General features: G+C 66.0%; 115 protein-coding genes, 2 tRNA genes and 1 pseudogene (2 of these 118 cut by a window edge). 52 read left to right on the top strand and 66 right to left on the bottom strand.

Annotation, left to right across the window (positions count from 1 at the left end):
• Window positions 1-39, bottom strand: partial view of a GNAT family N-acetyltransferase gene (locus TX80_RS15650; RefSeq protein WP_049924173.1) — the 5' end (the start) only. 390 nt of this gene lie to the left of the window's left edge; 39 of the gene's 429 nt are visible here — the first part of the coding sequence; the start codon lies at window positions 37-39; its stop codon lies off the left edge, out of view.
• Between the two features lie 69 nt (window positions 40-108).
• Entirely contained in the window at window positions 109-573 is a 465-nt protein-coding gene (locus tag TX80_RS15655) for a TIGR00725 family protein (protein WP_049924175.1), read from the bottom strand.
• A gap of 201 nt (window positions 574-774) precedes the next feature.
• Here TX80_RS15655 and mdh point away from each other — a divergent pair, with 201 nt between their 5' ends.
• Entirely contained in the window at window positions 775-1,689 is a 915-nt protein-coding gene (gene mdh, locus TX80_RS15660) for a malate dehydrogenase (protein ID WP_049924176.1), read from the top strand.
• Between the two features lie 8 nt (window positions 1,690-1,697).
• Here mdh and TX80_RS15665 read toward each other — a convergent pair whose 3' ends face one another.
• On the bottom strand, window positions 1,698-3,134 hold the full coding sequence (locus TX80_RS15665; protein ID WP_049924177.1) for a cytochrome P450: 1,437 nt from the start codon (window positions 3,132-3,134) through the stop codon (window positions 1,698-1,700).
• Window positions 3,135-3,214: 80 nt separating this feature from the next.
• Between TX80_RS15665 and TX80_RS15670 the strand changes: the two genes are divergently transcribed.
• Window positions 3,215-3,871 carry a helix-turn-helix domain-containing protein gene (locus TX80_RS15670; RefSeq protein WP_049924178.1) on the top strand — a complete coding sequence of 219 codons (657 nt, stop codon included), beginning with the start codon at window positions 3,215-3,217 and terminating at the stop codon, window positions 3,869-3,871.
• 225 nt (window positions 3,872-4,096) lie between these two features.
• Window positions 4,097-4,978, top strand: coding sequence for a type IV pilin N-terminal domain-containing protein (locus TX80_RS15675; protein WP_049924179.1), 882 nt, complete (start codon window positions 4,097-4,099; stop codon window positions 4,976-4,978).
• Between the two features lie 40 nt (window positions 4,979-5,018).
• Here TX80_RS15675 and TX80_RS15680 read toward each other — a convergent pair whose 3' ends face one another.
• Window positions 5,019-5,264: a ferredoxin gene (locus TX80_RS15680; protein WP_049924181.1), complete on the bottom strand. Its 246-nt coding sequence runs from the start codon at window positions 5,262-5,264 to the stop codon at window positions 5,019-5,021.
• A 113-nt stretch (window positions 5,265-5,377) separates the two neighbouring features.
• On the opposite strand from TX80_RS15680, the gene TX80_RS15685 reads away from it, so the two are divergent.
• Together TX80_RS15685 and TX80_RS15690 are read left to right on the top strand one after the other, a co-directional pair.
• On the top strand, window positions 5,378-6,178 hold the full coding sequence (locus tag TX80_RS15685; RefSeq protein WP_049924182.1) for a class I SAM-dependent methyltransferase: 801 nt from the start codon (window positions 5,378-5,380) through the stop codon (window positions 6,176-6,178).
• Window positions 6,179-6,248: 70 nt separating this feature from the next.
• Window positions 6,249-7,457: an inorganic phosphate transporter gene (locus tag TX80_RS15690; RefSeq protein ID WP_049924183.1), complete on the top strand. Its 1,209-nt coding sequence runs from the start codon at window positions 6,249-6,251 to the stop codon at window positions 7,455-7,457.
• Between the two features lie 21 nt (window positions 7,458-7,478).
• Here the strand turns inward: TX80_RS15690 and TX80_RS15695 are convergent, their stop codons facing one another.
• Entirely contained in the window at window positions 7,479-7,916 is a 438-nt protein-coding gene (locus tag TX80_RS15695) for a universal stress protein (protein WP_049924184.1), read from the bottom strand.
• 604 nt (window positions 7,917-8,520) lie between these two features.
• On the opposite strand from TX80_RS15695, the gene TX80_RS15700 reads away from it, so the two are divergent.
• Window positions 8,521-8,739 carry a HalOD1 output domain-containing protein gene (locus TX80_RS15700; RefSeq protein ID WP_049924185.1) on the top strand — a complete coding sequence of 73 codons (219 nt, stop codon included), beginning with the start codon at window positions 8,521-8,523 and terminating at the stop codon, window positions 8,737-8,739.
• A 144-nt stretch (window positions 8,740-8,883) separates the two neighbouring features.
• Here the strand turns inward: TX80_RS15700 and TX80_RS19135 are convergent, their stop codons facing one another.
• A complete protein-coding gene (locus TX80_RS19135; protein WP_154658686.1) occupies window positions 8,884-9,240 on the bottom strand; it encodes an eCIS core domain-containing protein in 357 nt (118 codons plus the stop codon).
• Here TX80_RS19135 and TX80_RS15705 point away from each other — a divergent pair.
• The 4 genes from TX80_RS15705 (at window position 9,156) to TX80_RS15720 (ending at window position 14,712) form a co-directional block, all read left to right on the top strand.
• Window positions 9,156-11,495, top strand: coding sequence for an ATP-dependent DNA helicase (locus TX80_RS15705; RefSeq protein WP_049924186.1), 2,340 nt, complete (start codon window positions 9,156-9,158; stop codon window positions 11,493-11,495). The genes TX80_RS19135 and TX80_RS15705 overlap by 85 nt on opposite strands.
• Window positions 11,495-12,004, top strand: coding sequence for a KEOPS complex subunit Cgi121 (gene cgi121, locus TX80_RS15710; protein WP_049924188.1), 510 nt, complete (start codon window positions 11,495-11,497; stop codon window positions 12,002-12,004). The genes TX80_RS15705 and cgi121 overlap by 1 nt, the downstream gene beginning before the upstream one ends.
• Before the next feature lie 145 nt (window positions 12,005-12,149).
• Window positions 12,150-13,265 carry a Water stress and hypersensitive response domain-containing protein gene (locus TX80_RS15715; RefSeq protein ID WP_049924524.1) on the top strand — a complete coding sequence of 372 codons (1,116 nt, stop codon included), beginning with the start codon at window positions 12,150-12,152 and terminating at the stop codon, window positions 13,263-13,265.
• A gap of 58 nt (window positions 13,266-13,323) precedes the next feature.
• Complete coding sequence (locus TX80_RS15720) at window positions 13,324-14,712, top strand: oxidoreductase (RefSeq protein WP_049924190.1); 1,389 nt, start codon at window positions 13,324-13,326, stop codon at window positions 14,710-14,712.
• A gap of 11 nt (window positions 14,713-14,723) precedes the next feature.
• On the opposite strand, the gene TX80_RS15725 is transcribed toward TX80_RS15720, so the two are convergent.
• Window positions 14,724-15,425, bottom strand: a complete 702-nt coding sequence (locus tag TX80_RS15725; RefSeq protein WP_049924191.1) for a rhodanese-like domain-containing protein — start codon at window positions 15,423-15,425, stop codon at window positions 14,724-14,726.
• 129 nt (window positions 15,426-15,554) lie between these two features.
• Window positions 15,555-15,627, bottom strand: a tRNA-Gln gene (locus TX80_RS15730).
• Between the two features lie 206 nt (window positions 15,628-15,833).
• Here TX80_RS15730 and TX80_RS15735 point away from each other — a divergent pair.
• The 3 genes from TX80_RS15735 (at window position 15,834) to cysE (ending at window position 17,954) form a co-directional block, all read left to right on the top strand.
• Window positions 15,834-16,424: an IMP cyclohydrolase gene (locus TX80_RS15735; protein WP_049924192.1), complete on the top strand. Its 591-nt coding sequence runs from the start codon at window positions 15,834-15,836 to the stop codon at window positions 16,422-16,424.
• Between the two features lie 85 nt (window positions 16,425-16,509).
• Window positions 16,510-17,178 (top strand): metallophosphoesterase family protein, encoded by a 669-nt coding sequence (locus TX80_RS15740; RefSeq protein ID WP_049924193.1) that lies wholly within the window; start codon window positions 16,510-16,512, stop codon window positions 17,176-17,178.
• Window positions 17,179-17,258: 80 nt separating this feature from the next.
• A complete protein-coding gene (cysE, locus tag TX80_RS15745; RefSeq protein WP_230198757.1) occupies window positions 17,259-17,954 on the top strand; it encodes a serine O-acetyltransferase in 696 nt (231 codons plus the stop codon).
• 38 nt (window positions 17,955-17,992) lie between these two features.
• Here cysE and TX80_RS15750 read toward each other — a convergent pair whose 3' ends face one another.
• The 6 genes from TX80_RS15750 to larB form a co-directional block, all read right to left on the bottom strand.
• The gene (locus tag TX80_RS15750; protein ID WP_049924526.1) at window positions 17,993-18,361 is read right to left on the bottom strand and encodes a hypothetical protein; all 369 of its coding nucleotides are present in this window, start codon (window positions 18,359-18,361) and stop codon (window positions 17,993-17,995) included.
• Between the two features lie 210 nt (window positions 18,362-18,571).
• Window positions 18,572-19,978, bottom strand: coding sequence for a phosphoglucomutase/phosphomannomutase family protein (locus TX80_RS15755; RefSeq protein WP_049924194.1), 1,407 nt, complete (start codon window positions 19,976-19,978; stop codon window positions 18,572-18,574).
• A gap of 92 nt (window positions 19,979-20,070) precedes the next feature.
• Window positions 20,071-21,045 (bottom strand): hypothetical protein, encoded by a 975-nt coding sequence (locus tag TX80_RS15760; RefSeq protein ID WP_049924195.1) that lies wholly within the window; start codon window positions 21,043-21,045, stop codon window positions 20,071-20,073.
• A 79-nt stretch (window positions 21,046-21,124) separates the two neighbouring features.
• Window positions 21,125-21,379 (bottom strand): GIY-YIG nuclease family protein, encoded by a 255-nt coding sequence (locus TX80_RS15765; RefSeq protein ID WP_049924196.1) that lies wholly within the window; start codon window positions 21,377-21,379, stop codon window positions 21,125-21,127.
• 110 nt (window positions 21,380-21,489) lie between these two features.
• A complete protein-coding gene (locus TX80_RS19550) occupies window positions 21,490-21,639 on the bottom strand; it encodes a DUF7563 family protein (RefSeq protein ID WP_195893102.1) in 150 nt (49 codons plus the stop codon).
• A gap of 121 nt (window positions 21,640-21,760) precedes the next feature.
• Complete coding sequence (larB, locus tag TX80_RS15770; RefSeq protein WP_049924197.1) at window positions 21,761-22,519, bottom strand: nickel pincer cofactor biosynthesis protein LarB; 759 nt, start codon at window positions 22,517-22,519, stop codon at window positions 21,761-21,763.
• Between the two features lie 249 nt (window positions 22,520-22,768).
• On the opposite strand from larB, the gene TX80_RS15775 reads away from it, so the two are divergent.
• Entirely contained in the window at window positions 22,769-22,936 is a 168-nt protein-coding gene (locus TX80_RS15775; RefSeq protein ID WP_004267503.1) for a DUF1931 family protein, read from the top strand.
• 83 nt (window positions 22,937-23,019) lie between these two features.
• Here TX80_RS15775 and fni read toward each other — a convergent pair whose 3' ends face one another.
• Entirely contained in the window at window positions 23,020-24,081 is a 1,062-nt protein-coding gene (gene fni, locus TX80_RS15780) for a type 2 isopentenyl-diphosphate Delta-isomerase (protein ID WP_049924198.1), read from the bottom strand.
• Window positions 24,082-24,210: 129 nt separating this feature from the next.
• Here fni and TX80_RS15785 point away from each other — a divergent pair, with 129 nt between their 5' ends.
• Together TX80_RS15785 and TX80_RS15790 are read left to right on the top strand one after the other, a co-directional pair.
• Window positions 24,211-24,633: a hypothetical protein gene (locus TX80_RS15785; protein ID WP_049924199.1), complete on the top strand. Its 423-nt coding sequence runs from the start codon at window positions 24,211-24,213 to the stop codon at window positions 24,631-24,633.
• Window positions 24,630-25,043 (top strand): hypothetical protein, encoded by a 414-nt coding sequence (locus TX80_RS15790; RefSeq protein WP_049924200.1) that lies wholly within the window; start codon window positions 24,630-24,632, stop codon window positions 25,041-25,043. The genes TX80_RS15785 and TX80_RS15790 overlap by 4 nt, the downstream gene beginning before the upstream one ends.
• 15 nt (window positions 25,044-25,058) lie before the next feature.
• Here TX80_RS15790 and rpiA read toward each other — a convergent pair whose 3' ends face one another.
• The 3 genes from rpiA to TX80_RS15805 are packed head-to-tail and all read right to left on the bottom strand — an operon-like array spanning window position 25,059 to window position 27,596.
• Window positions 25,059-25,766 carry a ribose-5-phosphate isomerase RpiA gene (gene rpiA / locus TX80_RS15795; RefSeq protein WP_049924201.1) on the bottom strand — a complete coding sequence of 236 codons (708 nt, stop codon included), beginning with the start codon at window positions 25,764-25,766 and terminating at the stop codon, window positions 25,059-25,061.
• A gap of 52 nt (window positions 25,767-25,818) precedes the next feature.
• A complete protein-coding gene (locus TX80_RS15800; protein ID WP_049924202.1) occupies window positions 25,819-26,661 on the bottom strand; it encodes an ABC transporter permease subunit in 843 nt (280 codons plus the stop codon).
• On the bottom strand, window positions 26,658-27,596 hold the full coding sequence (locus TX80_RS15805; RefSeq protein WP_049924203.1) for an ABC transporter ATP-binding protein: 939 nt from the start codon (window positions 27,594-27,596) through the stop codon (window positions 26,658-26,660). Before TX80_RS15805 ends, TX80_RS15800 begins: the two co-directional genes overlap by 4 nt.
• Window positions 27,597-27,771: 175 nt before the next feature.
• On the opposite strand from TX80_RS15805, the gene TX80_RS15810 reads away from it, so the two are divergent.
• Together TX80_RS15810 and TX80_RS15815 are read left to right on the top strand one after the other, a co-directional pair.
• Window positions 27,772-28,518 (top strand): ABC transporter ATP-binding protein, encoded by a 747-nt coding sequence (locus TX80_RS15810; protein WP_049924204.1) that lies wholly within the window; start codon window positions 27,772-27,774, stop codon window positions 28,516-28,518.
• The gene (locus tag TX80_RS15815) at window positions 28,518-29,804 is read left to right on the top strand and encodes an ABC transporter permease (RefSeq protein ID WP_049924205.1); all 1,287 of its coding nucleotides are present in this window, start codon (window positions 28,518-28,520) and stop codon (window positions 29,802-29,804) included. The genes TX80_RS15810 and TX80_RS15815 overlap by 1 nt, the downstream gene beginning before the upstream one ends.
• 12 nt (window positions 29,805-29,816) lie before the next feature.
• On the opposite strand, the gene TX80_RS15820 is transcribed toward TX80_RS15815, so the two are convergent.
• On the bottom strand, window positions 29,817-30,449 hold the full coding sequence (locus TX80_RS15820; protein ID WP_049924206.1) for a DUF5518 domain-containing protein: 633 nt from the start codon (window positions 30,447-30,449) through the stop codon (window positions 29,817-29,819).
• A 49-nt stretch (window positions 30,450-30,498) separates the two neighbouring features.
• Window positions 30,499-31,632, bottom strand: a complete 1,134-nt coding sequence (locus TX80_RS15825) for an AI-2E family transporter (RefSeq protein WP_049924207.1) — start codon at window positions 31,630-31,632, stop codon at window positions 30,499-30,501.
• Between the two features lie 89 nt (window positions 31,633-31,721).
• Here TX80_RS15825 and TX80_RS15830 point away from each other — a divergent pair, with 89 nt between their 5' ends.
• Both TX80_RS15830 and TX80_RS15835 read left to right on the top strand, forming a co-directional pair.
• Window positions 31,722-32,810 carry a thiamine ABC transporter substrate-binding protein gene (locus TX80_RS15830; protein WP_049924208.1) on the top strand — a complete coding sequence of 363 codons (1,089 nt, stop codon included), beginning with the start codon at window positions 31,722-31,724 and terminating at the stop codon, window positions 32,808-32,810.
• Between the two features lie 63 nt (window positions 32,811-32,873).
• The gene (locus tag TX80_RS15835) at window positions 32,874-33,236 is read left to right on the top strand and encodes a hypothetical protein (protein WP_049924209.1); all 363 of its coding nucleotides are present in this window, start codon (window positions 32,874-32,876) and stop codon (window positions 33,234-33,236) included.
• 48 nt (window positions 33,237-33,284) lie between these two features.
• Here TX80_RS15835 and TX80_RS15840 read toward each other — a convergent pair whose 3' ends face one another.
• The 3 genes from TX80_RS15840 to TX80_RS15850 form a co-directional block, all read right to left on the bottom strand.
• The gene (locus TX80_RS15840; protein WP_049924210.1) at window positions 33,285-34,643 is read right to left on the bottom strand and encodes a tryptophanase; all 1,359 of its coding nucleotides are present in this window, start codon (window positions 34,641-34,643) and stop codon (window positions 33,285-33,287) included.
• A gap of 132 nt (window positions 34,644-34,775) precedes the next feature.
• Window positions 34,776-35,279, bottom strand: coding sequence for a hypothetical protein (locus TX80_RS15845; protein WP_049924211.1), 504 nt, complete (start codon window positions 35,277-35,279; stop codon window positions 34,776-34,778).
• 197 nt (window positions 35,280-35,476) lie between these two features.
• Complete coding sequence (locus TX80_RS15850) at window positions 35,477-36,655, bottom strand: aspartate kinase (protein ID WP_049924212.1); 1,179 nt, start codon at window positions 36,653-36,655, stop codon at window positions 35,477-35,479.
• 216 nt (window positions 36,656-36,871) lie between these two features.
• On the opposite strand from TX80_RS15850, the gene TX80_RS15855 reads away from it, so the two are divergent.
• Window positions 36,872-37,312 carry a hypothetical protein gene (locus TX80_RS15855; RefSeq protein ID WP_049924214.1) on the top strand — a complete coding sequence of 147 codons (441 nt, stop codon included), beginning with the start codon at window positions 36,872-36,874 and terminating at the stop codon, window positions 37,310-37,312.
• A gap of 83 nt (window positions 37,313-37,395) precedes the next feature.
• On the opposite strand, the gene TX80_RS15860 is transcribed toward TX80_RS15855, so the two are convergent.
• Window positions 37,396-39,027 (bottom strand): DNA-directed DNA polymerase II small subunit, encoded by a 1,632-nt coding sequence (locus TX80_RS15860; RefSeq protein ID WP_049924216.1) that lies wholly within the window; start codon window positions 39,025-39,027, stop codon window positions 37,396-37,398.
• A 142-nt stretch (window positions 39,028-39,169) separates the two neighbouring features.
• Between TX80_RS15860 and TX80_RS15865 the strand changes: the two genes are divergently transcribed.
• Complete coding sequence (locus tag TX80_RS15865; protein WP_049924217.1) at window positions 39,170-40,078, top strand: S26 family signal peptidase; 909 nt, start codon at window positions 39,170-39,172, stop codon at window positions 40,076-40,078.
• Window positions 40,079-40,133: 55 nt separating this feature from the next.
• Window positions 40,134-41,099, top strand: a complete 966-nt coding sequence (locus tag TX80_RS15870) for a S26 family signal peptidase (RefSeq protein WP_049924218.1) — start codon at window positions 40,134-40,136, stop codon at window positions 41,097-41,099.
• Window positions 41,100-41,315: 216 nt separating this feature from the next.
• Here TX80_RS15870 and TX80_RS15875 read toward each other — a convergent pair whose 3' ends face one another.
• Both TX80_RS15875 and TX80_RS15880 read right to left on the bottom strand, forming a co-directional pair.
• Entirely contained in the window at window positions 41,316-41,756 is a 441-nt protein-coding gene (locus TX80_RS15875) for a hypothetical protein (RefSeq protein WP_049924219.1), read from the bottom strand.
• Window positions 41,757-41,849: 93 nt separating this feature from the next.
• Window positions 41,850-43,622: a Cdc6/Cdc18 family protein gene (locus TX80_RS15880; protein WP_049924220.1), complete on the bottom strand. Its 1,773-nt coding sequence runs from the start codon at window positions 43,620-43,622 to the stop codon at window positions 41,850-41,852.
• 1,071 nt (window positions 43,623-44,693) lie between these two features.
• Here TX80_RS15880 and TX80_RS15885 point away from each other — a divergent pair.
• From TX80_RS15885 to TX80_RS15900, 5 genes are all read left to right on the top strand, one after another.
• Window positions 44,694-45,332: an Era-like GTP-binding protein gene (locus TX80_RS15885; protein WP_049924221.1), complete on the top strand. Its 639-nt coding sequence runs from the start codon at window positions 44,694-44,696 to the stop codon at window positions 45,330-45,332.
• A gap of 5 nt (window positions 45,333-45,337) precedes the next feature.
• On the top strand, window positions 45,338-45,739 hold the full coding sequence (locus TX80_RS15890) for a DUF2073 domain-containing protein (RefSeq protein WP_049924222.1): 402 nt from the start codon (window positions 45,338-45,340) through the stop codon (window positions 45,737-45,739).
• Window positions 45,739-46,716, top strand: coding sequence for an OapC/ArvC family zinc-ribbon domain-containing protein (locus TX80_RS15895; RefSeq protein ID WP_049924223.1), 978 nt, complete (start codon window positions 45,739-45,741; stop codon window positions 46,714-46,716). The genes TX80_RS15890 and TX80_RS15895 overlap by 1 nt, the downstream gene beginning before the upstream one ends.
• A gap of 87 nt (window positions 46,717-46,803) precedes the next feature.
• Window positions 46,804-46,896 (top strand): hypothetical protein, encoded by a 93-nt coding sequence (locus TX80_RS20165; RefSeq protein WP_449271537.1) that lies wholly within the window; start codon window positions 46,804-46,806, stop codon window positions 46,894-46,896.
• The gene (locus TX80_RS15900) at window positions 46,896-47,678 is read left to right on the top strand and encodes a DUF7089 family protein (RefSeq protein ID WP_049924224.1); all 783 of its coding nucleotides are present in this window, start codon (window positions 46,896-46,898) and stop codon (window positions 47,676-47,678) included. The genes TX80_RS20165 and TX80_RS15900 overlap by 1 nt, the downstream gene beginning before the upstream one ends.
• A 64-nt stretch (window positions 47,679-47,742) precedes the next feature.
• On the opposite strand, the gene TX80_RS15905 is transcribed toward TX80_RS15900, so the two are convergent.
• Together TX80_RS15905 and TX80_RS15910 are read right to left on the bottom strand one after the other, a co-directional pair.
• Window positions 47,743-48,102 (bottom strand): nucleoside triphosphate pyrophosphohydrolase, encoded by a 360-nt coding sequence (locus TX80_RS15905; protein WP_049924225.1) that lies wholly within the window; start codon window positions 48,100-48,102, stop codon window positions 47,743-47,745.
• Window positions 48,103-48,132: 30 nt separating this feature from the next.
• Window positions 48,133-48,711 carry a DUF7090 family protein gene (locus TX80_RS15910; RefSeq protein ID WP_049924226.1) on the bottom strand — a complete coding sequence of 193 codons (579 nt, stop codon included), beginning with the start codon at window positions 48,709-48,711 and terminating at the stop codon, window positions 48,133-48,135.
• 437 nt (window positions 48,712-49,148) lie between these two features.
• On the opposite strand from TX80_RS15910, the gene TX80_RS15915 reads away from it, so the two are divergent.
• Window positions 49,149-49,829 carry a class I SAM-dependent methyltransferase gene (locus TX80_RS15915; protein ID WP_049924228.1) on the top strand — a complete coding sequence of 227 codons (681 nt, stop codon included), beginning with the start codon at window positions 49,149-49,151 and terminating at the stop codon, window positions 49,827-49,829.
• A gap of 159 nt (window positions 49,830-49,988) precedes the next feature.
• Here the strand turns inward: TX80_RS15915 and TX80_RS15920 are convergent, their stop codons facing one another.
• Both TX80_RS15920 and TX80_RS15925 read right to left on the bottom strand, forming a co-directional pair.
• Complete coding sequence (locus tag TX80_RS15920) at window positions 49,989-50,570, bottom strand: DUF1684 domain-containing protein (RefSeq protein WP_049924229.1); 582 nt, start codon at window positions 50,568-50,570, stop codon at window positions 49,989-49,991.
• Between the two features lie 51 nt (window positions 50,571-50,621).
• On the bottom strand, window positions 50,622-50,861 hold the full coding sequence (locus TX80_RS15925; RefSeq protein ID WP_049924230.1) for a DUF7127 family protein: 240 nt from the start codon (window positions 50,859-50,861) through the stop codon (window positions 50,622-50,624).
• A gap of 247 nt (window positions 50,862-51,108) precedes the next feature.
• Here TX80_RS15925 and TX80_RS15930 point away from each other — a divergent pair, with 247 nt between their 5' ends.
• Window positions 51,109-53,490, top strand: a complete 2,382-nt coding sequence (locus TX80_RS15930; RefSeq protein ID WP_049924231.1) for an ATP-dependent DNA helicase — start codon at window positions 51,109-51,111, stop codon at window positions 53,488-53,490.
• Window positions 53,491-53,511: 21 nt separating this feature from the next.
• Here the strand turns inward: TX80_RS15930 and TX80_RS15935 are convergent, their stop codons facing one another.
• From TX80_RS15935 to TX80_RS15945, 3 genes are all read right to left on the bottom strand, one after another.
• Window positions 53,512-53,997 carry an adenylyltransferase/cytidyltransferase family protein gene (locus tag TX80_RS15935; RefSeq protein ID WP_049924232.1) on the bottom strand — a complete coding sequence of 162 codons (486 nt, stop codon included), beginning with the start codon at window positions 53,995-53,997 and terminating at the stop codon, window positions 53,512-53,514.
• Window positions 53,994-54,305 carry a DUF7521 family protein gene (locus tag TX80_RS15940; RefSeq protein WP_049924233.1) on the bottom strand — a complete coding sequence of 104 codons (312 nt, stop codon included), beginning with the start codon at window positions 54,303-54,305 and terminating at the stop codon, window positions 53,994-53,996. The genes TX80_RS15935 and TX80_RS15940 overlap by 4 nt, the downstream gene beginning before the upstream one ends.
• 184 nt (window positions 54,306-54,489) lie before the next feature.
• Window positions 54,490-54,966: a GNAT family N-acetyltransferase gene (locus TX80_RS15945; protein ID WP_049924234.1), complete on the bottom strand. Its 477-nt coding sequence runs from the start codon at window positions 54,964-54,966 to the stop codon at window positions 54,490-54,492.
• A gap of 827 nt (window positions 54,967-55,793) precedes the next feature.
• Between TX80_RS15945 and ilvA the strand changes: the two genes are divergently transcribed.
• The gene (gene ilvA / locus TX80_RS15950) at window positions 55,794-57,020 is read left to right on the top strand and encodes a threonine ammonia-lyase (RefSeq protein ID WP_049924235.1); all 1,227 of its coding nucleotides are present in this window, start codon (window positions 55,794-55,796) and stop codon (window positions 57,018-57,020) included.
• On the opposite strand, the gene samp2 is transcribed toward ilvA, so the two are convergent.
• On the bottom strand, window positions 57,021-57,245 hold the full coding sequence (samp2, locus tag TX80_RS15955) for a ubiquitin-like small modifier protein SAMP2 (RefSeq protein ID WP_049924236.1): 225 nt from the start codon (window positions 57,243-57,245) through the stop codon (window positions 57,021-57,023).
• Between the two features lie 70 nt (window positions 57,246-57,315).
• Window positions 57,316-58,401, bottom strand: a complete 1,086-nt coding sequence (locus tag TX80_RS15960; RefSeq protein ID WP_049924237.1) for a bactofilin family protein — start codon at window positions 58,399-58,401, stop codon at window positions 57,316-57,318.
• A gap of 194 nt (window positions 58,402-58,595) precedes the next feature.
• Here TX80_RS15960 and TX80_RS15965 point away from each other — a divergent pair, with 194 nt between their 5' ends.
• Window positions 58,596-59,597, top strand: a complete 1,002-nt coding sequence (locus TX80_RS15965) for a replication factor C small subunit (protein WP_049924238.1) — start codon at window positions 58,596-58,598, stop codon at window positions 59,595-59,597.
• Between the two features lie 53 nt (window positions 59,598-59,650).
• On the opposite strand, the gene TX80_RS15970 is transcribed toward TX80_RS15965, so the two are convergent.
• From TX80_RS15970 to TX80_RS15980, 3 genes are all read right to left on the bottom strand, one after another.
• The gene (locus tag TX80_RS15970) at window positions 59,651-61,732 is read right to left on the bottom strand and encodes a GAF domain-containing protein (protein ID WP_049924239.1); all 2,082 of its coding nucleotides are present in this window, start codon (window positions 61,730-61,732) and stop codon (window positions 59,651-59,653) included.
• Between the two features lie 145 nt (window positions 61,733-61,877).
• The gene (locus tag TX80_RS15975; RefSeq protein ID WP_049924240.1) at window positions 61,878-62,582 is read right to left on the bottom strand and encodes a hypothetical protein; all 705 of its coding nucleotides are present in this window, start codon (window positions 62,580-62,582) and stop codon (window positions 61,878-61,880) included.
• Window positions 62,579-63,238: a hypothetical protein gene (locus TX80_RS15980; RefSeq protein ID WP_049924241.1), complete on the bottom strand. Its 660-nt coding sequence runs from the start codon at window positions 63,236-63,238 to the stop codon at window positions 62,579-62,581. Before TX80_RS15980 ends, TX80_RS15975 begins: the two co-directional genes overlap by 4 nt.
• Window positions 63,239-63,490: 252 nt before the next feature.
• On the opposite strand from TX80_RS15980, the gene alaS reads away from it, so the two are divergent.
• Window positions 63,491-66,268, top strand: coding sequence for an alanine--tRNA ligase (gene alaS / locus TX80_RS15985; RefSeq protein ID WP_049924242.1), 2,778 nt, complete (start codon window positions 63,491-63,493; stop codon window positions 66,266-66,268).
• Between the two features lie 71 nt (window positions 66,269-66,339).
• Here the strand turns inward: alaS and TX80_RS15990 are convergent, their stop codons facing one another.
• Complete coding sequence (locus tag TX80_RS15990; RefSeq protein WP_081661647.1) at window positions 66,340-67,533, bottom strand: MFS transporter; 1,194 nt, start codon at window positions 67,531-67,533, stop codon at window positions 66,340-66,342.
• 309 nt (window positions 67,534-67,842) lie between these two features.
• Here TX80_RS15990 and TX80_RS15995 point away from each other — a divergent pair, with 309 nt between their 5' ends.
• The 3 genes from TX80_RS15995 (at window position 67,843) to TX80_RS16005 (ending at window position 70,857) form a co-directional block, all read left to right on the top strand.
• A complete protein-coding gene (locus tag TX80_RS15995) occupies window positions 67,843-68,619 on the top strand; it encodes an alpha/beta fold hydrolase (protein WP_049924245.1) in 777 nt (258 codons plus the stop codon).
• An 84-nt stretch (window positions 68,620-68,703) separates the two neighbouring features.
• Window positions 68,704-69,984, top strand: coding sequence for a class I adenylate-forming enzyme family protein (locus TX80_RS16000; protein ID WP_049924246.1), 1,281 nt, complete (start codon window positions 68,704-68,706; stop codon window positions 69,982-69,984).
• Window positions 69,985-70,113: 129 nt separating this feature from the next.
• Window positions 70,114-70,857 (top strand): type 1 glutamine amidotransferase, encoded by a 744-nt coding sequence (locus TX80_RS16005; RefSeq protein ID WP_049924247.1) that lies wholly within the window; start codon window positions 70,114-70,116, stop codon window positions 70,855-70,857.
• Window positions 70,858-70,881: 24 nt separating this feature from the next.
• On the opposite strand, the gene TX80_RS16010 is transcribed toward TX80_RS16005, so the two are convergent.
• The 4 genes from TX80_RS16010 to TX80_RS16025 form a co-directional block, all read right to left on the bottom strand.
• A complete protein-coding gene (locus TX80_RS16010) occupies window positions 70,882-71,220 on the bottom strand; it encodes a hypothetical protein (RefSeq protein WP_049924249.1) in 339 nt (112 codons plus the stop codon).
• Window positions 71,221-71,298: 78 nt separating this feature from the next.
• Window positions 71,299-72,558: a threonine synthase gene (gene thrC, locus TX80_RS16015; protein ID WP_049924250.1), complete on the bottom strand. Its 1,260-nt coding sequence runs from the start codon at window positions 72,556-72,558 to the stop codon at window positions 71,299-71,301.
• A gap of 48 nt (window positions 72,559-72,606) precedes the next feature.
• Window positions 72,607-72,990, bottom strand: a complete 384-nt coding sequence (locus TX80_RS16020; RefSeq protein WP_049924251.1) for a helix-turn-helix domain-containing protein — start codon at window positions 72,988-72,990, stop codon at window positions 72,607-72,609.
• Between the two features lie 34 nt (window positions 72,991-73,024).
• On the bottom strand, window positions 73,025-73,258 hold the full coding sequence (locus TX80_RS16025; RefSeq protein WP_049924527.1) for a hypothetical protein: 234 nt from the start codon (window positions 73,256-73,258) through the stop codon (window positions 73,025-73,027).
• Between the two features lie 147 nt (window positions 73,259-73,405).
• Here TX80_RS16025 and TX80_RS16030 point away from each other — a divergent pair, with 147 nt between their 5' ends.
• Window positions 73,406-73,873, top strand: coding sequence for a hypothetical protein (locus TX80_RS16030; RefSeq protein ID WP_049924252.1), 468 nt, complete (start codon window positions 73,406-73,408; stop codon window positions 73,871-73,873).
• A 68-nt stretch (window positions 73,874-73,941) separates the two neighbouring features.
• Here the strand turns inward: TX80_RS16030 and argF are convergent, their stop codons facing one another.
• From argF to TX80_RS16080, 10 genes and pseudogenes are all read right to left on the bottom strand, one after another.
• On the bottom strand, window positions 73,942-74,862 hold the full coding sequence (gene argF / locus TX80_RS16035) for an ornithine carbamoyltransferase (RefSeq protein WP_049924253.1): 921 nt from the start codon (window positions 74,860-74,862) through the stop codon (window positions 73,942-73,944).
• A pseudogene (locus TX80_RS16040) lies at window positions 74,859-75,970 on the bottom strand ([LysW]-lysine hydrolase). The gene argF and the pseudogene TX80_RS16040 overlap by 4 nt, the downstream one beginning before the upstream one ends.
• Window positions 75,967-77,121 carry an aspartate aminotransferase family protein gene (locus TX80_RS16045; protein WP_049924254.1) on the bottom strand — a complete coding sequence of 385 codons (1,155 nt, stop codon included), beginning with the start codon at window positions 77,119-77,121 and terminating at the stop codon, window positions 75,967-75,969. The pseudogene TX80_RS16040 and the gene TX80_RS16045 overlap by 4 nt, the downstream one beginning before the upstream one ends.
• Window positions 77,118-78,038: an acetylglutamate/acetylaminoadipate kinase gene (locus TX80_RS16050; RefSeq protein ID WP_049924256.1), complete on the bottom strand. Its 921-nt coding sequence runs from the start codon at window positions 78,036-78,038 to the stop codon at window positions 77,118-77,120. The genes TX80_RS16045 and TX80_RS16050 overlap by 4 nt, the downstream gene beginning before the upstream one ends.
• 1 nt (window position 78,039) lies before the next feature.
• Window positions 78,040-79,116 carry an N-acetyl-gamma-glutamyl-phosphate reductase gene (gene argC / locus TX80_RS16055; RefSeq protein WP_049924258.1) on the bottom strand — a complete coding sequence of 359 codons (1,077 nt, stop codon included), beginning with the start codon at window positions 79,114-79,116 and terminating at the stop codon, window positions 78,040-78,042.
• Window positions 79,116-79,997: a lysine biosynthesis protein LysX gene (gene lysX / locus TX80_RS16060; RefSeq protein WP_049924259.1), complete on the bottom strand. Its 882-nt coding sequence runs from the start codon at window positions 79,995-79,997 to the stop codon at window positions 79,116-79,118. Before lysX ends, argC begins: the two co-directional genes overlap by 1 nt.
• On the bottom strand, window positions 79,994-80,158 hold the full coding sequence (lysW, locus tag TX80_RS16065; protein WP_049924260.1) for a lysine biosynthesis protein LysW: 165 nt from the start codon (window positions 80,156-80,158) through the stop codon (window positions 79,994-79,996). Before lysW ends, lysX begins: the two co-directional genes overlap by 4 nt.
• A 249-nt stretch (window positions 80,159-80,407) precedes the next feature.
• Window positions 80,408-81,913: an argininosuccinate lyase gene (argH, locus tag TX80_RS16070; protein ID WP_049924262.1), complete on the bottom strand. Its 1,506-nt coding sequence runs from the start codon at window positions 81,911-81,913 to the stop codon at window positions 80,408-80,410.
• Between the two features lie 2 nt (window positions 81,914-81,915).
• Window positions 81,916-83,145 carry an argininosuccinate synthase gene (locus tag TX80_RS16075; RefSeq protein ID WP_049924263.1) on the bottom strand — a complete coding sequence of 410 codons (1,230 nt, stop codon included), beginning with the start codon at window positions 83,143-83,145 and terminating at the stop codon, window positions 81,916-81,918.
• 293 nt (window positions 83,146-83,438) lie between these two features.
• Window positions 83,439-84,533, bottom strand: coding sequence for a DUF7343 domain-containing protein (locus TX80_RS16080; protein WP_049924264.1), 1,095 nt, complete (start codon window positions 84,531-84,533; stop codon window positions 83,439-83,441).
• 88 nt (window positions 84,534-84,621) lie between these two features.
• Between TX80_RS16080 and TX80_RS16085 the strand changes: the two genes are divergently transcribed.
• Genes TX80_RS16085 through TX80_RS16095 form a run of 3 tightly spaced genes read left to right on the top strand, consistent with a single transcriptional unit; the run spans window position 84,622 to window position 85,769 of the window.
• Window positions 84,622-84,807 carry a DUF7554 family protein gene (locus TX80_RS16085; protein WP_049924265.1) on the top strand — a complete coding sequence of 62 codons (186 nt, stop codon included), beginning with the start codon at window positions 84,622-84,624 and terminating at the stop codon, window positions 84,805-84,807.
• 52 nt (window positions 84,808-84,859) lie between these two features.
• Window positions 84,860-85,360: a 2'-5' RNA ligase family protein gene (locus tag TX80_RS16090; RefSeq protein WP_049924266.1), complete on the top strand. Its 501-nt coding sequence runs from the start codon at window positions 84,860-84,862 to the stop codon at window positions 85,358-85,360.
• 55 nt (window positions 85,361-85,415) lie between these two features.
• Entirely contained in the window at window positions 85,416-85,769 is a 354-nt protein-coding gene (locus tag TX80_RS16095; protein WP_049924267.1) for a hypothetical protein, read from the top strand.
• 51 nt (window positions 85,770-85,820) lie between these two features.
• On the opposite strand, the gene TX80_RS16100 is transcribed toward TX80_RS16095, so the two are convergent.
• Complete coding sequence (locus TX80_RS16100; RefSeq protein WP_049924268.1) at window positions 85,821-87,968, bottom strand: ATP-dependent DNA helicase; 2,148 nt, start codon at window positions 87,966-87,968, stop codon at window positions 85,821-85,823.
• Window positions 87,969-88,101: 133 nt separating this feature from the next.
• Here TX80_RS16100 and TX80_RS16105 point away from each other — a divergent pair, with 133 nt between their 5' ends.
• The 4 genes from TX80_RS16105 (at window position 88,102) to TX80_RS20035 (ending at window position 90,243) form a co-directional block, all read left to right on the top strand.
• Window positions 88,102-88,707: a class I SAM-dependent methyltransferase gene (locus TX80_RS16105; RefSeq protein WP_049924269.1), complete on the top strand. Its 606-nt coding sequence runs from the start codon at window positions 88,102-88,104 to the stop codon at window positions 88,705-88,707.
• An 85-nt stretch (window positions 88,708-88,792) separates the two neighbouring features.
• Entirely contained in the window at window positions 88,793-89,209 is a 417-nt protein-coding gene (locus TX80_RS16110) for a hypothetical protein (RefSeq protein ID WP_049924270.1), read from the top strand.
• A gap of 53 nt (window positions 89,210-89,262) precedes the next feature.
• Window positions 89,263-89,775 (top strand): metallophosphoesterase, encoded by a 513-nt coding sequence (locus tag TX80_RS16115; RefSeq protein WP_049924271.1) that lies wholly within the window; start codon window positions 89,263-89,265, stop codon window positions 89,773-89,775.
• 336 nt (window positions 89,776-90,111) lie between these two features.
• Window positions 90,112-90,243 carry a DUF7859 family protein gene (locus TX80_RS20035; RefSeq protein ID WP_268258154.1) on the top strand — a complete coding sequence of 44 codons (132 nt, stop codon included), beginning with the start codon at window positions 90,112-90,114 and terminating at the stop codon, window positions 90,241-90,243.
• A 43-nt stretch (window positions 90,244-90,286) separates the two neighbouring features.
• On the opposite strand, the gene TX80_RS16120 is transcribed toward TX80_RS20035, so the two are convergent.
• On the bottom strand, window positions 90,287-91,306 hold the full coding sequence (locus TX80_RS16120; protein ID WP_049924528.1) for a threonine aldolase family protein: 1,020 nt from the start codon (window positions 91,304-91,306) through the stop codon (window positions 90,287-90,289).
• A gap of 177 nt (window positions 91,307-91,483) precedes the next feature.
• On the opposite strand from TX80_RS16120, the gene TX80_RS19140 reads away from it, so the two are divergent.
• The 3 genes from TX80_RS19140 to TX80_RS16130 all read left to right on the top strand — a co-directional run bounded on the left by TX80_RS19140 (window position 91,484) and on the right by TX80_RS16130 (window position 93,022).
• On the top strand, window positions 91,484-91,621 hold the full coding sequence (locus TX80_RS19140; RefSeq protein ID WP_154658687.1) for a hypothetical protein: 138 nt from the start codon (window positions 91,484-91,486) through the stop codon (window positions 91,619-91,621).
• A gap of 4 nt (window positions 91,622-91,625) precedes the next feature.
• On the top strand, window positions 91,626-91,859 hold the full coding sequence (locus TX80_RS16125) for a hypothetical protein (RefSeq protein ID WP_049924272.1): 234 nt from the start codon (window positions 91,626-91,628) through the stop codon (window positions 91,857-91,859).
• Between the two features lie 80 nt (window positions 91,860-91,939).
• On the top strand, window positions 91,940-93,022 hold the full coding sequence (locus tag TX80_RS16130) for an aminopeptidase (protein WP_049924273.1): 1,083 nt from the start codon (window positions 91,940-91,942) through the stop codon (window positions 93,020-93,022).
• A gap of 534 nt (window positions 93,023-93,556) precedes the next feature.
• Here the strand turns inward: TX80_RS16130 and TX80_RS16140 are convergent.
• The 4 genes from TX80_RS16140 to TX80_RS16160 all read right to left on the bottom strand — a co-directional run bounded on the left by TX80_RS16140 (window position 93,557) and on the right by TX80_RS16160 (window position 96,559).
• The gene (locus TX80_RS16140; protein WP_081661649.1) at window positions 93,557-93,817 is read right to left on the bottom strand and encodes a hypothetical protein; all 261 of its coding nucleotides are present in this window, start codon (window positions 93,815-93,817) and stop codon (window positions 93,557-93,559) included.
• A gap of 343 nt (window positions 93,818-94,160) precedes the next feature.
• Complete coding sequence (locus TX80_RS16145; protein ID WP_049924275.1) at window positions 94,161-94,823, bottom strand: HD domain-containing protein; 663 nt, start codon at window positions 94,821-94,823, stop codon at window positions 94,161-94,163.
• A 474-nt stretch (window positions 94,824-95,297) separates the two neighbouring features.
• A complete protein-coding gene (locus TX80_RS16155; RefSeq protein WP_049924277.1) occupies window positions 95,298-95,939 on the bottom strand; it encodes an alpha/beta hydrolase in 642 nt (213 codons plus the stop codon).
• Window positions 95,936-96,559, bottom strand: coding sequence for a VOC family protein (locus tag TX80_RS16160; RefSeq protein WP_049924278.1), 624 nt, complete (start codon window positions 96,557-96,559; stop codon window positions 95,936-95,938). The genes TX80_RS16155 and TX80_RS16160 overlap by 4 nt, the downstream gene beginning before the upstream one ends.
• A 494-nt stretch (window positions 96,560-97,053) precedes the next feature.
• Here TX80_RS16160 and TX80_RS16165 point away from each other — a divergent pair, with 494 nt between their 5' ends.
• Window positions 97,054-98,166 (top strand): glutamate-cysteine ligase family protein, encoded by a 1,113-nt coding sequence (locus TX80_RS16165; RefSeq protein WP_049924279.1) that lies wholly within the window; start codon window positions 97,054-97,056, stop codon window positions 98,164-98,166.
• Window positions 98,167-98,184: 18 nt separating this feature from the next.
• Here TX80_RS16165 and TX80_RS16170 read toward each other — a convergent pair whose 3' ends face one another.
• The 3 genes from TX80_RS16170 to TX80_RS16180 all read right to left on the bottom strand — a co-directional run bounded on the left by TX80_RS16170 (window position 98,185) and on the right by TX80_RS16180 (window position 102,657).
• Window positions 98,185-101,295, bottom strand: a complete 3,111-nt coding sequence (locus TX80_RS16170; RefSeq protein ID WP_049924280.1) for a DUF4350 domain-containing protein — start codon at window positions 101,293-101,295, stop codon at window positions 98,185-98,187.
• Window positions 101,296-101,530: 235 nt separating this feature from the next.
• Complete coding sequence (locus TX80_RS16175) at window positions 101,531-102,097, bottom strand: cupin domain-containing protein (protein ID WP_049924281.1); 567 nt, start codon at window positions 102,095-102,097, stop codon at window positions 101,531-101,533.
• A 484-nt stretch (window positions 102,098-102,581) separates the two neighbouring features.
• A tRNA-Arg gene (locus tag TX80_RS16180) sits at window positions 102,582-102,657 on the bottom strand.
• Window positions 102,658-102,803: 146 nt separating this feature from the next.
• Between TX80_RS16180 and TX80_RS16185 the strand changes: the two genes are divergently transcribed.
• Window positions 102,804-103,394 (top strand): AAA family ATPase, encoded by a 591-nt coding sequence (locus tag TX80_RS16185; RefSeq protein WP_049924282.1) that lies wholly within the window; start codon window positions 102,804-102,806, stop codon window positions 103,392-103,394.
• Complete coding sequence (locus TX80_RS16190) at window positions 103,391-103,804, top strand: RNA-binding domain-containing protein (protein WP_049924283.1); 414 nt, start codon at window positions 103,391-103,393, stop codon at window positions 103,802-103,804. The genes TX80_RS16185 and TX80_RS16190 overlap by 4 nt, the downstream gene beginning before the upstream one ends.
• A 1-nt stretch (window position 103,805) precedes the next feature.
• Here TX80_RS16190 and sod read toward each other — a convergent pair whose 3' ends face one another.
• Window positions 103,806-104,408, bottom strand: a complete 603-nt coding sequence (sod, locus tag TX80_RS16195) for a superoxide dismutase (RefSeq protein WP_049924531.1) — start codon at window positions 104,406-104,408, stop codon at window positions 103,806-103,808.
• Between the two features lie 134 nt (window positions 104,409-104,542).
• Here sod and TX80_RS16200 point away from each other — a divergent pair, with 134 nt between their 5' ends.
• Both TX80_RS16200 and TX80_RS16205 read left to right on the top strand, forming a co-directional pair.
• Window positions 104,543-104,875 (top strand): hypothetical protein, encoded by a 333-nt coding sequence (locus tag TX80_RS16200; RefSeq protein WP_049924284.1) that lies wholly within the window; start codon window positions 104,543-104,545, stop codon window positions 104,873-104,875.
• A gap of 97 nt (window positions 104,876-104,972) precedes the next feature.
• Window positions 104,973-105,914, top strand: coding sequence for a CBS domain-containing protein (locus tag TX80_RS16205; RefSeq protein WP_049924285.1), 942 nt, complete (start codon window positions 104,973-104,975; stop codon window positions 105,912-105,914).
• Window positions 105,915-105,974: 60 nt separating this feature from the next.
• Here TX80_RS16205 and TX80_RS16210 read toward each other — a convergent pair whose 3' ends face one another.
• The 3 genes from TX80_RS16210 to TX80_RS16220 form a co-directional block, all read right to left on the bottom strand.
• Window positions 105,975-106,946: a hypothetical protein gene (locus TX80_RS16210; protein ID WP_049924286.1), complete on the bottom strand. Its 972-nt coding sequence runs from the start codon at window positions 106,944-106,946 to the stop codon at window positions 105,975-105,977.
• Window positions 106,947-107,140: 194 nt separating this feature from the next.
• The gene (locus TX80_RS16215) at window positions 107,141-108,532 is read right to left on the bottom strand and encodes a signal recognition particle protein Srp54 (protein WP_049924287.1); all 1,392 of its coding nucleotides are present in this window, start codon (window positions 108,530-108,532) and stop codon (window positions 107,141-107,143) included.
• A gap of 105 nt (window positions 108,533-108,637) precedes the next feature.
• On the bottom strand, window positions 108,638-109,131 hold the 3' portion of the coding sequence (locus tag TX80_RS16220) for a hypothetical protein (protein ID WP_049924288.1). It continues 469 nt past the right edge of the window; the window shows 494 of its 963 coding nt (coding positions 470-963); its start codon lies off the right edge, out of view; it ends in the stop codon at window positions 108,638-108,640.

The following is a 109,131-nucleotide window of genomic DNA, read 5'->3' on the forward strand; positions in this document are numbered from 1 at the left end:
GCGAACGCTGTAGGGGTCGGCCTCGCTTGAATCGGGCATGTGAGTCCCGAGACGCGCCGTGGAAAAGACAGTGGCGGGTTCGTCACAGCACGTCATGTGGACCTCGAGTCAGGGGCCGTCCTCGAGCGCGGCCTCGACGGCGTCGACGGCCGCCTCGGGGGTCTCGACGGGTTCGATCTCGAGGGCGGGAACGTCGTGAGTTCCGAGTCCGACGACGGGACGATCGTAGATCGCTGCAAAGCCGATCTCCGAGAGCGTTCCGGCGCTGCCCGCGAGGGCGATGACCGCGTCCCCGTTCAGCGGAACGAGCGCGTTCCGGGCGTGGCCCAGACCGGTCGCGATCGGGTGATCGACGTAGTCGTTGGCCTCGGCGGGGCGCTCGCCCGGAAGGATGCCGATCGTCGTTCCACCTGCCGCCTTCGCACCGCGGCAAACGGCCTCCATCGTTCCGCCGCGACCGCCACAGACGACCGTGTGGCCGCGCGCGGCGAGTTCGCGGCCGACCGAAGCCGCGAGGTCGGTTTCCGCTGCCGTGATCGTCCCGCCGCCGATGACGCTAACACGAAGGGGCATGTACGAGGCGGCGTTCCGAGTCCCTATTATCGGTTCGGTCCGAGAGTAACGTCTTCGTGCCGCTCGAGCGGTCGAACGTGGCCGGCGGCCCGGCTCGTGGACCTAGTGGTTCGACGATCGACGTATCGAATATCGTCACATTCAGGCTTGCGTAGGAAATCCGACGGATTTAACGCAGGCGCGGCAGGAGGATTACGTGGTATGACGAAAGTTAGCGTAGTCGGCGCGGCCGGAACGGTCGGGGCCGCTGCGGGCTACAACATCGCGCTTCGGGACATCGCGGACGAACTCGTCTTCGTCGACATTCCGGACAAGGAAGACGATACGATCGGGCAGGCTGCCGACGCCAACCACGGGGCAGCCTACGACTCGAACACCACGATCCGGCAGGGCGGCTACGAGGACACCGAAGGCTCGGACGTCGTCGTCATCACCGCCGGCATCCCGCGCCAGCCGGGCCAGACCCGCATCGATCTGGCGGGCGACAACGCGCCAATCATGGAGGATATCGGCTCCTCGATCGCCGAATACAACGACGACTTCGTCACCGTCACCACGTCCAACCCCGTCGACCTGCTGAACCGTCACCTCTACGAGGCGGGCGACCGCGCACGCGAGAAGGTGATCGGTTTCGGCGGCCGCCTCGACTCCGCCCGGTTCCGCTACGTCATCTCCCAGCGCTACGACGCGCCGGTCCAGAACGTCGACGCAACCATCCTCGGCGAGCACGGCGACGCGCAGGTCCCCGTGTTCTCCAAGGTCCGCGTCGACGGTCAGGACCTCGAGTTCGACGACGACGAAAAGGAAGAGCTGCTCGAGGAACTGCAGACCTCGGCGATGAACGTCATCGAGAAGAAAGGCGCAACCGAGTGGGGGCCGGCCACCGGCGTCGGCCACATGGTCGAGGCCATCCTGCGAGATACGGGCGAAGTCCTCCCCGCGAGCGTCAAGCTCGAGGGCGAGTACGGTCACGAGGACACCGCCTTCGGCGTCCCCTGTAAGCTGGGCTCCGACGGCGTCGAGGAGATCGTCGAGTGGGACCTGACCGAGTTCGAGCGCAACCAGCTCGGCGAGGCCGCCGAGAAGCTCTCGGATCAGTACGACGAGATCGCGTAGTCCGATCGTTAGCGACCGCCTTTTTCCCGTCGGTTCCGAACGCGGACCTCGGTCGGCCCGGGATCGAGCGTCACCCCGAGCGACGGCTCGAGCGAGTCGGCGACGCGGTCGAACTCGACGCGGCCCGCGATCGTCGCGAGCGCGAGTTGCAGCTCGGTCATCGCAAAGCGCATCCCGAGACAGTGTCGCGGGCCGCCACTGAAGGGGAAGTACGCGTACTCGGGTCGGTCCGGGTCTGACTCGAGCCTTCGGCATCGCCCGTCGTCACCCTCGTCGTCCGCGAGCCAGCGCTCGGGTCGAAACGTACCGGGATCCGTCCACCAGCGGCCGTCGCGCTGGATACCGTATATCGAGAGTTGGAGGGTCGTCCCGGCCGGCACGCGATACCCCGACAGCACCACGTCCGATTTCGGTTCGCGGTAGACGCCCGTCGCCGGCGGGTAGAGTCGCAGCGCCTCCCTGACGACGGCCTCGGTGTACGCGAGCCGATCGAGGTCCTCGACCGTCGGCTCCCGGCCGCCGCAGACGGCCTCGAGTTCGCGGTCGAGTTCGGCCCGGACCGCGGAATCACCCGCGAGCAGCCAGCACGTAAACGCCAGCGACGTCGCGGTCGTCTCGTGACCGGCGAAGAGAAACGTGATGAGCTGATCCCGCACCGCCTCGGGAGGGAGCCGGGAGCCGTCGGGGTACTCCGCGCGGGCCAGCAGTGAAAGGAGGTCGTCGCCCGCCGCCTCCGACGCGCGACGCTGCGCAACCAGATCGTCGACGAGCGACTCGAGGTCGGCCATCGCGGCCTCGTACTCGCGTTCGACGCGATCCGGGAACCACGAGGGCAGGATCGATCCGAGCGCGAGTCGCCCGGGAGACGCGTAGTCGTTGACGGCGTCCGCTGCCCGCGTGACGACGGCAGCGCGATCGGACTCGAGCGGGAGATCGAACAGCGTTCGGGTGAGGACGCGCAGTGCGTACGTCGACATCGCGTCCCGAAGCGCGACCGTCTCGCCCTCGTCCCAGTCGTCGACGAGCGCCGCCGCCTCGTCGACCATCGCGTCGGCGTACGAGCGGATTCGATCCGGCGTGAACGACGATTGCAACAGTTGTCGCTGGCGACGCCACCGCTTTCCCTCGGTGAACAGGATTCCGTCGGGCGCGATGAGTTCGCCGAAGTCGGTTTCGAACTCGCCCTTCCGGAACTCGTCGGCGCGCGAGACCAGCACCGTCTCGACGGCGGCGGGTTCGAAAACGAGCGCGAACTCGGTGCCGTAGGCCTCGTAGGCGACGACGTCGCCGCGCGCTCGGGCCGACCGGAGAAACCCGAACGGATCGCGGGCGATCGACAGCGTGGTCCCGAGCAACGGAATCCCCCGCAGTCGTGGCGGTCGTTCGGCGTTCGTCCCCGTCCCTTCCGCGGCGTCGCTGGACCGCAACGAGTCCGTCTCGGTCATGTTCGAACGGAGGCGTGGATCGGACGTCGGATTTCTCCCGAAGTGCTGAACTTCTTTATAGTGGACGACGAGATACCAGTATGCAATCGGCGGATCTGACGCTTCGCCTGCCGGAGTGGATGCAGCTTCCTGTACCCGTACCGGGGGTGGAACTCGAGTTCCATCGGGAGGAACTGCTCTCCTGGCACGTCGACCTCGAGACGGAACGGGTACGGTTTCTCTCGCTGATCGTCGGCGATCGTGGCGCGATTCGGGAAGCAGCGGCCGATCTGGACGTCGTCCATCGGTTCGATATCACGCCGGTCGACGAGGAGACGTTCTACGCCTACGCCGTGATGGACGTCCGCGCCGCCGACGAGCGTCTGATGGGTACGTTCGACGAACCGGGACTCGTGATCGTCCCGCCGATCGTCTACACCGGTCCGGAAACCGTCCACGTTACCCTTCTCGGCGAACCCGAAGCGCTGGCGGGCCTGCTCGATCGATTCCCCGAAGACGTCGGCGTCGAGGTCGAGCGGGTGAGCGATCATCAGCGCCGGGCCGAGACGCTCGCGGGCAGGCTGACCGCACGACAGTTCGAGGCGATGGAAACGGCTCGCGAACTCGGGTACTACGAGGTGCCGCGAACGGCGTCGCTGGCCGAGGTGGCGACCGAACTGGGCTGTTCCGAAAGCGCGGCGTCGACGCTGCTCAGGACGGTCGAATCGGAACTGGTCGACGCGGCACTGGGACGGTAAACGGTCGCGTGGTCCAGTGACGGAACACACCAGTCCGCCCCGGCACGAAAGAACGCAGGCCAGTGACTCTCAAAGGCAGTCAGCCGCCGGTCACGATGTCGAACGGATTCGTGCGATCGCCCATGGAAAAGTATCTGTTTTGTTTTATTCATGCTATAGTATAGTAGTATAAACCCCCAATGACGGGATTTATCCGGATCGAGTCACATAGCATCTCGGTAACATATGGGGGGTACGGGAACCGATCGGAGACGAGGGGTTTCGCAGGTAGTCGGCGTCGTCCTTTTGATCGGGATCGTTCTCCTGGTGTCGGCCGTGGCCAGTTACGCCGTTCTCGGGCTCGTCGAGCGGCCCGATCCCGCACCGAACACGGTGATCGAACTCGAGCAAACGGACGACGGAGACGGGTATCAACTACTCCACGAAAACGGCGACGAGCTAGAAGGCGACCGGGTCGAACTCCGGGGTGTCGCCGACGAAGAGGCACTGCACGGGCAGACGTTCGGCACGGCCGACAGCGTCGGCGTCGTGCCGCTCGAAACGGAGGTCAAACTCGTCTGGCACGGCGATCACACGAGCTATCTCCTGCACACTTTCGAGGTCGAATCGGTGCCGTTCGAGGTCGATTACCGGTGTGAAGAGGCCGAAACGCGGATCGAGAACAACGGCGATCTGGACCTGAACGGGGCGGTGATCGATTGCGACGTAACGGAGGAAACCGACACGGGGAAGACCGATATCAACATCGATCTCGATGCCGGCGCTGCAATCACCGGCACCGTCGATACCGACGGCGACGTCGATCTCGACGGATCGACGGTGGCGGGCGATGTGACGACGGACGCCGACGACATCACGATCACCGACGACAGCGAGGTCTACGGTGACGTCGTCGCGCAATCCGAGACGAATATCGATATCGACGGCGGGTCACGTGTCCGCGGTGTCGTCGTCTCGGACGGCGGGGACGTCGACCTCGACGACGTCACGGTCGAGGGCCACGTCTACGCCGACGAGAACGACTTCACCTGCTCCGGCGACACGACGATCGGTCCCGACGGGGCGAGTTGTAGCGAGTACGATCCGAAGAGTCCGAGCGAATACTGATTCGGATCCGGAAAGGGACGCGAGCGTTTCGGACCGGAGCTTACGGAATCAGCTGCTCGCCGTCGTCGTCGTAGATCACGATCGCATCGACGGGGCAGGTCCGGGCCGCGAACTTCGCGTCGAGTTCCGCGTCGTCGGGCACCTCGCGGACGAAGACGCCGTCCTCGACCTCCTCGCTGCCCTCGAGTTCCGCCTTGCCCTTCGATTTGTCTTCCTCGAAGGCGTCCCACTCGGCAACACACTGGAACATCCCGATACAGGTGTCCTCGTCGAACTCGACTCTCATAAGCGGAAGTTGGGTCGATCGCCGTAAATCGTTAGCGATCGCCGTGATGATCGATGATAACAGGAATCAAATGTCATCGTGTTTTTATTATCGGGCGGCCCGTCGGCACGGATATGTCACGTGATCGGCCCGGATCACCGGTACAATCGGATCGACGGGCGACTCGAGTGACCGCCGATCCGCTCGGCAAAGCGATGCTCGCACACCAGCGCGACGAACCGGGACGACTCGTCTACAGGGACGGAGCGGACGTTCAGGACGGCAACGTCGCGGCGTTTTACTTCTCGACTCCCGAGTCGTGGGGGCCGGAGACGGTCGAGTGTCTCGAGCGACTCGCCGATCGCGAACCGATCCTCGACGTGGGCTGTGGGGCGGGGAAACACCTGCTGTGGTGGGCCGACCGGGACGTCGAAGCCGTCGGCGTCGACGCGAGCCCGAACGCGATCAGGGCCGCCCGCGAGCGCGGACTCGAGGAGGGGCGGCTGTTCGTCGGGGACATGTTCGATCTGCCGATCGAAACGGGTGCGGTCGGTGCCGTCCACGCCGTCGGAACCCAGATCGGACTCGGCCGGTCGCTGGCCGGTATCCGAACGGTGCTCGCCGAGTTCGCTCGCGTCACGGCCGACGACGGGAGAGCCGTCGTCGACAACTACGATCCCACGCGGCTGGACGACGGGTTCTTCGGCTACCGATCGGATCCCCGCACCGGGATCGCCCACCGGTGTTTTCACCTCGAGTTCGAGCGCGAAACCCCGGACGGGGACCGCCGCCGGGAACTCGGCCGGACGTTGCAGTTTCTGCTCTGTTCGCCCGCTCGTCTTCGCGAAGCGACGATCGGGACGCCGTGGTGCGTGACCGCCACGCGGCGGGCGAACGGCGACGCGTACTATAGAGCAGTACTGGAGCGGCGATAACCCTCGCTCGAGCGCGGGGTATCCTCGGAGGAACGCTTTTCCGACCGGTCGTGGAAGCCAGCCGGACGGGATGGTCGCGTTCTCGGGTGCGGTGCTGGTCGCGATCGCCATCGTCACCTGCCTCGGGATGGCGTGGGTCCTCGGAGCCAACAGCAACTCGCCGCCGTTTGCCCCGGCGATCGGCGCGAACGCGATTTCGACGATGCAGGCGGCGTTCGTCGTCGGGGTACTCGCCGCCGCGGGCGCGCTCACACAGGGTGGCAGCATCTCGCGGACGATCGGTGCGGGACTGATCGACGGCGTCACGATCACGCCGCTTGCGGCCATCGCGGGACTGCTGACCGCCGCGACGTTCATGGGAATCGGGATCTACACCCGCTATCCGGTGCCGGCGGCGTTCGCGACGACGGGAGCGATCGTCGGCGTCGGGCTCTCGCTGGGCGGCGATCCCGCGTTCGACACCTACCGGCGGCTCGGGACGTTCTGGGTGCTGGTCCCGATCATGTCCGGCGGGCTCGCGTACCTCACGGCGACGATTCTCCGGCGGGACGACGTTCCCGAAACCGTCAGCGTCCCGCTGCTTGCGGGCGTCGTCGGCGTGATCGTCGCGAACGTTCGGCTCGGCGTCATCCCCGATCCGGAGGCGACACAGGGGACGCTGGCGCGGTTTCTCGCCCGGCAGTTCGGCGGCGGGCCGGCACTCGTCGGCGGCGTGGAGACCGGCGTGGTGGTCGTCACGGCCGGGTTCGGCGCGCTCTCGTACTACTGGATCCGCCGACGCGTCCGGGTCTCCGTCGAGAAGGGAATCCGGTCGTTCGTGGTCGTTCTCGGTGGTATCGTCGCGTTTTCGTCGGGTGGGTCACAGGTCGGGCTCGCGACCGGACCGCTCGAGCACCTCTTCCGGGTCGAGCTCGGGCTGCCGTCGATCGCCCTGTTGTCACTCGGCGCGACCGGAATCCTCGCGGGCGCGTGGATGGCCTCGCCGCGGCTCCTGCAGGCGACCTCCCGGGAGTACGCCCAGCTCGGCGTGCGGCGTTCGATCGCGGCGCTCGTCCCGGGCTTTATCATCGCACAACTCGCGATCGCGCTGGGGATCCCGATCTCGGTCAACAACATCATCCTCTCGGGGGTCATCGGCAGCGGCCTCGCGGCGGGGTCCGCCGGCGTCTCCAGACGGAAGATCGGAGTCACCGTCACCTTCTGGCTGTTGACGCTCGGGACGTCGACCCTCGTCGGCTTCGGACTCTACCGGCTGCTCGCGGCGACGATCGGCGGCTGAGAGCCTACAGAACCCCGGTCGTCACTCGAGCACAGTCACCGGACCGGCGGTGCGTTCGACGACCGTCGCGGCGACGCTTCGGCCGAGAAATCGCCGTACGAGGCCCTTCGTGCTGGCGTCGTGACCGTACATGACGACGTGATCGATCCCCTCGTCGGTCGTATACCGCGGCACGACGGTCCCCGGTCGTCCCGCCACGGTCTCGATCCGAACCCGATCGGTCCCGCCGGCAGCGTCGACGGCCTCGAGCAAGTTCGTCGCCCGACGGCGCGCCTGTGTCGTTCGGTCCTCGCGCTCGAGCACGCCGCCCTCGCTGAGCGGCGCGTCCAGCGGCGTCACGACGGCCAGCAACGTAACTTCGGCGTCGGGAAACGTCTCGAGTGCGTATTCGAGCGCTCGGTCCTCGCTCGGGCGGCCGAGGGTCGGCACGAGGACGCGATCGGGGGCCGAAGCGACCATACGCGGACTTCGGCAGCCACCGGTATCGGTCTATCGCCCCGCAGGGGTCGGGAGACGACCGCGACCCGGCGGCGGTTGCGCCGTTGAAAGTGCTGGCGCTGGGCATCGCGGGCGTACGCGCCACGTCCCGTCCGCCGTTCGAGTACTCGGAGAACCGTGTTTGCTGCACAGCACCGTCATACCGCCGCTCGAGCCACGATCCCGAAACAGCAGCCGCGACACCGACCAGTCAGTATCCTAACGTTCTTTAGGATAGATTGCGTACCGCACGGATGCGCACGAAAGTGCGCATGAGCCGGAGTGCCTGGTTGGTGCCGCGCACTCCGGCTCGGACACACGCCCCCGCGGAGCGGGAGCAATCCACCATTGGCGTTGGCGAAATAAAGACCTGCCGACGTTCCGCCGCTCAGTCGCAACTGTCGCCGGTTCGTCGCTGGTTGCTCTCCGCCGTGTCGGGGCTTACAAACGGAGAGACACATGGTTTCGAGCATCACACTTCACTGCGACTGTGGTACAGACGTCCGTGTCGCGACGACGGACAACACGGCAAGGTGTTCCGACTGCGGGACGACGTTCGCGCTCTCGTTCGTCGAAGACCCCGACCATGCACCCAGCACTCGTCACGGCACTCGAACGAATCGCGGCCCGTGAAGGCCGCGATCCGACGGCCCTGCCGCCGCTGTACGAGGCCGTCGATCCCGACGCAGTGACCGCCGTCCTCGAGTCGAACCCGGGGGTCACTGTCCGGTTCGCCTATGCCGGCTACCGCGTCGTGATCGGCCCCGGGCCTGACGAGATCGGAGTGATCGACGCGGGAGAGTGACGGGGCACTGATCGGCTACCGCGGGGTTCCGCGGTTTTGGTTCGGCCCCGCTACGCTCGCCGCGCTCGAGCGCGGCGCAGCCGTCGGCTCTCGAGTCCTGCGATCCTGATACCGGCCGCGTGGTGGCGTCGAGCACGTGCGACGCTACCCGCAAACCGAGATCGGTCTCGAGGGACACTTCCGTTCCAAGCGTCGAACTGGGGCGCTGCTGTCCTGCCGTGTGCCGTGGCCCGACTCGTGAGCCGACAGCCGCTGCCCTTCCGGACGATCCGGATCGTCCGCTCCCGCGTTGAACGCCGTATCGTCGCCGCGGGTAACGGCGTTCGCGTCGATCGCGAGGCCACGCGACTCGGAGCAGGGCCGAACGGAGGACGTGAGACGACAGTTTAAACCGCAGGACGCGCCAACTGCGGGTAATGAATATCGAGGAGCTGACGGGGCTCCCGCCCGGTGCCGCCGATCACTTCCGGAGCGAGGGCATCGAGGAACTGTACCCGCCACAGGCCGAGACGGTCGAGGCCGGCGCGACCGACGGCGAGAACCTCGTCGCCGCGGTGCCCACCGCAAGCGGGAAGACGATGATCGCCGCGCTCTCGATGCTGTCGGCGATCGAACGCGGCGGGAAGGCGCTGTACATCGTTCCCCTGCGAGCGCTCGCCAGCGAGAAAAAGGACGAGTTCGAGGCCTACGAGGAGTTCGGCGTCACGGTCGGCGTGACGACAGGCAACTACGAGAGCACGGACGACTGGCTCGCCACGAAAGACATCATCGTCGCCACCAGCGAGAAAGTCGACTCGCTCGTTCGCAACGGGGCCGACTGGCTCTCGGATCTCACCTGCGTCGTCAGCGACGAGGTTCACCTCATCGACGATCGGAACCGGGGACCCACGCTCGAGGTCACGCTCGCGAAGCTCCGCCAGCTCAACCCCAGCCTCCAGGTGGTCGCGCTCTCGGCGACGGTCGGCAACGCCGACGAAATCGCCGACTGGCTCGACGCCTCGCTCGTGGATACCGACTGGCGGCCGATCGACCTCCGAATGGGCGTCCACTACGGCAACGCCTTGCACTTCGACGACGGCTCGACCAGCGAAGTGCCCGTGGAGGGCTCGGAGAAACAGGAGGCCGCGCTCGTTCGCGACATCCTTCAGGAAGGCGGGTCGTCGCTCGTGTTCGTCAACTCCCGGCGCAACGCCGAGGCCGCCGCCCGACGGCTGGGCGGGGTCTCGAGGCACGAACTCACCGCCGACGAACGCGCCGCGTTGGCGGACCTCGCCGCAGAGATCCGGGAGGTCAGCGACTCCGAGACGAGCGACGACCTCGCTGACTGCGTCGAACGGGGGGCGGCATTCCACCACGCGGGGCTGGCGAGCGAACACCGCTCGATCGTCGAGGACGCCTTCCGCGACCGGCTGCTGAAGGTGATTTCGGCGACGCCGACGCTGGCGGCCGGCGTGAACACCCCCGCCCGCCGCGTCATCGTTCGCGACTGGCGGCGGTTCGACCCCAGCGCGGGCGGGATGGCCCCGCTTGACGTTCTCGAGATACATCAGATGATGGGGCGTGCAGGTCGGCCGGGACTGGACCCCTACGGCGAGGCGGTCCTGCTCGCGAACAGTCACGACGAGCACGAAGAGCTGTTCGACCGGTACGTCTGGGCCGATCCCGAACCGGTCCGCTCGAAGCTGGCGGCCGAACCCGCCCTCCGGACGCACGTGCTCGCGACGATCGCCTCCGGGTTCGCCCGTACCCGCGATGAACTGCTCGAGTTCCTCGCGGAAACGCTGTACGCGAGCCAGTCGACCGAGGCGGGCCGGCTCGAGGCCGTGACCGACGACGTGCTGTCGTACCTCGAGCGCAACGACTTCATCGAGCGTGACGGTGGCGGTGCCGACGACGCCGACGGGGCGTTCACCTCCGCGGCCGACCTCGCCGACGGCGGGCGGGACGAGGACCTCGCGGCGACCGATCTCGGCCACACCGTCTCGCGGCTCTACCTCGATCCGATGAGCGCCGCCGAGATCGTCCACGGGTTAGAAAGCGCCGACGAGCGGCCGACCCCGCTCGGCCTCTACCAGCTCGTCTCGCGGACGCCGGACATGTATGAACTCTACCTGCGCTCGGGCGAGGACGAGACGTTCGGCGAACTCTTCTTCGAACGCGAGGGGGAGCTGTTGGGCGACGCCCCGAGCGAGTTCGAGGAGAACCGGTTCGAGGACTGGCTGGCCGCCCTGAAGACGGGGAGACTGCTCGAGGACTGGGCCGAGGAAGACGACGAGGACACGATCACAGAGCGGTACAAGATCGGTCCCGGCGACCTCCGCGGGAAGGTCGACACCGCCGAGTGGCTGCTCGGCGCGGCCGAGTCGCTTGCCCACGAGATCGACAGCGAGTGGACCGTCGCGGTCCGGGAGGCTCGCGCCCGCGTCGAACACGGCGTGAGCGAGGAACTGCTCGAACTCGTCTCGGTCGGCGGCGTCGGCCGCAAGCGCGCCCGCCGGCTCTACGAACGGGGGATCGAGTCGCCGGCCGATCTCCGGACCGCGGACAAGGCCGTCGTCCTCGACGCCCTGAAGGGGGCGAAGACGGCAGAGAACATCCTCGAGAACGCCGGCCGCGAGGATCCCTCGATGGACGGCGTCGATCCCGCCGGCGGAGACGGGACGGCGGACACGGAAACGGCAACGCCCGACACGGGACGGGACGACGGCGACGACGAAGCGACGGCCGACAGCCAGTCGAGTCTGGGTGATTTCTAATGCAGGTGTTCGAGTGCCGACTCGCGGTCGACGACCTCGACGCGTTCGTCGCCGAGCTGGGCGAAATCGGGGACCGAACCGACACGACGATTCAGGCGTTCGACGCCCGCTACGTCGCCGATCGACGCCACCTCGAGCGGGCCGTCGAACTGGCCGATCGGGCCATCGAGCGCGGCGAAAACGTCGCTCGAGACCGCGGCGTCGAGATCCTGCTGTACGCCGCCGGCCGGCGGCAGATCGACCGCGCCCTCGAGATGGGCGTCACCGAAGGCGAGACCCGGGCCGTTGTGCTGGTCGCCGCCGAGGGCGAAAGCGGCGACGAGCCTGCTGCTCTCGAGGCGCTCGCGGATCGTGACGCGGTCGTCGCGAGGGAACCGACCCTCGAATCCGTCGACGAGGAAACCCTGTGTGAGTTCTTCGAGATCACCGACGCGGAGCGAGCGGCGACCGACGCTCCCCTCGGGGCGCTGGTTCGCGAACGGGTCGCCCTGCTCGAGGTCGAGAAGTAATCAATAACTCTGACATTTCACAGTCGTTTTGGTCGGCGTCGTTTAGTATTCTCGGGGAACACGCCCGTGAGACCGCATATCCGCATCGACGAATAGAATCGGAAGACAACAGCTATAGTAGATGTCGGCGACTGCACGCGAGTGTATGTACAGGAAGGTGACGACGGTCTGCCTCGCGGTCGGCGTCGGACTCATCGTCACGGTCGGAGGACTCTTCGCGGTCGGCGTGCTCGGGATTCCCGACGCCGGACTCGAGGACAACTCGTGGGGAGCAGTCTCCGACGAGGAGATCGAAGTGATCACGACGGTCTGGCTCGACAACCCGAATCCCGGACTCGAACCGGACGAGTTGACCGTCGAGTACGCGCTGGCGATGAACGGCGTCGACCTCGCCGATGGGTCGGCCGCCGACGTGGCGGTGCCGTCTGGGAACACTACGACCGAACTCCGGACCGACCTTCGCTACGATCGGCTGCCGGCGTGGTGGGTCTCGCACGTTCGGAACGGCGAAGTGAGCGACCTGCAGGTCGGCGTAACGGCTCACGCCGCCCTCGGGCCGCTCGAGGGATCGCCGTCGCACACCTATGAGGACGACAAACGGACCGAACTCGAGCCGATGATCGCGGACGCGGTTGCGGGACAGGAGGGCGAACACTCGCTCTCGCCGGTGAGCCTCGGCTCCGGGCCACAGCGCCAGCTGGTCGAGCCGACGGTCGAGATCCGTGAGACGGAAGCGGAGTGGGGGACGGTCACCGACGAGCGGACCGAACTCCACCTGAGCGTCGACGTTCATAATCCGAACGCGTATCCGTTGCCAACGCCGGCGCTGACCGGGGAGATGGAGTTCAACAACCGATCCGTCGCCGAGTGGAAAGCGACCGAGGTCGAACTGCTGGATGGCACTTACGACGAAACGATTCCGCCCCAGAGGAGCCGGGAGATCACGTTCGTCGTCGTCCTGGACAACGACGACGTCGTCGACTGGTTCGCGACGCACGTCGACAACGAGGAGGTGACCGACGCCGAAGTGCGTGCCCAGTTCGCGATGAACGTCAACGGCGAGACGGTGACGATCCCCGAAGACGAGGCGGCGATCAACTGCGAGTACGATCTGCGGACCGACATCTTCGTCGACCAGTCGGCCGGGCTGGACCGAAACAGCTGTGAGATCGTTCCGTGGGCAAGTCCCGACGACGAGGCGTTCGAGGAACTCGGCGCAACGCTCGAGGTACCCGTCGACGATCCGCCGTCGATCGACTAGGGGACCGCCGGCTCCGGGTCGTCGCTACCCTCTTGTGTAGTTACGTGATAGCTCGCGTATGGCCACGCTCGAGGACCCCATCGAGATCGGCGGCGTCACGGTTCCAAATCGGCTCTACCGCGCGCCGTTGCTCGAGTGTGCCGGCAACGGGCCGGGCGCGGTCGACACCCTGATCGACGACCTCGAACCGGCCGCGGAATCGGGCGTCGGCCTCGTCTGTCAGGGCGCGACGATCGTCCGCGGCGACGGCGGCTGTGCCGCGCCGGGGATGACCCGCGTCCACGACCCCGATTTCGTAGCGCGGCTGTCACGGCTGACCGACCGGATTCACGACCACGGCAGCCGGATCTTCGTTCAGCTCGAGCACGGCGGGCTGCGGAGCATGGAAACCTGGCACGCCGAGTACCGGCGCGAGAACCCGGATATCGAGCAACTCGCGGTGTCGACGCCGCCGTGGCAGTTGCGGCTGCTGGATCGACTGGGATTTCTCAAGTACGATCCGCACGTCCTTTCGACCGACGAGGTGTACGATCTGGCGGCCGATTTCGGCCGCGCCGCCGCCTCCGCGGTCGCGGCCGGCTACGACGGCATCCACCTTGCGGGGGCGAACATGGGGATCGTCCAGCAGTTTCTCTCACCGTTTTACAATCGGCGTGAGGACGAGTTCGGCGGCTCGCCCGAGGCCCGCCTCGAGTTTCTCGCCGTCGTCCACGACGAGATCCGCGACCGCGCCGGGGACGTTCCCTTGCTGACCAAAGTGCCGGCGGAGACGCCCGCGCCGCCGTCCCCGATCGTCCGGCGGAAGCTCTCGCTGGACGACGGCGTCGGGATCGCCTGTCGGCTCGAGAAAATCGGTTACGATGCGGTTGTCCCGGTTCGGACATCGGTCGTCTGGGATATGAGTATCGTCCGCGGTGAGTACCCCCGGCGTGCGTGGGAGAACGAACGGTTGCGCGAGGAGTACGACGCGGCATTCGGCAGTCCGGTCAGGCGACGACTCGTCAGCCTGGCCAACCGCATCCAGTCGCTCCAGTACGACTTCGAGCCAGCATGGAACGCCGACTTCTGTCGGCGGGTCCGCGACCGGGTGTCGATCCCCGTCCTCGCGGAAGGCGGCATCCGCGAGCGAGCGCAGATGGATCGCCTGCTCGGCACGGACGACGGCGACTGCGACGGCGGTGCTGCCGACGCGGCCTGTGATATGGTCGGGCTGGCCAGACCCTTCTACGCCGAGCCGCGGCTAGGGGCGCGACTGCTCAAAGGAGAGAGTGCCGAAGTCGACGCTCGAGGTCGAGACGGGACGAATCCGAGCGTCCTCTGTGAGAGCTGTAACAACTGTACCGTTCCGCAGGTGACGGGCGCGCCCGGAATCTGTCGAACCCCCGACGTGCTTCGCGAGCGGGGCGAACTCGAGCGCAAGGGTGCATACGACCGGTCCGAATCGTAGCGGCAGCCGATTCAACCGCTGACGGTTCCGTTGGTCAGTTCCTCGAGCGTGCCTTCGACCGTGTAATCGGGCGCTTCGACGCGGAACTGCGAGTCCGTCGACCCTGCATAGTGTAACTGGAGGGTGTACGAGCCGTCATCCTGAATCGGTGCCACTTCGACGCGGTTCTCCTCGAGTTGCTCGAGGAGGACCATCTCGCCGGCGTACTCGGAATCGGTCGTGCCGTCGATCTTGTACAGTTCCCATTCGGCGTCAATAGCCGAACCCTCGAGCGGGTAGCCCCCGTTGATCCATCCACCGAGGCCCTCATTGATCGCGTACGTGTGTTCGTATCCCGCATCGATCAGGGCGGCGGCGCGCTGAGACGACAGGTGATGTGGACACCCGCAGTAGGTGACGATCCGGGTATCGGTCGACCACTCCTCGACCGGATCGTCGTCGACGCTGCCAGCGTCTTTCGCCGGCGAGAAGACAGCGCCTTCGATCCGCCGTTCCTGATACTGGGTCCGAGTGCGCGCGTCGGCGAACTTCGCCTCGTCGTTTTTGTACCACTCGTAGGCGTCATCGACCGGGACGAGCGGAACGTCGGTCCCGTTGGTCGTCGTCGTCTCGTAGTCGAACTCGTTTGCGGGCGTGCCGTTGTCACCGAGACATCCGGCGACGGCTCCGAAGGCCGCCGCTCCCCCGACAGCAAGAACCGTCCGTCGATTCATACCAGTCCTCTAGCAACGAGGGGGAGAAAGGGTTTCTGGTGACACCACCGTTACCGGTGACCCCTTCGTTTCAACTGGAAACCGGGAGACGACGCTGGCACGGTGCTCGAGTCGAAGGATCGAGAGAAGTAGTCCATCCTGGATTCGAACCAGGGTCGAAGCCCCCAGAAGGCTTCAGGATTGGCCGCTACCCCAATGGACTGTGCGCTCGATTGTATGTCTGGGGGTAGTTTATCGCTTTCGATTCGACGCTGCCGGTTTGGGAGTGAACATGGCCCACCGATTGCCGCCGAGGTGGCCCGCCGCGTCGATCCGCAGCCTCGCGTCGTGTCTCGACCCTCCGAGGGTTCCCGACCACGGCGACCGGGAACCGACATCCCTTTTTCCCGGTCGAGCGCACGCTCGAGTATGTACGTCGGACGATTCGTCGTCGTCGGTCCCGAGGTCGGCGCGTACCGCGTCTCCTCGCGATCGTTCCCGAACCGCGAGATCACCGCTCGAGACAGCGCGCTCACCGTCGGTCCCACGGCGGATGCACCGGAGACGGACAACCCATACGTCTCGTACAACTGCCTGCGGATCGTCGAGACGCCGGCGGGAGAGACGGCCGCGTTCGGAAACGGCTCCCACGTCGATCCGATCGCGGAGAAACTCGAACTCGGCTACCCCGCCCGCGACGCCGTCGCCGAGAGCCTGCTCGCGCTGGATTACGAGAAAGACGACTACGACACGCCCCGCATCGCGGCGACGCTCGACGACGACGGCAAGGCGCTGATCGGCACCGTGCGCAAGGACGCGTTGGTGGTCGAAACCGTCGACGAACCGACGCTGGTCGCGACCTACGAGAAGAACGCGCCCGAACCGATCGACTTCGAGGCCGACGGAGCCACGAACGCGGCGAAGACCGCCTACGACCTCGAGTTCGAACACGCCGTCTGTGCGGCCGGTCTCGTCCGCACCGACGATGGTTTCGAGACGGCGATCGAGAACGGCGACTGAAGATCACCGCTCGAGTCGTCACGCCGGTTACGACCACACGGGTGCCGGCTAACCTACAAATCCGTCGGGTCTGTTACTCTCGTGCATGAAGGTCGGACTCATCTCGGACGTCCACAGCAATCGAGTCGCGCTCGAGACCGTCCTCGAAGACATGCCGCCGGTGGACGAACTGCTGTGTGCCGGCGACGTGGTCGGGTACAACCCGTGGCCGGCCGAGTGCGTCGATATCCTTCGCGAACGGGACGTTCCGACCGTCGTCGGCAACCACGACGCCGCGGTCGTCGAGGGGACCGCGTTCAGGTTCAACGAGATGGCACAGGCGGGGCTCCGACACGCCCGCCGGCAACTCGACGACGAGCAACTCGAGTGGCTCGCCGAGTTACCAGCCGAACGGCGCGAGTGCGGCGGCCGGGTAAAGCTCGTCCACGGTCACCCGGACGATCCCAAGCGATACACGAGGTACACGTATCCGGGGGAGTTTTCGGCCGGCCTGCTCGACGACGAGGACGTCCTCGTACTCGGCCACACCCACGTGCAGGGCGTCGAGCAGTTCTCGGAGGGGATCGTCATCAATCCCGGCAGCGTCGGCCAGCCACGGGACGGCGACCCGCGGGCGGGGTACGCGGTCGTCGACTTCGACGCGCTGACCGTCGAGACCCACCGCGTCGAGTACGACATCGAGACGGTCCGGGAGGCCGTACAGGCGGCCGGGCTTCCCGAGCGGACGGGCCGGCGGCTGGCTCGCGGGAAGTAACCGATCGGTGCCGATATCGACCGGCCTCGAACGGTCCAGAGCCGGCCGCAAACTCGAGGAACGGAAACGAACCCTTTTAGATGCACAATCGGCGTAGTGTCGGGCATGAGAGACACCGGCCACACCGGGCGCACCGTCGAGAACCGCTCCCGTCGCGCTGTGGCCCGGTGTTGTCGGGACGGCCGGGGTCACACCTCGACAGCGATGACGGACGTGGCTCCGGTTTCGGGGACACACGACGGGACACCCTCGAGTCGGAGCGGAGCATGATCGGACGGATACGCGAAGACCTCCGGGCGATGTCCGAACGCGATCCGGCGGCGACCGGCTGGCTCGAGGTTCTCCTCTGTTATCCGGGTCTGCACGCCGTCTGGGCGCACCTGCTTTTCCACCGGCTCTGGAACGCCGGCTTCGAACTGCCCGCCCGGCTGTGTTCCCACGTCGTGCGGCTGCTGACCGGGGTCGAGATCCACCCCGGCGCATCGATCGGTCGCCGGGTGACCATCGACCACGGGATGGGGGTCGTCATCGGCGAGACGGCCGAAATCGGCGACGACGTCCACATGTATCACGGCGTCACGCTCGGCGGGAGCGTAAACGAACCAGTCAAACGCCATCCGACCGTCGAGGACGGCGTCCACATCGGCGCACACGCGACGCTGTTGGGCGATATCACCGTCGGTGCTGACGCGGCGGTCGGGGCCGGGTCGGTCGTCACGGACGACGTCGAACCGGGAACGACGGTTGCGGGAATCCCGGCGGAGCGCGTCGAGTAACGCGGCCGCCTCGAACGGACCCTCACGGTCGGTCTCGGTTACTGCTGATCGTCTACCGCTCCGTCCGCTCCCGGCGGCTGGTCCGAGGCGGGCACGCCCTCCTCGGTTTCGGCCGCGCCGGCGGACTCGCCGACGGCGTCGTCCGTCATCGTCGCCGACGGGTCGGAAGTGTAGCCGAGTTCGAACCAGAGCTTCGCGGTACACTCCATCGCCTCCTCGTCGAGTTCGGTCTCGTCCTCCTGCTGGTCGAGGTAGCCGTTACACCGGCCGTGTTTGACCACGTTCATCAGCGTCGCCGCCGAGCCACACTCCGGACAGTCGATGTAGTAGGTCCCCTCGTCGTTCTGGTGCCACGAGTCGGGTGTGAGTTCGGTGTACGCGGCGTCTTCGTGCTCGCGCTGGCTCATGAGTGTACGGAACGGGCCGACGCGGGTAAAGAGGGTCCCGGAGAGCGCAACCCGGGAGTCGGGCCACGCGACCCGCCCCATTTACCTCCTCGAGACGATCGAAACAGCGATCGACGGTTCGGACGAAACGGGTCGGCAAGCGGCCACAGACGCAGTGGCCCGACTCGAGTGACGGAGCGCACCGGAGAGCCAACGGTTCTGGCAGCGATATTACACCAGCGGTTCGACGAGTTCCGCGCCGACAGCGAGCAACTCCTCGACCCGCGGTTCGTCCTCGGCCTCGGCGTAGACCCGGAGGACGGGTTCGGTGCCGCTGGGGCGGATCAACAGCCACGAACCGTCGGCGAACTGGAGTTTGAATCCGTCGGCGGTGTTGACGCCCTCGACGTCGGTCCCCGCGACCGAGTCGGGGATTTCGGCTTCGAGGGCCTCGAGAACCCGGGACTTCTCGTCGTCCGGACAGGCGACGCTGCGTTTGTCCTGAACGACGGTGCCGTGGGTCTCGAGGAGGCGGTCGACCCGGTCGTCGAGCGGTTCGGCGGCGTGCATCGTGGCCGCGAGCAGCGCCATCAACACGCCGTCCTTCTCGCGGACGTGACCGCGAACGGTGAAGCCGCCGGATTCCTCGCCGCCGACGAGCGCGTCGTGGTCGGCCATCGCATCGGCCACCCACTTGAATCCGACCGGAACCTCGTGGACGTCCTCGCCGTATGCGTCGGCGATCCGATCGATCAGGTACGTCGTCGAGACGGTCCGGACGACCGCCCCGGTGTCGTTTTCGAGCAGATAGTCGTAGAGGGCGGCGAAAAACAGGTTTTCGTCCAGATAGCCGCGTTCGGGAGTGACGACGGCGAGTCGGTCCGCGTCGCCGTCGTTGGCGATGCCGAGATCCGCGTCGGTTTCGTCGTCGGTGACGCGTTCGATCAGCGTCTCGAGGTTCTCCGGGGCGGGTTCGGGAGCGCCGCCGCCGAACGCGGGATCGCGCTCACACCGCAGCCGCTCGACGGAAACGCCGGCTCGCTCGAGCAACGCGTCGGTCGTGTCCCGGCCGCTCCCGTATATCGCGTCGTAGGCGACGGTCAGATCCGCCGCGGAGAGATCGGCGCTGCCGGTGACGGCCGCGACCAGCTCGACTGCGGCGTCCGCGTGGGGACCGACGAGATCGACCTCCCGAACGGTACCGTGGTCGGCTTCGGGGAGCGGATCCGGCTCGGCGAGCCGGGCGGCGATGGCGTCGGTGACCGCGGGCAGCGCCGGTGCCCCGTCCCCCGGGATGAACTTCACGCCGTTGTACTCCGGCGGGTTGTGCGACGCGGTGACCGCGAGTCCACCCGGGAGGTCGCGATCGACGATAGCGTGGGCAACAAGCGGCGTCGGTCGATCCCGCGCGGGCATGATGACGTCGAAGCCGTTCGCACACAGGACGCGGGCGAGTTCTTCGGCGAACCCGCGGGACGTCTCGCGAGCGTCGTAGCCGATCACGACCGGTCCCTCGTCAGCGAGTCCGTCGTCTGCGAGATACGTGGCGACTGCTTGCCCGACCATCCGAACCCGCGGGGCCGTAAACTCCTCGAGGGTCGCCCGCCAGCCGTCGGTCCCGAAGCTAATCGTCTCCATGACGCGTTCATCAACAGCCGGGGCGAAAAAAGCGACGGGATCGGGGCAGATCGACCACACGGCGGTCGGCCGACTCCCGAGGCGCGGGGGAATCAGACGTCAGTCAGCGGCTGTTCGAACAGTCGTTCGCCGGTCTCGTCGCAGGTCACGGCGAAGACCTCGTGTGAGCTACAGCAGGATTCGACGACCTCCTCGTCGATGCTGACGGAGCCGCCGTCGGTCGGACACGTCTCGAGGAACATCCGGAGGCTGTTGAGGATCTGTCCCTTCGCTTCGGGGTCGTAGGTATCCCAGTCGTCGACCCACTCCGCGAGGGTTCGACTCGCGGCGACATCGGCGACGAGGGCCGCACGGGACGGCCAGCGCCCGGCGACGGCGGAGTCGGATCTGAGCACGCGGACGTCGTCGCGGGCCCCGATGTCGAACGACTCGGGATCGGCGTCGAATCCGAACGCGTCGATCGCAGCCGCGGCGTCGACACCCGACTCCGCCAGCGGGTCGATCTCCTCGAGCCATGCGGTCTCGAACGACTCGGTGAGACAGAGGTCGTCCGACTCCTCGCAGGGCTCGAGCACGTCGTGCTCGAGGAAGTACGCCTCGAGATCGATCGCGTCCACGGATCCGGCGTTCGGATCGGGTTCGGTATCGGCGGAGGCTGCGGCGTCGTCAGTGGCGGTACCGTGACCGTCGGTGGCGGTCGGTTCGTCGACGGTTACCGGCTCCGGAGCGTCGTCGGCCGAAGAGAGTCCGGCGGACGCGTCTGCGCTCGAGTCGACGGCACCGAGTCCGCTTGCGACGTCGGGTTCGGGCTCCTTGCCGAACCAGCGCAGGACCTCCGGCGGGAGATACCGCTTGGTCAACGTCGGTGTCCCGGGGACGAGATAGCCACGGAGGTAGATCAACGCGACCGAGAGCCCGACCGCGAGTACCCCGCCGAGTTTCGATTTCCGTGCGATAACGGAGCCAAGCACTGCCGCGATAACCAGGTTCAACACCGTACACGGAACACACCGATTTTCACCCGTGTATTCGGGTTGTTGCAGTTCGTCGACGATGTCGATATTCATTTCATAGCCATAAACGGTAGATGTTATTATCTATTTTTCGCCTCGGGGACCGCTGGCGGCGGCGTTCGACGGCGAACGGCTACGCGGAGTCGATCAACCGTTCCTTCTCGGGGCGACTCAACTGTTTGATCTCGTATTCGCGTGCCATCGCCGCCGACCGGGAGTCGAACCGTTCGTGATAGCGAAGGTCGACCGGCGTGCGGCCGCGCGTGTACTTCGCGCCCTCGCCGGCGTCGTGTTCCGCGATCCGTCGCTCGAGATCGGTCGTGTAGCCGGTATACAACGTTCCGTCCGCACACTCGAGGACGTAGACGACGTGATCGGCGTCGGTCATCGACGGTGGGATACGGGGGACACCACAAAAAGCATCTCGTCCGTGGGGCGTGTGTAGTTGCAGTCGCCGGTCGGCGAGCCGCTGTTTCCTGTCGCGGTTCGAAAGCGAAATCAGGTGCCGCGGGCGCGTTTTCGCGCTACTTCCGCGATACCTGCGTTTGCCGAACAGTTGATGCAGGCGTGGATCTCGCCGTGCTCGTCGGCGAACACGCGTGCAAAGCGCTCGGAGACGTGCGCATCGCAGTGGTTACACTTGGGCATGGTCACACCGGCCGGAGCCGGTACTCGGTGATAGTCGTGATATCATTAAAAGTCCTTTCCCAAACGCCGTTTGGCTTTTCGGTACGGAAAGAATATTTTCCCATATCCCGGTGACGATCCCTCAGTGACGGGCCGCGTCGATCGCCCGGGCGATCAACGTTGCCTGCGCACCGGCAACGAAGCCCGCGTCGATGTTGACGACCGACATGACGGTACAGGACTGCAACATACCGGCGAGGGCCGCCTCGCCGGCGCCGGCGTGGCCGTATCCGCTTGCGACCGGGACGCCGATGACCGGCGTGTCGACCAGTCCGGCGATAACGGTCGGGAGCGCGCCCTCCCGCCCGGCAGCGACGATCAACACGTCCGCCTCGCGGAGCCGGTCGACCTGATCGAGCGTCCGGTCGAGCGCCGCGACGCCGATATCGTCGATCCGATCGACCGTTGCACCGGCGTCCGTACAGACGACTTCCGCTTCGTCGGCGACCGGACCGTCGACGGTCCCCGCGGTGACGATGCCCACCGTCGCATCCAGCGACGGCGGATCGTACGTCGGCGTCGTGATCCGGACCGTCGAACTCCGACGCTCGAGCGTGGCGTCGGGAAACGACTCCTCGAGACACGACTCCAACGCGGCGACCTGTCGGTCGGAAACCCGAGTAAGCAGGGCACGGTCAGTCGTCTCGAGTGCGGTTTCGGCGAAAGCGACGACCTGTGCGGCGGACTTCCCGTCGGCGAAAATCGCCTCGGGGATACCCCGGCGCTGCTGGCGGGCCGCGTCGAACCGCCCCGCCTCGTCGGTCACGTACCCTTTGAGTTGTGCCTCCGCCTCCGCCGGCGACAGCGACCCGTCGGCGACGGCTTCCAGGAGTTCGCGCATACTGTGTCTGGGTAACGGACGTACTCGAATCCGTCGGCACGTGTCCGAAAGTGCGCGCGAGAACACTCGAGACCGCGCGCGAGCCGAATCGGGCCGCTCGAGCGGTGAAAAGCCGGTTTGAGAGATTCATAAGCCATATACTTTCCGGTGGTATCGGACGCCGAAACGGACGGAGCAACCGCTTCAACCACCGGATTCCGAAACATAACCACAACGTTTATATCATGGAAGGGGAAACCCGTACATCGTATGGCAGACCTTATCGTCAAAGCTGCTGTGAAGGAAGCGCTCGATGACAAGAACGTCGCCTCGGACTTCTACGACGCGCTCGACGAGGAAGTCGACGAGTTGCTCGAAGACGCTGCCCGACGCGCGGAAGCCAACGACCGGAAGACGGTCCAGCCCCGCGACCTGTAAGGGACGCCACTCGAGTGATTTTTTAGTCGACCCGACATCCAATAGCTGCGGCAGTCGACAGGAGGAGCCGGCACCGAATGCGTTCAGCGACGGCGCTGCGTGACGTACTCGTTCGTCCGGCCCAGCAGGACGTACTCCGTCTCCCGCAGGTCCGCGATCGACGCCGCACCGGTGACGAACATCGCCGTCCGGAGTTCGAGCACGAGCGTCTCGATCAGGTCGATGACGGCGTCGGTCCCCGTTCCGGCCGGTCCGAGAAACGGCTTCGCGAGGCCGCCGGCTCGAGCGCCGAGGGCGATGGCCTTCGCGATGTCTAGGCCCGATCGAACCCCACCGCTTGCGATCACGCAGTCGTGGACGGCGGCGGCCTCGAGCGTGCTGACCGCCGTCGGGATTCCCCAGGCGCGAAACCGCTTGCCGATCCCGGCCTGTCGATCCGCGCCGACGGCCGCCGCCCGGTGTGACTCGATCCCCGACCACGTCGTTCCGCCCTGCCCGGCGACGTCAATGGCGTCGACGCCGGCTTCAGTGAGTCGGGTCGCCGTTTCCCGGGAAATGCCGTTCCCCGTCTCCTTGACGATGACCGGTACCGACAGCGCATCGGCGATCCGCTCGATCGCCGCGAGACAGCCGCGGGCGTCGACGTCGCCCTCGGGCTGGACGGCCTCCTGCATGAAGTTCAGGTGGATCGCCATCGCGTCGGCGTCGATCATCTCGACGGCCCGCTCGACGTCGTCGACGTCGTACTCGAGCAGTTGAGCCGCGCCGACGTTTCCATAGAGGAAGGCGTCGGGCGCGACGTCCCGAACGACAGTGTAGGACTCGAGCACGTCCTCGTCGTCGAACTCCAGCCCGGCCCGCTGGCTGCCGACGCCCATGGCGACGTTCGTTCGACCGGCAGCCGCCGCAAGCGCCCGATTTAGCTCCGTGGTATTGGGATGGCCGCCGGTCATGCTCTCGATGACAAGCGGTGCCGCCAGTTCGTGGCCGAACAGCGTCGTCGACGTCTCGATCTCGTCGCGGTGTAGCTCAGGGAGCGCCTCGTGAACGAGTTCGACGTCGGCGAATCCGGCTCCCGAAGTCTCGACGTCCTCCTGCTCGATGATGCGAACGTGATCGTCTTTCCTGTCGGGTGTCTCGGGCATCGAATCGTCTCCAGCGGACGGTCGGAGCCGGCGATAGAAAAGCTATCCATTCACGCGCCGGTCGCCGGACGCCGCAGCAGCTGAACGTCGCACTCGAGTTTTTTGACGGACGACGGTGTGTGATCGGGTATGTTGCGCAAACTGTTGATCGCCTTCGGGATCTTCGAAATCGCGAAGCCGGAGCCGGTCATCGACGCGTGCGAGCGAATCGGCCTCGAGAACCCGGCGGAGGCCGATCTCCGACCGTTGGCCCTCTGGGGTGCCCGGGCCGAGGGGTTCGTGTTCGTCTGGCTGCTCGCGCGCCGCGAGTCGGGATCGCCCCTGATCAACCGCCTGCTGGCCGCGGCCGGCATCGTCCTCGTCGTCCTCCCGCAACCGATCATCGAACTCAGCCAGCGGCTGGTCTACGAGAACACCGACGACCTCGAGTTGAAACCGTGGGTGAAACCCGCGGCCCGGCTCCTCGGTGTGTTGTACCTGCTCGTGGTCGCCCTCTCGCGGACGGGACGGACGGAGGGAACTGTCGAGGGCAGCCGTCCCCGATCGGGATGAAGCGGCTGCTGGCGTTCGGGAGCGGACTGCTCGTGGTCGTCCCCCGACGGATCATCGCCCCCGCCGAGCGAATCGCGTTCGAGAACCCCGAGGACGGACGGCGTCGACGGTCGACGGTTCCGATCGCCCGGCTCAAGGGACTGGCGTTCGTCTGGGTTCTCGCCCGTGGTGCCGTCCGAGACAGCGACCGCCGGGCGGCGCTTGGACTCCTCGGAGTCGTCCTGGCACTGGTCCCGCGCTCTGCGCTCGAGAGTGGACTCGCCGTGGCCTACGAAAACCCCGACGAACTCGAGGTGAAACCGTGGGTGATCCCGGCAACGCGGCTGCTGGGGGCGTGCTATCTGGTCGCCGGGTTCGCCGCGGGACGGGCCGAGACGCCCCGCGGCGAACCGCCGGAGTCTCGTCAGTAACGCCGTCGGGAGCGATCAGTACGTCCGGCGTTCGACGCCGGAGTCGGTGCCGACGTAGGTCGCGTCGGCGAGGTCGACGAACAGGCCGTGTTCGACGACGCCGGGCAGCCGTGACAGCCACGCCGCGAGGTCGTCCGGGTTCGAGATCGGTCCGAACGCACAGTCGAGCACCAGATTCCCGTTGTCGGTGACGACCGGCCCGTCCTTGCGTTCGGCGTCGCGAAGCGTCGGCTCCCCGCCCCGCGTTCGAATCCGCTCGGCGACTACGGTATGGGCGTCCGGGAGGACTTCGACGGGAACCGACCGCTCGAGCCGATCGGTCAGCTTCGACGGATCGGCGACCACGACGAACCGATCGGCCGTCGCGTCGACGAGTTTCTCGCGCGTATGCGCCGCACCGCCGCCCTTGATGAGTGCGCCGTTTGCGCTCGAGTCGGGGTCGTCGACGACCTGATCCGCGCCGTCGATCGCGAGGTCGACGCCGTCGACCGCATCGAGCGTCGTCAGCGGGATGTCCGCCTCGAGCGCGCGGCGACGGGACTGGAACGACGTCGGAACGCCCCGGATCTCGAGGCCGTCGGCGACGGCCTCGCCGATCGCGTCGATCGCGTACGCGGTCGTCGACCCGGTTCCGAGTCCGACGACGAAGCCGTCTTCGACTTCCTCGGCGGCCCGTTCGCCGGCCCGCCGCTTCGCGTCCGCGGTACCGCCCTCGGTCTTCATAGGTGGGCAAGCGAGCGGCGGCGGGAAAAGCGTTACAGTTCGTTGTCGGGCGTCAGAGGTCGACGCGCTCGAACCGCCACAGGCCGACCGCGACGGGAACGACCGCCCAGCACGCAAGCAGGACGAACCCGAACCACGGTCTGGCGAGAAGCGGCGGCGACTCGAGGTCGTAGGCCTGCGCCATCTCGAACTGTGGCTCGCCGAGGACGGCGCTGATCGCCGAGCCGTAGGCGGCGTCCGGGGGAAGCGAGACGAACGCGAGATACCAGTCGGGAACCGGCATCACGAAGAGTTGGCCCTCGATGACGTAGAGCAGAATCTGGGCGGCCGTTCCCCAGACGACCCAAAACAGTACGATCAAGCCGAGCGCGGCGATCGCCGCCGTGGTTGTCGATCGGGCCGTCGCGGAGAGTCCCACGCCGAGACAGACGTAGACGAAACCGAACAGGATCGTCACCAGCGTAAAGCCCGCGTAGTCGACGGGCGAGACGTCACCGACGAACGCGAAGAGCCCGAGCAGGCCGACGGCGAACCCGATCAGGATCGAGACGGCGACCACGCCCGTTCGGCCGAGTACTTTCCCGAGGACGACGTCCCGGCGACGGTGGGGTAATCCGAGCAGAAACTGCAGGCTCCCGTCCGCTCGCTCGCCCGCGATCGAGCGGTAGCTGACGACCAGCGCGATAACGGGGACGAGAATCCCGGCGGGCGTCTGCAACGCGATCAACAGCTCCAGGGTCGATCCCGCGCCACCCTGTTCGAACAGCTCCGAGGCCCACGAGGCGAGGAACGCGCCACCGGTGGTAAACAGGGCGAACAGGACCGTCAGTCCGAGCAACACGCGCGAGCGAACGGCGTCCCGGAAGTCCTTCTTGGCGACGGTGATCGCGCTCATCGTCCCACCTCCGCACTATCGGCGGAATCGGTCGTATAGGCGGCGAACAGGTCCTCCAGCGAGGCGTCGTCGGTCTCGAAGTCCTCGACGGTTACGCCGAAGTCCTCGACCGTGTGCAGGACCGTCGTCTTCGCGTGGTTCTCGCAGGTGACCACGAGGGTCCGGTCGTCGGGGCTCACCGACGAGACCCCATCGATCGATTCGACCGCCTCGAGCGCGGCCGACGGATCGGTCGGGATTCGATCGAGGAAGACGCGAAGCCGGGTCCGGTTCGGGATGGAATCACGGAGTCCTGCGACGGTGTCCTCCGCGACCAACTCGCCGTCCCGGAGGATGCCGACGCGGTCACAGATCGCCTCGACCTGTCCGAGGACGTGCGAGGAGAAAACCACCGTCGCGCCGCGATCGTTCTCCTCGCGAACGATCTCGCGCATCTCGCGGGCACCGTTTGGGTCGAGACCGGTGGAGGGTTCGTCGAGGATCAGCAAATCGGGTTCGCCGACCAGCGTCGTCGCGAGCATGAGCCGCTGGGCCATCCCCTTCGAGTAGCCGCCGGCTTTTCTGTCGGCCGCATCGGCGAGACCGACTCGCTCTAGCAGGGCGTCGGGATCGTCGTCGACCCCCTTCGATTCGATCGCGAACGCGACGTGCTGGCGGCCGGTCAGCCGGGCGTACGGTTCGGCACCTTCCGGGAGGATGCCGGCCCGGGACCGGATCTCGAGGCTGGACGCTCGAGCGTCGAGGCCGAACACGCGTACGTCGCCAGTGGTCGGGCGGACGAAATCGAGCACGAGGTTGATCGTCGTGGATTTGCCCGCGCCGTTGGGGCCGAGAAACCCGTACACCTCACCTTCCTCGACGGTAAGCGTCAACCCGTCGAGGGCCGTTTCGGTGCCGTACCGCTTCGTCACATCGGAGATGTCGATCGCGGACACTGTTCAGTTCGGTAATCCACCAGCCCGGAAATAGCTTCCTTCATCTTTCGTCGGTGGAGAGACCGGCGTCTCGATCCATCGATCGCAGCGGCGAGGTCTCGGCGGATTCGGATCGGTGCTCGGGACCCGACGGGGACGTCTAATCTTTTTCGGCGGGGCTGTGGTTGACCACCCCATGGCCACGTCCGGAACCGGGAACGAGCCGGGAACCGACGGGGGGACGGCGGTGTCCCTCTCGAACGTCCGCAAGACCTACCGGGTCGGCGAACCCGTCCACGCGCTCGACGGGGTCTCGCTCGAGGTGCCACGAGGGTCCTATACCGCGATCATGGGACCGAGCGGCTCCGGGAAGTCGACGCTGATGAATCTCGTCGGCTGTCTGGACACGCCCACGGCGGGCGAAGTCGTCGTCGGCGGGCGGGCGGTCGGATCGCTCGAGGATCGCGAACGGACACACCTCCGCGGGACCGAGGTGGGCTTCGTCTTCCAGACGTTCAACCTCATGCCGCGGCTGAACGCCCTCGAGAACGTGGCGTTACCGCAGTTGTTCCGCGGCATCGACCGATCGACGCGGAGAGCGCGTGCGCGAGACCTGCTCGAGCGCGTCGGTCTCGGCGACCGGGCGGACCACCTGCCGAACGAACTGTCGGGCGGCCAGCGCCAGCGAGTCGCGCTCGCGCGGGCGCTGGTCAACGATCCGGCGATCGTGCTGGCCGACGAGCCGTCGGGGAACCTCGATACGGACACCGAAGCCGAGATCCTGAATCTCTTCGACGAGTTCCACGGTGCCGGAACGACGCTTCTCGTGGTCTCCCACGAGCGCCACGTCGCCGAGCGCGCCGACCGGATCGTCCACCTGCTCGACGGGACCATCGAGCGGATCGAGGAACTCGACGGGACGAACCCGGGTTCGGAACAGTAATGCGCCCCCTCGCGTTCCCGCGGCTGGCCTGGCGGTCGATCCGCGGGCACCCGCTTCGATCGGGGTTGACGACGCTGGGTGTCGTGATCGGAATCGCGGCCGTGATCGCGTTCGTCACGCTGGGCGCGAGCCTCCAGGCGGGCATCGTCGGCGACATCAGTCCCGACGACCGGCGCAACATCTACGGCTGGGCCGCCGATCCCGATGCCGAAGGCGGCCCGCTGGCGGGGGCCCAGCCGGTGTTCAGTCAGGACGACCTCAAGACGGTCGCCGGCCGCGGGGAAGTCGATGCGGCCTACGGCTACATGCCGCTGTCGACGCAAGCGCTCGTCTACGAGGGGGAAATCACACCCCAGAGCGACGCGCTGGTCGCCGCGGGGCCGCCGTACATCAGAACCGACACCCTCGCGGAGGGCCGGCAGTTCGAGATGGGCGAACGCGAAGCGGTGATCAATCCGGCCGTCGCGGGACAGTTCGAGGAGAACGTCTCGGTCGGCGACGAGTTGACCGTCGTGTTACAGGGAGGTCGACAAACGAACGTCACCGTCGTCGGGATCACCGATACGTCCGAGGGGCTGAGCCCGTTCGAGGGGTTCGAACCCTCGCCGCGGATCTACGTCCCGACCGATCCGTACTACACCGAGGAAGCCGCCGCGTCGATTCCCGGCCCGGACGCCGACGGGGAAAACAGCAGCGACGCCGCCGGCGATGCGCGGTACATGGCGATCGTGATCGAAGCCCACTCGCCGGCCGACGAGGACATCGACGCCGCCCGCGACAGCGCGAGCGCCTACCTCGAGAGCGAGGCGTCCGACGCGGGCGAACTGCTCGGCGACGACCTCGCGCTTACCTTGCAGACGAGCGCCGAACTGCTTCAGCAGCTACAGGACGTCCTCGACCTGCTCCGGAACTTCATCGTCGGTATCGCGGCGATCTCGCTCGTCGTCGGCTCGATCGGCATCGCCAACATCATGCTGGTCTCGGTCACCGAGCGCACCCGCGAGATCGGCATCATGAAAGCCGTCGGAGCGCACAACCGCGACGTACTCGGCCTGTTTCTGACCGAGGCGGTGATCCTCGGCACGATCGGGGCAGTGCTTGGAACCGCGCTCGGACTCGCCGTCGGCTATCTGGGGGCGTGGTACATCGAGTTGCCGCTGGTCTACCCCTACGAGTACGTCGCCCTCGCGATCGCCGTCGGGATCCTCGTCGGCGTGCTCTCGGGGCTGTACCCGGCCTGGCGGGCGGCGCGAACGGACCCGATCGACGCGCTCAGGTACGAGTGACGACCGCGGCGGCTACTCGTTGGGTTCGGACTCGCGGTTGCGTTCCCGGTCGCGTTCGGGAGCGGAGTCCGACTCGCGCTCTTCGTGCCACCGCGTCGGATCGAACCGCTCGGCTGCCGGCGCGTCCTGTCTGACCCCGTCGTGCTCGTCGCGATCCGATCCGAACGCGTCCGGTTCGTCCCGTTCTCGGGCTCTCTGGGGAGGCGCTTCCGGCCGCCGTCGGCCGGACGGGCGACCCGCTTCCATCCCGATCGAGCGACGCGTACTCGTTCGGTGTTCCGGATACTCCCGCGCGAGGTACGCGCCGAGATAGCCGCCGACGAGCGACAGCCCGACGGTATAGAGCAGGACGGTCATCGAGAGCAGTGCGGTCACGAGCAACACGAACGCGAACCCCTCGATCGGGACGGCGGTGACGCCCATCCCGAAGCCGACGATACCGAGCATGAACAACGCCATCGCGGCGAACGGAACGAACGTAACCGCTCCCGCGAGCGCGCCGACGATAGCTCCGTTGCGACCGTTCGGTCCCTCGAGAAAGCCGGCCACTGCGCCCCCGATCACGGTCGAAAACGGGATAAACGACAGGACGATCCCGACGACGGCACCGACGATCGCGTGGATGACGGTTCGGCCGCTCACCATACTGTCCCGACGACGAGCAGACGGAAAAGCGTCGGTGCTCCCGTCGGACTCAGTCGTCGGCGAGCTGTGAGTCCGGTTCCTCGGAGTGGGTGGTTTCGACTCCGGAACCGGCGTCGGACCCCGTCTCCTCCGGCGGCTCCTCGAGACTCGGATCGGCGAGCGTGACCTCGCCGTTGACCTCGTCGGCGAGCAGATCGACGGACTCGACGAAGACGGCCACGAGCAGCGGGCCGACGACGATGCCGATCGCACCGAGCGTAAAGAGGCCGCCGGTGAAGCCGACGAAATAGAGGCTTCCGGGGAGGCCCGCGGATCGGCGGGCCAGCCGCGGCCGAACGGCGATATCGGGCAGCCAGGCGACGAAGACGATTCCGAGCACGCCGATCAGCGTCGCGGCGACGAGTTCGCCGGCAGCGACGTGATAGCCAGCGATCGGGACGACGAGCAGACTCGGACCGATGATCGGGACGAACTGCAGGATAGCGCCGATGAGCGCGAGCATAAACGCCGCGTCGTAGCCGAGCAGCCAGAACAGCGGGTAGGCCACGAGAAACGTGGCGACCGACGTCGCGAGTTGCAAGACGTAGATCGCGTACAGCGTCTCGCGAGCACGCGTCGCCAGCGCGTACGCGACGTCCCGATACTCGTGGGGGATCGGTGCGATAGCGGCCCGACCGGCGGCGTCACCTTTGAGCAAGATTGCAAACAGCAGGATGACGAAAAGCGCGAACTTGATCGCGAGCACCGGAAGCTGCAGCGCAAACGAGCCCGCGACTCCGGTGAGGAAGTCGATCGCGAGCGCCTGTACCTGTGCGGCCTCGATCGTGTACGTGATCTCGAAGAGGGAAATCGCTAGCTCGTCGGGGAGTCCCTCGACGACGGCGATGATCTCGTCGAGGCGGAGATAGAGCGTCCCCAGGATCGGCGAGAAGACCGCCAGTGCACCCACGAATCCGAGCAGGGTCGCGGCGGCGGCGCCCGTCCACTCCGTGAGTCCGCGCCGGACGAGCCATCCCTGAACCGGCAACAGTACGTACGCAACCGTCAGCGCGAACAGGATCGTCCCGAGAACCTCGAGTAAAATGCCACCGGTAACGATTCCGAGCAACACAACGACACCCGCGAGGACGTACCGTCGAGTCCGATTCGATGGCGGGGTTTCCGTCTCCGCGTTCGCTGTCACATCCGTGACTCTCACCGAACCGATAAAATCCTTCGGACTGATCGAACCGGGGAACGGTCCTTAAGCATGCCGAACGAAAGGGACGAACGATGAGGCGACGGACGTTCGTCCGCGGCGTCGGCGGCGGATCGGTCGCGGGCATCGGCCTCGCCGGCTGTCTAACGCGGACCGGCGAGGACGAGGACCCGATCGACGAGGACGGGCCGTTGCGCGTCGCCAGCTACACCTCGATGGCCGCCGGGGGGCGCCCGGCCGGCCGCTGGCTCGGCGACGCGTTCGAGGACGCGACCGAGGACGCCACGGTCGAGTGGACGATCCCGGAATCGGGCATCGACCACTACATCCAGCGTGCCCGGTACGGCGCGGCGATCGATGCCGACGTCTACCTCGGTCTGACCGCCGGCGAACTCGCCATCGTCGACGACGCGCTCGCGCCCGGACAGCGGTTGTTCGAGAGCCTCGACCGGGAGCGCCTCGAGCACGACGGGCGAGTCCGCGACGACCTCGGGTTCGAGGAGCCACACGACAGGGTGGTGCCGTTCGATACGGGCTACGTGACCCTCGTCCGAGACGGCACCGCGATCGACCCCCCCGAGGCGTTCGACGAACTGCGCACGTCGGCGTACGACGCCTCGCTGCTCGTTCAGGATCCCCGCCGCTCGGATCCGGGCCGGGCGTTTCTGTGGTGGACCGTCGCCGCGTACGGCGACGACTACCTGTCGTTCTGGCGGGACCTTCGGGAGAACGACGTTCACGTGCTCGAAAGCTGGACGGACGCGTACGACGCGTACGTCCGCCGAGAGCGACCGATGGTCGTCTCGTACTCGACCGACAGGGTCGGTGCGAACGCCGCCGACAGGGACCTCCGCCGACACCGGATTACCCCCCTCGACGAGCGGGGCTACGAGAACACGGAAGGAGTCGCGGTCTTTTCGGAACGCCGGCGGCCCGACCTCGCCTACGAGTTCGTCGACTTCGTGCTCTCGAGTCGAGCACAGGCCGAAATCGCCGCGCGGAACGTCCAGTTCCCCGCGGTCGAACGCCAGTACGTCGACCTCGAAGACGCGTTTCTGGATCACGCCCGGGAGCCACCGGAGACGGTAACGGCGACCTACGACGACCTCCGCGGCGAACTCCGGGGACGACTCGAGGACTGGAGCGCCGAAATGGACGGTTGAACCGCCCGCCGACCCGGGGCTCCAGCGCAGTTTTATAACTGGGAACGTGGTACGTCGCTTCGCATGGCGCTTCGACGGCTACTCAGCAGCGACCCATCGCGGAGTTCGAAGCTCTACCTCGGGATCGGCGTTCTCTCGCTCGTGAAAGCGATCGCGGTACGCGACGATCGAGAACGGTTCCGACGGGAACTGGCCGACGCCGCCCTGTTCCTCGGCGTCGGGCTCGTACTGCGACAGTACAGCCAACTCAAGGAAGAAAAGCGGACGGAGATCGAATCACAGGTCCCCGACTGGGTGGCGGACATCGCGAGATCCGAACCGGCACGGCAAGGGGTCCGGAACCTCGCCAGACAGCGGTTCGGGGAGCAAGAGCCCGAACCGACCCTGCGGGACCGCGCCCGCGGCGTGCTCTCGCTGTCCGAATAACGACGGGCGCTCGAGGCGATCGGTCACGTTCCCGAGCCGACGTGCTCCTCAGACCGAATCGGACAGCGGCTCGAGTTCGGCCGTGAAGTGACGGAGTTCTGGAGTTGCCGGATTGGCCGTGATCTCGAGTCCGGGGATCTCCTCGGGGGATTCCAGGACGGACGCTGCGGTCTCGACGACGTGGTCGAAGTGTTCCCGGTGGTAGGTCCGGCGCGGCACCGCGAGCCGGACGAGTTCCGGGCGGTCGGTGTCGGGGAACGCGAAGCTCCCGAGTTCGACGCCTCGAACGCCGCCTTCGCGGTAGAGTTCACAGACCAGCGCCTGCCCGGGGAACGCCTCGTCCGGGAGGTGCGGGAGGGCCTCGCCGGCGTCGAGGTAGACCGCGTGGCCGCTGGTCGGCGTATAGACCGGGACGTCGGCCGCCGCGAGTTGAGCGCCGAACTCCCGGACCTGTTCGACGCGATCGGCGACGTACGCCTCCTCGACGGCTTCACGGAGGCCGACGGCCATCGCGGCGACGTCCCGGCCGGCCATCCCGCCGTAGGTCGGAAAGCCCTCGTAAAGGATCGCCCGTTGCTTGCACCGTTCGAACAGCGTTCGGTCGTCGGTGGCGACGAACCCGCCGACGTTCACCAGGCCGTCCTTCTTGCCGCTCATTACGATCGCGTCGGCGTAGCCGAGCTGTTCGCGGGTGACGTCGACGATGTCCGTCTCCGGGTCGGCGAACTCGTCTTCCCGCTGGGTGACGAAGTAGGCGTTCTCCGCGAACCGACAGGCGTCGATGACGAACGTCGCGTCGATTTCGTCCGCGAACTCCCGGACGCGGCGAGTGTTGTCGACGCTGACCGGCTGTCCGGCAGCGGAGTTGTTCGTGATCGTCTGGACGACAACCGGGACGTGCTCGGCCCCTACCTCGTCGACGACCGTCCGCGCTCGATCGATCGAGAAATTCCCCTTGAACGGGTCCTCCGAATCGGGGTCGTGTGCGGTCTCGACCGGACAGTCGACCGGGTCTGCCCCCTGATTTGCGACGTGGGCACGGGTGGTATCGAAGTGCGTGTTGTTGAGGACGACGTCGCCCTCCGAAAGGAGCGACCCGTACAGGACGTTCTCAGCGCCACGCCCCTGATGGGTCGGCACGATGTGGGAAAACCCCATCACGTCCCGGACGGCCGACTCGAGCCGGTCGAAGCTCTTCGATCCCGCGTACGCTTCGTCGCCGCGGATCAGCGCGGCCCACTGGGCGTCGCTCATCGCTCCGGTCCCGCTGTCGGTCAACAGATCGATGAAGACCTCCTCGCTGTTCAGGTTGAAGACGTTGTACCCGGCGGCGTCGAGGTTGTGTTCCCGCTGTTCCCGCGAGGGGAGCCTGATCCGTTCGACCATCTTCGACTTGTACGCGACCATACGCCTCCTGTAACGTGGAGACAGTTCAATTCGATTGACGAAACCTGCGGGCCGACGACCCGACTCGAGAAGCGGGGGACGAGTCCGTTCAGTGATGCGCAACTTCGAAACGCCGCTATCGGGACGACGGGTTCAGTCCCGGCTGTGGTCGTCCTCGGCCCAGCGGAAGTCGGTTCCGTCGTCGGTGTCGACCGCCCCGCCGAAGGCATCGTTTTCGATCCGCGTCGGCGTCGGATCGGGGCCGACGAGTTCCGGCCCCGTCGTAGATTCGGAACGGGACCGACCGTCGGTCTCGAACGTGATCGCCTCGAGTGCAGGGTCGTCCGGACGGACCGTGACCGACGGCTCGGCGACGAACACCGTTTCGTCCGGCAGAGCGGGTCCGCCGTCGGCGGTTTCGCGCTCATCACCGATCGCGTCCGCCCGTTCGGCGTCGGGCGAGAGGGACGCGAGATCGGCGAACAGTTCCGCGGCAGTCAGGTCGTCCGCGTCGACGGCGGCGTCGGTTCCCGGATCGTGATCGCCGCCGGCAGCAACGAGGTCCGCCGGCGAATCGACATCGTGTGCGGCGAGAACGGCGTCGGGGTCGGCATCGACGTCCTCGAACACTTCCGTTACTGTCGGGTCCGTACTCATACGCCCGGCCTCCACGACGGAGCCTTTCGTTACGGGCCGATTACCCGCGAGTGCGACGCTGTATCCGGCCCCTGACAGACTACGGCTACGCACGACAACCCTACCGATTCGAGTCAACGGCCGATTGACTGCGCATCGACGCGGCGCTGCTTGCTTGGCTTCGAACGCGGGACTCGAGACGACCGCCCGGTGGCGGGCTAGAAGAGGTCCTGTGTCAACTCGAGGGTCTTCTCGCGGTCATCCCACTCGACGAACAGCGCGACGCTGGTCGCGCTCGTGATGACGTCCTGCAGGTGGATCCGTTCCTCGGCCAGCGGCGTGACGATCTCGCTGATGATCCCCGGCTGGCTGGGGAGTTCGCCGCCAGTGACGCGGACGACGGCGACCGGGGAATCGACGGTGACACTCGAGAGTTCGTCGCGGGCGATGACCTCGCGGTGGAGGATGTTCTCGGCGCGTTCGGCCTCCTCCTCGTCGATGTAGAAGGTAACCGTATCCATCCCGCTGGCGACGGCGTCGATGTTGATGTCGCTCTCGGAAAGGGCCGCCGAGAGGTGATGGAAGATACCGGGCTGGTTGCGGATCGCGCGGCCGGCGACGGTCAGACAGGCGAGCGGGCGTTCGCGCAGATCCACGAGGTTCCTGAACTCGCCCTCGATGCTCGTCCCGCCCGAGAGGAGGTCACCGTGCTGGTAGTGGACGACTCGAACGTCGAGGGTCCCGTCCTTGTACGACAGCGCGGAGGGAGCGACGACTTCGGCACCGCGAAACGAGAGGTTCCGGAGTTCGTCGACGGAGATCTTGCCGACGTTGCGTGCGCCCTCGACGACGTGGGGATCGCCGGTCATGACGCCCTCGACGTCGGTGACGATGACGACCTCGTCGGCGTCCATGTACTTGCCCATCATCACGGCGGTCGTATCGCTGCCCCCGCGACCGAGGGTCGTGATCGAACCGTCCGGCCCCTCCGCGAGGAACCCGGTGATGACCGGCACCGTCTCGTCTAGCTCCTCGGCGACCTCGAACGCGCGTTGCCGGGTCTCCTCGACGTTTACCTCGCCGTACTCGTCGGTGACGACCGGCCAGTCGTCGCTGCCGGGTTCGAGGAAGGTCGCGTCGATGTCGCGGGCAGACAGCGCCGCCTTGAGCATCCGCACCGACGTGCGCTCGCCCATGCTGACGATCTGGGCGCGGTCGGCCTCGTCGGTCTCGAACGTGATCTCCTCGAGCAGGTCGTCCGTCGTCGATCCCATCGCGCTGGCGACGACGGCGATCTCGTGGCCGTCCTCGACGGCGGCCGCGATCGAGTCCGCGGCGCGGTTGATCCGGTCCCCGCTGCCGAGACTCGTCCCGCCGAACTTGGCTACGACCCGCATGCTGACACCTCACTAAACGTTCGCGTACTGGTGGCGTGGCTCATACTCCCTTCGTTACCAGAGCGAGCAGATAACTGTGTCCCATCGCTCGCATTTTTACCTGTGTTCCGACACCTTCGCTCGGGCGCTGGTCCACTGGAACGGCCGCCGCCGTCGGCGTCACCGGACGCTATCGCGGACTGGATTTATGGTCGTGCATAGCATTACCACACGCTAATGAACGTACGGGACGCACTCGAGGCCGACGCCGACGCGCTGGCGGCGATCGCCGACTCGCCGACCGACGTGATGCGCAATCTCGTCCACGACCGGACGGTACGCGTCGCGGAGGACGGGAGCCACGATCCCAACGCCGACGTCTCGAGTTCGCAGTACGACGGCTCCGATCCCGAGGACCTGCTCGGGTTCATCAGTTTCGACGCGCGGGAAGACACCGTTCACGTCACCCAACTTGACGGAACGCCGGAAGCCTGCAAGCGACTCCTCGCGGAACCGGTCCGGTTTGCCGAACGCGAGTCGATGTCCGTCGAAGTGCTGGTATCGCCAGAGACCGACGCAATCAAAGACGCCGCCGAAGAACTCGGCTTCGAACGGCAGGGGCAAGGGCCGCGGTTCAACGGCGCGCCGACGGTCCGGTTTCGACTCGAGCCGTCATAGCCGCCGCTGGGTCCCGTCGGCGGTGGAAAGCTGGGACTCGAGCGGCAGTAGGCTCCGGAACAGGGTTGCCATCGCCCAGTCACTCAACTGAACTTCTGGACGGTCACATCCAGCGTATCGAGGTCGACGATCGGCGCGTAGCCGGCGTCGGGGTCGATGTTGACGCTCTTCTGGAAATCGGTCTGGGCCTGCCAGCAGCCGGAGTTGATCGCGAGCACGCTGTGGTACTTCCCGAAGCCGAGTTTGTGGACGTGGCCAGTATGGAAGATGTCGGGGACCTCGTCGATCACGAGGTAGTCCTTCTCTTCGGGTGCAAGCCGGGTGTGGCCCCCGAACTGGGGCGCGACGTGGCGCTTTTTGAGCAACTGGTACATCGCCTTGTGCGGTTCGTCGTAGTTGGCCTTCTCCTCGGGCAGTTCCGCGATCACCTCGTCCAGCGAGACGCCGTGGTACATCAGCACGGACACGCCCTCGATCGTCACCGTCGACGGGTTGCTCACGATCCGTGGATCGTGGGCGGACATGATCCCCCTGAGTTCCTCGTCGAACCCCGGCTGGGGTTCAGCGAGCCGGACCGCGTCGTGGTTGCCGGGAATCATGACGATCTCGAGGTCGCCGGGGACCCGTTTTAAATGCTCGTTGAAGGCCCGGTACTGGTCGTAGATGTCGATGATGTCGAGTTCCTCGTCCTGATCGGGGTAGACGCCGACCCCCTCGACCATGTCGCCGCCGATCAGCAGGTACTCGACGTGCTGGGCCTCCTCGGTGTGGAGCCAGTCGGCAAACCGGTTCCAGGCGTCTTCCATGAACTCCTCGCTGCCGACGTGGACGTCGCTGATCAGCGCCGCCTGAACGTGACGATCCGCCGTCGACGGCTCGTGGGTCCGGGGAACGTCGGGGAAGTACATCGAGTCGACGAACGCGATCCCCGAATCGTCCGACAGCGTCCCCTCCATCGCCAGCACCTCGTCACAGAGCAACTCGTCGACCAGCTCGACGTACTCCCGATCCTTCATCACCAGCCACGGAAAGGTCCCCGTGGCGTCCTCGAGTTCGATCAGCCAGTGGCCGCTGGCCGTCGAACGAACGTCGTTGACGAGACCGACCATCGCGACCTCGCTTCCGCCCGGCATCGACTCGATCGATGTCGCCGGACGGTGATTGACCCGCCCCCGGAGTTTCGATCCGAGTCGCTCGAGTCGGTCGCGAAAGACCGAGACGAAGTCCTCGTACTCCCCCGTACCCGTACTCTGGCCGGTCATGTCGTTGGCGATCTCGAGATCTCGCTCCCCGAAACCACCAGTACGGTCGGAGGCCGACCCCTCCGTTTCAACTGGAGATCCCGAACTCGATTCGCCGGCCGTCGCCGTACCGGTTCCAGTTGAAACGGAGGGGTCTTCCTGCGAAGGGTTGGACTGAACGGCACGATCCGTGGAGGCGGCCGTCTCACCGCCCGTTTCGGGTCCAGTCCCACCGCCGGAATCGGCGGCCCGTTGCGCGCCGGGTCCGTTCGAACGCCCGGCGGCTTCCGTGAGGACCGCCTCGACGTGTGTCGGACGAACGACCAGCGCGTCCTCCGGCATTTCCTCGATGACGCGCTCGAGGACGGCGCGGGAGTCGTCTGACGACGCGATCTTCGTTACGGCCTCGCGCTCGGCGTTGTACCCGCGGCTGGTGAGTTCACTGACGATCCGGGCGGACCCCTCGAGTGGCACACGACTCGCATTCGTGACCGGAGAGAAAAGGCTAGCGAAACCCACGTCGGCCGTTTCGCTGCACTGCTCGTTGCCAGCCGTCTACGTTTCAGCCGAGAACAAACATCATATTGATCACCGTCGCCGAGAAATCCTTCGACCGATGGGGAGGTCCGACTCCGATTCCCGCGGGGCTTCCGCGGCCGACGATAGAGAGAACCGCTCCGATGCGGAGATCGATCCGCGGACCGAAACCGGTGACGGCCCGGCCACGTCCGACGCTTCCGGGCGCGGTTCGGCCTCGAGAAGCGAGACGACGGAAAACGGCGACAGGGAGACGGTCACGATCGAGGACGACGGTATCGTCCGCTGGTTCCTCCGGAGCGAAGACGACACCGTCGTCGTGGCCCGGGATGTCCTCAGCGGCGTCGCCCTCGTTGTAGTGCTCGGCCTCGTGCTCTTCGCCATCAGCGGCATCTGGCCGCCGCTGGTCGTCATCGAAAGCCCGAGTATGACACCGAATATGCAAACGGGCGACCTCGTCTTCGTCGTCGACGACGACCGGTTCGTCGGGGACGATCACGTGGACGGAACGGGTATCGTCCCGCGCGAGAACGGCGTTGAGACCGGCCACGAGAAGTTCGGCGATCCTGGCGACGTCATCGTCTTCAAGCCCGACGGAAGCGAGTCCCGGACGCCGGTGATCCATCGGGCACACTTCTGGGTCGAGGAGGGCGAAAACTGGGTGGAAACCAAGGCCGATCCTGTCGCCGTCGACGGCCGTACCTGCGACGAACTGGCGGCGTGTCCGGCCCCTCACGACGGGTTCGTTACCAAAGGGGATGCCAACGGGGGCTACGATCAGCTTCCGAACCGCGGGGCGGAGACCACCGTCATCAAACCCGAGTGGGTGACGGGAAAAGCGATGGTCCGGGCACCGTGGATCGGCTACCTCCGCCTGACGGTCGAGTCGAAGTTGTCCGCGATGGGACCGTCCACGCCGGCGGCCGGCCCCCTCGAGACCGGACGCGTCACCGCATCGGGGCCCGGGATCGCTTCGACCGCGATGTAATCGCTTCCCCCCGAGAGCAGAAAGTTGATTTCCCGGCCTCGCAAAACGGGTGACGATGAGCGGTTCCAATCCCGGTGATCCGGCTGATGATCCTGACGGCGGCGGACACGGACGCGACGGCCGTGATCATCAGGAGCGGACCACCGGTAGCGAACGAAACCCACCCGAGCGGTCGACGGAGGCCGCCGAGTCGAGTACTGTGACGATCGAGGACGACGGGGTCGTCCGCTGGTTCCTGCGGACCGAGGACGACACCGTCGTCGTGGTCCGGGACGTCCTCAGCAGCGTCGCTCTCGTCGCGGTGCTCGGGCTCGTACTCTTTGCCGTCAGCGGCATCTGGCCGCCACTGGTCGCCGTCGAGAGCGGCAGCATGGAGCCCAACATGGAGCGTGGGGATCTCATTTTCGTCGTCGACAACGGTCGGTTCGTCGGGGACGGTCCCGTCGACGGGACGGGCATCGTTACCCGCGAAAGCGGCGCGGAGACCGGCCACGAGAAGTTCGGCAACCCGGGCGACGTCATCGTCTTCAAGCCCGACGGAAGCGAATACCGGACGCCGGTGATCCATCGGGCACACTTCTGGGTCGAGGAGGGCGAAAACTGGGTCGACACGAAAGCCAACGAGGAGTACGTCGGCGGAGCCACCTGTACCGAGGTCCAAACCTGTCCCGCCGAGTACGACGGGTTCATCACGAAAGGGGACGACAACCCGGGCTACGATCAGGTCAGGGGCGGTGCGAAAACCGACGTCGTGAAACCCGAGTGGATCACGGGGAAAGCGATGGTCCGGATCCCGTGGCTCGGCCACATCCGGCTGACGTTCGACAAAGTCATCGGCGGCATGGTAGTCCCGACGCCATCTCCGACGCCGGGAATCGGCGGGGCGACTGCAGCCGGTTCGAGTCCGTCCGCCGGACCGACCGAGACCGCCGGCGTCTCCGGACTCACGGGAGTCGCCACGGGAGTAAGCGCAGGCCTCGGTGCCGGCGTCGCACTCACCGGCCGCCGATACCGGAACTGAGCGAGAGCCCGGCGCTCCGGCTTTGCTTTCGACCGTTGTCCGATCCCCGGTCGCACACGCATTCTTCGACCGCCGGGCCGACCGACGACTCGAGGTGAAACGACGGGCCGAGAGTCGGGTCGAAACGCGGGACGATCTGCTTTCTCGACCGCGAGGGGTTGGCGAGCGAGGAAAGGGCGGTTGACGATCGAGAGCGGCGACCGCCGAGTGACGGGATCAGTCGCCGGTCGTGATCCGGAGGCGGAGTTCGTCGCCGTGTTCGGGGACGTACCCGTTCGGATCGACGGGATCGCCGTCAACGGAGAAGATGATCTCCGTGTCGGAGTCGCGACCGTCGTAAACGGTGCCGTCGATGGTCACGACGTGGGCACCCGCTTGCTGTGTGTACTCGAAGTGGGGCAACAGGTCAATTCCTTCGGCGAACGTCACGGGGTCTCCCTCCATGTACCAGTAGTCGTCGCGTTCATGGAGGTGAAACCGGATCGAGTCGTCGGCGGCGTTCTCGGACTGGTATCGGTCGGCGGAGAGATCGACCGCCGTTCCGTCGACGACGACCTCGATCTCGCCGCGTTCGTACTCGACTTTTCGGTCCGCGAACACACAGCCGGCGAGCGACGCGATACTCGCCGTCGCGCCGATGACGTCCCGTCGCTTCATGTCGAAACGAATCCATCCCAGCTATATCGGTCCATCGAGTACGCCGGTTTTCCGCTCGTGTCTCCTACGGCGGACACGGATCGGTCTCGCACGTCAGTTCTCGAACCGTGCCTGTACGAACGGCTGGATGTCGTCGATGTCGCTCAGCCGGGAATCGGACAACAGGACCGCCTCGGTCTCCTCGAGCGGGACCGAGAGACTGATCTCCTTGGTACGGCCGTACCGCCCCTTCGAGACGACGACGGCGTTGACGATCCCGAGCATGTCCAGTTCGCTGATCAGGTCCGTGACCCGCCGCTGGGTCAGAACGTCCGCGTCGATCTCTTCACAGAGGCGCTTGTAGATGTTGAAGACCTCGCCCGTGTTGATGCTGTGAACCCCGTTTTTCTCGAGCAGGATGATCGCAAAGAGGACGAGTTTGCTCTGGGTGGGGAGCGTCCGGACGACCTCGACGACCCGGTCGAGTTCGATCTTGTCCTGGGCCTGCCGGACGTGTTCCTCGACGATCGTCTCGGACTGGGACCGCTCGGCCAGCTCGCCAGCGGTCCGAAGCAGATCGAGCGCACGGCGCGCATCCCCGTGTTCCTGTGCGGCGAACGCGGCACACAGCGGAATCACGTCGTCCGAGAGCGCGCCCTCCTTGAACGCGACCTCCGATCGATGTTTCAGGATGTCCCGGAGCTGGTTGGCGTCGTAGGGCGGGAAGACGATCTCCTCCTCGCCCAGCGAGGATTTGACCCGGGGGTCGAGGAAGTCGGTGAATTTGAGGTCGTTCGAGATACCGATGATCGACACCCGCGAGTTCTCGAGTTCGGAGTTCATCCGCGAGAGATTGTACAGGGTATCGTCGCCGCTTTTCTCGACGAGTTTGTCGATCTCGTCTAACATGATGACGACGACCCGTTCGTCGTAGTCGACCGCATCGAAGAAGACGCTGTAGACTCGATCGGTCGGCCAGCCGGTCATCGGAACTTCCTCGAACGATTCCTTGTCCTCCTCGAGCGTCTCGATCCGTTCCTCGAGATCGCTGCGGGTCTCGAAGGGAGTCGACTCGAGCGGATGGTCCGGTGGAAGGGCGGTTTCGGCGGGGGACTCGGGGTCGGTTTCACCCGACCCGTCGACGCTCGAGTCCGAATCATCGGCCGACGAATACCCCTCCGTTTCGACTGGAGAACCGCCGTGCTGCGGACCGATTTCGTCTCCAGTTGAACCGGAGCCGTCGGCATCGGTTGGCTCATCGTCACCGGCCCCATCGAGGCCGTCCGAACCGGAAAGGTCGTCCTCGAGCGTCTCGAAGAGATCGGCCTCGTCCTCTCCGGTAGCGGCCGAGCCATCGGATGAATCCTCGTAGTCCTCGAGGGACGACAGGAGGTCCTCGAGCGTCTCGATCCGATCGTCGATCCGACTCTTGTTTTTCTCGATGAACTTGTTAGCGAGTTGCGCCAGAACGCGATACTGCGTGTCGGTCACCTCGCAGTTGATGTACTCGACGTCACAGGGGACGCTGTACTTCTGGGAGGTACTCTCGAGTTCCTTGCTGACGAACTTCGCGCTGGCCGTCTTTCCCGTCCCCGTTTTGCCGTAGATGAGGATGTTCGACGGCGTTTCACCGCGGAGCGCGGCGACGAGGATCGTCGCCATCTTGTTGATCTGATCGCTCCGGTGTGGGAGTTCGTGTGGCGTATAGGACGGACGCAACACTTCCTTGTTCTCGAAGATCGGTTCCCCGCTGAGCAGATCGTCGAACAGTCCCTGATTTGACTCCTCGTCGCCGAGGTCGTCACTACCGAAGTCCGTCGAGAATCCGTGTGTTTCGTCTCCCCTGACGTCTTCCGAACCCGGGGGGTTCCCGTCGTCGTCTGACATTCGTCGTACACGCACCCCTTCGTTTCAGGTGGAAGTCGAACCCGAAAGCAGGAATATTGAACTGTAGACGAGCCAAACCGGCTCATCTACGATCCCAGTATCCAGGTTCGAATCCAGTTGATGCAAACGAAGCAGAGGAAGACCACGGTATTAAATTCTTCCCTTCGATTTGTCGCTCTAGTATATTATTGATACGCGCGTAAGTGTTGGACGACTCGAGCAATCGGTCTTGACTCCGTTCCTGCAGTGGACGGTTCGGACCGGATTGCGAATCGGGACGGGGTCTTGGACTGTGATCGAGAACCTTCCAACCGGGGGATAGCTCCGATCATATTATGTTGGGATGGTTCGGATTGGGCCGGCTGGTGACTCCTCGGAGAACGACACACCGTGGTACAGAGGGACAGTGGTGTATGCTACCAAAGGTAAGCGGAGATGAGGACCCCCCTCCCCCACCCCTTCGTTTCAACTGGAACGGTCGAACGGATGGGGTGGGGGAGGGGGTTCTCTAGAAGGGAGGGTTTTATGTTATTAGAGGAGAAACAGCATCCGCACTCCTAGCAAAAAGAAGATTTTACTAGACGGTATGGTTTTAGTTGCTAGTCTCAACTAGTATTTTCGATATTAGCCGCCCGAGTTACTAGAACAGTCGCTTTCCCGGAAAATCCTCCGGAGCGGGGTGTCTTCCTGCTTTCGAGGAGAAATCAGGGGGCAACAGAAGTCGGAGCCATCCGATTTCCGTTCCCTCCATCACTCGTCTCCAGTTGAAACGAAGGGGTGGGGGGATCCGTGGCCGGTTCGGAACGCCCATCTCGTCGGAGGGCTATGAAATGGTATTTAAACACATATGTATTCCTCTTGTCATCGGGTGAGATTCACCCAAATTCGTCTCTGATCTCCCGTCCGGGGTCCAGTTACCTTGTTCGAGGATTTGATCGTTCGTACGAGCGTGGGTGTCTCATGCTATCACAATTCTCTCGTGTTGGATAGTCAATGCGTTTGACGTAGGCTTAAGTGGGTCCAGTCAGTAGTACGGTCAGACGCACCCCGCGGTGCTGGAGGGCCCCAACGATGGGACTGTTCACAGAACTCAAAGATAGTATCTCTCGGGTTACGGACCGCCTGTTCTCCGAGCAGGAACCCAAACGAATCGGTATCTACGGTCCGCCTAACGCAGGAAAGACTACGCTTGCAAACCGCATCGCTCGTGACTGGACCGGCGACGCTATCGGCACGGAGAGCCACGTCCCCCACGAGACGCGACGCGCGCGAAGAAAAGAAAACGTCGAGATCGAACGAAACGGGAAGACGGTGACGATCGACATCGTCGACACGCCCGGCGTGACGACGAAAGTCGATTACGAGGAGTTCACCGACGAGATGGACGAGGACGACGCGATCCGCCGGTCTCGCGAAGCGACCGAAGGCGTCGCCGAGGCGATGCACTGGCTTCGCGAGGACGTCGACGGCGTCATCTACGTACTCGATAGCGCGGAAGATCCGATCACGCAGGTCAATACGATGTTGATCGGTATCATCGAATCCCGCGATCTCCCGGTGTTGATCTTCGCGAACAAGATCGATCTGGACGAATCGAGCGTGAAACGAATCGAGGACGCCTTCCCACAGCACAAGACGATCCCTCTCTCGGCGAAGGAAGGCGACAACATGGACGAAGTGTACGACTCGATCGCGGAATACTTCGGGTGATAACGATGCCGAAAGCAACTAACGCGGAGGACTCGGACGGTCCGGATGGCGTCCAGATCGACCTCATCAGTGGCGAACGCATGGAAGACATGGCCACGATGGAGAAGATCCGGATGATCCTCGACGGCGTCCACGACGGCAACATCGTCATCCTCGAGGAGGGATTGACGCCGGACGAGGAGAGCCGGCTCATCGAGGTGACGATGGCCGAAATCAGCCCGGACGAGTTCAACGGGATCGAGATCGAGACGTATCCGAAATCGGAAACGGGCGACTCCTCGCTGCTCGGTCGACTCATGGGCAACGAGGAGTCGACGGCGAAGCTGACGGTGATCGGCCCGGCAAACCAGATCGAAACGCTACACAAGGACGAAACGCTCATCAGTGCGCTCGTGTCCCGAGACTAATGCCACACGAATGTACGAACTGCGGTCGGACGTTCCCCGACGGCTCCAAGGAGATGCTGTCGGGGTGTCCCGACTGTGGCGGAAACAAGTTCCAGTTTGCCCCATCCGGTACCGGGACGACTGGATCGTCCGGGCCGTCCACGTCCGAGCAGTCCGGCGGGTCCGGAGCCACGGATCAGGCAGTCGAGTCGGGATCGGAACCCGATAGTATGACGACACGAGCCGCCGAAACCGTTCGTGACCTCATGTCCTCCGACTCGAGTTCTTCCGGGGACGCCGGGACGGAGAGTGATGCCCAGTCGTCGGGATCGAGCCCGCCGCCGAAATCCGACCCAGCGACCTCTTCGAACGAGACGGCCAGTAACTCGTCGGAAGCCGACGGATTCGCGGAGTGGCCCGATACGGCCCGCCGACCCGAGGACCGATCGTCGGCCACGGACGACTCGGACGAGAACGACGCCGGTGAATCCGCCCCTTCCGACGGAGCCGAGACGACCGAATCGTCGTGGACGGTCACGTCCGAGGAGTCGCCGAGTCAGGACGAGGGAACCGGTCTCTCGACGCTTGCGGACAGCGAGAACTCGGCGCAGGCCGACGCCCGAAGCGAAGTCGTTTCGTCGACCGACCTGCCGTCCGCCGCCGACGAGAGCAAGTCGTCGTTCGACGCCGGAGGAGCCGCCGATGCCGATGCTGGTATCGATGCGGGCGACGCGGAGACACCGCCGGCCGACGACGGCGAGACGCCACCGTCGGATCGCGGCCGCGTCGTCAGCGAACCGTCGGGCGAGAGCCCGTCGATCGAGGAACTCCGGGCGGAACTCAACGAGCAGTTCGAGAGCATCAAAATCGTCCGTCCCGGGCAGTACGAACTCAACCTGATGGAACTCTACAACCGGGAGGAGTATATCATCTCGTTGCAGGAGGACGGCCGGTACGTCATCGACGTGCCCGACTCGTGGCGTGACGGCGAGGAGTGATCTCCCGGTCGCCGACGGCGACCCGTTTCCGAGCCCAGCCGCGACGAGACAGATGGTTTTAAGCGATGCGCGTGATAGCGTCCGGGTATGAGCACTGCAACCAAGATCGTTCTCGCGACGGTCGCGGTCTCGGCGCTGTTGTCGATCCTGATCGTCTTCCAGCAGGTTTTCGCCGCCTGATGTTCGAGGCTCGCGACCTCTCGGACCCGCTCGACGACGTTCGGGACGAGCACGCGCCGGAGTCACTTGTCTTCGACTGCGAACGGGACTTCGAGACGCTGCCACCCGCGCTCGCCGAGGACCTCGGGTTGGTAGTTGAGACGCTCGAGCCGGCGAGCTATCCCGGCGCGTGGCTTCCCGACGACGCGCCGCGGCTGCTGGCCCGGTATGCGAGTTCGGACCTCACGATCGGGATGCCGGGCGACGGCAGCGTCGTCTGGACCCGACAGACCGACCCGCCGGTCGTGCTGGTCAAACCGCGGGTCGAGGGATCACCCGAGTCGTTCCTCGAGTTCCTGCTCGCGGAGGCGTTCGTCGAACTCGGCCTCGATGTCCCCGAACACTTTATCGGCTTTTTCGAGGACGAGTACCTCGAACTCGATCGAGCGATCGATCTCGATCCCAACAGCACCTATCAGATCGCCGCGGCGCTGTACGACGGCTGGATCGGGCTGCAAACGCGGACGATCTTCGCCGAGTGGCACGACGAGCGACCCGAACTCGCGGCGGCCTGGCAGGACGCCGGCGGTCGGCTCGAGGACCGCGTTGCCGGGCTTCCCCGGGCCGTCGCCCGCGGCGATACCGACTTCGCCGATGCGACGGAACTCGCCTGTGCGGCGATCAAACACGCGATCGAACTTCCAGCGCCGTTCGCAGCGCTCGATACCGACGCCTACCGGGATCACGGACCCGAGTTCGCGGTCAGGTGGGCCGAGAAGACGTTCGACGCGCTCGAGGAGTAGATGCTCGATACGCTCGAAAAAGAGCCGTTCGACGCGTCCGAAAACGAGCTGACGGCCGGCTCCGCTATTCCGTTTTTTCCGCTGCTTCGGTCGGTTCGACGCGCTCGAGGACGAGACGCTCCTCGAACCCTCCCCGGTCCGACCGTTTCCTGTGACGGCGATCCTCGAGTTCGGACAGGGACGTTCCTCGTGCGTCGAGGATCGCGTGAACGACCTCGAGCACATCGGCCAGTTCTTCGAACTGCCGGGACTCCTCGAACTCTTCGGCCTCTTCCGTAAGCTTCGCTGCGAGTCTGTCGGCGTACTCGTCGTCGTCGGCGACGTGAGTTACCGGCCGCTCGCCGGCTGACTCGATGCGTTCCGGGATTCGATCACGAACGAGCTTGTCGTATTCGGTGACGCGGTCGTCGGATTCGGACGGCATACGGTGAGTGGATGGCTAAACGAACGGTGTTTAGAATTCGGTTTCGACGGTTCCGTTTTCGTTCAGGTCGATCACGCCGTCGAAGCGTTCGCGGAAGTCGTCGACGAGCGACCCGTCGTGGGGTTCCTCGGAGAGATGAAAGAGACCGACGGCGTCGTGTTCTTCGAGGAGTTCGAGAATCCGTTCGACGGCCTCGAGTGCCGCGTCGTCGCCGGCGTAGTAGGCGAGTTCGGTCACGGAGTCGAAACTGAGCCGGAGCTTGCCGTCGTTGTCCGCCAGAAAGCCGTCGATATGGTCGACGATGCCGTCGACGTCGTCGGGTGCGGCGACGTAGTGGACGGTATCGCTCGAGCGTCGGGAGTAGCCCCGTTCGATGCTCAGCGTATCGAGGATCTCGGCGCGCTCCTCGTCGACGTCGTAGTGTTCGAGTTTCTGTTTGACTTCACGAGCGGTCGTTCGGGTCGAGACGACGAGGAAATTGTCGGTGTCGGTCTTGAGAAAGTCGGTGTCGATGCGGTCGGTTTCCCCCGTGCTCGGATGAAGCAGGAGAATCCCCGTCCCACCGGGGACCGTCTCCGGCGTGTCGTCGATCTCGAGCCTGTAGTCCATATTGCCGTGAACAACTTCCGGCACTGACTTAATAGTGCGGATGTCGGTGAGTTCACGCCGGTCCGGGCGGCTCGGCTCACCGTCCGTCCCCTTCCTACGTCCCACTTCGGTTCCAGTCACCCACCCGGGATCGCGGGAACGAACCCCTCCGGTTCCAGTGGAACCGATACCGATCGATCCCGTCGCTCCGGAGGTGTCCGTTCGTCCGGAAGAGGCGACGAAAAAGGGAACAGCGGATGCTGTTCGCTCGGTCCGAATCCGATGCCCACGGATTTTCGGCCAACCTAAACCTCTTCGCTACAGTATTTTTAGGCCACCCTAAAGAATCTGTCGGTCGAGCCGATCTCGGGTCCCCGATCGGAACCGCGCCGTTTCGGTGAACCGACCCATCGCCTCGAGTCGAACGCGTTTTGCGGCCGGGGGTCGATTCCTCGTGTATGAGCGTACGCGAGGAGTTCGACGAGTGGGCTACGAGCGGTCGCGACAAAGGCATGGAAGAGCGCCACTGGCATACCGCCAAACACGCGCTTGCACGGCTCCCGGTCGAACCCGGCGACACCGTCCTCGATCTGGGCTGTGGCAGCGGGTATGCCGGCCGTGCACTCCGGGAGACGAAGGACGCGGGTCGCGTCTACGGCCTCGACGGCTCGCCCGAGATGGCTCGCAACGCCGCATCGTATACGGACGACGAACGGGTCGGGTACGTCGTCGGGGACTTCGGATCGCTCCCGTTTGCGACCGACTCGATCGATCACGTGTGGTCGATGGAAGCGTTCTACTACGCCGCCGATCCACACGAAACGCTCGAGGAGATCGCCCGCGTGCTCCGGCCGGGCGGGACCTTCTACTGTGCCGTCAACTACTACGAGGAGAACGTCCACTCCCACGAGTGGCAGGAGTTCATCGACATCGAGATGACCCGCTGGGATCGCAAGCAGTACCGCGAGGCCTTCCGCGACGCCGGACTGGCCGTCGCCGAACAGGACAACATCCCCGACCGCGAGATTACGATCCCCGCCGAAGCCGAGTTCCCCACCGAGGACTGGGAGACCCGCGAGGCGATGGTCGAACGCTACCGCGAGTACGGGACGTTGCTGACCGTCGGCGTCGCCCCCTGAGTTCGACTCGAACCATCGTTTTTCCTGAGCCACCACACCTCCGTTTCGGTTCGAATTATCCCGTTTCTAGAACCCCGTTGTTTCGACTCGAACCCGCTCCCCGTAGGGTGGTTTTCGCCGCGAGTCTCGAGCGGAAACGACCCTGATCGGTAGACGACTTTACCCCATCCGTTCGCCCGCCGGAATCGCTACCTCGAGCCAGTTTTCTTCGGGCGGGAGCGGACAGTCGAAGGTGTCGCTGAACGCACAGAAGGGGTTGTATGCGAGATTGAAATCGAGAACGATCTCGTCGCCGTCCTCGAGATCCCGCTCCGGCGCGAGTTCCATGTACCGGCCGCCCTCGTAGGTTTGCTGGCCGGTCGTTTTGTCCCGGAAGGGAATGAACAACCCCTCCTCGTTCGGACGTTCGAGTCGGTAGGCCCCGAGTTCGTAGGTGCCGTTCTCGAGGTCCTCGTCGCCGCGATCGAGATCGAACTCGAGCGTCACGACGCGTAAATAGCGCATTTCCCGGCCGGCGGTCGTGTCCATCAGGACGACCGCCGGGTCGTCGTGGACCGTCGCCGTCGCGGTCACGCGGTAGTCGGGATCCGGTTCGAAGTAGTCCAGTCCGTCGAAGTCGTCCCGCTCTCCGGGCGGAATCGGCGACTGTTGATGGGTGGCGAAGAACTCGTCCTTTTCGGCGCGTTTGGCCTCGAGTTCCTCGCGCCAGCGGTCGACGTCGATGGCGTCGGCATCGCTCATACCGGACCAAGCGCCGCGGGACGGGAATGGGTTGCGTTTCGCTCTCGTCGGCTAGTCTTCGATCGTAAGCACGCCGTTTCGCGCGATGACGTCGCTGGCCTCGGGCGGGAGTTCGAACTCGAACTGCTCGCCGTCGGCGACGATGATCGCGGTCGAACCGACGACGTCCATTTCGATGTCCGCGGCGGAGTTCCCGAAGTCGACCGCGATGACGCTGCCGTCGTCGTACTCGAACGTGCGGACGACGGCGTCGTTTCGGCCGACCTTCTTCAACGAGTGGGGGACCTTCATATGCGCGGATAGGGGTCGAGTCAGGTAAAGGAGCACGCCGGCAGCATCCGGTCGGAGAACGATAGAGACGACGGACCACACCCGCGAAGCGCCCGTATGGGACGATTCGGCGTCTCGGTCCACCGTCCGGCGCGGTTCGTGCCCGGATATGCAAGCGGACCGCCGCCTCGACCGCGGGTTTTTGTCCCATGGCGCGGCTAACGGAGTCCGTCAACGCTATGGACGACCGTCCCCGAGTAGACGAGGAATGACCGACTGGCGCTCGATCTTCGGCCACGAGCACCCCTACGACGAGCAGGTCGACGGCATCGAGACCGCCATCGACACCGCTCGAGAGGGCGGCTACACCGTCATCGAGGGTGCCTGTGGCACCGGGAAGACGATGATCGCGCTCACCGCGGGGATCGACCTCGTACGCGATCCGGACACCGACTACGAGCGCGTGTTCGTCCTCACGAGCGTCAAACAGCAACTGCGCCAGTTCGAGGCGGACCTCGAGACGATCAACGAGAACCTGCCCGCCGACTCCCGTCCCGTCTCCGGACTCACGCTCGTCGGAAAGGCCGACGTCTGCCCGTACAACCGCGAAGGCGCGGGGGGGATCGACGACGGGAATGTCTACGACCGGTGTGACACGCTTCGGGACCGCACCCGCGACCTCACGGGCGAGGGAGGCGAGACGACCGCCGAGAACCTCGCTGCTCGCGCCCGCAGCCAGCAGATCGGGCTGGCCGACAGCGGCAGCCGGAACGACGGTCGCTTTCTCGAGACGGCGGGTGAGCCGACGCCGTACCCGCCGGCGCTTCCCGAGTACGGCGACGGCGGCCCGGTCGGTGCCGAAACCGAGTACTGTCCGTTCTACGCGCAGTACCTCGATGACCTGCCCGAGGAGGGAAGCGACGGCGACGCCGCCGAGGCGGTTCCATACGACTTCACCGACGCGGGGATGATCACGCCCGCGGATCTCGTCGCGCGCTCGGCGGCACACGGAACCTGCCCTCACTCGGTGATGGGGGCCGTGCTGGGTCACGTCGAGGTCGTCATCGGAAACTACTACCACGCGTTCGATCCCCGGACCACCGGCTCGTTTACCGGAGCCGTGCTGGACGAGTCGACGTTCGTCGTCTGCGACGAGGCTCACATGCTCGAGCCTCGCGTGCGTGATCTGGTCAGCGACGGCGTGGCGGACGCGACGCTGCGGGACGCCGAGACCGAACTCTCGCGGGTCATCCAGCCGATCAAGTTCGAGCGCGAGGGTCGCAACGCACAGGGCGGCTCCAAGACCGCCGACGCCGACCTCGTGCGCGCGGAACTCGACGATAGCGACGTCACGTACGACGAACTCAACCGTACCCTCGAGTTCATCGGCGATCTGCGGAGCGAACTCGACCGCCGAATCACGGCGCATCTCGACCGGAAACACAGGGGGTGGCAGTCGAACCTGCCCGACCTCGAGGACGACGAGATTCCGCTGCGCGACCCGGGCGAACCGGGCGAGGACGAACTCACCGAGTGGGCTCGCGAAGCGGGATACGGCGACGCCGACTGGGTCCGTGCCGAGTCAGTCGGTGCGGTCGTCGCGCGGATCCTCAACGAGGCCGAGGACGAGGACCGCACTCGCGCAGCGCCCGCGGTCGGCCGCGTTCTCGGCGAGTGGTATCGGCGGGGCCACACGGACTACTTCCGGGAGATCGAACTCGAGCGAACCTGGAACGACACCGAACCCGGGGACTCCTGGCGACGGGCCTACACCGCACGTCTTGCCCTGCACAACTGCGTGCCGAGCGATGCCATCGGCGAGCGTCTCGGCACTTTCGGCGGCGGCATCCTGATGAGCGCCACGCTCGAGCCGATGGACGCCTTCACCGAAGTCACGGGCTTGCAGTACCTCGAACGCGAGCACGACAGACCGGTCGTCAAGCGGCGCTACGGTCTGCACTTCCCCGAGGAACACCGCGAGAGCTTCGCGGTCGCCGCGCCGAAGTTCACCTACGACAACCGCGGCCGGCCGGGCGAGGAGAACCCGACGAGAACCCACTACACCGACGCCATCACGAAGGTCGCCCGTCTGCCGGGCAACGTCCTCGTCGGGATGCCCAGTTACAGCGAGGCCGAATGGCTCGCGGGCGTCCTCGAGGACCGGGTTTCGAAACCGGTTTTGCTCGATGCCTCCAGCGACGACGAGGCGACGGAGTCGCTCAAAAGCGAGTTCTTCGCCGGCGACGGGAAGGTGCTCGTGACGAGTCTCCGCGGGACCTTGACCGAAGGGGTCGACTACAGCGGCGACCGGCTTTCGGCCGCCGTGGTCTGTGGGGTCCCGATCGTCAACACCTCGAGTCCGCGCACGACGGCGGTTCGTCGGGCCTACGACGACGAGTTCGGGGACGGCTTTACCTACGCGCTGACGATCCCCGCCGTCCGAAAGGCTCGGCAGGCGATCGGTCGCGTCATCCGTTCGCCCGAGGACGTCGGCGTTCGCGTCCTCCTCGACGAACGGTACGCCCGCGATAGCTGGGACTCCGTGCGACCGTACCTGCCCGACGACGGCGAGTTCCAGCCCGTCAGCCCCGACATGCTCGAGGTCGGTCTCGAACGGTTCCGGTCGACGCTCGAGTCGGCGTCGAACTGAGCGTCGGTTCCGCTTTGCGAGTTAGACGGCGTCGGGTGCCCGTCGGTCCCGAATCCGCCGTTTGATGTCGCTGCTCGAGAACAGCGCTTTCCCTGCCGGGTCGAGCGGGCTCGCCCGTTCGACCCGGCAGTCGATCTCCCAATCGGCGAGCATGGCCTCGACCTCGCGTTCGTCGTGGTGCTGGTCGTGTCCCAACACGAGCACGTCGGGGTCGATCTCGCGGATCGGGACCGAGAAATCCTCGGGGTGGCCGACGCGAGCGTGGTCGACGGCCTCGAGCGCGGCGACGGTGTCGCGGCGCTGGTCGTCCGGAAGGACCGGCGGGGATTTGTGGGTGATCGACGCCGCCCGAGCGACGATGACGTACAGTTCATCGCCCATCGTGGCGGCTTCCTCGAGATAGTGAACGTGACCCGGGTGGAGCAGATCGAAGGTCCCCTGAGCGACGACGCGGGTCCGCGAATGTGACTCGGCTCTCGACCGCGACGTTCGCTCGTCGGCCGTCATCGAGACCCCCTCACGGTAACCGTCCGCGCCCCCGACGTTTCGGCGTACAGCGAGTACAGCAGGACCGCGAACCCGACCGCGGTGAAGGAACTCCGGATCGCGATGCCGAGGACGACATCCCCGCCGAGCAGGTGTGCACCCCCACCCAGCACCGCGCCGGCGACGATACACCCGAAGCCAAGCGCTACCGCACGCAAGGCCGCCGATCCCGTTCGCCGAAAGGCCCGGTAGGAAAGCGCCGCGACGGCCCCGCCGGTAACGAGCGTCGCCGCGTTCGCGGCCGCGATGAAAAGCGTGTATTCGGTCATTGGTTCGCGTCCCTCGGCGCTCGTCCGCCGGTCGACTCGCTCGAGCGCCCGGCTCCTGTCGGTACGTCCGCGGTTTAGCCACTTCAGTGCAGTCGGTCTTCCCACTCGAGAGGAACACGCCGGAAGATGTTCGGGCGAGGTCGTCCCGCGGCGATCGTACTTGGCCGTCGCTCCTCGCCGACGATCACGCGCGTTCGCGCGCCACGGCGACGCCGCGGTGTCGCCGCTCGTCGATCGGATCGATCGAGAAGCCCAGTCGTTCGTAGAAGGGACGAACCCCGTCGTCGAACCGCGCCGTGAGCCGCCCTTCCCGCTCGAGGGCGCGTTCGATCAGTGCGCGGCCGATTCCCCGATCCCGATGGCGGCGGCGAACACCGATAGCCGAGACGTGAGCGCCGGGTTCCTCGTGGGGCTCGAGGACGAGTGCACCGAGATTTCGCTCCGGTGGGGCGGATTCGACGATCGGTGCGGTATCGCTCGCCGTGCTCGTGCCGCTCGGGCTGTCGGTTGCATCCGTTCCGGCTCGCCGATCGCCGGCGACGAACACGTCCCCCTCGGCGATTCGTTGTTCGACGTTACCCGGCTCGAGCATGGCGGCATCGAGGATTCGCCGGACGTCGAGGGCGTCGTCCGCGGAAGCGGTGTGAACGTATACGGCCATTGTCGTCAGGAGGGAGTGTAGTCGAGTGCTGGTCTGCCGTGTTGCGATTCGTCGGCGCTCACGGACCAGCTACGGGTCGGATCGTAAAAACGGTCGGGCTTTCAACGGTGTTCCCGGTGAACTCCGTCGGGACCGATCGTTTTCTCGCCGGAATCGGTGTATTCGCCGGCCCGGCCTCACGTATATAGGGTCGTTCGGTGGACCACGCAAGGTCGAATTGCGTGGGTGAACAAGAAAGTCGACAGCGGTGTTGGAATAGTACACCAAAAGTCCGCGCCGCACTCGTCACGGCCGGCGGGGCGATCGTCGCAAGCGGAAATCTACGAGGTTGGTGCCTGGTTCTGCTTGCGTTTGTCCCGGGTCGTGACGAGTCGGCCAACGACTAATGCTGGCTGGTCTCAGTCGTTGCTCTCCGATCGTTTCGATCCCGTCCCGCGGGACGGCCACTCTACGACGTGATCTGTGACCGATCCTCGGCCAACAACCGTCCATGCTCGAGCCTTCGAATCGACTCGCGAAATCACAGCCGAATTCTGGTCGGTCAACGATCGAATTACCACATCGAGGTCTTGGTGACGCTCGAGGGCAGCGCCGTCGACGTCGCGACGACTCGGCTCGGGCACTGTGCTTGCGGCGAGCTTGCGGAAGGGACAATTGTTGTTGTGTACAAACCAGTGTGCTCGCTCGGGAGGGCAGTTCTCCCCGTCCGACCGGCAGCGACGGCGATTGACGGGCACCGGTTCGGCGGTTCCCGGCCGTTGATCCTACGGGCTTTAGGTGGTGGCGCTACTCAGTTCCCCGAACGGGAAGGGACGCTTTCACCAGCAATGACACACAACGCTATCGAGTTCGACGACATCGAAACCGCTCGCGAGCGACTCGACGACGAGTCGGTCGTCAAACACACCCCGGTCGAACGGAGCACGTCACTGGACGAACTGACCGGCGGCGAGGTCCACCTCAAGATGGAACACCTGCAGTGGACGGGTTCGTTCAAGACCCGCGGTGCGTACAACAAGATCTCCAAGTGTGTCGCCGAGGACGACGTCGAACGGGTCGTCGCCGCAAGCGCCGGCAACCACGCCCAGGGGGTCGCCCTCGCCGCGACGAAACTGGGCGTTGATTCGACGATCGTCATGCCCCGGACCGCCCCGCAGGCCAAGGTCGATGCGACGAGAAACTACGGCGCGGACGTGGAACTCGTCGGGACCGACTTCCGGGAAGCGATGGCGCACGCTCGAGAGCTGGCCGACGACGAGACGGAGTTCGTCCACGCCTACGACGACCCGGCGATCGTCGCCGGACAGGGGACGCTCGGCCTCGAGATGTACGAGGATCTCCCCGAGGTGGACACGATCGTCGTCCCGATCGGCGGCGGCGGTCTCATTTCGGGTATCGCGACTGCCTTCGCCGAGCTGTCGCCGGAGACGCGGGTCGTCGGCGTTCAGGCGGCGGGCGCTGCGACGGTTCCCGACAGCCTTGACAAGGGGCTGCCGGTCTCGCTCGAGTCGGTCGATACGATCGCCGACGGGATCGCGACCGGCGGCATCTCCGAGTTGACGCTCTCGCTCATCGAGGACCACGTCGACGAGGTCGTAACGGTCACCGACGGCGAGATCGCCCGGGCGATCCTGTTGTTGCTCGAGCGGGCAAAGCAGGTCGTCGAGGGCGCGGGGGCGGCGTCGGTCGCCGCGATCATCAGCGAGGAACTGGACGTCTCGGACGAGACCGTGATGCCGCTTTTGTGTGGGGGGAACCTCGATATGACGATGCTCCAGACGGTGCTCGTCCACGCCTTAAGCGATCGGGAACAGCTGCTCCGACTGCGCGTGCGCATCGACGACCGGTCGGGGAAAATGGAGGAGATCTCCGGACTCATCGCCAAACACAACGCCAACATCCAGAACGTCCGGCACGATCGATCGGCCCCCGAACTCGACGTTGGCGAGGCGTATCTCCGCTTTCAGGTCGAGACCAGCGGGGCGGGACAGGCGCGAGCGATCATCCGTTCGATCCGCGATCACGGCTACGAGGTCAAACACGTCAACGCCTGACTAGCCGCCTTTGATCAACCGCAACACGGTCACGTGCTCGCTTTCGACGGGCTGGTCCTCGGGGACGGGACGCCCGTCGACGAGGACACTCACCTCGTGAGGACTGAGATCGACCTCCCGGAGCACGTCGGCGTAGGTCGGTCGCGGCTCGCCCCCGCTCGTGCTCAACTGCTCGAGATCGAGTTCGTGGGTGGCCTCGCCTTTGACGTCGACGGTGACGCGCATACCACCAGTTACGAAGGGGGCGACTTGAGCGCGTCGCTCGCGGGGACGTCGAGCACGCCGCGTTGCGCCGTCAGTCGGTCGTCGGCTCGTCCGGTCCGATTCCGCCGCGAGATTCCCGGTCGCGCCGCCGGGTCGCCCGCCGGTGACCGTACAGTCCACGGGCGAGCGCGCCGAGTCCGAGCAGGAAGATCACGAAGTTGACGAGGCCGCCGGCGTACGGGACCTGCGCCAGCGCCGCGCCCCCGACCAGCCCGATCACCAGCGCGAACCACCGGCTCTCGAGGCCGACGAGCGACAGGAGCCACGCCGCGACCGCGTACCGTCCGTAGACGATCCCGACCCAGATCAGCAGGGCGAATCCGAACCATCCGACGAGCGAGAACGGGATCCCGACGACCGTGATCGCGATCGCGGTCAGCAGGATCGGGACGCCGACGAGCACCCCCAGCCCGACCAGTCCGGAACGGCCCGGGGCGTTCGCGACGCCGTCCGCAACGCGGTCCGAAAACCGCGGGAACAGGGCCAACAGGATCGCCCCGAGCACCAGGTTCAACGCGAGGACGTACAGTGCGAACAGCCACGAGGCGATCGGCTGGAGCGTCGGCGCGATGTCGACCCCGACCGACGAGTCCTGTTGAATCTCGCCCGCGACGGCGTCGGTGTTGCCCTCGAGCGCCCCGTTGTATCGGAGGTCGCCCTCGATGGCGGCGTCGTCGCCGAGTCGGATCGTCTCGGCACTGATCACCGCGTCGCGTTCGACCGTCCCGTCGACCGTGACGCTGCCGGCACCGGCTTCGAGGGTGCCGCCGACGGTGCCGTCGTCGGTGATCTCGAGACCTCCCGTCGCGGCCTCGACGTTACCGTCGACGGTTCCGGCTATCGTGACGCTGCCGGCGGCCGCCTGGAGATCGCCGCCGACCTCGCCTTCGATCCGGACGTCGCCCGCGACGGCCTCGACGTCGCCGGTGACGGTTCCCTCGACGATGACCGTCCCCGCGAACGTCTGGAGTTCGTCGACGGTTTCGTCTTCTTCGACGATGACCGTCCCACCGGACCGGGAGTCCGACTGGGCGACGACCGGCATCGTCATCGACCCGACGACGACGGCGAGCAGAACGACGAGCAGCCACGGTCGTACGCTGGGTTTCGATACCATACGCCGCGCTCCCACGAGTAGCGACAAAAAGTGTTCTCGTACTATCACTATTCGGTACCGTCATCGGCGCGAACCGGTCACGATCGGCACGCTCGTCGTCGTAAACGGTCTTTCGACATCCTGTCCGGCGAGCGACGCGTCCGCTCGACGGCGGCCTTCGGTCGTTTTATCTTCGCCCCCACCCTTGCACCGGTATGAGCGAGGCCGACGCCGAGGCGGCGGAGCCGACTCCCGGCAGGACCGAAGTCTGGATCGAGAAGTATCGGCCGGAACGGCTCGACGAGATCAAGGGCCACGAGAACATCGTCCCGCGCCTCAAGCGTTACGTCGAGCAGGACGATCTCCCTCACCTCATGTTCGCGGGGCCGGCTGGAACCGGCAAAACGACCGCTGCGCAAGCTATCGCCCGCGAAATATACGACGACGACTGGCGCGAGAACTTCCTCGAACTCAACGCTTCCGACCAGCGCGGGATCGACGTGGTCCGCGATCGGATCAAGGACTTCGCCCGCTCTTCGTTCGGCGGCTACGACCACCGTATCATCTTCCTCGACGAGGCCGACGCCCTCACGTCGGACGCCCAGTCGGCGCTGCGCCGGACGATGGAGCAGTTCTCGAGCAACACCCGCTTTATCCTCTCGTGTAACTACTCGAGTCAGATCATCGATCCCATCCAGTCACGGTGTGCGGTCTTTCGCTTTACCGAACTGACCGAGGACGCCATCGAGGCCCAGATCCGCGACATCGCGGACACCGAGGGTATCGAGGTCACCGACGACGGCGTCGACGCGCTGGTCTACGCGGCTGACGGCGACATGCGCAAGGCGATCAACGCCCTGCAGGCGGCGGCCGTCATGGGCGAAACCGTCGACGAGGAGACGGTCTTTGCGATCACCGCTACTGCCCGTCCCGAGGAGGTCGAGGCGATGGTCGAACACGCCCTCGACGGCGATTTCACTGCCGCCCGCGCCGCGCTCGAGGACCTGCTGACCGATCGGGGGCTCGCCGGCGGCGACGTCATCGATCAACTCCACCGCTCGGCGTGGGAGTTCGACGTTCCCGAGCAGGCGACGGTACGGCTGCTCGAGCGCCTCGGCGAGGTCGACTACCGGATCACGGAGGGAGCGAACGAACGGCTACAACTCGAGGCGATGCTCGCGTCGCTGGCGCTCGAGGACTCGTCGCTCGACGCCTGACACGCCGCGCTCGGCGCTCGTCTCGCGGCGTCGGACGTTCGATACGTCGCCGTTTACTCCGAATCGATCGCGTCGACGCCCCGAAACGCGAACGCAGTGCCGTCCTCGTCCTTGGCGACGCCGACGTCCCAGCCGTGGGCGTCGGCGATCCGCTCGACGAGTTCGAACTGGAGCCCGCTGCCGTCGGCGGCGGTCAGCCGCCCGGGGGCTGGGGTTCCGTGCCGACCGTCGTCCTCATCCGTGGCGGGTCTGTCGCCGGCGACGTAGAACCCGTCGTCGGTTGCACCGACGGTGACGGTCACCGGCGGCGCGTCGGCCCCGACATCGTCCGCTTCCGTCGCGTCGGCGTCTCCGGCGGCGACAGCCGCCTGTACCGTTGCCCCTTCGCTCTCGAGGACCGTCTGTAACACGTATTCGAACAGCTCTCGCAACCGCGTTCTGTCCGCCTCGAGAACGAGGTCGTTTTCGGTGACGAGTTTGGCGTCGCCCGTTTCGAGGGCGATCCAGGCGCGTCTCGCGGCGTCGCGGATAGCGATCGGCTCGACTTCGTCGAGCACGTCGTCACCGCGTGCGAGCCCCTGAAGGTCCTTGAGACGGTCGAGCAACTGCTCGTGGGCGTTCTCGATCACTTCGAAGTGCTCCCGGTCGCCGGTCTTCTCGGCGAGTTCGAGGTAGCCCCGCGCGACGTTCAGCGGGGTTCGGACCTCGTCGTCGACCAGCTCCACGATCGTCTCGAGGCGGTCGGTCGCGGTCGCGAGTTCGCGGTCGCGGCGTTTGGAGTCGGTCACGTCGCTGTAGATCAACAGCCCTTCGGGGTTAGTGGGGGTATCGTGTTCGGCGTCCCCGTCAGCGGCTCCCGTCGTCTCACACGGTACGAGCGTCAACACGAAGTCACGGACGCCGTCGCCGGTCTGGCGGCGAGTTTCGAACTGTCGCCGCTTGCCGGACCGGAGCGCGTCGGTCAGGGTCGCGGCCCGGTCCTCGAGTCCGGGCGGGACGGTGTACTCGTCGACCGCTTCCCCGACGGCCGTTTCGCAGTCGTCGCCGAAGACGGCCTCGAACCGGTCGTTGACGTCCCGGATGATCGGCTCGCCGTCCTCGATCTCGTACCGAATCGCAGGTTCCGGTACGTTGGCGAACAGATCGAGGAGGCGGTCGCGTTCGGCCCGTACGCGTTCGCGTTCGGTCTCCAGCCGATCGCGCTCGGCCGCGAGCTGCTCCCGTTCGCGTTGCAGGCGCTCGATGTCGTTGGTGAGCCCCGTTTCGCCGCGGTTTCGATCGAGTACGGCGGCGACGGTCTCGCAGAGGCCCGCGAGGAACTCGACGTCCGCCTCGTCGAACGCGTCCGGCGTGTCGGCGGCGATCTGCAGGACGCCGATGTCGCCGACGGGAACGCTACACAGGGCACGAGCGTCCTCGATCGGTCGTTCGATCGCGTCGCGATCGTCGAGGGCCGCGATATTCAGGGGCTCTCCCGTCCGGAACGCCTCGCCGAGCGGTCCCTCGAGCGGCACTGCGCTGATTTCTCCCTCGTCGATCTCCGGCGCGGTCGTCCGCGGGACCAGATCGCCGAAGTTGACCGTCGAAACCCAGCAGTGCTCGCGTCCGAGGGCGTCTGTCGCGGCCTCGACGAGCAGCGCAAAGAGGCGTTCGCGATCCCGACAGTCGGCGATGCTGGCCGTCGTCTCCGCGAGGGCGGCGAGCGTTCGGGACTCCGCCGTCCCGTCCGATCCCGGGGGTTCTTCCCCGTGACACACCCAGGCGATCTCGTCGACGAGATGCGAGACGGCGTCGTCGGTATCCTGTCTGACGTAGCCGTCGATCCCGTCGGTCGACTTCGCGGCCGTCGCCGCGTACGACGATTCGGTATAGAGAACGAGCGGCGTCGACCCGCAGGCTTCGACCACCTCGAGAAGGTGTGCCCCCGCCGGGGTCGTCGGCGTTTCGGCGAAGACGACGCAGTCGACGTCGGACGCCCAGTTCCGGACGCGCTCGACCGACGTCGTCGGATGGACCGATCGGTCGGGACCCGCCGACGCGCGCTCGAGTGCCGCTGCTCCGTTTTGGGCCGCGGTTTCGTTTGCGGCCACGTAGAGGATCGCTCGCGGTCCGTGACGCGGTGACGAGTGTTCCATCGGTAGCTTCGAACCCCTATTGGTCGTCTATATGTAGTGTCCGGAAGACCACGATAAAGATTCTGCTGGACGTATCGATCGCTGAGCCGTTCCTGTCGAATCCCGGGTATTGAGGCGATGACAGTTGTGTTCGGCCATTCGCGGCTCACCCGTCGGTTCGTGGCGACGATCCGGCAGGCTGTCGCTCGGTTCGTTCGGCGACGGTCGTTGCCCAGAGATACCAGTAGACGGCGAGGATTCCGATCGCGACGGGCCAGCAAAGGCCCGCGGGGGCGTACCACTCGCGGATGTATTCGGGGGCGGCGACGACGAACCGGGCGACGCCGACGGCGGCGACGACCGTCGTCGCGGTGACGAACAACAGGGCGTTCTCGTCGACGGGTTGCACTCTCCAGGGCCGGATCGAGCCCCGGCGACGGACGTCGGTCGCGAGCAATGCGAGCGCGCCCGCTGACGCGCCGACGGTCAGCGCGATCGCCGTATCGAGGTCGAACACGTATCGCCCGGCGGCGACGTCGCCGAGAACTACCGGAAGCAGCGCCAGCGCAACCGACATCGCCGGACCGCCGTTCCAGAGCGCATACCCCAGCGGAACGAACACCATCGTCGCCGTCGCGAGCGCGATAAGCAACGCGCTGAGCGAGTCGAACCGCGGCGTCAGCGGGTCGAGTTGCGTCGCGTCGATCGTGATCGCCGTCCCCGCGTAACTGGCGGTAAACAGTGCGATCAACGCGGCCACGTACGCGATCGTGATCGCCGTCCGCCGCCGTTTGACGCCGACGAGCGGTCCCTCGAGGACGGTTCCTGGATCGTCACGCCACGATCGGGACTGCCGTTCGTCGGAACTCATCGTGGCTCCGTGATGACCGTCGCGAGGCCGTCGTGGTCCGGCTCCTTCTCGTTTTGCAGGTCGATCACACCCGGGGAGACGCTCCAGCCGGCGGCCGCATAGAGCCGCTCGATCGCCCGGCGGCCCCGCTCGTAGGAGGCGATCCCGTGTTTCGGCCTGACGCTCGTGTCCTCGTGTGCCTGCATCGAGACGAGCCCCTCGAACGACCAGCACCTGACGTGATAGCGGCCGTTGGCACCGTAGTAGGTCTCGGCCGCCGTCGCCTGCTGGCGAACGTACTCCTCGGCCTCCCGATCCCACGCGTATCGCGTGTACTCCTCGATGTCGCGCAGCCAGCCCGCGTCCTCGAGGACGGCCATCACCCGCTCGAGTCCGTCCTCGGTAACGAAGACGACGTTGATCGGTGCCGTTGCGGCGACGCCGTCGATGCCGTCGGCCTTCGGGTCGACTCGGTAGTGATAGCGCGCGATCGGGGCCTCCCCTTCGTCGGTGATGGCCCCGTCGGTCCACGGGGCAACGGCGGCGGGGGCTTTTGCGCCCTCGACCGTCCCCTCGCCCATCGCGGCGTCGGGCGGCGACGGTAACGCGGCGATCCCGGCGACGGTTCCGAATCCGGTGAGTCCGCCCTTTCGGAGCAGTGTCCGTCTCGTCGGCATCGTCACGTGACCGTTCTTCGTCGTATCCAGACCGCCGGTACACCCTGTTCTCCGACTCGTTTTCGTTCGAACCCCACCATTACCCAACGCATCCGACCGCGGTGAGTTATTATTTACTAACTTCACCGGGCGGAACGAGTCTGGCAGTCACTCGCCCGTTCCGTGCAACTGCCGTTCGGACGGCGACCGCCGATTCTCCGGCCATGAACGTTGCGGAACTGTTTTAGGCGCTGGCTGGCCAACACATGTACAATGAGCGAACTGGCGGACGAGTACCGCCTCGAGTACTTCGAGGAGGAAGGATTCGTGCGAAAGGAGTGTCCCGAATGTGGGGCCCACTTCTGGACGCGCGACGAGGACCGGGTGACCTGTGGCGAGCCGCCGTGTGAGGAGTACGACTTCATCGACAACCCCGGTTTCGACGAGGAGTACAGCCTGGAGGAGATGCGCGAGGCGTTTCTCTCCTATTTCGAGGATCACGGTCACGAGCGGATCGATCCCTACCCCGTCGCCGCCAATCGCTGGCGAGACGACGTCTTGCTGACTCAGGCGTCGATCTACGACTTCCAGCCGCTTGTCACAAGCGGCGAGACGCCGCCGCCGGCAAACCCGCTGACTGTCTCCCAGCCCTGCATCCGGATGCAGGACATCGACAACGTCGGCAAGACCGGACGACACACGATGGCCTTCGAGATGATGGCCCACCACGCGTTCAACGCCCGCGAAGACGCCGACGCGGAGTACGCCTACGAGGGCGAGGTCTACTGGAAGGACCGGACCGTCGAACTCTGCGACGGACTCCTCGAGTCGATGGGGGCCGACATCGCCGAGATCACGTACATCGAGGATCCGTGGGTCGGCGGCGGCAACGCCGGTCCCGCAATCGAGGTCATCTATCGCGGGCTCGAACTCGCCACCCTCGTTTTCATGTGTATGGAGCAAGACCCCGACGGCGAGTACGAGCTCAAGGACGGCAACCGCTACTCGTACATGGACACCTACGTCGTCGACACGGGGTACGGGCTCGAGCGGTGGACCTGGATGAGCCAGGGGACGCCGACGGTCTATGAGGCGATCTACCCCGACATGATCGACTTCCTGAAGGACAACGCTGGCCTCTCCTACACCGACGAGGAAAGCGAGATCGTCGGCCGTGCGGCCCGCCTGTCGGGGAACCTCGACATCGACGACGTCGACGACGTCGAGGCCGCCCGCGGCGACATCGCCGATCGGATCGGCGTCTCGACGGAGCGACTGCGGGAACTGGTCGAACCGCTCGAGGACATCTACGCGATCGCCGACCACTGCCGGACGCTGGCGTACATGCTCGGCGACGGCATCGTCCCCTCGAACGTCGGGACCGGCTATCTCGCCCGGATGGTCCTTCGGCGGACGAAGCGGCTCTGTGACAACGCCGGGGTCGACGCGCCGCTGGACGAACTCGTCGACATGCAGGCCGACCGTCTCGACTACGAGAACCGCGATACGATCCGCGATATCGTCCGTACGGAGGTCGAGAAGTACCGCGAGACCCTAGAGCGGGGCGGCCGCCGGGTCGAATCGCTGGCCGAGGAGTACGCCGAGAAGGGCGAGCCGATCCCGACCGACGAACTGATCGAACTCTACGACTCCCACGGGATCCAGCCCGATATGGTCGCGGACATCGCCGACGACGCCGGGGCCGAGGTCGACGTTCCGGACGACTTCTACAGTCTCGTCGCACAGCGTCACGACACGCCCGAGGCGCTCGGTGACGCGACCGAACAGGAGGAAGACGACCGGTTCGACGAGCTGCCGGAGACGGAGAAGCTCTACTACGACGACCAGCAACGGACCCAGTTCGAGGCCGTCGTGCTGGACGTCTTCGAGCGCGAGGACGGCTACGATGTCGTCCTCGATCAGACGATGTTCTATCCCGAGGGCGGCGGCCAGCCCGCCGACACGGGGACGCTCTCGACCGACGACGCGACCGTCGAGGTCGAGGACGTCCAGATCGAGGACGGCGTTATTCTCCACCGGACCGACGAAAACCCGGGCAAAGGCGAGTTCGTCAACGGACAGGTCGACGGCTCCCGACGACGCCAACTCATGCGCCACCACACGGCGACCCACATCGTCATCCACTCGGCCCGGCAGGTGCTCGGCGAGCACGTCCGTCAGGCCGGTGCCCAGAAGGGCGTCGACTCCTCGCGGATCGACCTGCGACACTACGACCGCATCGACCGCGAGGACGTCAAAGCGATCGAGTCGCTCGCCAACGAGATCGTGATGGAAAACACCGCGGTCACCCAGGAGTGGCCCGACCGCCACGAGGCCGAATCCGAACACGGGTTCGACCTCTACCAGGGCGGGATCCCGCCGGGCGAACAGATCCGGCTGATCCACGTCGACGAGGACGTTCAGGCCTGCGGTGGCACCCACGTCGCCCGAACCGGCGACATCGGCGCGATCAAGATCCTCTCGACCGAGCGCGTCCAAGACGGCGTCGAACGCGTCACCTTCGCCGCCGGTGAGGCCGCACTCGAGGCCACCCAACGGAAAGAGGACGCACTCTACGAGGCCGCCGAGGTGCTCGATGTCGTACCCGAGGAGGTCCCCGAAACCGCCGAACGGTTCTTCGAGGAGTGGAAGGCGCGAGGCAAGGAGATCGAGGACCTCAAAGAACAACTCGCCACAGCACGGGCTGGCGGCGGTGGCGACGCCGACGAGGTCGAAGTCGGCGAGACGACGGCGGTCGTCGACCGGCTCGACGCCGACATGGACGAGCTGCGGGCGACCGCAAACGCCATCTCCGAGGAGGGCAAGATCGCCGTACTCGGCAGCGGCCAAAGCGGTGCCCAGTTCGTCGTCTCGGTCCCGGACGGCGTCGGCGTCAACGCGGGCGAAGTCGTCGGCGAACTCGCCGCGAAGGTCGGCGGCGGCGGCGGCGGTCCGCCGGACTTCGCGCAGGGGGGCGGCCCCAACGTCGAGGCGCTGGACGACGCGCTCGAGGACGCGCCGGACGTGTTGCGGCAGGTGCTGAACGCCTGATCGATCGACGTCCGTTCTTTCGAATTCCGATTTCACGGACCCGGGTATACGGCTGTTCGGAGGGACGCCGATTACGCGCCCTCCGAAAGCGTGAGAAAGCCGAACGCGGAGACGCCGAGCATGAAGGCAGCGATACCGGCGATGAGGAGTGTGTTGGCGTAGCCGACGATCGAGGCGACAGCAACGAACACTGGCGGGCCGACAGTCGTTCCGAACTGAAGAACGCTCGTTCGGATACTCATAATTCCGCCACGGAACGCATCGGGCGCGAGCGTGTTCAGTGCTGTATCAGTAATCGGTTCCGCAAACCCCTGCCCAATACCGAACAGGAACAGTGCGCCGGCAAGGACGACGATCGAGTGGGTGAGTGCAGCGAGTGTCATGCCGATACCGTAGGTCACAAAACCGAGCGTGATGAGCCGCTGGGGCGAGAGATGGCGAATGAGACGGGATGACTGTGAGGATGTCATTCCCATCGTCACTGCCGGGAGTCCGAGCAACAGCCCGATCGTTCCGGACGAGAGCCCGTAGGATTCGTCGAGAACGAACGGGATGATCGTGAGCTGTGCGCCATAGAGAATAAGAAAAATGCCGAAAACAGCTGCATACAGTCCGACGGCCCTCCTCAGCGGGACCGCTTGTACCGCGTTAGCGACGTAGGAGAGTCCGGAGGAGGTTTCGCTACTCTCGGGTTCAGTAAGGACCGCAGAGCCGGCAATAGCGACGACGATACCGAGCCCGAAGCAGACGAACGGGGCGGCCCACGAGAGCAGTGCAAGGCTACCGCCCAGTAAGGGGTAGCCAGCCGCGCCGATGGCGAGGATTGCCGCGTTCAGTCCAATGAGGCGGCTTCGTTGGGCTCCCGAAAACAGGTCCCCGAGCAACGTCACGGTGAGGCTCATAATGGCACTGCCGGCGATTCCCTGGACGACGCGGAGACCGAGAATTGTCGTGAACCCGTCGACAAACACGACTGCAATGCCACTGACGCCGAACAAGCACAGCGAAGGGACGAGGACGCGCTTGCGACCAACGCGGTCGGCGATGAGTCCGACGAACGGTGTGAGAACGACGCCAGGCAAGGTAAACGCCGAGATGAGCAGACTCGCTTGACTCGCTGAAATGTCCCATGCCGTCTGAATCGTCGGCAGTGCTGGGCTGATGAGGGAGACGCCCATGACGCTTACGAGCGTACTCGCAAAGATGATGAGGACCGTCCGTGATTGCTGCGTGTCCGTAAGCGGAATAGATAGATGTAATCTCATAGATACTGACGCTTGATACTTGTCCGCGAAAAATGCATCGAACAGTGGGTTCCATAGTGGCCCTCACGCTTACACGTTCGCCTTCACAGTCGGGAAGCCATTCCCACGGACTCGTCTCCCGATGGCGTCCTCTTCCCCCGAGTGGCGGAATCCGATCGATCTCGATATCGGTTAGATCGCTGAGTGTACAGGGTATCCGGTCGCCCGTGAGTCGCTTCCCTCGAGCCAACCCGTTGGTGACACTCCCAGTGACGCGGGTCGTCGATCGGAACCGAAACCGTCGCCTTGCTCCGCCCGGACAGTCTTTATATGCCGACCGCATCGAACGGTAGCACCTCGCTGTACTACGACCGCGCCGGCGAGGGCGAACCCGTCGTCTTCGTCCCCGAGGCCGGCCTCGGCGGCTGGCTGTGGGGCTGGCAACACGCCGCGCTGGCCGGGCCTTACGAGGTGGTCGTCTGGGATCTCCGGGGGACCGGCCGCTCCGACGCCCCGCCCGGCCCCTACGCCCTCGAGACGCTCGTCGACGACCTCGAGACGGTCCTCGCCGAGTGTGGAATCCGCAACGCGCATCTCGGCGGCTGCGGGCTCGGCGGCGCGATCGCGCTCGAGGCCGCCCGAACCTCGAGCCGGGTCGAGACGCTGACGCTGTTCGGAACCGCCCCCCGAGGGGCGGCGTTCGACCTCGAGCCGCTGTTTGCGCCGCCGGACGATCGGGCCGCGATCCGGGAGTCGCTCGAGGCGGGGCTCTCGGTCGACTTCCTCGAGTCCCAGCCCGACGTTCGGGACGGGATCGTCGACTGGCGGGCCGACGGCGACGCCGATCGTGCCGGCTGGGAGGCCCAGATCGCGGCGCTCGAGGAGTTCGACGCGACCGACCGGCTGGTCGAGGTGACCCAACCCGCTCGAGTCGTCCACGGAACCGACGACGAACTCGTCCCGGTCGAGGCGGGCCGGGACCTCGCACGGGGGCTCCCTCGCGGCGAGTTCGTCGGACTCGAGGGGGCGGGACACCTCGCGTTCGTCGAGCGATCGCGCGAGGTGAACGACCGACTGCTCGCCGCGCTCGAAGCCGAGGACGACTGAGCCGCTCTCGAAACGACACTTGTCGGTTCGTGCTTGCGAATGACTCCCCGGTGTACTACGTGACCCGGTGTCGGAGGGGGACACGTGACCCTCTCGCTTGCCCGCCGTGCCGAGCGCTTCCCCGATCGGCCGGCGGTCGTCGACGTCTCGGAGGAACGGCTGTACGCACCCGCCGAGACGGTCCACGAGGATCGGGTCTCGTACGCGGAACTGTCGCGACTGGCCGCGGAGACGGCGGCCCGACTCTCGACGCTCGAGGTCGACGCCGGCGACACCGTCTGTCTCGTCACCAGAAACCGGGTCGCGTCGCTCGCGCTTCTGTTCGCCTGTCGCCGTCTCGGGGCGACGCTTGCGCCGATCTCGCACCTGTTGACGCCGGTGACCGTCGAGCGCCCGTTCGACGCCCTCGAGCCCGAATTCGTCGTTGCGGAGGCCGCCCAGCGCGATCTCGTGCGATCGATCCCGTTCGATCGATCGGTGACGCTCGAGGAACTGGCGGCCGTCGATCCGAACGACGACCCCGTGACCGACGCCGACGATGTGGCGGTCGGTGCTGGCTCCGACTCCGCAACCGGCGGCGCGGAACGGCCGCTGGTGTGTCTCCACGGCGAGGGCGGTCGGCCGGTCGTCGGCTACACTGCGCGCGCCCTCGAGTGGAACTGCATCACGAGTCTCGTCGCGTGGGGCCTCTCTGGGACCGACGTCGGGACGCTCACCGCGCCGCTGTCGACGGTCGGCGGCCTCGTTCGGACCGCGTTCCCGTTGCTGTACGCGGGCGGTCGCCTCCTGTTAGACCGTGCGTTCGACCCCGGCGACGCGCTGGCCGCCATCGAAAACGAGCGGGCGACGGTTCTCGTGGGCCGGCGATCGGCGCTTCGCGACCTCGCGGCCGAGTCGGGGTTCGACGACGCCGTCGACTCGCTCGAGCGGGTACTCGCGGACGCGTCGGTTCCGGACGACGTCATCGCGGCGTACCGTAAGCTGGACGTGCCCGTCGCACGGGTCTACGGCCGACTCGAGTGCCCGATCGCGCTTTGTGAACCCCTGAAGGCGTCGAGCGATGACGAGCGGACCGGCGAGGATACTCCGGTCGGGTACCCCGCTCCCGACTGTCGAGTGTGTCTCGTCGACGAGGCCGGCGACGTCCTCGAGGGTGCCGGAACGGGACGGCTCCAGCTTGCGGGGCCGGTTCTGGCCGACGGATACGTGGACGCGCCCGTCGAGACCGGCGACCGGGACGCTCCCGACGATCGAACGGACGGGCGGTCGGACGAGACCGGCGACCGCGGCGACTTCGTCAACGGCTGGTTCGACACCGGCCGTTCGGTTCGGCGGGACGTGACCGGCACCTACTACGTCGACTGACGGCCGGCCGTTCCGGCGAGGGCTCCGACGCGCAGCCTCGAGAACGAGCACCCGGCCTGCCGTCGCCGATCGCGGCAACGACGGCGCGTGGCAGAAAGGCTATCCGTACCGAGTATCGACTAGCGACCGATGAGTCAGCTCCGTATTGCCGTCCTGAACGCGGCCCATCGGGACGAGAACACGACGCGGAACTTCCGGCGCGAACTCGACGCCTCGCTCGCGGAGTTCGATGTCACCGACGGCGAGGTGCCGGCCGGCTTCGAGTTCGACGCAGCGGTCGTCACCGGCTCCCGGTCGTCGGTCTACTGGGACGAGGACTGGATCCGATCGACCGCGGCGTGGGTCGACGACGCGATCGAGCGCGGCCTGCCCGCCCTCGGGATCTGTTGGGGCCACCAGTTGCTGGCCGACGTTCTCGGCGGGACCGTCGAGGACATGGGGGCCTACGAGGTCGGCTACAGCGAGATCGAGCAGGTCGCGGATTCGCGGCTGTTCGACGGTATCTCAGGGGAGTTTACCGCCTTTACCAGCCACTCCGACGCGGTCTCCGAACTGCCCCCCGGCGCGACCCCGCTCGCCGAGAACCGCTACTCGAACCACGGCTTCCGAAAGGACCGGGTCTTCGGCGTTCAGTTCCACCCCGAGTACGATCCCGAAACCGCCCGCGAACTCGTCCACCGAAAGGACCTCTCGGACGACCGGCTCGAGTCGGTCCTCGCGGAGATCACCGCGGAGAACTACCGCGAGGCCTGCGAGGCCAAGCTCGTCTTCGAGAACTTCCTCGAGTTCGTTCGTGAGATCGCGGCCGACGGCTCCGGGGCCGCCCCGGACGCCGACGCGGATGCGACGTCGCGGGCCGGCCGCTCCGATTGATTCGCCCGGCTTCGGTGGCCGGCGTTACCGCCAGCGGTCGAACAGCCGGTCGACGATCCTGCCGGACGTCTCCTCTCGCTCGATATCGTTCTCGCGCTCGTCGAGCAGGCGTTCGTACTGCGTGAGAATCGCCTGTCGGCGGCGTTCGCTCGTTTCGAGTGCGTGCTCGAGGGCGGCGATTCGCGCGCGGAGACGGCGTCGTTCGATACGGGCGGGAAGCGTCGATGTCGATCGACTCGCGTCGCGGTCGGAACGGACCGACGAGCCGATGGGCTCGAACGCGAGTTCGACGTCCGGATGCGGGTTTCGCGACCGTCCGTTCGTGGTAGACGTCGTCTCGAGGGGTCGTTGCTCGGCGGCCATGGGTCGATCTACCCTTACCGCTCGACGAGCAAAAACGTCAGTCAGTCGCCCGTCAGACTCGTTCGACGGGAGTTCGGCTCAGCTCTCGAGGTGCTCGAGTACGCTCGCGGTATCGGCCGGCACGGGTTCGGGATCGTTGCCGGCGGCGGCCGCGGCGTCGGGGTCTTTGAGCAGGTGGCCGGTCGTCAGGCAGGCGACGCGTTCGTCGCCGCCGACGATACCCTCGTTGCGGAGCTTTCGGAGGCCGGCGACGGAGGCCGCGGAGGCGGGTTCGACGCCGATTCCCTCGCCCGCGAGGGCCCGCTGTGCCTCGGTGATCGCGTCGTCGGAGACTGCGACGGCGGTGCCGCCGGTCTCGCGGATGCCGGGCAGGGCCTTCGGTGCGTTGACGGGGTTGCCGATCCGGATCGCCGTCGCCCGCGTCTCGACGTCGTCCCAGCGTCGGGTTTCGTCCGCGCCGTTCTCGATCGCTTCGACCATCGGCGCAGCGCCGTCGGCCTGCACCCCGGTCAGTTTCGGTACCTCGCTCTCCTCGAGTGCGCCCGCCTGAACGAGCTCCCGGAACGCCTTGTACAGCGCCGCGGTGTTGCCCGCGTTACCGACCGGGAGGACGATCCGGTCGGGGACGGCCCCGTAATCGGCGAGAAAGCCCTCCAGAATCTCGAGGCCGATCGTCTTCTGGCCCTCGAGTCGGAACGGGTTGAGCGAGTTCAGCAGGTACGCCTCGCCCCGGCCCGCAAGCTCCTGAACGATGTCGAGGCAGGCGTCGAAGTTGCCGTCGACCTCGAGGATGCGCGCGCCGTGGAGGCTCGCCTGTGCGATTTTGCCGGCGGCGACTTTCCCCGCCGGCAGCAGGACCAGCGTCTCCATCCCGCCGCGGGAGCCGTAGGCCGCAAGCGCCGCGCTCGTGTTCCCCGTCGAGGCACACGCGAGGCGGTCGACGCCGAGTTCCCTTGCGACGGCGACGCCGACGGTCATCCCGCGGTCCTTGAACGAGCCGGTCGGGTTCATCCCCTCGTGTTTGATCCGCAGGGCTTCGAGGCCGAGGTCGTCCTCGAGGCGCGGGGCCTCGTACAGCGGCGTTGCCCCTTCCCGAACGGAAACGCCCGCTTCAAGCGGCAGAGCGTCGGCGTACCGCCAGACGCCACGCCCCTCGAAGTCCTCGAACGTCGGCAGGTCGTCGTACCGCACTTCGAGCAGGCTCTCACAGTCGTCGCAGGTGTAGCGGACGTCGTCGAAGGGGGCGAACGTCGCGCCACAGTCGATACACTCGAGCCAGACGCCGTCGTCGGCGTCGTCGGGCGCCGTCGGCCGGTCGGCCGAGAGATTGAGACTCATTGTCGTCCGAGAGGGAACCGACGGGGAAAAAGGGCGTGGATTCGACGCTCACCCCTCCTGCTGGCCGTCGAACTCGTCGATTACGTCGTGAACCGTCTCCGTCCACGCGTCCAGCGCTTCGTGGAGCAGGACCTTCGTTTCCGGGAGCGCGATCGCAGTGTACTGGTAGACGTACCCGCCGCCGTCCAGCAAGCGCCGCTCTCGGCGAACGAGTCCCCGGTCGTGCAGCGTCGCGAGCGACCGGTTGACCGTACTCCGATCGCGCTCGAGGGCCGCGGCCAGTTCCTCGATCGTACTCCCGGGCCGATCACGGAGCACGAGGTAGGTTCGCGTTTCGTGACCCTCGATTCCGAAGACACAGCTCATGACTTCCTCGAACGGCGGGGCTGACTCCTCGAGCAACGCCACGAGCCGATGCCGATCGATCGCCATACGCCGCGTACGACGCCGCCGATAAAAGAACCGGTCACGAACCGTATCCCATCCTCCGAATACAGGCTCGCATCTCGCGTTCGCTCTCGTGGCGGTGCAGCCGCGTCGGCGTGTCGCAGTAGTACACCGACCCGTCGTACCGGAGAACGATGTCGTACTCCTCGTTGCCGACCGTCGTCGTCACGACGACCCGCCGCCCGTCCTGAATCGCGGACAGGATCGCCTCCGTGTCGAGGTCGCCCGCCGAGATACGGAGCGGCTCGGTCATCGCGTGGGACTGCACCGCCCCGCCCAAAGAAGGTTCGCGTGACGTCCCACCTTCGGCATCGCACTCGGGGTCGAACCCGCCGGCGGTTGTGCACGACCGCTACCAGACCGGGATACCGCTACATCCGACCATGATCCACGACAGCATATGGCATCGGAAACACAGTCACGAACGGCCGATCGAACCACGACCGCACTCGAGCCCTGGCAGGCCGGCACCGTCGGCGGCATCATCGGCGCGCTCGTCTTCGGCGCGCTGATGGCGGTCCAGACCCCCGGCGTACTCGAGCAAGCGATTCCGGCGCTGTACGGGCTCGAGGGCGGCCTCGTCGGGATGACCATCCACGTCGCACACGGAGGCGTGCTCGGGGTCGTCTTCGCGGCGCTTTTGGGCGCGGGTGGGCGGACCGCGGTCGGTCCCGCGACGGGCGCTTCGGTCGGCGTCGGCTACGGCGTCGTCGTCTGGGCGATCCTCGCCGTCGTCGTCATGCCGCTGTGGCTCTCGGCCGTCGGGTTCGAGATGGCACCGCCCGTGCCGAACGTCGCCGTCGAGAGCCTGCTCGGCCACGCGGCGTACGGACTCGTGCTCGGGCTCACGTACGCGATCCTCGAGTGAGTCGTTTCCGCCCGGTTTCCAACCGCTGAAACCCACACCGCGATTCTATCCACCGTCCGCTTCGTCTCTCACTCGAGCAACCAGCTCAACAGCGCCTTCTGGGCGTGGAGCCTGTTTTCGGCCTGATCGAAGACGATCGAGCGGTCGCTCTCGATGACCGCGTCGGTGATCTCCTCGCCGCGGTGGGCGGGCAGACAGTGCATCACCGACGCGTCGGGCGCGTGCTCGAGCAGGTCCGAGCACACCTGAAAGCCCTCGAAGGCGTTCATGCGGACGTCGCGTTCGTCCTCCTGTCCCATGCTGATCCAGACGTCGGTATAGACGACGTCGGCGTCGGCCACCGCCTCGACGGGGTCGTCGGTAAGCGTCGGATCGCCGCCCAGATCGCGGGCGCGCTCGAGGACCTCGTCGTCGAGTCCGTACCCTGCGGGCGTCGCGACGGTCAGGTCGAGATCCGTCAGCGCACAGCCGACGGTAAACGACTGGGCGACGTTGTTGCCGTCGCCGACCCACGCCGCGGAGACGCCCTCGAACCCGCCCTCGTGTTCGCGGATCGTCTGGAGGTCCGCAAGCGTCTGGCACGGATGGGCGTCGTCGGTGAGGCCGTTGACCACCGGCACGTCCGCGTACTCCGCGAAGACCTCGATGTTCTCGTGTTTGAACACGCGGGCCATCACGGCGTCGACGTACCGCGAGAGCGTCCGCGAGGTGTCTTTCAGCGGCTCGCCGCGGCCGAGTTGGATGTCGTCCTCGCCGAGGAAGACGGCGTGACCGCCCAGCTGGGTCATCCCCGTCTCGAAGGAGACGCGGGTCCGGGTGCTGGGTTTCTGGAAGATCATCCCCAGCGACCGTCCGTCGAGATCCTCGTGCTCCTCGCCGGCCCGCTGGGCGCGCTTGTACTCGTCGGCACGATCGAGAAGCGCGGTGAGTTCCGCTGCTGTGAGATCGTCGATCTCGAGGAAGTGGCGGGGGTCGTCCGCGTCGCTCACGCGTTCCCACCCCCGCGCAACGTCGTCGCGACCGCCGTCAGAACCTCGACGGACCGGTCGAACCCGGCCAGCGAGAGTCGTTCGTCTGGCGCGTGGTCGAGATCGGAGTTGCCGGGACCGTAGGTGGCCATCGGGCAGTCCCACGCGTCCGCATAGAGGTTCATGTCGCTGGTCCCGGTCTTGCGCAGCAGGCGGGGCTCGCCGCCTTGCTCGCGGATCGCCACACGGAACGCGCGGGCGACCGCTGTCCGGGGGCTTTCCATCACCGGCGGGATCGGCTCGTCCCACGAGACGGTGCCGGTTCCGAGTTCGGCCTCGGCGGTCTCGCGAACCGTCTCGGCGTCGAGCGCCGGCGGGATCCGCAACTGGACCTCGAGCGTCGTCTCGACCGAGAGTCCGTCCTCGCTGATGCCGCCGTCGATGGCGACCGGCTTGGCGGTGACGCGCTCGAAGACCGGCTGGTACTCGTCGCGTTCGAACGCGTCCTCGACGCCCGTCCACCACCGGGTCGCGTGCTGGATCGCGTTCGGTTCGGGGCGGGAGGTGTGGCCGGACTCGCTGGTCGCGACGTACGTCCCCGCGAGAAAGCCCCGATAGCCGAGCGTGATCCCCGTCGTGCCGCTGGGTTCGCCGTTAACGACGGCCCCGGGCGCGTCGCGGTCCGCGACGAGGTGGCGCGCGCCACGGGAGCTCGTCTCCTCGCCGACGACGCCGACGAAGGAGACGCCCGTCCGGACGGCGGCGGCGGCCATCGCGGCCAGCGGCCCGGTCGCGTCGACGCTGCCCCGTCCCGAAGGACGTCCTCGCCTTCTTCAGCGGCGATATCGTTCGCCACGTCCTCGGCCGTCGCCGACTCGATTTCGACCGGGATTTCGCCCGGCACGGTGTCGATATGCGAGGTCAGCAACACCGCGTCGTCGGCGGGCGCACGGACGTTGCCGACCTCGTCGAGCCACGCCTCCCGGTCGTGCCCTTCGAAGAAGGTCACCAGTCGCTCGGCGGCCTCGCGTTCCTCGCCGGTCGGCGACGGGATCGAAACGAGGTCGTGCAACAGCTGTCTCGCTTCGTCGAGCGATACGGCGGTCGTTTCGGACGTACTCGCGTTCATGATTCGACCTCCGTTTCGGGCGCGATGCTCTCGGTCAGTGCCGCCACGAGTCGATCCGCCTCCGGCTCGTCGATCACGAGCGGCGGCAACAGACGCAGCACGGTTCGACCCGCGGGCAGCGCCAGTACCTGCTGGTTCATCGCCAGATCGCGTGCGACGCGGTTCGCGCCGCGTTTCAACTCGACGCCGACGAGCAGCCCCTCGCCGCGGACCTCGCGGACCGAATCGCCGAGCGCCGCCTCGAGTTCGTCGACGAGGTAGTCGCCGATTTCGGCCGCGTGAGCGGGCCACTTCGCCTCGACCAGCGTCGAGACGGTCGCGTGGACCGCCGCGGCGACGACGGGACCGCCGCTGAACGTGGCGTTGTGCGAAGCCGCACCGTCGGCGATCCAGTCTCGCACCGCGACCGCGCCGACTGGCAGGCCGTTGCCAAGCCCCTTCGCGGTCGTGAGCACGTCGGGCGTGACGCCCGCGTTCTGGCAGGCCCACATCTTCCCCGTGCGCCCCATCCCGGTCTGGACCTCGTCGAGGACGAGCGCCGCGCCGGCCTCCTCGGTCAGCTCGCGGGCGGTCCCGAGGTAGTCCGCGGGCGGGACGTTGATCCCGCCCTCGCCCTGAATCGGCTCGAGGATCACGGCCGCCGTCTCGTCGTCGACGGCGTCCGCGAGTTCCTCGCCGTCGCCGTAGGGAACGAACTCGACGTCGCCGGCCAGTGGTTCGAACGGTTTCTTGTACTTGTCCTTCCAGGTGGCCGCGAGCGCCCCCATCGTCCGTCCGTGGAACGAGCGGGTCGCGGCGACGATCTTCGACTCGCCGGTCGCCGAGCGGGCGAACTTCAGGGCGGCCTCGTTGGCCTCGGTCCCGGAATTACACAACCACGCCCCATCGAGGCCGTCCGGCGTCGACGCGACGAACGCCGCGTAGGCGTCCTCGCGGGACTGGACCGGATAGGAGGAGTCGACGAACGTCAGTTCGCCGACCTGCTCTCGTACCGCGTCGACGACCGCCGGGTGACAGTGTCCAAGCGGGGTGCAGGCGAAACTCGCGCCCGCGTCGAGGTACTCCGTCCCGTCGGCGGTGTAGAGGTAGGGTCCGTCGCCGCGCTCGATGTCAATGGGCTTGCTCCCGGAGACGAAGTCGAGGTCGCTCATTGCGCTGTCCCCTCCGCTTCGGCGTCGGGTTCGTCCGCGAGCACGCCGGGCTCGAGCGTCGTCCCCTCGCCAGCGAGCGCGCTCGTGATCGGTTCCTCGGCGTTCGCGGTCGCGACGGTCACGGAGGACGCCCCGCCGGCAAGCGCTTCCTCGGCGGCCATGACCTTCTTCGTCATGAAGCCCTCAGCGGCCGCTTTTACGGCTTCGAACTCCTCGGGGGTCGACGCCGACTCGATCTTCGTCGCCTCGTCACTGGGGTCCGCGTAGATCCCGGAGACGTCCGTGAGGACGACCAGATCGGCCTCGAGCGCGCCCGCGATCGCCGCAGCCGCGCGATCCGCGTCGGCGTTGACGGCCGTGTACCCGCCGTCTTTCTCCGCCCCGAGGACGGGAACGGAAACGACGGGCGTGTAGCCGCCCGCGAGCAGCGTCTCGAGCAGGTCGGCGTTGACCGACTCGATCTTGCCGGAGTGGTCGCCGCGTTTGATCTTCTTCTTGCCGTCCGCTTTGACGCGGACGGCGGACTTCCGTTTCCCTTCGAGGAGTTTGCCGTCCGTGCCGGCAAGGCCGACGGCGTCGACGCCCTCGTTCTGGAGCGACTCGACCAGATCGGTGTTGAGCTTGCCCGGCATCACCATCTTGAAGACGCCCATCGTCTCCTCGTCGGTAAAGCGCCCGACGACGCCGTCGGGGGTCTCGACGTAGGTGGGCTCTTTCCCGAGTTCCTCGAGGGTCTCGTCGACGGCGGTCGAACCGCCGTGGGTGAGGACGACGTCTTCACCGTCTTGCGGGCGCGTCCCGCTCGACTCGTCCGCTGAACGTGGTTCCGTGCTTCCCTCGACGAGCGAAGCGATGTCGGCGAGAGCACCTTCGGGATCGACGGCGCGAGCGCCGCCGATTTTCACTACCACCGTCATTTCAGGGTGCCCCCACGGGGTGGAGCCCCGTAAACTCGAGTCCGGCGGTCTCCTCGAGTCCCAGTGCGATATTGGCGGCGTGGACCGCCTGCCCGGCCGATCCCTTCATCATGTTGTCGATCGCCGAGAAGACGACGACGCGCTCGTTCGAGGGGTCGAGTTCGAAGCCGACCTCGGCGAGGTTGGTGCCGGCGACCGCCTTCGGTTCGGGGTAGCGGTAGACGCCGGAGCCGCCGGCGGCCATGCGGACGAACGGCTCGTCCTCGTAACAGCCGCGGTAGGCGTTCCAGAGGTCGCCCTTCGAGACGGGCGAACTCGGGAAGACGTGGCTCGTCGCGCTCGCGCCGCGAACCATGTCCACGGCGTGGCAGGTGAACGCGACCGAGGCACCGAGGAACTGTTCGATCTCGGCTTCGTGGCGGTGACCGATCGGCGCGTACGGGCGCACCACGCCCGACCGTTCGGAGTGGCTCGAGGCCTCGCCGCCACCGGCCCCGCCTTCCGAGGAGCCGACCTTTACGTCGACGACGATCCGCTCGCTCCCGTCGAGGATGTCGTGCTCGAACAGCGGGTACAGCCCGAGGATGGTGGCGGTGGCGTTACAGCCGCCGCCGGCGATCAGTTCGGCCCCCGCGAGGTTCTCGCGGTTGATCTCGGGCAGGGCGTACTCCGCCTTCGCCAAGTACTCGGGTGCGTCGTGGCCGTCGTACCACTCGTCGTACTGCGTCTCGCTCTCGAGGCGGAAGTCGGCCGAGAGGTCGACGACGGTGTCGGCGTGCTCGAAGAACTCGTCGATCCGGTCCATCGAAACGCCGTGGGGCGTCGCCGCGAACAGGACGTCGACGCTCTCGAGATCGTCGGGGCCGGTAAAGCGCAGGTCCGTCCCGCGAAGGGGCGGGTGGACCGAGCCGACGCTCTTGCCGGCTTTCGACCGGCTGGTGACCTCGGCGAGTTCGACGTTCGGGTGGCCCGCCAACAGACGCAGCAGTTCCCCGCCGGTAAACCCCGAACCGCCGATGATCGTCGCGGTGACGGCCTCGGCGTTCTCGTCGGCCCCGATCTCGGTGCCGACCGCCATCAGGCGCTCACCTCGAGTTCGTCGTCGACGGCGTTTGCTTTCTCCTCGAGCCAGTCGACGACGGTGGCCGCGACGTCGGTCTCGACGGCGTCGTCGAGGGCCTTGAACTCGACGGTGTGGTTGACCTCGTGGACGGTATACGAGTCGCCGGTCTCCATCAGATCGATGCCCAGCAGTCCACCGCCGACGGCGTCGCTTGCCTTCTCGACGAGTTCGCGGGCCTCGTCGTCGAGTTCGAAGGCGTCCGTCTCGGCCCCTTTCGCGGCGTTGGTGATCCAGTGGTCCGACGAGCGGACCATCGCGGCGATTGGCTCGCCGTCGGTCGCGAGCACGCGGATGTCACGTCCGGGTTTCGCGACGAACTCCTGGACGTAGAACACCTTGTGCTCGTAGTGGCCCAGCGTCGCCTTGTGCTCGAGGATGGCCTCGGCGGCCGACCGGGAGTCGATCTTGGCCATCAGCCGTCCCCACGATCCCACGACGGGTTTGAGCACACAGGGGTAGCCGAACGATTCGATGGCGTCCATCGCGCTCTCTTTGGTAAACGCCACCTTCGTCGCGGGCGTGGGAACGCCAGCGCGCTCGAGCGCGAGGCTGTTTTTCACCTTGTCGGCGCAGATCTCGGCCGTCTCGTGGCTGTTGACCACCGGGACGCCGTCGGCCTCGAAGAACGTCGTGGCGTACAGGCTCCGGCTGGTGGCGAGACAGCGATCGACGACGAGGTCGAGATCGGCAAACGCCTCGGGGACTTCGCCGATCTCGAAGGTGTGCTTGCGGACGTCGATCTTCGTGATCTCGTGATCGCGGTCGCGAAGCTCCGCGAGCAGGAGCTTCTCGTCTTTGCGGATCCGGGAGTAGAGGATTCCTACCTTCAAGGTCACTCACCCCAGTCCTCTTCGAGCTCGGGTGCTCGCTCGAGGACTGGTGGCTCGGTGTCGATGACTTCCAGTTCGGCACCGCAGGTCGTACAGTCAACGATCTCACCCGTTTCCAGATCGTCGTGCAGGGACAGTTCCGCCCCACACTCGACGCATTCTGTCATTGTACTCCCAACTGGGCGCTGATACCCCTTAAACCCTTCGAACTTATAAAATTAGTTATATATCGTATACTGCACTCTAACGGTGCAAAAGTGGATTATTTCACGCTTGGTCCTATTCTATATCATTAGTTTGGTAATTAGTCCCCTCGCGGGGACGGCGGCGGGAGCGGGGCCCCCGTTCGCTCGCAGGGCCGGGGTTTTCCGGCGCGCGACGGTCGCGGTTCGCGTGGCTTCCGACGGACGCGACACTCAGACATAGCCGTTCACCTCCTCGCGGAGCGCCACGCGGGCGTCCTCGAGCGCCGTGGCTTCCGCCGACCGCGTCGCCTCGTGGGCGTCGCGGGCCTCGCGGGCCGCCTCGAGTTGTGGCACGATCGCGTCGGGCGCGGGTCCGCCCCGCGAGTCGCGGCTCGCAACGCTCTCGGCCGGATCGAGGGCGTCCTCGACGGCGTCGGGGTCGACGAACGCGGACAGCGATTCGCCAAGCACCTCCGCCGCGGCTGCCTCGAGCGCATCGCCCTCCCCGGTGTTCGATTCCGCGATCGTTTCGGCGGCCACGGCGACGACTTCGTGGGCGCTGCGAAACGGCAGGCCGTTGGCTGCCAGCAGGTCCGCGACGCCGGTCGCCGTCGAGAACCCCGCGTCGGCTTCGGCGGCGAGGGTCTCCTCGTTCCAGTCGGCGGTCGCCACCGCCCCGGCGGCGACCTCGCTGGCCTCGACGACCGCGTCGACGGTCTCCCACGCGTGGGTGGTCGCCCGCTGGAGATCGCGGTTGTACGCGCGGGGTAGTCCCGTAAGCGTCGTCGTCAGCCCCTGAACGCCGCTTGCGGCGTCGCCCGCGACCGCGCGGACGAGTTCGAGCGTGTCGGGGTTTTTCTTCTGGGGCATGATCGACGACGTCGACGCGTAGTCGTCCGAGAGATCGACGAATCCGCGGTTCGCGAAGATCACGACGTCCTCCGCAAGCCCCGACAGCGTCGTCGCGTGGGTCGACAGCGCCTGCACCGTCTCGAGCAGGACGTCCCGGCTCGAGGCGGCGTCCATCGAGTTCTCGACGATCCCGTCGAAGCCAAGCAGTTCGGCGACGCGCTCGCGGTCGATGTCGAAGGTCGTCCCCGCGAAGGCGGCCCCGCCGAGCGGCGACTGATTGATCCGGCCGTAGGCCTCGAGCAGCCGCGCCGTATCGCGGCGCACGGCTCCTTCGTAGGAGAGCGCCCAGTGGGCGACGGTCGTCGGCTGTGCGGGCTGGAGGTGGGTGTAGCCGGGCATGACCGTCTCGCGGTGCTCGTCGGCCACTGCGAGCAACGACTCCCGGAGCGCGAGCGTCGTCTCGATGGCTTCCAGGACGCCTTCCCGAAGGCGGTAGCGAATACAGGCCGCGACCTCGTCGTTGCGCGAGCGCGCGGTGTGCATCTTCCCGCCGTCGTCGCCGATACGGTCGATGACGGCCGTCTCGATCGCCTCGTGGACGTCCTCGCCGTCGGGCAGGGAGCCGTGGCCGTCGACCTCGATCGCGTCGAGCGCCGTCAGGATTTGCCCCGCCACGTCGTCCTCGATGATCCCCTGTTCGGCGAGCATGAGGACGTGCGCCCGGTCGACCGCCAGATCCGCCTCGAAGATCCGGCGATCCGCCTCGAGCGAGGAGAGAAAGCTCCGGGCGGGGCCGCCGCTGAAGCGGTCTCGCCGGACGACGCTCTCGTCGCCGTCGATGCCGTCACCGTCGGCCACCATCTCGTGGGCTTTCTCTCCGGTCATGGTCACTCAGTGCCGCTTCCGTCGGTGGCGATCTCGACGGCGTCGTCGTCCTCGTCCGCCGTCGATACCGCGTTCGCGAGGCGACGCTGGAAGCCGTGGTACTTCGCGACGCCGGTGGCGTCGGCCTGCTCGATCTTGCCGACCGTTTCGGTGTCGAAGGACGCGTGTTCGGCCGAGTAGGCCGCGAACTCGCTGTCACGCGCGACCGGACGGGCCTGTCCGCCCTCGAAGCGGATCGTCACCGTCCCCGTCACGCGCGTCTGCGTCTCGTCGATGAAGCTCTCGAGCGCGTCGACCAGCGGCGCGTCGATCAGCCCCTCGTAGCCCTTCTTCGACCAGCGTTGGTCGATCAACTGCTTGAACTCGCGTTCCTCTTGGGTCAGTACGAGCCCCTCGAGGGCCTCGTGGGCGTTCAAAAGCGTCGTCGCGGCGGGGTGTTCGTAGTTCTCGCGCACCTTCAGCCCGAGCATGCGGTCCTCCATCGTGTCCGTCCGCCCGACGCCGTACGCGCCGGCGAGGTCGTTGAGGGACTCGATGAGGTCGACGGGTTCGTACTGCTGGCCGTCGACGGCGACGGGATAGCCCTCCTCGAAGACGATCTCGATCTCCTGACTCTCGCCGGTGGGTGGGCTGGTCCAGTCGTAGATCTCCTCCGACGGGACGTAGCTCGGGTCCTCGAGGTCGTCGCCCTCGACGGAGCGACTCCAGAGGTTGGTGTCGATCGACCAGTCGCCCTCGTTGCCGCCCTCGACGGGCAGTCCTTTCTCCGCCGCGTACTCCTGTTCCCACTCGCGCGTGAGGCCGAGTTCGCGGACGGGCGCGATCACCTCGAGATCGGAGTCACGCCAGACGGCTTCGAAGCGCAACTGGTCGTTTCCCTTCCCGGTACAGCCGTGTGCGATGCCGGTACAGTCCTGTTCGCGTGCGACCTCGAGGATCGCGTTCGCGATCACGGGGCGGGCAAGCGCCGTTCCCAGCGGGTAGCCCTGATAGGTCGCGTTCGCACGAACGCTCTCGAGACAGAGCTGTGCGAACTCGTCTTTCGCGTCGACCACGTAGTGATCGAGGTCGAGCGCTTCGGCGGTCTCTTCGGCTTCGGCGAACTCCTCGGCCGGCTGGCCGACGTCTACTGTTACGCCGATCACGTCATCGTATCCGTACTCCTCCTCGAGCAGCGGCACACAGACAGTCGTGTCCAGGCCGCCCGAGAACGCAAGTGCCACGCGGGTCATATCGTACTCGAGTGAAACGGCAGGAGGGACTTAAATTCATTGGTTAAGATTACGAAAATTAGTGGTATAGAGCACTCTACGCGAGAAAATCGAGGATTTTCGGGAATCGAAAGCAACCGGGGCAAGGGTGAGTAATGTAGTACGGGCTCAACGGCCCGGTCGTCGCGGTCGTCGCGGCGCGACGGCTCCATCGGTACCGAAAACGGAAACCGAACGACCGACGGAGCGGCTCATTGGTACCGCATAAGAAACCGAAGCTACTTAAACCCTACTCGAGTGGCAAGCGTTACCTGTCACTCTTCGATCTCTTCGTCCGGCAGGGTGAGGACGTTCTCCCGGCCGATCCGGAAGACTTCGATCTCGCCGTCCTCCCGCAGTCCGCCGACGACCTGACTCGTCTTGGCTTCGGTCCAGTCCAGTTCCGAGACGACTTCCTGTTGTTTGATCCGGCCGCCCCGCCTCTCGAGCAGCTGCAGGACGCGTTCTTCGTTGCTCAGCAGCTCCGGCGGCGGCCCGTTCGACTCGGTGCGGTCCGCCGCCCCATCGGTTACCGCGTGGGCGGTCCCGTTCGCGCCGCCGGTCGGCTGTTCGCGACGGTCGCGGGTGAGCCACCACCCGACAGCACCGACGGTCACGAGCACCGAGAGTGCAGCTAGGACGGCGAGCCACGGCATCGACGGTCCGCCGTCGCCGCCGGCCGGCGTTTCGCCGTCCTCGGACTGCTCGATCATCACGATCAACGGCTGGTCGTCGGTAAATTCGGTCCCGTCACCGGCCCAGAAAACCGCGTCCTCCGGCGGATCGTCCGGCGTCGGTTCGACCTCGTGGACGACGTACCCGTCGGGCGGGAAGACCCGTAACGTCGTGTCGTCGACGAGCGTAAAGCCCGCCAGCGCGCTCCCGGCCTCCATTCGATTCAGTTCGACGTAGGCGAACGATTGCCACTCGAACGTAAACTCGACGTGGCCGAGATGTCGCGGTGCGGAACTCGTCTCGGTGGTCACCGAGACGTTCGTGATTTCCATCGTCTCTTCCGTCTTGCTCTCACCGGCTTCGAGGATCTCGGTCCAGTCGGCTCTCTCGGCGGCGGCGTACGCATCTGGGTTCTCCTCCACGCCGGTCTGAAGCCGCTCCCACGACTCCGCCGACGTGTTCTCGAACCGGTAATCGATGACGAACGTCGCCGATCTGTTCTCGTGGAGGAAGACGTCGATATGAACCTCGTCGGCCTCGTCGAGCTGCTCGCTCTCGGTGGGCTCTTCCTGGAGCGTCACTCGTTGTACCCCGGTCTCCCCCAGCGCGGACTGCGAGGCCGCCGGAACGAGCGCCACCAAGCACCCAACCACTACGAACACGCAAAGCAGGGCCCGTAGCCCCCTTACATCCATTACGTCACACTCCCCGTGCCGGCTAAATAGGTCTTTCCGACGGTCCCGACGGAGCGTTTTTCAAACCGGTCTTCGTATCCGAACGTATATGCTCGACATTCGTGGCTCGCTCGCGGTCGAGACGCTCCTGAAGATCGTCCTCGCGCTGGTCGCCGTCCTGCTGGTCCTCGAGATCGTCGGGATCCTCTTCAGCTGGGCCGTCCAGCTGTTGCGTCCGCTCCTGTTGCTGGTCGTCGGCCTCGTCGTCGTCCTGTGGCTGCTCGACCGGCTCTGAGGACTCGAGAGAACGCTAGACTCATACGTCGACCGCTCCTACCGTGAGTGCAGTGTACAGCGTCAACGTTCCGGTCCCCGGTCGCGTTCGAACCCTCGCAAACGAGCTCTACCCCGAGCTGGTCGGGTTCGACACCGTCCGCGAGGACCACTCGTGTCTGCTCAAGCGCCTCGGCGACGCCGACCACGTCGCCCAGCTTCAGCACCGCACACACCGCGCGCTCGAGGGCGCACCCGCCGTCGAGGCGCGGATTACGGGTATCGACTACTTCGAGGACCCGCCGCTCGGCTCGGCTCCCGTCGTCTACCTCGCCGTCGAGAGTCCCGGTCTCGAGACGATCCACGCCGATCTCACCGACTCCTTCGAGGCGGTCGACGGCCTCGAGGGGACCGATTACGTCCCCCACGTGACGCTGGCCCGCGGCGGTGATCTCGAGACCGCCCGCCGGCTCGCCGAGCGGGACATCGATCCGATCCGGTGGACGGTCAGCGAACTCGAGTTCTGGGACGGGGCGTACAAACTCCCAGTGAGCCGTGTCTCCTTGCCGGCCTGACATCCGCGTTCGAGCGGCCAGAAGCTATTATACACGTGTCTCGGTATCTCGTCGCATGCGTCGACGAACGGCACTTTCGCTCGCGGCAGTGGTTCCGTTGGCCGGCTGCAGCGGCCTCCTCGCCGACGACGGAGTCGATACGACGATCGGCGAGGACGAACGGGTAGAGTTCTCGGCCTCGGAAGGGGCCGAACTGACCGTGTCGGTCACGGTCGAAGAAATACGCCAGCCGGAGGACGAATCGGGTCTGGAACGCGACTCGATCTCGTTTCGCCTCGATCACGCCGAGGAAGGCGTGATCGATACGTGGTCCGTCTCGGAGTCGAAAACGTTCGATCTGACGGTCGATCACGGTGGCACACACGTCGCGATGGTGACGAACGGCGTCGCACACGTCACCATCGAGTAACCGGTCTCCGGCCCGCAGACAGACGGCGAGAGTCTCCGGTCGGCGTTTCTCTCAGGGCGACGGCGTGTCGCCGTCGTAGGCGCCGTGATCGCCGTAGAAGTTGAGCATCGCGAACTTGAGCTTCTCCGGTTCGATGTCGAGCAGTTCCTCGCGTTCCTCGTGAGGGAACGTGCCGTTGACGCTGTATCTTCCGAGATCCGATTTGGCCGACCCCGAGTAGCGCCGATCGAGCAACGCACGAACGCCGACGTCCTCCGGCGAGCGGATGACCCGACCCAGCGCCTGCCGCGTCTTTCGGACGGTCGGGATCTCGACGGCGTAGCGCCAGCCCGTCTCCGTTCCCTCGAACGCCGCGTCGTAGGCCTCCTGGACGGCCTCGGCACGGTCGTCGAGGTGGGGGTACGGGACGCCGACCACGAGCACCGTGCGGGCATCGTCCCCGTCGAAGCTCACCCCCTCCGCGAGCGTTCCCCACAGCGACGTACACAGCACGGCGTCGTCGTCGTCGACGAACGCCTGTCGTTCCTCCTCGACGGCCACGCCCGGCTCGTCCAGATAGACGGTTTCGCCCCGCCGCTCGAGGCGCTCGGCGTACCGGGACGCTTCGCCGTAGTTGGGGAAGAACGCGAGCGTGTTGCCGGGGGTCATGCGAGCGGCGTCGTGGATGGTCTCGGCGACTTCCTCCTGAACCGCCGGGTCGTCCCGATCCGAGGCGAAAAGCGGCGGCGTCTCGACGGCGTACGTCCGGCGGTTTTCCGCGGGGAACTGCAGCCCGTAGGCCATCGTGACCGGATCCTCGAGCCCCAGTACGTCCTCGGTCACATCGAACGGTTGGAGGGTTGCGCTCATCAACACGGTCGCCGACACCTCCTCGAACAGGCGACCGGTGACCTGACGCGGGAGACAGGTGTACAGCTCCGCTCGGCCGTAGACCTCGTCGGTTCCGGCGTCGCGGGTGACGGAGACGACCGGATACAGGCCCTCCTTTGCGCCCTCGTTCATCCACGCGCTGACGAAGGCCCCTGCCTGCAGGGTCTGACACTCCGTTCGCGTGGCGGTTTCGCCCTCCCGGTAGGCTTGCTCGTACTGTTCGTCGAGTTCCTGCCCGAGCTTCATCGCCGCCTCGAGATCCGCCTCGATCCCCTGTCCGGAGTAGCGCTGGAGGAACTCCATCGTGAGGTCGTCACGGCGATCCTCGTTGGCGATGGGGACGTCCTCCCAGTTCTCGTCGATCCGTTCCCGCTCGCCGAAGCCGAACGACTCCTCGTAGGTCTCGACGAGCGCGCGGTGAAACGCCGAGAGGACGTTCGCGGCGTCCTCCGAGCGCGGGTCGTCGGTATCGGCGAGTTCGTCCAGCGCGGCGTCGAAGGTTCGCTCCGAACAGGTCCGGGTCGCGTGCTCGCGGGCGGCGTCCTCGACGTTGTGGGCCTCGTCGAAGACGGCGATGACGTCCTCGGGATCGCGGCCCAGCCAGCGGAAGAACTGTTCCCGAATCGTGCCATCCAGCAGGTGGTGGTAGTTACAGACGACCAGATCGACGCCCTCGATGCCTTCCTTGAGGAGTTCGTACCCACACAGCTGTCGTTGCTCGGCGTACTCGTAGATGTCGTCCGGCGTCCGGACGTCGTCGAACAGCCAGCCGAAAAACCCGTCCGTGTCCCGTGTCAGGTTGTTTCGGTAGTAGTCACAGACGTTCTGGTCCTCGAGGTCCTCGAGCCGGTCCTCGATGGTCTCGAGTTCGTCCATGACGGCGCTGCGGGCGTCGGCCGCGGCCTCGTCGCCGCTTTGGCTCTCCGCGAGCAGTTCGCGCTGGCGGCGCTCGAGTTGCCGTTTGTCGCGTTCGGCGTCGACCAGCGCACGGGTGTTGTCCCGCAGCGCCTGACACTCCTCGTAGCCGACGTCGATGTGACACATCGACCCCTTGCCCTTGAAGACGACCGCACGGATCGGCTCCTCGCGGGTGATCGCGCGGGCTTCGGCGACGAACTGGCGCATCTGCTGGTGGACGTTGGTCGTGATGACGACCGTCTTGTCCTCCTCGCGGGCGACCTCGAGGGCCGGCACGAGCGACGAGAGCGTTTTCCCCGTTCCGCAGGCCCCCTCGAAGAGGACGTCCTGCCCACGCACCAGCGAGTTGTAGATGCGGTCCATCGCCTCGCGCTGGTTCTCGTAGGGCTGGTCGTACGGGAAAAAGCGCATGTACCCGGCTGTGTCGGACACAGCGTACGATAGGTTCCCACTGCGATAAAAGGATTCGTCTCGCGTGACTGTTGGCGTTCGTTCCGGATCGTCACCCCAACGAGTATGTTATCGACATTTGAAACGTAGAATTATGGATCCGATCTCCGGAACGATCGAGGAATACGAGTCAAACGCCGACGCGTACGTCCGGAAGTACCGGTCCGAATCGGTCGCCGCCCGGTACGGCGAGCCGTTTTTCGACGCGCTCGCCGGTGACCGACTGCTGGACGTCGGCTGCGGCCCCGGATCGGACGTTTCGACGTTCGAAGCCGCCGGGTACGACGTAACCGGGCTCGATCCGACGTCGTCGTTCCTGCAGGCGGCGCGCGACCGCGACTCGAGGGCGTCGTTCGTCCGGGGCGACATGCGTGATCTGCCGTTCGACGACGCGGCGTTCGACGGCGTCTGGAGTTCCGCGTCGTTCCTGCACGTCCCCCGATCGGACGCGACCGCGACCTTGCGCGAGTTCCGCCGAGTGCTCCGTCCCGACGGCGTCGCTTTCCTCCTGGTCAAACGCGCCCCGACGAGTGTCGGCGAGTCACGCGACAGGCACTTCGAGTACTACCGCGCGGACGAAATCCGCTCGATCGTCACGGACGTCGGGTTCGATCCGCTGTTCGTCGAGACCGAAGCGAACTGGGTCTCGGTCCTCGCCGGTGTCGAGCCGGACGGGACGGAGGGCGGTTCCCAGCGGTAGCCCGCGGTTTCACGTCGCCGTCAGCGATCCCCGGCCGGCTATCGCGCGGTACAGCGACAAACGTGTCCAAGCCAACGCCTCGAATATGACCATCCCGGGGTACGATTCGAGCAACATCGCGGAGTTCACACTCGAGTCGGCCGGCGCTCGCGTCGCCGTCGTCGCTGGCGTCGTCCCCGACGCGTTCGGCCTCGCAAAGAGCGCGCGGGAGCCGCCGGTCGACGCGCTCTCGGAACCCGTCGATCTGGTCGCGCTCGACGAACTGAAAGCGATCGAGGCCGTTCGCGTGTCGCTCGTCTACGATCCGTCGGAACTTCCGCCGGGGGCGAGTCCGACCGACGTTGCCGTCGCGGCCGAAACCGACGAGGGCTGGGAACCGTTGCTCTCGACCGTCGACCTCGCGGAGACGACCGTCGAGGCGGTGTTGAACGATCGACCACCGGGAACCACGGTCGTCGCCGGCTACGACGACAGCGCCGATGGGGGCGATCCCTCGACGTGACCGCTCGATAGCAGGTCGAAAGGAACGTCACGCCCGGTCTCGAAGTTCCGGCCATGATCGCGATCTTCGCCGATACGCACAGCAGCCACGGTCACGAACTCGAGGGCGACGCCCTGTCCGCGGCCCGGAACGCGGAGACGGTGATCCACGCGGGCGATTTCACCAGCGAGGCGGCGCTCGAGGCCTTTCAGGAAACGTGCGACCTGTTGTTTCCGGTCCACGGGAACGCCGACGGTGCGGCGATCCGGGAGCGGTTGCCGACGGCCCGGGTCGTCGAAGCGGCCGGCGTCCGGTTTGCCGTAACACACCGCCGCGACGGCGGCGAAACGGGGCTTGCGATGTTCGGACGCTCGCGGGACGCCGACGTCGTCGTCTCGGGCCACACCCACCGCCCGACGGTGACCGAAACCGACGACGTGTTGCTGGTCAATCCCGGCAGTCACGCCCAGCCACGCGGTCACAGGCCGGGGTTTGCCGTTCTCGAGGACGGTGACGACGTGCTCGAGGGGACGATCCGCGAACCGGACGGGACGCTCGTGGAGTCGTTCGAGGTTCGACAGAAGTGATCGACTGCGGGCGGATTCGATAGCGTCCGTCATCGACGTCAGCGGGGTCGTCTCGGAGGGCGACAGCGGAGGGCGGAACGTCAGCGAGGGACCAAACGGGGCGCACGGGCTGTCGGAAGACGGGGACGGTACGCTACGGCTGGGCTGTTCTCGATCGTCTCGGGCGGAGGCCGATGATCGAGCCGCATCTCAGTCTACGGTGGGTCAACGGATATAGTCAGCGTAAGGTAAAAATCCGGTTTTAGTTACCTGCAGTCCGGCGACCGGCTCCGTCGTTCTCGGCCCGCTCGTACAACGTCGAAACGGTTTTGCACACTGACACTGTACCGGCCGCGTATGCTGGGCCTCATCCCTGACGATCCGGTCATCATCGCGGTCGTCGTAATCCTGCTCTCGCTGGTCTTCTTCTCGTACCTGCTGTTACGTCGGACGATCCTCGAGTTCCGCGACGGCATGGAAGGCCGCTGAGAGCCGCCCGCACGATCGACAGCTTCGGCCGATGTTCCCGGCGTTAGCCGAACGTCTCCGCGATCCGATCGAGCGCGAGATCGACGTCCTCGCGGTCGACGTTCCGGTGTGTACAGAACCGCACCGTCGTCGGTCCGAACTGCGTTGCCACGACATCCCGTTCCCGAAGCCGCTCGAGGACGGCTTCGGGCTCGCGTCCCGTCTCGGAGACGTCGACGAGAACGATGTTCGTCTCGGGCGCTTTGACATCGAAACCGTCGATAGCCGCGAGCCCGTCCGCGAGTCGCCGAGCGTTCTCGTGATCCGTCTCGAGATCGTCGACGTTCTCGAGGGCACACAGCCCCGGCGCGGCGATGAGTCCGGCCTGTCGGAGTCCGCCGCCGAACAGTTTCCGCGTTCGGCGTGCCGCGTCGATGAACTCGGCCGAACCCGCGAGCATCGAGCCGACGGGCGCACCCAGCCCCTTCGAGAGACAGAACATGACCGAATCGACCGGCTCCGTGAGATCGGTACCCGGAACGTCGAGGGCCGTCGCGGCGTTGAACAGGCGCGCTCCGTCGAGGTGGACCGGAACGTCACGCTCGTGGGCCGCCGCCGCCGCGTCGGCGATGGCCGCAGGTTCGATCGCGAGTCCGCCGCGGGCGTTGTGCGTGTTCTCGAGACAGAGCAGTCCGGTGCCCGCTCGGTGGAGGTCCTCCTCGATGTAGCCCGCGGCGACCTGTTCGGGGGTCGGGACGCCCCGCGGACCGGCATCGAGCATCCGGACTTGCAACGCGGCGTGCTGGGCGAAGCCGCCGAGTTCGTACGTGACGACGTGGCTCTTTCGATCGGCGAGCACTTCCTGACCGCGTTCGGTGTGGACGCGAGCCGCGATCTGGTTTCCCATCGTCCCCGACGGAACGTACAGTGCGGCCTCCATATCGACGATATCGGCCGCTCGTCTCTCGAGTTCGTTGACCGTCGGGTCCTCGTCGTAGACGGCGTCGCCGACCTCGGCGGTACGGGCAGCCTCGCGCATCTCCTCGTCGGGTTTCGTCACCGTATCCGAGCGCAGATCGATCATGGTCGACGTAGCGAGTTGCGGGGTGAAATAGTCGGCGACCTGTCCGTCCGTTGCCGTCCCGAACGCTCGCTCGGTTGCCTCGAGCGCCAGTGCGACCTCGGGTAGCGGGGTCGGTCCGGGAACCGACGATGACAACCGAGCGGAAATTTCAACACGAATACTGACGGACGAACTAGTATGGGTTCCCCGCTCCAGATCGCCGTCGGACTCGTCGCACCGTTTACGCTGATACTGACGGCGACAACCTCGTTCAGGGGGGAGTTCGACTATCGGACCGGATCGAAGCCGCCGGACGGTCGCCCTCGGGTCGGGTGACTCCATGTCCGAATCCGATGCCACGACGCGGCAGTACACCCGCGCTACCCGTCTCGTCCTCGCCTTACGAACCCTGGCGTTTGCGTTGCTCGTCGTCGGATTCGGCGGCTGGCTGCTCGAGGACGGCGCGGTCGCTCTCGAGTCGCCGTTTACCGTCGCGTTTTTCGTCGGCACGGGATGTGCGTTCGCGTCGATCTATCTGGGGGTGGTTCTGGCTGATGGCGGGAGTGATCGATGAGCGAATCCGTTCGACAGTCGCTCGCGCTGTCGTATTTCGATTCGAAAATAGTTTCCCTCCGGTGGCAGAAATTGCCAGCTATGGATCCACGCATCCGCGAACACGCCGAGATCATCGCCAGCCATTCGGTCGATCTGCAGGCGGGGGACAACGTCGTCATCGACGCCCATCCCGTCGCCGAGGATCTGGTCGTTGCGCTCCACGAAGTGGTCGGGGACTACGGCGCGAACCCGCTCACGACGACCCAGCGTGCCGGCAAACGCCAGCGTCGTGCCTTCCTCCGCGCGGCCGACGGCGAGTTCGAAACCCCCGAGCACGAACTCGCGCTCATCGAACACACTGACGTCTACATCGCCATTCGGGCAAGCGACAACGTCACCCAGACAAGCGACGTCGATCCCGAAACCAGCGCGGCTTACCAGCAGGCAAAGCGCCCGATCCTCGAGGAGCGCCTCGGCAAGCGGTGGTGTCTCACCCAGTACCCTGCACCGGCGAACGCCCAGCTCGCCGAGCTGTCCACGGAGGTCTACGAGAACTTCGTCTGGGACGCGGTCAACAAGGACTGGGAGGAACAGCGCGAACACCAGGCGAACATGGTCGAAATCCTCGATCCCGCCGAGGAAGTCCGGATCAAAAGCGGCGACACGACCGACGTGACGATGTCCGTCGACGGGAACCCGACGATCAACGACCACGGCGAGCACAACCTGCCGGGCGGCGAGGTCTTCACCGCTCCCGAACCCGACAGCGTCGAGGGCGAGGTACTGTTCGATATGCCGCTGTACCATCAGGGACGGGAGATCACGGACGTCTACCTCGAGTTCGAGGGCGGCGAGGTCGTCCAGCACTCGGCGGCGAAAAACGAGGACGTCCTTACCGAGGTACTCAACACCGACGACGGCGCGCGCCGCCTCGGCGAACTGGGAATCGGGATGAACCGCGACATCGACCGGTTCACCTACAACATGCTGTTCGACGAGAAGATGGGCGACACCGTCCACATGGCGGTCGGCCGGGCCTACGACGACACCGTCGGCGAGGGCAACGAGGCCAACGACTCCGCGGTCCACGTCGACATGATCGTCGACATGAGCGAGGATTCGTTCATCGAGGTCGACGGCGAACGGGTTCAGGAGGACGGAACGTTCGTCTTCGAGGAGTAGCAACCGCGAGTGACGACGGGAACGAGCGGCTTTTTCATCGAAGTTTTTGCGCGAACGGTTGCCGAAGGCAACCTGAGCGGAAAAAGTTCGGAGTGGGACGTTCGTCTTCGAGGAGTAGCAACCGCGAGTGACGACGGGAACGAGCGGCTTTTTCATCGACGTTTTCGCGTGGGCGGCCGTCGCCGACGGCCCGTCCGACGTGACGATGGGTCTCGAGTCGGATGGGATGTCGGATCGGCCGACGACAAAAGACCGGCGCGCCGGGAGTCGTTCGGGGCCGGGGTCAGTGCCTACGATTCCTAGTTGTGTGCTGTGTAATAAAAGCTTTATTACAATTTTCAATCCGCGAAGCAAACCGGGGTCGACCGTGGGACTGCGCCCGCCGACCTCGAGTCCCGGTTTCGGGTCGGAATGGGAGATGTCGACGGAATCGGAGACGCCGAAGGAGTGGGAGCGGTGACGCGTTCTGACGCTTCGGCCGCAACGGCCCCGCCTCCGGCTTGTCGTCGGGACTCGAGACGGACGGCGCGACCGTCAGCCGTCCAAGAGCACCTTCGGCGGCAGCCGGCAGCCACAGGGACTGACGATTCCCTCCATCGGCCCGCGGATCGTGACCGTCGTCAGCGACCGGCCACAGAGCGGGCAGTTCGCGGGCGGCGTCGGGTGGGTCGACTCGAGCCGATTACCCGGCTCCGCGACGGACCGGTCGGCGGTTTCGGTTTCGTCCATCGGACTCACCACCATCGCGGCCAGTGGCCGCTCGAGCGCGCTGCTGTTCGGGAGAGGCTGTTCCACGGGCTTGCGGGACGTTTATATCCCGTCAGAATGTACGGAATCATGCTTTCAAACCTCGGAGGGTTTGGAAGCCGCGTCTCGGGTGTCCTTGCACCCGGGGCATTTGTGTACCCCGATGGAGACGGGCTTCCATTCTGATTGTTAATGTTATTTCACTTATACCTACTGGATCATTCCAGAAATAACGGAGATAGGCGGCATAGCGCGCTCGAGTCGGCCGGCTCCGGCGGATCGCATCGAGGCCGTGCTAGTATTCGTCGCCGTCGTCGGGACTGCCATCGGGGCCGCGGACTGTGACTGCGACCACAACCGGGAGCGGCGGTCGGTGGCGGCTTGAGCGCCGCTATTCGTCCTCCGCCCGGCTTTCGCGCTCGAACTGCGCGAAGAACTCCGCCATGACCTCCCGCCGGGACTCGCCGAGGCGGCGTCCGGGTGCCGTGTACAACGCGTCCAGCCGCTCCGTCGCCCACTCCCGAAGGAGCGTGATGTCCGGACAGTCGGACGCCGCCATCCCGTGCCCCGACGGCCTGTCGAGCACCGCGTACCGTTCGCCTGCCCGTCCCGATCGCTCGCCGACGATACAGGCCAGCCGAACGATCCCGACCGCTCCGGTCGCTTCCAACTTGTCCGCGTCGAAGAGGAGTTTCGCCTCGAGGGTCTCCGGTTCCGGGGAGCGCGACCGAATACTGTGCGCTCGGATACAGCGTGTGACGGCCTCGATCCGGTCGGATGCGACCTCTTCGGCCTCGAGCAGTGTCGCCGCTTCCGTCGCGCCCCAGTCGTTGTGATCGTCGATCTCCCCCGTCCGCTCCCGCGGCCGCCCGATGTCGTGAAACCACGCCGCTGCGGAAAGGACGTCCCTCTCGACCGATCCCTCGCACTCGCTTGCCAGCCGAAGCGACAACTCCCGGACCCGTTTGGCGTGGAACCGATCGTGTGCCGGGAGGGCATCGTCGTAGTACGGTCTCGACAACTCTCGAGCAAGAGTCCCTAATTCCGAATCCATGAGTTACGAAATTTTCGCTACCGGTAGTATAGTCGTTGTGGAATTTGCAGGCGACAGTACGAAACGAGTACGGTAACCGGGTGCTTTCGACGTTCGAGGCCGTCCTCGAATCGATCACCGCGAGCGGAATCAGGCGGCGATGGGACGCGTTCCGTGCCGTTGAGAACTCCGTTATGACGGTCGTCGAATCCGTGAGGGCCTCGAGAAGATACGAACCTTTTCACACGCCCGAAGTACGTCCCGTCACGGGGTGGAACTACGCGTCGCTGGCCCTCCTGTTGTTGACGATCTCGATGCCGGCGAATATACTCAGGTAGACGACGACGCGGATGCTGAACGTCGTAAGGAGTGATCCCACGGTGGTGAGCTCCGTTCTATCATAAGCTATCCCACACATCTCCCGCTCAAAAAGGCGCGGGACCGAGACCCCCGATACGGACGGTATTCCTCGTCGAGCGCGTTCCGAACCCTGCGTCAGGCGACGAGAGCCCCGACCATCTCGGCGACGGCCTCGAGCTCGTCCTCGTTGACGCCGTGGCCCATTCCCTCGTAGAGTCGCATCGTCACGTCGGCGTTCATCGACTCGAAGACGGCGGCCGTCTCGCGGACTCGCGTCTCGGGAATGTGGGGATCGACGTCGCTACAGCCGAGAAAAACCGGGGTGCTCTCGAGATCGCCGGGGTACTCGTCGTCGAGTTCCTCGCCGATGAGGCCGCCGCTCAGGGCGGCGAGCCCGCCGTAGCGTCGCGGGTTTCGGGCGAGGAACTCGCTGGCGAGACACGCGCCCTGCGAGAAGCCGACCAGCATGACGCGCTCGGGCGAAATCCCGGCGTCTCCGGCCTCGTCGATCGCGTCCGCGATCGCCTGCAGTCCCGAGGTTCGGCCGGGCTCGTTCCGTTCGACGGGCGCGAGAAACGAGTCGGGGTACCACGTCTGTCCGGCCGCCTGCGGCGCGAGGAACGCGACGCCCTCGCGGTGGACCTCGTCGGCCAACTGGATCATCCCTCGGGCGGTCGCACCGCGTCCGTGGGCGAGCACGAGCGCCGCCTCGGCGGATTCGAGCGGCGTGCCGCCGGTGACGAGCCGCTGGTCCTGATGGGGGCCGTCGTCGGTCATTCGACACCCCCGACGCCCGCGCTGGCGTCCGGCAGGTCGTACTCGACGACCTCGAGACCGACGGCCTCGATCGCTCTCCGAAGATGGTCGTCCTTGGCGTACTCCGCGCCGTCCTCCTCGCGGAGTCGCTGGGCCGTCGCCAGCACCTCGCCGCGGCGGTCGTCCGGGATCTCGTACTTGTCGGCAGAGAGTTCGATGACCAGTCCGTTGTTGTCGGTGGTGTAGATCGAGTGGAAGATCCCTCGATCGAAGACGTTGTACCGGTGGCCGGCGTCCTCGAGCGCCGCCATGACGTCCTCGTAGGTGTCGGGATCGACGCTGAAACAGAGGTGGTGGACGGCTCCGACGCCGCCGCGCTGTCCCCGCGGGTTCGACGGCCGGTCGTCGCTGACGAACACCGTCAGGATCCGTCCGTCACCCGTATCGAAGAACAGGTGTGTCTGGGAGGGGTCGTCGAGGTTTGGCTGTCGCAACACGAGGGGCATTCCGAGGAGGTCGCGGTAGAACGCGATCGTATCCTCGGCGTTGCTCCCCCAGATGGTGATGTGGTCGGTTCCCGTCGTCTGAAACGGACTGTCGGGTCGGTCGGTCGTGACTGGATGGTGGGATTCGTCGGACATTATCGGAGTTCGGTGGTCGCTGCGGTCGGTTCGCCGACGGGGCGTGCCGTCGGGACCGTCGATATCGCGGCCGCGGCATCGACGGACGCTCGAGAGCCGGTTGAGTGCTGTGCCAGCAGTATCGTCGTCGGCGGCTCTCACCCCCGGTGTCGGGCATCGGGTCGTGTCGTCCACTGGTAGTCACACAGTGTTACTGCACCGCCATGAATCCAGCAGAGACGCCGCCCCAACCACGTAACACGGGTGTTATCGGCCGCTGAGGCCGGATTACGGCCGCCGCTCGACGGGGCGGGTCGATCCGCCCGGCACACGCAGGCTCAGCGGCTTCACGTCGCACCCCCCTATCCCGTACTCCACACCACGGAACCAGCCCCGGACGCCGGCGACGACGGTGCGCTCGATACGTGTTCCGGTATCGGCGTCCGGCCACCAGTAGCGGCCCGGTGACGGCTTGCTCGAGGGCCGACGTGGACCACGATCCAACAGCGATATCCATGAAAACCAGTCTCGAGGTGGAGTACTGGGTCGTCGATACGGACGGCGATCTGGCACCCCCCGAAGCGCTGCTCGACGTCTCCGAGCGGGTCGATCCGGAGTTCGTCGAGCCGATGATCGAACTCAAGACCACTCCCTGCACGTCGCTGACCGCCCTCCGGGACGAGTTCGTCGGGCTCCACGCCGACGTGCTCGAGACGGCCCACGAGCAGGACAAGCGGCTCGTCCCGCTGGCGACGCCGTTGCACGCCGGGCCGTCGGAGATTCCCTACCGCGAGAAGCGAGGGACCGACCTCCAGCGCCGGATCGTGGGGCCGGCGTTCGACGACGCCCGCGTCTGTGCCGGCACGCACATCCACTTCGAACGGTCGAACGTCGTCGATCAACTCAACACGCTCACGGCGCTCGATCCCGCCTTCGCGCTCGTCAACAGTTCGTCGTACTACCGCGGCGAGCGACTCATCGAGTGTGCGCGCCCGTTTCTCTACCGGCGCTCGTGTTACGACGCCTGCCCCGAGCAGGGACAGCTCTGGCCCTACGTCGACAGCGTCGCGGAGTGGGAGACCCGCCTCGAGAACGCCTACGCGTGCTTTCGCGAGCGGGCGCTCGAGCGCGGCGTCGATCCGCCCCGCTTCGACGACGAGTTCGACCCCTACGATGCGGTCTGGACGCCGGTCCGGCTGCGCGAGGCGATGCCGACGGTCGAGTGGCGCTCGCCCGACGCGGCCCTGCCGAGTCAGGTCCTCCGTCTCGCCGCCGCGGTGCGATCGATCGTCACGCACGCCGACGCTCGGGGTACCACGATCGGCGACGCCGAATCGCCGTCTTCCGACGGCGGGGCCGACCCCGTGTCACTCCCCGAGTTCGATACCGTCGAGACGATCACCGACGCCGCCATCTCCGGCGGGATCGCGGACGCGACCGTCCGGTACTATCTGCAGGAACGCGGCTTTACACCCTCGGCGTACGAGCCACTCGCCGATCGTCTCCTCGACCCGGATTCGATCGGATCGCGGACCTCGCAACTCTCGAGACGGCGCGCGAAGGCCCTCCGTCTCGACGCTGCGAGTCGGCTCGAGGCCGACCTCGAGAACCGGCGCGCTTCCGCCTGAACCCGTAGTCGAGGGCCGTCAGCTATTGCCCGGGCCGTTCCCTCGGTGTCCCGGCGGCGTTCCGGCGTTGCCGGGACAGACACCGTCGTGACCGGGCGCGTTTCCGCTGTTTCCAGGGCTGTTCCCGCGATGACCGGGTGCGGTTCCGCTGTTGCCCGGACACTCGGTGTCGTCGCGTTCCGGCTGCTCGTCCTCGTTCGGCTCGTAGGCGTCGAACAGCGGGAACGAGTCGTCGAACGCCGTCGTCTCGAGCACTGTGGGATCGCCGGCGAGATTCCGCTCGTCGTCGACGACCGCGTCCTGATTGAACCGGAGGTCCGTCCGCAGTCGGGACGCAAGGTCGTTGAGGTGCTTGGTGTGTTCGGTCGATGCGGCCGCGCTTCCGAGCAAGACGACGGCTCCGCCGTCGTTGCGGAACTCGCGCAGGGCGAGCAGTTCCTCCCACTCGAGTTCGCGAACGGGCGCGGTGACCAGAACGGCACGCGGGGTCCGTTCCTCGGCGGGCAGCGTCTCCGCGAGGTCGTTGATCTGCCGGAGTCGCGTCCCGACGCCCTCGAGATACCGGAGGTAGTACCTGCAATCCTCGAGCGAGAGCGATCCCTCGGCACCGAACTGTCCTTGGCCGCCGGCGACGATCACGTCGCCGTCGGTTTCCGAGAGGTAGTCGATGAGGTTCGTCAGGAACGGGAAGTTCCCGTACCCGCTCGTATCGACGCCGAACCCTTCGTCGGCCTCGTACGCTTCGTCGATCAGGAGTCCGCCGACCAGCGCGACGCGGCGTTGCTCGTCGACCCCGACCAGCGGGATGTCCCCGTCGTACGCGACGCCAGCCGCGAGTCGCTGTTCGGCGCTCGGGGACGCCGCGACCGGGACCCGATCGTCAGGCAGGTGGCCGTCGTCGCTCCGAGTGCTGTGAACGCTCCGGGCCGACGGGACGAACAGGGTGTCGACGGGGTCGTTGCGTTTCTCCGGTAGCGCGTCGAGGTCGGCCGCCGACCAGACGCCCCGTCCGGCGGCGAGGGCCTCCTCCTCGAGTGCGGCCAACTCGTCGTGTGTCCCGAATCCAGAGGAGTACACGCGGGCGTACCCCTCCGCGATCAGCTCCCGGTTGTAGGTCTCGGAGAACGAGCCGTCGCCGGGATCCGCCTCGAAGTCGTCCGGATCGTAGTGGACGTAGCCGAGCAATCGCCCGTAGTTCCCCCGAACCGGCTCCGAATCGTCGAACGTCACCGTGACGCGACGGCCCTCGATATCGGGTTCGTCGATCCCCGCGCCGTCGGGTGCCAGCCGTTCGAGCGCGAACTCGCTTGCCTTCTTCCCCCACGACTCGAGGTGGTCGTCGGCGTCGTCGGGGATGCCGAACCACTCCTCGGGGTCGTTGTCCGACGGCGGCGTCTCCGCGGTGTCCACGCCGACGTTCCGAACGCTCTCGCGATAGCCGTACTCGGTGTCGAATTCGATCTCGACGGTGTCGCCGTCGAACACGCGGACGACCCGGCCGTAGTACTCCCCGTCCCGTTCGAACTCGATACCGACGCCGTCACGGGCCGCGAAGTAGGCCTCCGGTCCCGAAAACGCCGTTGCGAGCGGGACGTACGCCGGTCCCGCGTTGTGCGTCTCGTCTTCGACCTGCCCGCCGTTGAACCGGAAGGCGAGATCCAGCCGCTCGGCGATGTCGTTCATGACCGCCGTTCGGTCGTTCCCGCCGAAGTCGGACTGATCGAACAGGAACACGGCACCGCCGTCCTCGACGAACGACTCGAGGGCCGCGAGTTCCGGCTCCTCGAACTCCCACCGAGGCGTGGTGATCACGAGTCCGTCCGCGTCCGCGAGACTCGACGCCCCGCCCCCGAGGTACGTTTCGTCGATGGCCGTCGTCGTGAACACGTGCTCGTCCCAGCCGGTCGCGTCGTCCTCGACCTGGTCGGCGTTGAACCGGAACCCGAGCCCGAGCGCGTCGGCGATCTCGTTCAGGGCCGCCGTCTCGTCGTGGTCGCCGTAATCCGACTGATCGTGGAGCAAGACCGCGCCGCCGTCGTCGACGAACGACTCGAGGGCCGCGAGTTCCGCGTCGGTGAGCGACGTCGCGGGCGAGGTGATCACGACCGCGTCGGCGTCGCGCTCGCCCTCGAGCACCGCGAGCAGATCGGTGGTAGCCTCGACGGTGTAGCCCGCCGTTTCGACCTCGTGGATAAACGTCTCGAACCGCCCCGTATCGTAATACTGGTCGTGGCTCTCGTCCCAGTAGACCGTCTCCCCGTCGATCACCGCGTCCCAGACGTTGCGAACGAACGTCCGGTTCTCGTCGTGGTCGCTTTCATCGGTCACGAGCGGTGCACCGAACCCGACCACGCGGTCGTCCCGTGTGATCAGGGGTATCCGCTCGTCGTCGGCATAGTGGTACCCGTCGTCGCCGGTCCGGTCGCCGTTCGTCGCCGACTCCGGTGCCCACGCGAGGACCTCCAGCCCGTCGGCCGCGTCGACGGCCGCTTCGGTAAGCGCGCCCCCGTCCGGCGACAGCTGACTCGCCGTCGAGTAACACTCGAGGCTCGCGCCGCCGGTCTCGAACTCCTCGAGCGCCCGCAGCTCGTAGCCGTTGCCCTCGGCGTAGCGCCGGAAAATCCCGTGGCTCGCGAGGTCCCAGTACTGCTCGTGGCTTTCGTCCCACAGGACCGTACTGTCCGGTCCCAGCAGTTCGTCCCAGACGTTGAGCATGAACTGCTCGTTTCCGACGTCGAACCCCCCGTGCTCGTCGCTGAGAAAGCCGGCGCTGCCGATCCCCAGCACGTTCCCGTCCCGTGCGATCAGGGGGATCCGCTCGTCCTCGTAGCGGACGACGTCACCCTCGTCCGTGCCGTCGTCCGCGATCACGACGGACGCGTCCGTCGATGCCCAGGCGACGACGTGGTCCCCGTCCGTCAGCGGCCCGCCGTCCGCGCTCACCTGCGCGGCCGTCGAGTAAAACGACAGGGCCTCGAGCCCGTCGTTCGCGCTCGTCCCTGCGCCCGTATCGGCGCTCGACGTCCCCGCCGCTCCCGGCAGGGCGAGCGGCCCCGTTCCGGCACCGAGCAACGAGACGAACGACCGCCGATCGATACCGTCCTCTCTTCTGGATCGAAACGAGTCCATGCGCGCCCTGCGTCCCTTTTTTCAATAAAACTTCGTAATTGGAAGATGGTGGAGTATGTGAGATATATTCCCGAACAGGCTCCGGCGGCGGCCGCGGGAACCGGAGCTTTTGTCTCGAGAACGTTCGGAGGCGGCCGTACTGGGCGGTCCGGGGATCTCGAGCACTCTTTCCGGGACGCCGATCGCTAAAAGATGACCGAACTGATTCGGACTCGTGTTGGGTTCCGGACTGGAGTCAGCAGCCCACGTCCTCGGCCGGTATCGACTCCGTTGCCGGTTCCCCTTCGGGAATGTCCAGAAAGATCACGTAAGCCCGTGCGCCGTCCTCGCTGTCGGCCGTGTGAACGGCACCGGGATCGATCCACGCATCGCCCGCCGCGTAGGTACGGCTGACGCAGTCGTCAGCCATGGTGAACTCGATTTCGCCTTCGACCATGTGGACGATGGCCATCCCGGGGTGTTGGTGCCAGCCGGATCTCGCCCCCGGCTCCCAGGTCACCTCGGCGACGATGACGGACGACGGATCGTCCATCTCGATGTCGATGGACTCGTCGTCCTGACCATCGGCGAAGGTGAGTTCGAACGTCGCGGCCACGTCGTCCGGGAAGGTCGCGTGCTCCCCGAGTATCTCGACCTGAAAGCCCTCGTGGTCGCCGTCGTCGTCGTGCTCACCGTTTTCGTCCTCGTCTTCCTCGCCCGCGACCGCAGGCGTCCCGACCGCGAGCGCGCCCGTCGTGATCGCGCTGGCTTTCAGTATCGTCCGGCGCAATACGCCGCTGACTGATTCGGTTGCGCTGACCATAGTATCCCTTTCGCCCCGTCGAGTACCGCTGTCTCGGGGCAGTCATCCCACGATGACACGCGGCATATAGCTATCAACTCTGTAATATGGATGGTTTTCGCTGTCGCTGGCACGTTCGGTTGGCACACGCTCGGTTTCCGGCCCTGTCGAACGATTGCTGAGCAGACACGAACCAACCGTCTCCGCGTTACCGTTGTATTCTACTCGTGTCTCTTCAGGAACCCGATTCCGTCGACGTACAACCGCAAGCAGTTCCATCGAACTCCGAAACCTCGACGTTGTGTTCGGATCGCTCCGATGGATCTCACGATCGGTATCGATCGTATAGTCAGGCGCTTATTGTCCTCGGGCGCATCGTATCAAGTGGAATCGCCAGACAGAGCAGAGGGCCGTGATGTAACACCACGATATCGAGCGGTTCGAGTGGGTGACAATAGACCCGAACCCCGAGCCGTCTTGCATATCCGACCGTGAACTGCGGTAACGGGCACGATGGGATTTGAACCCACGACCGTCGGATTAGAAGTCCGACGCTCTAATCCGGACTGAGCTACGTGCCCTCGAGTAGGAATCCTCGATCAACCGGTATAAGCGGTGTGGATTTTCGTTCCGAATCCCGTCGGGAGCTTCGAGACGCGAGCGGGGCCGCCGGGGCGTCGAGCGACGAACACAGCCCTTATGCACGTCTCGCCGGTACGTTTCCTCGATGCACGTCATCGGAACGGTGGGTCTCCCCGGCAGCGGCAAGGGCGAGGCGGCCACCGTCGCACGCGAGGAAGGGATCCCAGTGGTAACGATGGGTGACGTCGTTCGCCAGGAAACGGCCGATCGCGGCCTCGACCCGACGAAAGACCACGGGAAGGTCGCCAAGGCCCTGCGCGACGAGCACGGGCCGGCGGCGATCGCCGAGCGCTCGCTCCCGATGATCGAGGACCGACTCGAGGACCACGACACGGTGGTAGTCGACGGCATTCGCTCCGATACCGAGGTCGACGTTTTCGCCGAGCGGTTCGGCGACCGGTTTACGCTCGTCAGTATCGAGGCCCCGTTCGAGGTTCGAGCCGAGCGGATCGACGCCCGCGGCCGGGACGCGGACGAGGACGACGGCGGCGAGGGGTTGGCCGCCCGCGACGAGCGCGAACGCGGGTTCGGCATGGACGACGCGATGGATCGGGCCGACGTCGTCGTCGAGAACACCGACTCGCTCGAGGCGTTCCACGATCGGATTCGGGCCGTCATTCGGGAGGGATCAAGCCGAACGGACGAGGAGTTGACTACGGAGGGACACCAGTCATGACCGATATCTACCGCGTCGACGTCGAGATCACGGCACCGGTCTACGACACCGAAGTCACGAGTCGCGTCGCGGACGCCGTCGCCAACGTCTTTCCGAACGCCGACCTCGAGGAGGAGTTCGGGGAGATCAGGGGCGAAACACACTCGATGGATCACTTTTCGGATCTGCTGCACCGACAGGAGATCCTCGATACGGCCCGCGGCGAGTTCTTCGGCAACCGCGAGGGAGACACGTTTGCCTTTGCGCTCAAGAAGCAAGCGGCCTTCGAGGATCGGGTCAACTTCTCGGTCGGCGAACCGGACGAACTCGGCGAGATCAGCGTTCGCGTCCGCGTCGAGGAGCCGACCGTCGAGGAGTACATCGATCACATCGCGCCGCCCACGGAAGACGGCCGGCCGGTCGAGGGGTGAGTTACTCGAAGCGTTCGACGGCCTGCTCGTACCGACTCGAGGGCTCGTCCCAGTCGACGACGGCGAAGAAGGCGTCGATGAAGTCGCCGCGGTCCGGGCCGTAGTCGTGGTAGTAGGAGTGTTCCCAGACGTCGAGCGCGAGGATGGGGTGACTTCCCCACAGCGCGCCCTGATCGTGCTTGTCGACGACGACGGTGCGCAACTGGTTCGAGAAGGAGTCGTACACCAGCAGCGCCCAGCCGCTCGCGTCGGCGGCGGCGGCGCGGAACTCGCTCTCCCAGGCCTCGTAGGAGCCGAAGTCCCGTTCGATGCGGTCGGCGAGTGCGCCCGTCGGTTCGTCGCCGCCCTCGGGGTCCATCGACTGCCAGAACAGGTCGTGGAGGATGTGCCCCGACCCGTTGTGGGTCACGTTTCGGATCGCAGCCGCCGAAGACGAGAAGTCGCCCGTCTCGCGGTTTTCCGCGAGCGTCTCCTCGGCGCTGTTCCACCCGTCGACGTATCCCTGATGGTGGGTGTCGTGGTGCCAGGTGAGGACCTGTTCGGAGATGTGTGGTTCCAGTGCGTCGTACGCGTACGGCAGCGGCGGCAGTTCGTAGTCAGTCATCGTGCTATCGAAACGGAGGGCCGAAACCGACATGAGTGTTTCCTGAACCGTCTTTTTGTAACGTTTCTCACAGTATCCGACGCGTCGGGCGATCGTGCCACGAGTTTAACACGATGGGGGCCGTAGCGTTCGGTATGGCCTATCGGTTCGTGCGTGCGAAACCGAAACTGGACCACCTGCCCGAGTTGCGAGACCGACTCGAGAGCGGCGACATCGAACGGATGGAGCCGTTCGGTCGCGCGATGACGAAATCGCTAACCGACGCCCGGTTTGACCCCAAGACGGGGGAGGCCGTCTGGGTCGAGGAAGATTACTGCTCGCCGCCGCTGGCGATGGAACGCGAGGAGGTCCTCGACGACTACTTCGAGACGGTGACCGTCGTCGAGGAGAACGTCGACGAAGCCGCGGGCTGGAAGCGCATCGAGGACTATCCGTCGCTGTGGGAACAGATGACGAGCGAGGCGTGACGAGGTCCCGGTCGGCTCGAGCGTCGTCCGGCTGCGACGGTCAACCGGCAGCATGAGGGCGGGGGATAATGTGCCACGAACGAATAGGTATGCCGACATGCACGGCACGATACCCGTCTCGGAGATCATGGTCACGGACGTCGTCACCGCACCGCCCGACGCGACCGCGACGGAGGCCGCGACGCTGTTGCGCGACGAGGGGGTTAGCTCCGTCGTCGTCGTGCGTGACGACGAGCCGATCGGCATCGTGACGGAGGGTGATTTCGCGACGCAGCTCTGTGAACGCGAGAATCTCGGCCGGCTCGAGCTCGCCGAGACGATGTCGGCCCCGATCGAGACGATCACGCCGGAGACGTCGATCGTCGAGGCCGTGTCGGTGCTGCGCGAGGACGGACTCGAACACCTTCCGGTCGTCGAACGCGACGGGGCGGACGACACCGGTACGCTCGTCGGCATTCTCACGACGACGGAACTCTCGTACTTCGTCCCGCATCTGGCTCACCGGCGGGGCGGCCTCGAGACGAAACCGCCGCGACGACGGGTCCGGACCGACACCCAGTACGAACGCGACGACTGGGAGTTCGAGTACCGCGGCGAGGACGAATCGACCGTCTCGGTCGGCGACGTCGCCCGCTTCTCGAAGCAGCTTTCGGCGGACGACGTCGAGGCGTTCGCCGAGATCACAGGCGATACGAACCGGCTTCACCTCGACGAGGAATACGCCGCCGAAACCCGCTTCGGGACGCGGATCGTCCACGGCGTGCTCGCGAACGGGTTGATCAGCGCGGCGCTCGCACGGCTTCCCGGGTTGACGATCTACCTCTCACAGGAGAGCAGCTTTCTCGCGCCGATCGGCGTCGGCGACCGGGTCACCGCCGTCTGTGAGGTCGTCGAGGACCTCGGCGACTCGAAGTACCGGATCGAGACGACCGTCTACGATGGCGACGATACCCTCGTCCTCGACGGGGATTCCGTCGTGCTCATCGACGAACTGCCACCGGAGTCGGCGTTCGAGACGGGGGCGACCGCCGACGAATAATCCTCCCGGACGGACACGTGGTTGCGACCGACAGGTCGAGTCTCCCGGCGATTCCGCCGGTCAGTCGTCTGTACAGGCGTCGGCATCCTCGAGTGCCGCCTCCGCGTCGGCACGGTTTCGGCGGGCGGCCGCGGCGTTTCTGTCGGCAGCAGCGGCCGAGGCAGCGGCGAAGTGTTCGGCCGCCGTTCGAAGGTGGCCGCTCTGGCAGCCCGCCGTCTCGAAGTACGATGCGAACCCGCTGGGCGACTCCGCCGCTCCCGACTCGAGCGTCTCGACGGCCGTTTCGAACTCGGATTCGGCGTCGGCGAACTCGGTTTCGGCCCGGTCGTGCTCGTCGGCGTCCGCGTGCTCGCGTCCGCGCTCGAGGGCCGCATAGCCCGCGAGCATCGCGTCGTAGCCGTCGCCGAGGGCTGCGAGCGAGTCGACGGCGTCCCCGAGCGCGGCCGCGCCCGCCTCGACTTCCTCGAGGTCGACGACCGCGAGTTCCTCGAGGCGCTCGGCGTCGAGGTCCTGAAGGGCCGCGTTCGTCTCGTCGAACCGCGTCGCTGCCGTCTCGATCGCCGCCGTTCGCTCGTCGACCGTCGTCCTCGCGTCGTCGAGATCGCCCTCGCCCACGATGGTGTCGGTGACGATGGCGGCGTCGTCGGCGAGCGTCTCGTCCGTGACTGTCGCCGTTACATCGATCAACCCCTCGAGAACGTCCGCGTACGCCCGTAGTTCCTCGATATCGCCGGCCCGATCGTCCGGCAGTTCGTCCGCGGCGGTCTCGAGGTGGTCCCGTGCCTGCTCGAGATGTGTTCGGGGTTCTTCCGGATCGAAGTCGACGCTTTCGGGGTCCTCGAGTTCGTCCCCGGTATCGAGCGCGATCGCGGCGTCGTTCAACCCGCCGACCGCTCGACTCAGTTCCCGTTTGCCGGTTCGATCGTCGACTTCGACGCCGCTGGAGTCGCCGCCGAAATCGCCGAGACAACCCGCACACGCCACAACCGCGAGTCCGCTACCTGTGTAACCGAGATACTGCCGACGGTTCATTCGACTCGAGGATCGGACTCACCGCTCTTTAACGTGATGACCAACATTTCAATAGTGTGTGATTATGGAGAACGGTAGAAACGTGTTTCTCGAGGGAGCTGTCGCACGAATAACTCGAGACTTCGAATAGCTGTTGGATATCGATGACGAGTTTTCGACCGAAAGCGCGATCGATCGCGGCGGGCGTCGGCGGGCTATCCGAACGGTCCCATGCCGCCCATGCCGCCGCCACCGCCGCCGCCCTGTTGCATCTGTTTCATCATCCGCTGCATCTCCTGTTCGGAGCCCATACCCTGGAACTGCTTGATCGTCTTCTCCATCATCTTGTACTGCTGGAGCAGTTCCCGGACGTCGTCCTCGCTGGTGCCCGACCCGCGGGCGATGCGCTCGATCTGGCTCGCGCCGATGGCCTTCGGGTACTCCTTTTCGGCCTCGGTCATCGAGTCCATGATGACCGAGAACTTGCGCATCCGCTCTTGGGTGACGTCCATCGCGTCGTCGGGCAACTGATCCTTGATCCCGCCGCCGAAGCCGGGGATCATGTCCATCACCTGATCGAGCGGCCCCATGTTGTTCATCGCCTCCATCTGCTTTTGCATGTCGTTCAGGGTGAACTGACCCTGCAACATGTCTTCGGGATCCCAGTCGTCTTCCTCCATCTCGGTCTCCTGCATGGCGCGCTCGACGCGCTCGGCGAGCTGGCCGAGATCGCCCATGCCGAGCAGCCGGGAGATGAAGCCGTCGGGTTCGAACCGCTCGATGTCCTGTACCTCCTCGCCGGTCCCGAGGAAGGCGATCGAGGAGTCGGTCTGATCGACCGCCGTCAGCGCACCGCCACCCTTCGCGGTCCCGTCTAGCTTCGTGATGACGACGCCGTCGATGCCGATCGACTCGTCGAACTGCTGGGCCTGTTCCTTTGCGCCCTGCCCGATCGCCGCGTCTAACACGAGCAGCGACGTGTCGGGTTCGACGACGCCTTCGATGTCCTCGATTTCGTCGATCAGATCGTCCTCGAGCGCGTGCCGACCCGCCGTGTCGACGATGTGGACGTCGGCTTCGCTGGTCTCTTCGAGCCCTCGGCGGGCGATCTCGACCGGATCGTCGTTGTCGGGGTTGCCGTAGAAGTCGACCTCGGCGCGCTGGGTCATCTCCTTGGCCTGGTCGTAGGCACCGGGCCGGAAGGTGTCGGTCTGGATGACCGCCGGTCGCAGTCCCTTCGTCGAGAACCACCAGGCCATCTTCGCGGCGGAGGTCGTCTTCCCCGACCCCTGCAGCCCGGCCAGCAGGATCGTCTGTTCCTCGAGGGGGAGGTGGGTCGACTCGCCGATGAGATCGACCAGTTCCTCGTAGACGATCCGGAGGACGAAATCCCGCGCCGGCGTACCGGCCGGGGGTTCCTCCTCGAGTGCGCGCTCTTTGATGTTGTCCGATAGCTCCTGGACGAGCGAGATGTCGACGTCTGCGGAGATCAGCGACCGCTGGATCTCCTTGACGATCTCATCGATGTCTTCCTCGCTGATTCGTGACTTCCCGCGGAGTTTATCCAGCGTTCCCCGCAGAGAACTCCCGAGATCGTCGAGTACCATTTGCTCGGTCTACGAGGCCACGGCGTTAAAGGCTTTATCTAGGGACCTGCCGGCGGAGACGAAACTCCGTCCCCGGTCGGCACCGAACCGTGTGACGCGGACCAGTCACCCGAGGATGCGCTTGCGTTCTTCCGGCGTGAGTTCGACCGGGCCGACGGCGACGGGCGTGCAGTGTTCGCACTCGAACGCGCCGTCGCCGTGTTCGTAGGTCCGGACCGGCCGCCCGAACAGGAAGAAGGCGTCGCGCTGGTGTCGCGTGATGACGGCGTCGGCGCGTTCCCCGCAGTTGGGACACCACTCTTTGTCGGCCGGTTCCTGATAGGTCACCTTGTGGCGACCGAACAGGAGGCCGTCGTAGGCCTCGGACTCGGTCCGTTCGATGAGCGCCTCCGGCGGGAGTGGATCGGACTCGAGTTCGGTGTCGTACCCGCTTTCGGCACCCATGGTCGCGGTGACGTAGGGGCCGACGCTGATCCGGTTGTCGCGGCCGACGACGTAGACCGTCACGTCGACGGCCTGTCCCTCGATGCGGACCTCGTTACCCCACCCCGTGACGTAGACGGTGAGGTCGTGCCTCGCGTCGGTGACGGTCAGTTCGT

The organism is Halopiger djelfimassiliensis (assembly GCF_000455365.1).
Classification (GTDB): Archaea; Halobacteriota; Halobacteria; order Halobacteriales; family Natrialbaceae; genus Halopiger_B; species Halopiger_B djelfimassiliensis.

What these genes read in the sequence shown, in the direction of transcription:
- TX80_RS15920 (WP_049924229.1), bottom strand. Translation starts at nt 50,570, where the DNA reads ATGAGCGATGCCGACGCCATCGACGTCGACCGCTGGCGCGAGGAACTC.
- TX80_RS15875 (WP_049924219.1), bottom strand. Translation starts at nt 41,756, where the DNA reads ATGAAGCGACGGGACGTCATCGGCGCGACGGCGAGTATCGCGTCGCTC.
- TX80_RS15655 (WP_049924175.1), bottom strand. Translation starts at nt 573, where the DNA reads ATGCCCCTTCGTGTTAGCGTCATCGGCGGCGGGACGATCACGGCAGCG.
- TX80_RS15725 (WP_049924191.1), bottom strand. Translation starts at nt 15,425, where the DNA reads ATGAATCGACGGACGGTTCTTGCTGTCGGGGGAGCGGCGGCCTTCGGA.
- TX80_RS15845 (WP_049924211.1), bottom strand. Translation starts at nt 35,279, where the DNA reads ATGAGTACGGACCCGACAGTAACGGAAGTGTTCGAGGACGTCGATGCC.
- TX80_RS16185 (WP_049924282.1), top strand. Translation starts at nt 102,804, where the DNA reads ATGCACGTCATCGGAACGGTGGGTCTCCCCGGCAGCGGCAAGGGCGAG.
- TX80_RS16145 (WP_049924275.1), bottom strand. Translation starts at nt 94,823, where the DNA reads ATGGATTCGGAATTAGGGACTCTTGCTCGAGAGTTGTCGAGACCGTAC.
- TX80_RS20165 (WP_449271537.1), top strand. Translation starts at nt 46,804, where the DNA reads ATGAGCACTGCAACCAAGATCGTTCTCGCGACGGTCGCGGTCTCGGCG.
- rpiA (WP_049924201.1), bottom strand. Translation starts at nt 25,766, where the DNA reads ATGAAGACCGAGGGCGGTACCGCGGACGCGAAGCGGCGGGCCGGCGAA.
- fni (WP_049924198.1), bottom strand. Translation starts at nt 24,081, where the DNA reads ATGCCCGAGACACCCGACAGGAAAGACGATCACGTTCGCATCATCGAG.
- TX80_RS15940 (WP_049924233.1), bottom strand. Translation starts at nt 54,305, where the DNA reads ATGACCGAATACACGCTTTTCATCGCGGCCGCGAACGCGGCGACGCTC.
- TX80_RS15675 (WP_049924179.1), top strand. Translation starts at nt 4,097, where the DNA reads ATGGGGGGTACGGGAACCGATCGGAGACGAGGGGTTTCGCAGGTAGTC.
- TX80_RS15905 (WP_049924225.1), bottom strand. Translation starts at nt 48,102, where the DNA reads ATGCCGTCCGAATCCGACGACCGCGTCACCGAATACGACAAGCTCGTT.
- TX80_RS16205 (WP_049924285.1), top strand. Translation starts at nt 104,973, where the DNA reads ATGCACGGCACGATACCCGTCTCGGAGATCATGGTCACGGACGTCGTC.
- TX80_RS15980 (WP_049924241.1), bottom strand. Translation starts at nt 63,238, where the DNA reads ATGCCGACGAGACGGACACTGCTCCGAAAGGGCGGACTCACCGGATTC.
- TX80_RS15910 (WP_049924226.1), bottom strand. Translation starts at nt 48,711, where the DNA reads ATGGACTACAGGCTCGAGATCGACGACACGCCGGAGACGGTCCCCGGT.
- TX80_RS16190 (WP_049924283.1), top strand. Translation starts at nt 103,391, where the DNA reads ATGACCGATATCTACCGCGTCGACGTCGAGATCACGGCACCGGTCTAC.
- TX80_RS16050 (WP_049924256.1), bottom strand. Translation starts at nt 78,038, where the DNA reads ATGACGGTGGTAGTGAAAATCGGCGGCGCTCGCGCCGTCGATCCCGAA.
- TX80_RS16045 (WP_049924254.1), bottom strand. Translation starts at nt 77,121, where the DNA reads ATGAGCGACCTCGACTTCGTCTCCGGGAGCAAGCCCATTGACATCGAG.
- TX80_RS15965 (WP_049924238.1), top strand. Translation starts at nt 58,596, where the DNA reads ATGAGCGAGGCCGACGCCGAGGCGGCGGAGCCGACTCCCGGCAGGACC.
- TX80_RS15690 (WP_049924183.1), top strand. Translation starts at nt 6,249, where the DNA reads ATGGTCGCGTTCTCGGGTGCGGTGCTGGTCGCGATCGCCATCGTCACC.
- TX80_RS15945 (WP_049924234.1), bottom strand. Translation starts at nt 54,966, where the DNA reads ATGGCCGTATACGTTCACACCGCTTCCGCGGACGACGCCCTCGACGTC.
- TX80_RS16100 (WP_049924268.1), bottom strand. Translation starts at nt 87,968, where the DNA reads ATGCGCTTTTTCCCGTACGACCAGCCCTACGAGAACCAGCGCGAGGCG.
- TX80_RS15885 (WP_049924221.1), top strand. Translation starts at nt 44,694, where the DNA reads ATGGGACTGTTCACAGAACTCAAAGATAGTATCTCTCGGGTTACGGAC.
- samp2 (WP_049924236.1), bottom strand. Translation starts at nt 57,245, where the DNA reads ATGCGCGTCACCGTCGACGTCAAAGGCGAGGCCACCCACGAACTCGAT.
- TX80_RS15840 (WP_049924210.1), bottom strand. Translation starts at nt 34,643, where the DNA reads ATGGTCGCGTACAAGTCGAAGATGGTCGAACGGATCAGGCTCCCCTCG.
- TX80_RS15800 (WP_049924202.1), bottom strand. Translation starts at nt 26,661, where the DNA reads ATGAGCGCGATCACCGTCGCCAAGAAGGACTTCCGGGACGCCGTTCGC.
- TX80_RS15705 (WP_049924186.1), top strand. Translation starts at nt 9,156, where the DNA reads ATGAATATCGAGGAGCTGACGGGGCTCCCGCCCGGTGCCGCCGATCAC.
- TX80_RS15870 (WP_049924218.1), top strand. Translation starts at nt 40,134, where the DNA reads ATGAGCGGTTCCAATCCCGGTGATCCGGCTGATGATCCTGACGGCGGC.
- TX80_RS15930 (WP_049924231.1), top strand. Translation starts at nt 51,109, where the DNA reads ATGACCGACTGGCGCTCGATCTTCGGCCACGAGCACCCCTACGACGAG.
- TX80_RS16020 (WP_049924251.1), bottom strand. Translation starts at nt 72,990, where the DNA reads ATGGCGATCGATCGGCATCGGCTCGTGGCGTTGCTCGAGGAGTCAGCC.
- TX80_RS15900 (WP_049924224.1), top strand. Translation starts at nt 46,896, where the DNA reads ATGTTCGAGGCTCGCGACCTCTCGGACCCGCTCGACGACGTTCGGGAC.
- TX80_RS15775 (WP_004267503.1), top strand. Translation starts at nt 22,769, where the DNA reads ATGGCAGACCTTATCGTCAAAGCTGCTGTGAAGGAAGCGCTCGATGAC.
- TX80_RS15785 (WP_049924199.1), top strand. Translation starts at nt 24,211, where the DNA reads ATGTTGCGCAAACTGTTGATCGCCTTCGGGATCTTCGAAATCGCGAAG.
- TX80_RS19550 (WP_195893102.1), bottom strand. Translation starts at nt 21,639, where the DNA reads ATGCCCAAGTGTAACCACTGCGATGCGCACGTCTCCGAGCGCTTTGCA.
- argC (WP_049924258.1), bottom strand. Translation starts at nt 79,116, where the DNA reads ATGGCGGTCGGCACCGAGATCGGGGCCGACGAGAACGCCGAGGCCGTC.
- TX80_RS15700 (WP_049924185.1), top strand. Translation starts at nt 8,521, where the DNA reads ATGCACCCAGCACTCGTCACGGCACTCGAACGAATCGCGGCCCGTGAA.
- TX80_RS16210 (WP_049924286.1), bottom strand. Translation starts at nt 106,946, where the DNA reads ATGAACCGTCGGCAGTATCTCGGTTACACAGGTAGCGGACTCGCGGTT.
- TX80_RS15915 (WP_049924228.1), top strand. Translation starts at nt 49,149, where the DNA reads ATGAGCGTACGCGAGGAGTTCGACGAGTGGGCTACGAGCGGTCGCGAC.
- TX80_RS15680 (WP_049924181.1), bottom strand. Translation starts at nt 5,264, where the DNA reads ATGAGAGTCGAGTTCGACGAGGACACCTGTATCGGGATGTTCCAGTGT.
- TX80_RS15735 (WP_049924192.1), top strand. Translation starts at nt 15,834, where the DNA reads ATGTACGTCGGACGATTCGTCGTCGTCGGTCCCGAGGTCGGCGCGTAC.
- TX80_RS15890 (WP_049924222.1), top strand. Translation starts at nt 45,338, where the DNA reads ATGCCGAAAGCAACTAACGCGGAGGACTCGGACGGTCCGGATGGCGTC.
- TX80_RS16110 (WP_049924270.1), top strand. Translation starts at nt 88,793, where the DNA reads ATGACCATCCCGGGGTACGATTCGAGCAACATCGCGGAGTTCACACTC.
- TX80_RS16200 (WP_049924284.1), top strand. Translation starts at nt 104,543, where the DNA reads ATGGCCTATCGGTTCGTGCGTGCGAAACCGAAACTGGACCACCTGCCC.
- TX80_RS15855 (WP_049924214.1), top strand. Translation starts at nt 36,872, where the DNA reads ATGAACGTACGGGACGCACTCGAGGCCGACGCCGACGCGCTGGCGGCG.
- TX80_RS16010 (WP_049924249.1), bottom strand. Translation starts at nt 71,220, where the DNA reads ATGGCCGCCGAGCAACGACCCCTCGAGACGACGTCTACCACGAACGGA.
- TX80_RS16165 (WP_049924279.1), top strand. Translation starts at nt 97,054, where the DNA reads ATGAAAACCAGTCTCGAGGTGGAGTACTGGGTCGTCGATACGGACGGC.
- TX80_RS15895 (WP_049924223.1), top strand. Translation starts at nt 45,739, where the DNA reads ATGCCACACGAATGTACGAACTGCGGTCGGACGTTCCCCGACGGCTCC.
- cysE (WP_230198757.1), top strand. Translation starts at nt 17,259, where the DNA reads ATGCACAATCGGCGTAGTGTCGGGCATGAGAGACACCGGCCACACCGG.
- TX80_RS15810 (WP_049924204.1), top strand. Translation starts at nt 27,772, where the DNA reads ATGGCCACGTCCGGAACCGGGAACGAGCCGGGAACCGACGGGGGGACG.
- alaS (WP_049924242.1), top strand. Translation starts at nt 63,491, where the DNA reads ATGAGCGAACTGGCGGACGAGTACCGCCTCGAGTACTTCGAGGAGGAA.
- sod (WP_049924531.1), bottom strand. Translation starts at nt 104,408, where the DNA reads ATGACTGACTACGAACTGCCGCCGCTGCCGTACGCGTACGACGCACTG.
- TX80_RS15995 (WP_049924245.1), top strand. Translation starts at nt 67,843, where the DNA reads ATGCCGACCGCATCGAACGGTAGCACCTCGCTGTACTACGACCGCGCC.
- argH (WP_049924262.1), bottom strand. Translation starts at nt 81,913, where the DNA reads ATGACCGGAGAGAAAGCCCACGAGATGGTGGCCGACGGTGACGGCATC.
- TX80_RS16085 (WP_049924265.1), top strand. Translation starts at nt 84,622, where the DNA reads ATGCTCGACATTCGTGGCTCGCTCGCGGTCGAGACGCTCCTGAAGATC.
- thrC (WP_049924250.1), bottom strand. Translation starts at nt 72,558, where the DNA reads ATGAGTCTCAATCTCTCGGCCGACCGGCCGACGGCGCCCGACGACGCC.
- TX80_RS16080 (WP_049924264.1), bottom strand. Translation starts at nt 84,533, where the DNA reads ATGGATGTAAGGGGGCTACGGGCCCTGCTTTGCGTGTTCGTAGTGGTT.
- TX80_RS15740 (WP_049924193.1), top strand. Translation starts at nt 16,510, where the DNA reads ATGAAGGTCGGACTCATCTCGGACGTCCACAGCAATCGAGTCGCGCTC.
- TX80_RS15865 (WP_049924217.1), top strand. Translation starts at nt 39,170, where the DNA reads ATGGGGAGGTCCGACTCCGATTCCCGCGGGGCTTCCGCGGCCGACGAT.
- TX80_RS15760 (WP_049924195.1), bottom strand. Translation starts at nt 21,045, where the DNA reads ATGAATATCGACATCGTCGACGAACTGCAACAACCCGAATACACGGGT.
- TX80_RS15830 (WP_049924208.1), top strand. Translation starts at nt 31,722, where the DNA reads ATGAGGCGACGGACGTTCGTCCGCGGCGTCGGCGGCGGATCGGTCGCG.
- TX80_RS15695 (WP_049924184.1), bottom strand. Translation starts at nt 7,916, where the DNA reads ATGGTCGCTTCGGCCCCCGATCGCGTCCTCGTGCCGACCCTCGGCCGC.
- TX80_RS16075 (WP_049924263.1), bottom strand. Translation starts at nt 83,145, where the DNA reads ATGACCCGCGTGGCACTTGCGTTCTCGGGCGGCCTGGACACGACTGTC.
- TX80_RS15820 (WP_049924206.1), bottom strand. Translation starts at nt 30,449, where the DNA reads ATGGTGAGCGGCCGAACCGTCATCCACGCGATCGTCGGTGCCGTCGTC.
- TX80_RS15835 (WP_049924209.1), top strand. Translation starts at nt 32,874, where the DNA reads ATGGCGCTTCGACGGCTACTCAGCAGCGACCCATCGCGGAGTTCGAAG.
- TX80_RS15975 (WP_049924240.1), bottom strand. Translation starts at nt 62,582, where the DNA reads ATGAGTTCCGACGAACGGCAGTCCCGATCGTGGCGTGACGATCCAGGA.
- TX80_RS16120 (WP_049924528.1), bottom strand. Translation starts at nt 91,306, where the DNA reads ATGATCGATCTGCGCTCGGATACGGTGACGAAACCCGACGAGGAGATG.
- TX80_RS15750 (WP_049924526.1), bottom strand. Translation starts at nt 18,361, where the DNA reads ATGAGCCAGCGCGAGCACGAAGACGCCGCGTACACCGAACTCACACCC.
- TX80_RS15990 (WP_081661647.1), bottom strand. Translation starts at nt 67,533, where the DNA reads ATGAGATTACATCTATCTATTCCGCTTACGGACACGCAGCAATCACGG.
- TX80_RS16160 (WP_049924278.1), bottom strand. Translation starts at nt 96,559, where the DNA reads ATGTCCGACGAATCCCACCATCCAGTCACGACCGACCGACCCGACAGT.
- TX80_RS16170 (WP_049924280.1), bottom strand. Translation starts at nt 101,295, where the DNA reads ATGGACTCGTTTCGATCCAGAAGAGAGGACGGTATCGATCGGCGGTCG.
- TX80_RS16105 (WP_049924269.1), top strand. Translation starts at nt 88,102, where the DNA reads ATGGATCCGATCTCCGGAACGATCGAGGAATACGAGTCAAACGCCGAC.
- TX80_RS15665 (WP_049924177.1), bottom strand. Translation starts at nt 3,134, where the DNA reads ATGACCGAGACGGACTCGTTGCGGTCCAGCGACGCCGCGGAAGGGACG.
- TX80_RS16005 (WP_049924247.1), top strand. Translation starts at nt 70,114, where the DNA reads ATGAGTCAGCTCCGTATTGCCGTCCTGAACGCGGCCCATCGGGACGAG.
- TX80_RS15790 (WP_049924200.1), top strand. Translation starts at nt 24,630, where the DNA reads ATGAAGCGGCTGCTGGCGTTCGGGAGCGGACTGCTCGTGGTCGTCCCC.
- TX80_RS15715 (WP_049924524.1), top strand. Translation starts at nt 12,150, where the DNA reads ATGTACAGGAAGGTGACGACGGTCTGCCTCGCGGTCGGCGTCGGACTC.
- lysW (WP_049924260.1), bottom strand. Translation starts at nt 80,158, where the DNA reads ATGACAGAATGCGTCGAGTGTGGGGCGGAACTGTCCCTGCACGACGAT.
- TX80_RS15685 (WP_049924182.1), top strand. Translation starts at nt 5,378, where the DNA reads ATGTCACGTGATCGGCCCGGATCACCGGTACAATCGGATCGACGGGCG.
- TX80_RS16175 (WP_049924281.1), bottom strand. Translation starts at nt 102,097, where the DNA reads ATGGTCAGCGCAACCGAATCAGTCAGCGGCGTATTGCGCCGGACGATA.
- TX80_RS15970 (WP_049924239.1), bottom strand. Translation starts at nt 61,732, where the DNA reads ATGGAACACTCGTCACCGCGTCACGGACCGCGAGCGATCCTCTACGTG.
- TX80_RS15765 (WP_049924196.1), bottom strand. Translation starts at nt 21,379, where the DNA reads ATGACCGACGCCGATCACGTCGTCTACGTCCTCGAGTGTGCGGACGGA.
- ilvA (WP_049924235.1), top strand. Translation starts at nt 55,794, where the DNA reads ATGACACACAACGCTATCGAGTTCGACGACATCGAAACCGCTCGCGAG.
- TX80_RS15880 (WP_049924220.1), bottom strand. Translation starts at nt 43,622, where the DNA reads ATGTCAGACGACGACGGGAACCCCCCGGGTTCGGAAGACGTCAGGGGA.
- TX80_RS15850 (WP_049924212.1), bottom strand. Translation starts at nt 36,655, where the DNA reads ATGCGGGTCGTAGCCAAGTTCGGCGGGACGAGTCTCGGCAGCGGGGAC.
- TX80_RS15815 (WP_049924205.1), top strand. Translation starts at nt 28,518, where the DNA reads ATGCGCCCCCTCGCGTTCCCGCGGCTGGCCTGGCGGTCGATCCGCGGG.
- TX80_RS16115 (WP_049924271.1), top strand. Translation starts at nt 89,263, where the DNA reads ATGATCGCGATCTTCGCCGATACGCACAGCAGCCACGGTCACGAACTC.
- TX80_RS15960 (WP_049924237.1), bottom strand. Translation starts at nt 58,401, where the DNA reads ATGGTATCGAAACCCAGCGTACGACCGTGGCTGCTCGTCGTTCTGCTC.
- TX80_RS16215 (WP_049924287.1), bottom strand. Translation starts at nt 108,532, where the DNA reads ATGGTACTCGACGATCTCGGGAGTTCTCTGCGGGGAACGCTGGATAAA.
- TX80_RS15670 (WP_049924178.1), top strand. Translation starts at nt 3,215, where the DNA reads ATGCAATCGGCGGATCTGACGCTTCGCCTGCCGGAGTGGATGCAGCTT.
- TX80_RS16130 (WP_049924273.1), top strand. Translation starts at nt 91,940, where the DNA reads ATGGATCCACGCATCCGCGAACACGCCGAGATCATCGCCAGCCATTCG.
- TX80_RS16025 (WP_049924527.1), bottom strand. Translation starts at nt 73,258, where the DNA reads ATGACCGAGCCGCTCCGTATCTCGGCGGGCGACCTCGACACGGAGGCG.
- mdh (WP_049924176.1), top strand. Translation starts at nt 775, where the DNA reads ATGACGAAAGTTAGCGTAGTCGGCGCGGCCGGAACGGTCGGGGCCGCT.
- TX80_RS15755 (WP_049924194.1), bottom strand. Translation starts at nt 19,978, where the DNA reads ATGGAGACGATTAGCTTCGGGACCGACGGCTGGCGGGCGACCCTCGAG.
- TX80_RS16095 (WP_049924267.1), top strand. Translation starts at nt 85,416, where the DNA reads ATGCGTCGACGAACGGCACTTTCGCTCGCGGCAGTGGTTCCGTTGGCC.
- TX80_RS15720 (WP_049924190.1), top strand. Translation starts at nt 13,324, where the DNA reads ATGGCCACGCTCGAGGACCCCATCGAGATCGGCGGCGTCACGGTTCCA.
- TX80_RS19140 (WP_154658687.1), top strand. Translation starts at nt 91,484, where the DNA reads ATGGGTTCCCCGCTCCAGATCGCCGTCGGACTCGTCGCACCGTTTACG.
- TX80_RS16030 (WP_049924252.1), top strand. Translation starts at nt 73,406, where the DNA reads ATGGCATCGGAAACACAGTCACGAACGGCCGATCGAACCACGACCGCA.
- TX80_RS20035 (WP_268258154.1), top strand. Translation starts at nt 90,112, where the DNA reads ATGCTGGGCCTCATCCCTGACGATCCGGTCATCATCGCGGTCGTCGTA.
- TX80_RS15935 (WP_049924232.1), bottom strand. Translation starts at nt 53,997, where the DNA reads ATGACGGCCGACGAGCGAACGTCGCGGTCGAGAGCCGAGTCACATTCG.
- TX80_RS16125 (WP_049924272.1), top strand. Translation starts at nt 91,626, where the DNA reads ATGTCCGAATCCGATGCCACGACGCGGCAGTACACCCGCGCTACCCGT.
- TX80_RS15925 (WP_049924230.1), bottom strand. Translation starts at nt 50,861, where the DNA reads ATGAAGGTCCCCCACTCGTTGAAGAAGGTCGGCCGAAACGACGCCGTC.
- larB (WP_049924197.1), bottom strand. Translation starts at nt 22,519, where the DNA reads ATGCGCGAACTCCTGGAAGCCGTCGCCGACGGGTCGCTGTCGCCGGCG.
- TX80_RS16155 (WP_049924277.1), bottom strand. Translation starts at nt 95,939, where the DNA reads ATGACCGACGACGGCCCCCATCAGGACCAGCGGCTCGTCACCGGCGGC.
- cgi121 (WP_049924188.1), top strand. Translation starts at nt 11,495, where the DNA reads ATGCAGGTGTTCGAGTGCCGACTCGCGGTCGACGACCTCGACGCGTTC.